Raw genomic sequence first — 112,066 nt, forward strand, 5'->3', positions numbered from 1 at the left:
CACCGCTGCGGACGAGACGCGACCCCCGGTCGTCCTCGTCCCGCGCGGCGGTGCGTGGGGCGACCGGGTCGCCGCCGGTGCGCGGGCGCGCGGGCTCCGGCCCGTCGTCGTCCCCCTCATCACGGACGCCCCGCCGTCGGACCCGTCCGCACTCGACGCTGCGGTCCGCCGTCTCGTCGCCTCCGGAACGGTCTGGGCCCACGACGCCGGTTCCGGACCGACGCGCCAGCGGCGGTCCGGCCGTGCCGGTGGGGAGAGGCCCGGATCGGCCGGTCCCGTCGGTGACGGAACCAGCATGGCTGGGTACGCCTGGATCGTGGTGACCAGTGCGACGGCCGTGACGGTCGTCGCCGGACGCGTGGCGGGCCTCCCGGCCGGGATCCGCGTGGCGGCGGTCGGCGAGCCGACCGCCCGGGCCGCCCGTGCTGCGGGCTGGGTCGTCGACCTGGTGCCGACCGAGACGTCCGCCGCCGGGCTCGTCGCGGTGTTCCCGGACACCGACGGCACCGTGCTGTTCCCGCGCTCGGAGATCGCCGCACCCACCCTGGTGGACGGCCTCCGAGCCCGTGGCATCGACGTGGACGACGTGGTGGCGTACCGTACCGTGGGGACCGGCGACGAGCCGATCACCCTCGACCCGGCACCCGACGCGGTGCTCGTGACGAGCGGCAGCGTCGCCCGCGAGACCGCCCGCCGGCTGACCCCGTTCGACCCCCGTACGCGCGTGGTCTGCATCGGCCCCGGAACCGCCGCCGATGCCCGCGCCGCCGGGCTCCCCGTCCACGCCGTGGCACACGCCCGGTCCGCAGAAGCCATGCTCGACGCCGTCGTCGAGGCACTCACCCCACCCGCCCCCGAACAGGAAGGCCTCTCGTGACCGGCCGTTTCCCCCAGGTCCGCCCCCGTCGACTCCGTGCCACCCCCGCGATGCGACGGCTCGTGGCCGAGACCCGGCTCCACCCCGCCGAGCTCGTGCTGCCGATGTTCATCCGCGAGGGCGCGACCGACGCCGTCGACATCTCGAGCATGCCGGGCGTGCAGCAGCACTCGCTCGACTCGTTCCGACGAGCGCTCGTGTCGGCCGCAGAGGTCGGCATCGGTGGCGTCAACCTGTTCGGCGTCCCGACCACGAAGGACGCCACGGGCTCGGGCGCGACCGACCCGGACGGCATCCTCAACGTGGCCATCCGCGTGGCGAAGGAAGAGGTCGGCGACGCGCTCGTCGTGCAGTCCGACCTGTGCCTCGACGAGTTCACCGACCACGGGCACTGCGGGGTCCTGGCGTCGGACGGCTCGGTCGACAACGACGCCACCCTGCTGCGCTACCGCGACATGGCGGTCGCCCAGGCCGAGGCCGGGGCCGAGCTCGTCTGCCTGAGCGGCATGATGGACGGCCAGATCGCCGCCGCGCGGGACGCCCTCGACGCCGCCGGGCACAGCGGCACCGCGCTGCTCGCCTACGCGGCGAAGTACGCCTCGGCGTTCTACGGGCCCTTCCGCGAGGCCGTGTCGTCCTCGCTCGTCGGTGACCGCCGGACGTACCAGATCGACGCCGCGAACGGTCGACAGGGGCTCCGCGAGGTCGCACTCGACGTCGACGAGGGTGCCGACATCGTCATGGTGAAGCCCGCGATGAGCTACCTCGACGTCCTGGCCGAGACCGCTGCGACCTCGCCGGTGCCGGTCTGGGCGTACCAGATCTCCGGGGAGTACGCGATGATCACCGGCGCCGCCCAGAACGGCTGGATCGACCGCGACGCTGCGGCGATGGAGTCGCTCGTCGGCATCAAGCGTGCCGGTGCCGACGCGATCCTGACCTACTTCGCCGTCGACATCGCGCGGAAGCTCAACGAGGAAGCGGGCCTCCGCACCTCGGGCACCACCGCCGCCGTCGCCGGCATCGCATCGACCGGGAAGGCCCCCGAATGACCACGAACGACCAGCTGTTCGGCCGCGCCAAGAACGCGATCCCCGGCGGCGTCAACTCCCCGGTCCGCGCGTACGGATCGGTCGGCGGCACCCCGCGCTTCCTGGTGTCGGCCAAGGGCGCCTACGTCACCGACGCCGAGGGCCGTGAGTACGTCGACCTCGTCGCGTCGTGGGGCCCCGCGATCCTCGGGCACGCCCACCCCGGCACCGTCGAGGCCGTGCAGCAGGCCGCCGCGCGCGGGCTGTCGTTCGGGGCGTCGACCCCGGGTGAGACCGAGCTCGCCGAACTCGTGAAGCAGCGGGTGTCGGTGGACGGCGACGGACCGATCGAGAAGCTCCGCATGGTGTCGACCGGCACCGAGGCCACGATGACCGCCATCCGCCTGGCCCGCGGCTACACCGGTCGCGACCTGCTGGTGAAGTTCGCCGGGCACTACCACGGCCACTCCGACTCCCTGCTGGCCGAGGCCGGATCGGGTGTCGCGACGCTGGCCATGCCTGGTAGCGCGGGCATCACCGCCGAGACCGCCGCGCAGACCCTCGTGCTGCCGTACAACGATCTCGACGCCGTCCGCCGCGCCTTCGACGAGCACTCCGAGCGCATCGCCGCCGTGATCGTCGAGTCGGCCGCCGCGAACATGGGCGTGCTCGCGCCGGAGCGCGGGTTCAACCGGGCGCTGGCGCAGATCACGCAGTCGCACGGCGCGCTGCTCATCGTCGACGAGGTCCTGACCGGGTTCCGCGTCGGTGCGGCCGGCTGGTGGGGACTCGAGGCGTCGAAGGTCGTCCCCGACGGCGCCGGGTGGAAGCCCGACCTCATCACGTTCGGCAAGGTCATCGGCGGCGGCATGCCCCTCGCCGCGCTCGGTGGTCGGCGCGAGGTCATGGACTTCCTCGCCCCGCTCGGCCCGGTGTACCAGGCGGGCACGCTGTCCGGGAACCCGCTGGCCGTCGCCGCGGGCACCGCCACGCTCCGGGCCGCGACGCCCGAGGTGTACGCGCACCTGGACCGCACTGCATCGACGATCGCCACCGCGACGAGCGAGGCGCTGTCGGCCGAGGGCGTCGCCCACACGGTGCAGCACGCGGGCAACCTGTTCTCGTTCGCGTTCTCGGAGACCGCGCCGCGGAACTACGACGACGTGCGGGCGCAGGACGTGCACCGCTACGCGCCGTTCTTCCACGCCATGCTCGACGCCGGCGTCACGTTGCCGCCGAGCGTGTTCGAGGCCTGGTTCGTCACGGCCGCGCACGACGACCGGGCGGTCGGACGGATCCTCGACGCCCTGCCCGCCGCCGCGAAGGCCGCAGCCGCCGCGACGGCCTGACGTCCGAGCGCACCACGAGTGACTGCCCGGCCCCCGAGGGGGTCGGGCAGTCGTGTGTCAGGAGCAGTCGGCCTTGGTGAAGGTGGTGTCGACCGTCTTCGACGAGCCCTCGAACGCGTAGGTGTACCGCATGTCCACGTCGTCGTCGAGCAGCTTCTTGGTGTCGTCGTTCGAGCACAGGTTCGGACCGACCGCGTCGCGGATGACGTCCTCGGTGATCGCAGCCGGGTCGACGTCGGCCGACACGGTGTAGTCGTAGTGGATCGCGGCGCCCTCGGCCTCGATCGCGGTCCACGTGGTGACGGAGTCGACCTGCTTCGGCAGGTTGCTCTGGTCGCGGATCTGCTCGACGGCCTTCGACACGGTCTCCTCGGTGGAGTCAGCGAAGGCGGCGTTGAGCCCCTGCCGGACGAGGAACGCCACGACGACGGCGACGACGACACCGAGGAGCGAGACGAGGATGCGCCGGCCGCGTGCCTGCTTGGGCGGCGGGGCGTACGGCGCAGCGGCCGGTGCGGCCTGCGCGTACGGCGGCTGACCGGGCTGCGCCGTGGGCGACTGGGCGTACGGCGGCTGACCCGGGGCCTGCTGCTGGGCGTACGGCTGCTGCCCGTCGGGCTGCCCGGTGCCGGGCTGCCCGCCCTCGGGCTGCGGTCCGGATCCCGGGTAAGGCGGCGGCGTGTTCGTCATGGTTCCCCCTGGTGACGGTCCGCGGCGCGACACCGGAGTGCGGTGCCGGGGTCCCTCCCCGACACGGACCGCAGACGCTGAACGGCCATTCAAGCACGGCTCAGGCGGCGCGGCGCGCTGCCCATCGGCCCTCGGAACGCAGGATCGCGAGCGGGAAGTCGAAGGCGTGCGAGACCGGGGACGACGTGATGACCTCGTCCGACGTGCCCTGTGCCACGACGGCACCGTCGCGCAGCAGCATCGCGTGCGACGTCGACGCCGGCAGGTCCTCCAGGTGGTGCGTCACCATGACGCTGCCCATGTCCGGGTGGCGGTGCCGCAGCGCGTCGACGGTCTCGAGCAGGTGCTCCCGTGCGGCGACGTCGAGGCCGGTGGCCGGCTCGTCGAGCAGCAGCAGCCGCGGCTCGGACATCAGCGCCCGGGCGATGAGCGCGCGACCCCGCTCGCCCTGGGACAGCACCGGCCACCGGGCGTCCCGCCGTGCGGCGAGCCCGACGTCGACGACGTGCTGCTCGGCCAGCGCGACCTGCTCGGCGGTCGGCTCCCACCGCATCATCAGGTCGGTGGTGCCCGTCAGTCCGGTGAGCACCGTCTCGAGCACCGTGAGCGGCGAGAGCATCCGGTGGCGGGGGTCGACGTGTCCGATGTGTTCACGGAGCTCGCGCACGTCGGTCCGCCCGAGCCGACGCCCGAGCAGCTCGACCGTGCCCGCGGTGGGGTGCCCCGTCGCACCGAGGACGGCGAGCAGGGTCGACTTGCCGGCACCGTTCGGACCGAGCAGGGCCCAGTGCTCACCGCTGCGGACGGTCAGGTCGATGTCGTGCAGCAGGTCGCGGCCGGAACGCGTGACGCGCAGGCCGGTGGCGTGGATCAGGACGTCGGTCACCCGTCCATCCTGCCCGCAGGTCAGCTGCGGGCGGCGCGGACCGACTCGATGTGCTGCTCGAAGTTGCGGGTCAGCGCGCGACCGGCCTCGGCCGCCGTCTCGCCGTCGCGCTCCTCGAGGGCCTCGCGGAGGATCGAGAAGAACGCCTCGGAGCCGTACTCCTCGAACGCGGGCGTCGGGTTGAGCGTGAAGCGCACGCGTTCCATCGCACCGACGGCGGCGTTCTGCACGAGCGGGTTGCCGGAGTGCGCCACGGCGAACTCGATGATCTCGGTCACGGCACCGCTGAAGCCCAGGTCGCGCACCTTGCGCAGTCCGTCGGCGCGGTCGAGCAGCTTCTGCAGGTCGCGGACGTCCTGGTCCTCGTACTCGGGGACGCCCCAGCGCAGGCTGAGCTCGAAGAAGCCGACCATCGCACGGGTCGCGATCACCCAGTCGTCGAAGGTGGGGGTGGCGACGCGGGTGTACCGGTTCGCCTCCATCTCGACCAGTCCGATGTCGACGAGCTTCGCGATCGCCTCACGGATGGGGGTGCGACTCACGCCCAGCCACTGCACCAGCTCGTCGTCGTTGAGACGCTCGCCGTGCTGGAGCGTGCCGTCCCGCAGAGCCGCGAGCATCTTGTCGTAGACGACGTCGCGCAGGAGCTTCCGGGGAGAGCTCTCCACGGTGGACTTGGGGACCGGCATGTCATCTCCTCCGGGGGCGGTACGGACAGCCGAAATCCTAACGTGCCGATATGCAAACGTTTGCTATTCAACGCGCCACGGCGACGACCGTCCGACCGTGCACGCGCCCCGCGACCACCTCGGCGCCGACGACGATGGCCTGCTCCGGGGTGACCGTCCGCGTCACGTCGGCCAGCAGACCCGCGTCGAGGTCCGTCGCCAGCCGGTCCCACGCCCGCCGACGCAGGTCAGCCGGGGCGTCGACCGAGTCGATCCCGAGCAGGGACACCGACCGCAGGATGAACGGCAGCACGGTCGTCGGCAGCGCCGAGTCCTGCGCGAGTCCGCACGCGGTCACCGCTCCACCCCACCGGGTCGACGCCAGGACGTTCGCCAGGGTCGCCCCGCCGACGCTGTCCACCGCCCCGGCCCAGATCGCCCGCTGCATCGGCTTGCCCGGATCGGCCAGGGTGGCACGGTCGACGACGTCGGTGGCACCGAGACGGCGGAGCGAGGCCGTGTTCGACGTCCGGCCGGTCGACGCCGTCACCCGGTAGCCGCGGGCAGACAGTAGGGCGGTCGCCACGGTGCCGACGCCGCCGGAGGCGCCGGTCACGAGCACCGGCCCGTCACCCGGCGCGACGAAGCGCTCGAGCGCCAGCACGCTGAGCATCGCGGTGAACCCCGCGGTGCCGATGGCGGCCGCGAACGAGTCGTCGATCGACTCCGGCAGCACCACGAGCGGCGCGGTCGGCACCACCGCCTGCGTCGCCCAGCCGCCGTGCCGCGTCTCGCCGAGCCCGGCGCCGGTCAGCACGACCCGGTCACCGATCGCCACGTCGTGCACGCCGGGGCCGAGCCCCGACACCGTCCCGACGACGTCGATGCCCGGCACGAGCGGGTCGATCCGAGCCACCCCGGGGGCACCGGACAGCGCGAGGCCGTCCTTGTAGTTGACGCTCGAGTACGTCACGTCGACCAGGACCTCGCCCGCGGCGGGCTCGGGCAGGTCGACGTCGGTGACGGCGGGCGGAGCGGAACGGGACACGAGCACGGCGCGGGTCATGCGCCGGACGCTACCCCGTGCCTCCCGGACGGGTCGCGACCGCGGGGCGGGCTCAGCCGAACATGATGGCGGCTTCGTCGAACCGGGCCTGCGGCACGGTCTTCAGCTCGCCGAGCGCCTCCTCGAAGGACACGTGCTCGATGTCGGTCCCGCGCAGCGCGACCATCCGGCCCCAGCGCTCCTCCACCACGGAGTCGATGGCCGCCAGGCCGAGACGGGTCGACAGCACCCGGTCGTACGCCGTCGGGGTGCCGCCGCGCTGGATGTGACCGAGCGTGGTGGCGCGCGTCTCGATGCCCGTCATCTCCTCGATGAGCGGCGCGAGGCGCTCGCCGATGCCGCCCAGCCGCGGCCGCCCGAAGGCGTCCAGACCGCGCTCGGTGTGCGCGGTGTCCTCGTGGTCGGGCACGAAGCCCTCGGCCACCACCACGAGCGGCGCACGGCCGCGGTCGTAGGCGGCGCGCACCCACTTCGCGATCTGCTCCATGCTCGTCTTCTGCTCCGGGATGAGGATCGCGTGCGCACCGGCTGCCATGCCGGAGTGCAGGGCGATCCAGCCCACGTGCCGCCCCATCACCTCGGCCACCATGCAGCGCGAGTGCGACTCACCGGTGGTGCGCAGGCGGTCCATGGCCTCGGTCGCGATGGCGACGGCCGTGTCGAAGCCGAACGTGTAGTCCGTCGCACCCAGGTCGTTGTCGACCGTCTTCGGCACGCCCACGATCTTCAGCCCGGCGTCGGTCAGGCGCTTCGCGGCGGCCAGTGTGCCCTCGCCGCCGATCGCGACGATGGCGTCGATGCCGTGCTTCTCGAGCATCCGCTCGATGTTCTCGACCCCGCCGTTCGGGCCCTCGAACGGGTTCGTGCGGCTGGTGCCGAGGATCGTGCCGCCCTGCTTCGCGATGCCCTGGATGTCCTTGCGCCCGAGCGGGACGATGTCGCCGTCGACGACCCCGCGCCAGCCGTCCCGGAACCCGACGAAGTCGTGTCCGTAGATCGCGATGCCCTTCAGGACGATCGCGCGGATGACCGCGTTGAGACCGGGGCAGTCGCCTCCGGAGGTCAGGATGCCGATGCGCATGGGTGCTCCGTCGTCGGTTTCGTGGGACACGCCCATCATGACTGACGGTGGTTGCGCATTACCATCCCGGTGTGTCCCTCGCTCCGCCCGTCTCCGCCTCCGGTCGCGTCGACGACGCGTCGCGCGTCGACACGGTGTACCGGCCTGGAGGCGCGGTGGACGTCGCGTCGACCCTGCGGCCCCTGCAGCGCGGCTCCGGCGACCCGGCGTACCAGGTGGTCGGCGGCGTCGTCTGGCTCGCGCTGCGCACGCCCCAGGGCCCCGCGTCCGTGGCGGTCCGTCGGGCGGGCGACGCGGTCGCGGTCTCGGCGTGGGGTGACGGGGCGTCGTGGGCGGTGGCGCACGCTCCGGAACTGCTCGGCCGTGGTGACGACCAGGACGGGTTCGACGTCTCCGGGCACGCGTTCCTGGCGGCGGCGCAGCACCGGCAGCCCGGGCTCCGGCTGCTCCGCACGAACACCGTCGTCGCGATGCTCGTCCCGGCGATCATGGAGCAGAAGGTCACCTCGCGGCAGGCGTGGGGCGCGTGGCGGTACCTGCTGCGCCGCCACGGCACACCCGCTCCCGGTCCCGCCCCCGCGGGCATGATGGTCCCGCCGGACGCCGCGACGTGGGCGAGGATCCCGAGCTGGGAGTGGCACCGCGCCGGCCTGGAGCCCGGTCGTTCGGCCACCGTGATGCGCGCGGTCAAGCTCGCGCCGGCACTCGAACGCACCCTGGCGCACGGCCGTGGCGGGGATGCCGTGTCGGCCGCGCTGCAGTCGATCCCCGGGGTCGGTCGGTGGACCGCCGCCGAGACCGCCCAGCGTTCCCACGGCGACCCGGACTCGCCGAGCGTGGGGGACTTCCACGTGCCGGCACTGGTCGGGTGGGCGCTCACCGGGGCGCCGGTCGACGACGACGGCATGCTCGAGCTGCTCGAACCCTGGCGCGGACACCGGGAGCGCGTCGTGCGCTTGATCGGTGGTTCGGGGTTCCGCAAGCCGGCGTTCGGCCCGCGCCTGACGATCCAGGACCACCGCGGGCACTGAGCGCGGGGCGCGGGCGTTCGCTTCCGTCTGCACCCCTTCTGCGACACGACACCGCGCGATCGTGTGGTGTCGTGTCGCGCAAGGGGTGTCCGCGCGGCGGGCGTCAGGGGTGCCGGGTGCCCTCGCCGGCCAGCACGGCGCGGTAGCCCTCGCGGAACGTCGGGTACTGCGGCGTCCACCCGGTCGCCCGCAGCAGCGCGTTCGACAGGCGCTTGTCGCCCCCGGTCTGGCGCGCGTCGCCGTCGCCGCGGACGGGTTCCGGCGCACCGAGTTCGTCGGCCAGGAACCGCAGCACGTCGTCCAGCCGGCTCGGCTCGTCGTCGGTGCCCAGGTAGAGCGGTGCCGGGTCCGGCAGGGCCGCCAGGTGCACGAGCGCGGCGGCGGCGTCGTCGCGGTGGATCCGGTTGGTGTGCGGTGACGTGCCGGGTGCCAGGCGTGCCGACCCCGAGCGGACCTGCTCGATGAGCCGCTCGCGACCGGGGCCGTACACACCCGACAGCCGGACGAGCACGGCGCCGGGAGCCCGCTCGCGCAGCAGGGCCTCCGCCTCGACCAGGACCTCGGCGGTCGGGGTCGCACCGTGCGCCGGGGTCTCCTCGGTGACCTCGCTGCCGTCGGCGACGTCGTAGACCGCGGTCGAGGACACGACGAGCAGTCGCGGGTCAGCGTCGGACGCGTCGATGCCGTCGAGCACGTTGCGCAGGCCGTCGACGTAGGTGGCGCGGTACTCGTCGACGTCGCGGCTGCCGGCGGCGAAGGCCACCACGACGACACTCGTGTCCGCGGGGATCTCCGGGACCTCGCGGCGCAGGTCGACGCTCCGGCCGGTGATCGGAGCGGGCACCAGCTCGGCCCGGCGGCGGAGGCCGATCACGCGGTGGCCCTGGTCGGCGAAGCGGAGACCGGCCTCGGCCCCGAGGTCGCCGCAGCCGGCGATGACGACGGTGGTGGAGTTCTGCACGCATCGACCCTGGCACGCGCGCTTGGTGGAACGCGGGGAGCCCGCCCGTCGCGCAGCACCGTTCGCTATCGTCGCGGCATGGGGCAGCGGGGGCGCACGAAGCCGCGGGTGGCGCGGGACGTGGCGATCGCCCTGCCGCCGGTCGTCGAGATCGGACTCTTCGTCGCGGGCATGATCGTCTCCGTCGATGCCGTGGGGGAGAGCGCCGAGTCGTGGGCGCCGTTGTCGTGGCCGCTGTACGCCGTCCTCGGGACGTTCCCGTTCGCGGTCGGTGCGTTCGTCGCAGCAGTGCGCCTCCGAGGGTTGGAGGCCAGGACACCGGCCATCTGCTTCGCTGCCCTGTCGGCGGCCGTGGGAGTCATCCCCTTCGCGGGGGTGCTGAGCATCCTCGTGCCGATCTGGTTCGGCAGCTAGTGTCCTGGTGTGATCGTCTGGTTGAACGGGACACACGGGGCGGGCAAGACCACCACGAGCCGACTGCTCCAGCCGCTGCTGCCCGGCTCGCTGATCCTCGATGCCGAGAAGGTCGGCGAGGTGCTCATGGACGTCACGCCGGGGCTGCCGGAGAGCGACAACTTCCAGCACTGGGACCCGTGGCGACCGCTCGTTGTCGAGACCGCCCGCCGGGTGCACGACTACGTCGGTGGGCCGCTCATCATGCCGATGACGGTCCTGGTCGAGGCCTACTGGCGCGAGATCTCTGCCGGACTCGCAGCCCACGGCATCCCCGTCCGGCACTTCGTGCTGCACGTCGACGGGCCGACGCTCCGTGACCGGATCCAGAACGATCCGGTCGTCGGCCCGTCGACCTTCCGGTTCGCGTACGTCGACGCATACGCCGAGGCGGCGCGCGGTTGGCTGCAGGCCGAGGCCGAGGTCATCGACGCGACCGACGTCCCCGCCACCGAGGTTGCCCGGGCCGTCGCGGACGCGGTGACGTCAGAGCGCTGACAGCACGAGCGCCCGGATGCCTGGGCGCTCCGACTGCCCGTGGTCGACCAGCACTGCGCGCATCCCGGCCGCCAGGGCACCGTCCACGTCGCGCTCGGGGTCGTCACCCACGAAGAGACAGTCAGCCGGGTCGACCTCGAGCTGCGCCGTCAACGTGTGGAACGCACGGACGTCCGGCTTCTGGAACCCGATGCGTTCGGAGACGCAGACGACGTCGAAGGCATCGGTCAGGCCGGTCCGGTCGAGCTTGTCGAGTTGTTGGGCCTCAGCCCCGTTCGTCAAGAGACCGAGGCGGTGACCGTGCTCGCGCAACTCGAGCAGCAGCGGCAGGCTCTCGGGGAAGAGCCGCCACGCTTCCCGGTACGCACGCAGGTAGTCGTCGAACACCGCGTCCAGGCCGGCTTCGTCACCGGGCACCTCGACACCCAGCTGCGGCAGGACCGTACGGAGCCGTACGCGTCGCTGTTCCTGGAAGCCGATCGACCCGGAACGCCAGCGCTCGAACTGCTCGTCCTCGGCGTTGAACCAGGCACCGATCGCTGCCTCAGTGGCCTCCACGCCGAGACCCTGGAGGAACCGGGTCGCGCCCACGCGAGCGGACCCGTGGTGGTCGAACAGCGTCCCGTCGAGGTCGAAGCAGATCGCTCGTGAAGTCGCCACGCGCCCCGGCTACGGCTCGTCCGACCAGTGCGGACGGCTGCGCGCCGGACGGCTCTGTCCACCGCACGCAGCCCCCGCGTTCGCCAGCACCCGGATCATGCCGGAGACTGGTCCGGGCCGTTCACGAAGCAGCCCGCCCACCACCAGCAAGGAAGGCTCCGCATGCCCGAGCTCCCCGTCGTCTTCGAAGTCGGCTCGATGATCGCCCTGGTCGCGATCCTGCTCGCCGACCTGCTGATCGTGGCGCGCCGACCGCACGTGCCGACGCTCCGCGAGTCCGGCACCTGGGTGGGGATCTACGTCGGCCTGGCGCTGGTCTTCGCGGTGTTGATGCTGGTGTTCGCCGGTGGTGACCCCGCCGGGGAGTTCCTGGCCGGTTGGCTGACCGAGTACAGCCTGAGCATCGACAACCTGTTCGTCTTCGTCATCATCATGGCGCGGTTCTCGGTGCCGAAGAAGATCCAGCAAGAGGTCCTCATGCTGGGGATCATCATCGCCCTGGTGCTCCGGGGCATCTTCATCCTCGTCGGCGCGCAGCTCATCGAGAACTTCTCGTGGATCTTCTACATCTTCGGGGCCTGGCTGATCTGGACCGCGATCCAGCAGCTGCGCGGCGAAGACGAGGGCGAGCAGCAGGACAGCGCCCTCGTGCGACTGCTGCGTCGCCGGGTCCGGATCACCGACGACTTCGACGGCATGAAGTTCCGCACCCAGCAGGACGGCGTGCGCCACTTCACCCCGCTGCTCATCGTGCTCATCGCGATCGGCACGACCGACCTGCTCTTCGCGCTCGACTCGATCCCGGCGATCTTCGGCATCACCGAGAGCCCGTTCATCGTGTTCACCGCGAACGTCTTCGCCCTGATGGGGCTGCGGCAGCTGTACTTCCTGCTCGGCGGGCTGCTCGAGCGCCTGGTCTACCTGAAGTACGGGATCGCGGTGATCCTGGCCTTCATCGGCGTGAAGCTCGTGCTGCACGCCCTGCACGACAACGAGCTGCCGTTCCTGAACGGCGGCGAGCACATCGCGTGGGCACCGGAGATCAACACCTGGGTGTCGCTCGGCGTGATCGTGGCGGCGATGGCGGTGTCGACCCTGGCGAGCGTCATCCGGATGCGTGGCGAGACCCCGGCGACCGACGACGACGCGGTGGCGAGCGACCCGGATCGTGCCGACGCGGAACGCGCCCGCGCCACCGACTGAGTCCGATCTGAACGATCCGGCCGGGTCCCTCGTCGTCTGGGTATGGCACTCCGCAAACGAACCAAGGTCATCATCGGGATCTCCGCCGGCGTCGTCGTCGTGGCGGCAGCAGCCGTCATCGCCGGCCCGGTCATCTACGCGAACACCGTCAACGGCCAGGCCGCCGCAGCCCCGTCGCTGTCGGCGTCCTCGTCCGGCACCCTCGACGCGGAGGACGCCGACGGCACCTGGACCAGCACGGGCAGCTCGTACGCCGGGTACCGGGTGCACGAGGTCCTGCAGGGGAACGACGTGAACGTGGTCGGCCGCACGAAGGACATCGAGGGCACCGCCGTCGTCGACGGCGGTTCCCTGACGAAGGCGAAAGTCACCGTGCAGGTCGCGAAGATCACCACCCCCGAGTCCGCCCGCGACGAGTACTTCCGCTCCACTGCGCTGCAGACGGACGAGTACCCGACGGCGACGTTCGAGCTGACGAAGCCCGTCGACGTCACGAAGGCGCTCGACGGCTCCACGCAGGACGTCACCCTGACCGGCACGATGGACCTGCACGGCGTCGAGCAGCCCGTCACGGCCGATGCGCAGGTCGCGGTCGGCAAGGGCGGCACCGTCCAGGTCGCCGGCACCGTGCCGATCACCTTCGCCGACTACGGCGTGAAGGCCCCCTCGCTCGGCTTCGTCACCGTGGACGGGAAGGGCTCCGTCGAGTTCTCCCTCGATCTCGGGAAGTGACCGTGACGAGTCGTTCCGCCGACGAGCTGCTGGCGACGCTGTACCGCGAGCACGGGGACGCGCTCACCCGGTACGTCCGGCACCTGACGCGGGACGGCTCGACGGTCGAGGACGTCGTGCAGGAGACCATGGTCCGTGCCTGGCAGCGCCCGGCCGTGCTCGAGCGGGCACCCGACAGCGCGCGTGCGTGGCTCTTCACGGTCGCCCGCAACCTGGTCGTCGACGACGCCCGGTCAGCGCGCAGCCGCCGTGAGCACGGTTCGGAACACCAGGTCGACCGGGTCGAGCCGGACAGCACGGACGCCGTGCTCGACCGGATCGTGGTCGCCGACGCCCTCGCGTCCCTGACCCCGGACCACCGCCGCGTGGTGGTGGACGCCTACTGGCTCGGACACACCGTGCCCGAGATCGCACGACGACACGACATCCCCGAGGGCACCGCGAAGTCGCGGCTGCACTACGGGCTGCGAGCCCTCCGGCTCGCGCTGCAGGAACGAGGAGTGACCCGATGAGCGACGACCGGCACGACGAGTACGCGGAGTGGGATGCGGCGTACGTCCTGGGGTCGCTCCCGGCGGACGAGCGGCTGGCGTACGAGCGGCACCTCGAGACCTGCGACCGCTGTGCGGCCGCGGTCGCCGAGCTCGCCGGTCTGCCGGGCCTGCTCGGCAAGCTGCCGGCCGACCAGGCGATCGAGATCGCCGAACCGGACGGGAGGCCCGACACCCGTTCCGAGAGCGACCTCGCCTCCGTCGCCCACCGCGTCCGCCACCGTCGCCGCCGTCGCCGGGTCTGGGTCGCCGCCACGGCGGGGCTCGCCGTGGTCGCCGCCGTCCTCGGCGGGCTCGCGGTCGGGGCCGCGGGGGAGCGCACGACGGTGCAGGCCGGTCCCGTCCCGACCGCGGCGGCCACCGCCGACCGCTACGACATGACCGGCGTGCCGGGGCTCGACGTCCGGCTCGCGGTCAGCGGCCAGCAGTGGGGCACCCGCTTCGACTGGGGGTGTTCGTACGGCGGCAAGGAGTGGTCTGCCGACGGGTCGGTGCTGTACGACCTCGTGGTCGTCCGGACGGACGGCACCACCGAGACCGTGGGGTCGTGGACCGCTGCGGGTGCTGACGCCCGGGGGCTGTCGGCCTCGACGGACATCCCGCGCGACGAGATCGCGAGCGTGCAGGTCCGGCTGCGCGGTGAGCGCGGCGCGCTCGCCGCCGTCACGCTCTAACCGGCGTCGGCCTCGTCCGACGCGTCATCGGGGCCGATGGCGTCCTGGATCCGCGCGCTGACGGACCGCAGCGTCTCGGCGTCGGTCCCCACGGGCCTCCAGAACAGGTCCTCGAGCGCACCGGTGTGCGCACGGATGCCGGCGAGCACCGCGCGCCGGCCGTCCGCGGTCATCACCACCCAGCTGCCGCGGCCGTCGGTCGGGCAGTCCGCGCGCTCGACCAGGCCACGCGAGACCATGCGGGTGACCTGGTGGCTGACGCGTGACTTCTCCCAGCCGATGCCGGTCGCGATGTCCCGCACCCGCAGACGGTGGTCGGGGTCGCGGTGCAGTCCGATCAGGATCTCGAACTCGGGGATGGAGATGCCGGCGCCGGCCTGGACGGCCTGGTCGAGCGCCCGGTCGAGCCGTCGCCAGACGTCGTGGTACGCGTCCCAGGTGGCCCAGTCGTGGCCACCGTTGCCCCTCGTCGACATGCCGACCAGCGTATCCACCGGCTCGCTGGTCGGACCGTGCCGTCGGTGGTTTCATCCGCTCGGATGAACCCTGGCCGACGCACGGCGCGCTCCGATGTGGCGTCGGACGTGCGGCATACGATCGGAGCATGCCGAGCGCCCGTCTGCAGGACACCACCGACGACGCCGTCGCGCTCGTGCGACGGTGGCTGGCGGCGTCTGCGGGGGCCAAGCCGGACCCCGGAGCGGCCCGCCTGACCGAGGCGCTGCGCGACGAACGCGGACTCGACTTCACGCGCGGGTTCATCGACAAGGTCATCCGTCCGGAAGACCCCCGGGTCGCCGCCCGCAACCTCGAACAGCTCAGCCGTGACGTCCCCGACTTCCTCGCCTGGTACCTGCGCGGCGCGGTGACGCTCGGCGGCGGGTTCGCCACCATGGCGCCCTGGGCCGTGATCCCCACCGCGCGTCGGATCCTGCGCCGGATGACCGGGCACCTGGTCATCGACGCCAGCACGGCCAAGCTCGGGCCGGCGCTCGCCAGGGTGCGCGGACCGGGCACCCGGCTGAACGTGGCCCTGCTCGGCGAGGCGGTGCTCGGCAGCGCCGAGAGCGACCGCCGGCTGCAGGGCACGATGGACCTGCTCGCGCGCGACGACGTCGACCACGTGTCGGTCAAGGTGAGCGCTGTCGTGCCGCAGCTGTCGTCGTGGGGGTTCGACCAGACGGTCGAGCGCGTCGTCGACCGGCTCGTCCCGCTGTACCGACTGGCGGCCGCTCCGCTGGCGTCGGGCCGTCCGGCCAAGTTCATCAACCTCGACGTCGAGGAGTACCGCGACCTCGACGTCACCCTCGCGGTGTTCCGCGCGCTGCTCGACCGCGACGAGTTCACCGACCTGCCCGCCGGGGTGGCGCTGCAGGCGTACCTGCCCGACGCCGCACCGGCGCTCGACGCGCTGACCGTGTGGGCGCAGGAACGCCGCTCGCGTGGTGGCGCGCCGATCACGGTGCGGCTCGTGAAGGGCGCGAACCTCGCCCTCGAGCACGTCGACGCGATCCTGCACGAGTGGCCCCTCGCGACGTGGGGGAGCAAGCGCGAGACCGACACCGCCTACCTGCGCATGCTCGACGCCGCGCTGACCCCGGAGCGCACCGACGCCGTGCGCATCGGCGTCGCCGGCCACAACCTGTTCGACCTCGCCACCGCGTGGGTGCTCGCCCAGCGTCGCGGGGTGACCGACGCGGTCGACGTCGAGATGCTGCTCGGCATGGCGTCGACGCACGCCCAGGCGGTGCGCGCCGACGTCGGGCAGGTCCTGCTCTACACGCCGGTCGTGCAGCCCGACGAGTACGACTCCGCGATCGCGTACCTGGCGCGCCGGCTGCAGGAGAGCGCGAGCCCCGAGAACTTCGTCTCCGGTGCGTCCGAGATCGACCGCGACGCCAGCGTCTTCGAGCGCGAACGGGAGCGCTACCTGGCGTCCGTCGCAGCGCTCGACGAGCCCGTGCCGACCACGCACCGCACGCAGGACCGCCACCGCGCCCTCGGCGAACCCGTGCTGCGCGACGCGTTCCGGAACGCACCGGACACCGACCCCACCGTCCCCGCCAACCGGGCATGGGCGCTCGACGTCCTGCGCCGGGTCCCGCGCTCGAAGCTCGGCGCGCAGACGATCCGCGGGGCGCGGGTCACCGACCGCTCCACGCTCGAGCGCATCATGGCCCGCACCGCCCAGGCCGGCGTCAACTGGGGGCGGCAGGACCCGTCCGACCGTGCGGAGCTCCTCGACCTGATCGGGCACGAGCTCGAGACCCGTCGGGCCGACCTGATCGAGGTGATGGCCGCCGAGACCGGCACGACCTTCGCCGAGGCCGACACCGAGGTCACCGCGGCCGTCGACGCCGCCCACCACTACGCCGAGAGCGCCCGCCGCCTGGACGACGTCGACGGCGCGCAGTACGTCCCGCCGCGGCTCACCGTGGTCGTGCCGCCGTGGAACTCCCCCGTCGCGATCCCCGCCGGGGGCGTGCTGGCGGCGCTCGCCGCGGGCAGCGGCGTGGTGCTCAAGCCCGCGCCCCGGGCGGAACGGTCCGGTGCCGTGCTCGCCGACGTGCTCTGGGACGCCGGGGTGCCGCACTCGCTGCTGCGGCTCGTCGCCATCGCCGAGGACGAACTCGGCCGCGACCTGATCGGCCACCCCGCGGTCGACCGCATCATCCTGACCGGGTCGTCGGACACGGCCCGGTCGTTCCGGTGGTGGCGGGCCGGGCTGCCGCTCACCGCCGCGACGAGCGGGAAGAACGCCATCGTGGTCACCCCGAGTGCCGACGTCGACCTCGCGGTGCAGGACGTCGTGCGGTCGGCCTTCGGGTACGCGGGGCAGAAGTGCTCGTCGGCGTCGCTCGTGGTGCTGGTCGGGTCCATCGGCGAGAGCGAGCGGTTCCGCCGTCAGCTCGTCGACGCCACGCGCACGCTCCGCGTCGCCTGGCCCGACGACCCCACGGCCCAGGTCGGCCCGCTCATCGACGAACCGCAGGGCACGGTGCGGCAGGGTCTGACCGAGCTCGGACCGGGGGAGTCCTGGCTGGTGCAGCCCGAGCCCCTCGACGACTCGGGGCGGCTCTGGTCACCGGGCATCCGCGACGGCGTGCGCCCCGGCAGCGACTTCCACCAGGCGGAGCACGCCGGACCGGTGCTCGGCATCATGCGTGCCGAGACCCTCGAGCAGGCCATCGCACTGCAGAACAGCATCGACTCCGGACTGGCGGCGGGCATCCACTCGCTCGACGTCGACGAGGTCGCGGACTGGCTCAGCCGCGTGCAGGCGGGCAACCTGTTCGTCAACCGCGCCACCACGGACACCGTCGTGGGGCGCCAACCGTTCGGCGGGTGGAAGGGCTCCGCGGTCGGCACCGGCACCCAGGCCGGCGGCCCGATGTACGTCGCGACCCTCGGCCGGTGGATCCCGGTGCCGCGCACGGTCCACAAGAGCATCCAGCTGCACGGCCTGCCCCCGCGCGTGACCGCGGTCATCGAGGCGGCACGCAGCGGCCTGTCCTTCGAGGAGTTCGACCGCGTCCGCGCCGGCGCGCTGAGCGACGTGCGGGCCCTCGAGACGCGCTACGGCCGGTCGCAGGACCTCGCCGGCCTCGTCGTGCAGCGGAACGTGCTGCGGCACCGCCCGCAGTCGGTCATCGTGCGCCAGGCCGAGGACGCCTCGACGGGTGACCTGGTGCGGACGCTCGTCGCCGCGACCGCCGCGCGTGCGCACGTCCTGCTCAGCACGGCCCGCCCGCTGCCCGGGCCGCTCACGCAACTGCTGGCGTCGAGCCGGTCCCCGCTCGACGTCGTCGACCACCTGGTGGAGTCCGACCAGGAGTTCCACGCCCGCGCGTCGTCCGGCGCGGTGTTCCAGGCGAACTGGTCCGACGGTCAGGACGACCAGCCCGTCGACGCGCTGGAGGCCGTGCTGTCGCAGGGACAGGAGCGTCGGGGGCACACGGCGTTCGGAGGACCCGGCGCGCGCATCCGTCTGCTCGGTGGCGACCCGCTCGCGCTCGAGGAAGCCTTCGGGGCGAGCATCGACGTCGCGATCCACGACGCCCCCGTGGTCGAGGCCGGCCTGATCGAGATGCTGCCGTACCTGCGCGAGCAGTCGGTGTCGATCACCGCGCACCGGTTCGGTGACGTCGACCCGGACTTCGCCCAGCTGCGGGTCTGACGCCGCCCGAGCTTTCCGCGCGTCACGCTTCGTGAGCAGGAATGGTCGGGTACCCGCACGGCACCCGACCATTCCTGCTCACGAAGTCGCTCGGCGATCAGTCCTCGCCGTCGCCGCCCTCTTCGGCCTCGACACCGGTCTCGTCCATGCGGTCCCGCAGGTGGTCCGCCATCGCGCCGGCACCCTCGTCGCCGTGGTCGTGGTCGACCTGTTCGATCAGGCCCTGCAACTTCTCGTGGTTCGTGGCTTCGGTGGCACCGTCCATGACGGGCTCGGTCTGCTCGTTGTCGCTCATGGTCCGGACGCTACGCCGACGAAGCTGCGGAAGCCGCGGAGCGGTAGTGCAGCTCGACCGCCCCGCCCGCGAACGGCGTCGTGCCGACGAGCGCGAACACCGGGGTCGGGGCCGCCACCGGCAGCAGCGGTGCTCCGGCGCCGAGCGCGACCGGCATCACGGTGACCCGCAGCTCGTCGAGGAGTCCCGCCTGCTGGTACTGCGCCGCGAGCAGCCCGCCGCCGACGACCCACACGTCACGGTCACCGGCCGCGCGCTCGAGGTCGGCCTGGTGGTCGCCGACCTCGCCGGAGACGAACCGCACGTCGGCACCGTCCGGCACCGGCAGGGTCCTCGAGGTGAACACCCACGTCGGCACGTCCGGGTAGGCCCAGGTGTCGTCGTGGGTCAGCAACCACTCGTACGTGGTCGACCCCATCGCGATCGCACCGACGCCCGCGAAGAACCGGTCGTGGTGCCCCTGGAACGGCTCGAAGCCGAACTGCAGCAGCCAGCCGAGGTCGTCGTCGGGTGCGGCCACGAACCCGTCGAGCGACGAGGCGACCGAGTAGATCGTGCTCATGTCGGGGGACGCTACCGAGCACCCCCGACAGGATCAGCGTCGGCGCTGCCCGCGACCGACCGCGGCGGCCTCGGCGACCGCCAGGACCGTCGCGATCCACAGCTGGTCGACGGCGAACCGACGACGGTGGGGGTCGGCGACCGCGAGCGGCACCATGGTCACGCCGTGCAGCGCGTCGACGACGGCGCTCAGGGTGTGCGCGTTGCCGGTGCCGGAGCGCCTGACGAGCAGGGCCTGCGCCAGCTGCCGGACACCGAGCACGCCGTGCAGGACCGCCTGCTCCCGGCCGCGCAGGGCACGGCTCAGGTGCCACAGCCCGAGTCCGGCCCGAGCGACCTCGACCAGCGAGGGCGCTGCCGGCCCGGATCCCCGGCGGCTCATCGTCGTCGCCCGGCCACGAGCGCGACGGCCCCGGCGGCACCGAGCACGGCACCGATGATCCCGTTGCCGACCCGGCGGTGCTCGACCCACCACGTCTGCGGCGACCAGGCGTGCGCCGAGTCGTCGAAGACCCCGTGCGCCCCGTGGTCGCCCGGCACCGGCTCGTACAGGTTGTCCCGCATCTCCAGGCCGTCCTTGTCGGGCGCCTGCTGCCCGGACACCAGGGTCTTCGCCGCGTACCAGTCGGCGAAGCGGCCGCTGATCCGGTTGCCCAGGATCGTGTACACCGTGGACTCACCGACCCACGTCCGGCTGCGCGGTCGTTCGGCGACGGCCGCGATGGAGCGCGCCCCGACCTCGGGCTGGTAGATCGGTGCGACGGGCTGCGGGTGGTGCGGCAGCTTCGACTTCACCCACTGGAACTGTGGCGTGTTGAGCGCCGGCATGTCCACGCGGGAGACCCGGACCTTGCTGCCCTGCTCGCGGAGTTCGGAGACGACGGACTCGGTGAAGCCGACGATCGCGTGCTTCGCGCCGCAGTACGCGGCCTGCAGGGGGATGCCGCGGAACCCGAGCGCCGACCCGACCTGGATGACGTGGCCGCGGCCACGCGGGACCATCCGCGACAGTGCTGCCCGGGTCCCGTTCACGAACCCCAGGTACGTGACGTGCAGCGCCCGTTCGAAGTCCTCCGGCGCGGTGTCGAGGAACTTGCCGAACACGCCGACCATGACGCCGTTCACCCACAGGTCGATCGGCCCGAGCTCCCGCTCGATCCGGTCGGCAGCAGCTTCGACGGCCTGACGGTCGGACACGTCGACGGCGACGGCCAGTCCCCGGCGTCCGGCGGCCTCGACCTCGGCGGCCGCGGCGTCGACGCCCTCCTGACCGCGGGCCAGGACGGCCACGTCCCACCCCCGTGCGGCGAGCTCCCGGACGGTCGCCCGTCCCAGTCCTGCGGATCCACCGGTCACCACTGCCACTCGAGTCATGGCTCCCTTGTACCTGCGACCGGTCGTGCACCACTCAGCCGCTGTCCCCCGACGACCCGTGCCTCCGAACGGTCGCGAGCATGATGGTGGTGTGGAGACGCGAGACGACGCTGTGGAACCCGGGCCAGACGTGGAGCCGCAGCCGCACTGGATCCGCCGGATGCCGATCCTCCCCGAGCAGTGGTGGGGTCCGCCGACGGCTCTTGCCGTCGGGGCGATGGCGATCGTGGCGATCGGCATCTGGCTGCAGCGTTCCGCCCTGCCCGTCGTGATCCCGGTCGGTACCGTCGGGCTGGTCGGTGCGGTCGTGCTCGCGGTCGGCGGACGACGGACGTACTGGTACCCGAGTCGCGAGGCGGCTTGGCGCCTGCACCGCACCCGCGTCGTGGTGTGGAACGCGGTCGGCGTCGCGTTGGCGGTGTTCGCCTTCGCGGTGGGCGCACGGACGATCCTGATCGGGTACCTGGTCGCCGCGACGGGTCTGTACACGATGCGGCGCGACGATCCGACGCGGTTCGAGCGGCGCGGTCGTGCGGTGGCGTCGGCGGCCGTCGCGGTGGTGGCGGCCGTGTACGCGGTCGTGGCGTGGACGGTCTCGGGCGTCGACGAAGCGCACGCGTCGGTGTGGATCGGGTGGAGCATCCTGGTCGTCCCGATCGCGGTCGTCGTCGCGGTGCTGAACTGGCGAGCCGCGCTGAGGGCGGCTGACCCCGACCTCGACGGGGCGGAGGACGTCGGTGGTCTGCACCCGGAACCGGGGCGGGAGCCGCCGGGCGACGACCCCCTCAGCGCCCCCGACCGAACCGCGTCGTGACCCCGGGAGAGTAGAGCACCGAGTCCGGCTCGAGCTCCGTCAGCCCGAAGGGCAGCCCGGCCGCCCCGACCAGGTCGTCCCGCAGCGACACCACCGACGCCCGGTGCAGCGGCCACGGCTCGTGTTCGTTCGGCCAGAACCGTGTGCGCCCCGCCCGGTGCACGTGCATGCCCCACCGCGCCGTCAGGAACGTCTCGAGCGGCCCGGGCTCGTCGATCGCGTCGCCGACCCGCACGTCCACCATCGACCGCAGGTGCGTGCCGTGCCGTCGCATGGCGTACCCGATCCGTCCGTCACCGCTGCGCGACTCCGCGACCGCCCACCGGTAGGGCAGCCCGGTGGCGACGCGCGCGCCGATGGTCGGCAGGAGCTTGCCGGCGTCGAGCGACAGGAACACCACCCCGCGCTGCCCCTGCTCGTCGACCGTGTAGACGCGGACGTTCAGCTCGACGAAGTCGCCGATGCTCCCGGTCGAGAACGGCGGGAACCGCGTGTCCTCGAACCGGAACGCGATGAGCCCCACCCAGGTGGTCACCCCGTCGTCGGTCCCGTCGAGCGCCATCGTGTCGGGTCGCGTGCCGGCCGGCAGCAGCGGGGCCACCGCCGACACGTCGACGCGCCAGTGCACGAAGACGACGTCGAGCCAGTCCTGCGAGATCCAGGGGCGGCCGGTCAGGCCGGGGGCGACGGGTTGGAGGCCCGGAGCGCCGTCAGCGGGTCGGGTGTCGGTCACGGGGTGGTCGCCTCCGGGTCGGTGCTCACGACGGGCAGGTCGTCCCACCCGGTCTGCGGGGTCGCGCACGTGCCGCGGAACACGTACTGCGACGGTCGCTTCCGCTCGTTCGACACCCAGTCGATCGCGGGGCGCCGACGCTCGGGTGGCAGGTACCCGATCCGGTACACGGCCATCAGCTCGAGCTCCGGCGGGACCTCGAGCAGGGACTCGACCTCGGCCCACGCCTCCTCGATCTCCATCGGGAACGACACGAACTGGATCCCGAGGCCGAGCTCGGTGGTGGCGAGCCACACGTTCTCCATCGCCGCCCCCATGCTGAACACCGAGTAGAACGCGTTCCGCGCCTCCTTGCGGTACTCGTCACGGTCGAGCATCACGCCGAGCAGCATCGGCGACCCGGCCACGAGCTTCCGGTTCTCCTCACCCAGCGTCTGCGGCACCCGGAGCGCGTTCATGAGCACCTGCCCGCGCTTGGTGAACACCTGCTTCGTGAAGGGCCGGAGCGGTGCGGGCAGCTTGTCGAACAGCATGCCGTCGCGCCGGGCGTCCATCTCGGCCTGCGAGAACCGGAAGTACGGCTTGTACCGCTCGAAGAACGTCCCCTCGGCCATCGTGCTGGTCATCGACCGCCCGCTGATCGCCGCGATCCGGTCGATCGTGTCGCGCTCCTCGATCACCACGAACCGCCACGGCTGGCTGTTCAACTGCGACGGGGCCCGGCCCGCGAGCTCCATCAGCAGTCGCTGGTGCTCCTCGGACACCGGGTCGGGCAGGAACGCACCGTTCGTCGTGCGTCGTCGTCGGATGGCCTCGAACAGCTCCACTGCGTCCTTCTCGTCTCGTCGTCAGGCACGGCGCCGGCTGAGCAGCGCCCCCAGGTAGGACGGGGCGGCGGCGACCGCGACGCTCCAGTGTGCTCTGGCGCGCGGGTCCGTGCGTGGAGCGACGGCCAGGGGCACGAGCGCCGGCAGCAGGAACAGGGCCGAGCGGTCCCGCGTCCAGACCGGCGTCGTCGCGGCGGCGCCGGTCAGGGCGGCCGTCACCACGAACAGGCCGTGGTGCACGATGCGGAGCTTCTTCGTGCGGATCAGCCGCACGGCGACCGCCGTGCCCCACAGGCAGTTCGCCACGTACGCGAGGGTCGCCGCGGTGACCAGACGCCGGGCTGCGCCCGATCGGACGGGAGGCCCCACGCGCCTCCAGGCTGTCTGCTCGCGTCCCACGGACGCGACGTTACGCCGTGTCGCGACTGACGAGCTTGGAGAGCACGATCGCGGACCGGGTGTGGTCCACCTGGGGTGCGAGGCGCACCTTGTCGAGCGCTTGCTCGAGTGCCGACAGGTCCTTCGAGCGCATGTGCACGACGGCGTCGGCGCTGCCGGTCACGGTGCCGGCGTCGATGACCTCGGGCACGGTGTCGAGCAGGGCGCGCAGCTCGCTGGGCGAGACGGTGCCGCGGCAGTAGAGCTCGACCCAGGCCTCGGTGCCGCGGTCCTCGACAGCGGGGTCGACCTTGATGGTGAAGCCCTGGATGACCCCGTCGCCGACCAGCCGGTCGACGCGGCGCTTCACGGCCGAGGCCGAGAGTCCGACCACCGACCCGATGTCGCCGTAGCCGGCGCGGGCGTTGTCCCGGAGCTGATCCAGGATGCGGTGGTCGAGCGTGTCCATGTACGACCATCGTACGCCGACTTCTTGCGAGTCCAGATGGTTCCGCGCACGAAACGTGCGTCACCCGAACGGGTGCCAAGCCGTGGGCAGCGGGGGACTGCACTCGTCGGACGGTTCGTGCCAGACTTTCCGTGGCGTCGACCTGGTCCGCTACGGCGAGTGAGCCTGCATCTCGCCGGAGCAACTTTCAGTGGTGGTTCCTGGCAGGCTCGGGCCCCGGTCCTCGGAGGACTGATGTCGAACACCGCACCCGCCACTCCCGCCGCTCCGGCCCGTGTCGCCACGAAGCGCACGATCCTGATGTGCAAGCCGGACTTCTACACGGTGAGCTACCGGATCAACCCGTGGATGCACCCGGAGGAGCCGACCGACACGTCGAAGGCCGTCGAGCAGTGGGAGTCGCTCGTCGCCGTCTACGAGCAGCTCGGCTTCGACATCTCGTACATCGACCCGATCGACGGGCTGCCCGACATGGTCTACGCGGCCAACGGCGGCTTCGTGCTCGACGGCATCGCGTACGGCGCGAAGTTCCAGTACCCGGAGCGCCAGCCCGAGGGTCCCGCCTACATGGACTGGTTCCGCGACGCCGGTCTGACGGTCGCCGAGCCGGAGCAGACCAACGAGGGCGAGGGTGACTTCCTGCTCATCGGCGACACCATCTTCGCCGGCACCGGCTTCCGGTCGGACAGCACCTCGCACGACGAGCTCGCCCGCATCTACGGCCGCGAGGTCGTCACGCTCAAGCTCATCAACCCGAGCTTCTACCACCTCGACACCGCCATCGCCGTGCTCGACCCCGAGCCCGCGGCGGACGGCACGTCGAACATCGCCTACCTGGAGAGCGCCTTCGACGAGCCGTCGCTGGCGATCCTGCGCGAGCGCTTCCCCGACGCGATCATCGCGACGGAGGAGGACGCCGCCATCCTCGGCTTGAACTCGTACTCCGACGGGTACAACGTCGTGATCGCCGCCCGGGCTGTTCGGTTCGCCGAACAGCTGAAGGAGAAGGGCTACAACCCGATCGGCGTCGACCTGTCCGAGCTGCTGCTCGGTGGCGGCGGCGTGAAGTGCTGCACGCTCGACCTGCACCCGGTCGGCACCGGCACCTCGGTCGCGCGTTCCCTCGGGGTCAGCTGATGTCGGCGGCAGCGTCGCTCGGGGTCAACACCGCGGCGGCGCTCGCCGTCGAGGACCGCGCCCTCGCGCACAACTACAGCCCGCTGCCCGTCGTCATCGCGTCGGGTGCCGGAGCGACCGTCACCGACGTCGACGGCAAGCGGTACCTGGACGGCCTCGCCGCCTACTCCGCCGTGAACTTCGGCCACGGCAACCCGCGGTTGCTCGATGCCGCACGGGCGCAACTCGACCGGGTGACGCTCACGAGCCGCGCGTTCGTGAACGACCAGCTCGGGCCGTTCGCTGCGGCGTTGGCGGAGCTGACGGGGACCGAGATGGTCCTGCCGATGAACACCGGTGCCGAGGCCGTCGAGTCCGCGATCAAGGTCTCCCGCGCGTGGGGCTACCGCGTCAAGGGTGTGCCGGCCGATCGGGCGACGATCATCGTCGCGTCCGGGAACTTCCACGGCCGCACCACGACGATCATCTCGTTCTCCGACGATCCTGACGCCCGCGACGACTTCGGTCCGTACACGCCGGGCTTCCGCACGGTGCCGTACGGCGACGCCGCTGCCCTGCGCGAGGCGATGGACGAGACCGTCGTCGCCGTGCTGCTCGAGCCGATCCAGGGCGAGGGCGGCGTGGTCATCCCGCCGGAGTCGTACCTGCCGTCCGTCCGGGAGATCTGCGACGAGTTCGGCGCGCTGTTCGTCGCCGACGAGATCCAGTCCGGCCTCGGTCGCACGGGCCACACCCTGGCGGTGCAGCGCGTCGGCGTGCGCCCCGACCTCATCACGCTCGGCAAGGCCCTCGGCGGCGGGATCGTGCCGGTCTCCGCGGTGGTGGGCTCGCGCGAGGTCCTCGGTGTCCTGCGCCCCGGCGAGCACGGATCGACCTTCGGCGGGAACCCGCTCGCCGCAGCCGTCGGTGCCGAGGTCGTGGCGATGCTCGGCGAGGGCACGTTCCAGCAGCGCGCCCGCGACGGCGAACCGCTGCTGCGCGGGCTGCTCGACGAACTCGTCGGGCACGGGGTCGTGTCGCACCGCGTCGCCGGACTCTGGGCGGGGATCGACGTCGACCCCGCGCTCGGCACCGGCAAGGCGATCGCGAAGGACCTCGCCGACCGCGGGCTCCTGGTGAAGGACACCCACGGGTCGACGATCCGCTTCGCGCCGCCCCTGGTCGTCACCGACGACGAGGTCCGCTTCGCGATCGCGACCCTGGGCGAGGTGCTCGCCGCGCGCGGGTAGCTCGCCGAGTGAGCAGAAGACGTCGGGTCATCGCAAGCGACCCGACGTCTTCTGCTCACTGAAGCGCCCGGCTCACACCGCCCAGCGCTCCGCCAGCTCGTCCATCAGCCCGTCGAGCCGCTCGTCCACGACCTGCTCCTCGGGGTGTGCCTCGTACCAGGCGATGACCTCCCGCACCCCGTGCCGGTACGGCGTGCGGGGCCGGTACCAGGGCACGAGCGACCGGACCTTGCTGTTGTCGAACACCGAGCTGTTCGCCTTGTCGCCGAGCAGTGCCGCACCCCACTCCGGGTCCACGGCGTTGATGGCGTCCGCCGGCACGTGCACGATCCGCAGGTCGTCGACCCCGGCCGCCGCCGCGATCTCCTGCGCGATGGCGTTCCAGGTCGGCGCCTCGTCGCTCGTGATCGTGAACGGCTCGCCGATGGCCTCGGCCCGGTCGAGCAGCCCCGTGAACCCGACCGCGAAGTCACGGCTGTGCGTGAGCGTCCACAGCGAGCTGCCGTCGCCCGTGATGATGATCGGCTTGCCGGCGCGCATCCGCGCGACCGCGGTCCACCCGCCGGTCAGCGGCAGCTTCGTCTCGTCGTAGGTGTGCGACGGCCGCACGATCGTCACCGGGAAGTCCTGCTCCCGGTAGGCCTGCATCAGCAGCTCCTCGCACGCGATCTTGTCGCGCGAGTACTGCCAGTACGGGTTCTTCAGCGGCGTCGACTCCGTGATCGGCAGGTGCGTCGCCGGCGTCTGGTACGCCGAGGCCGAGCTGATGAACACGTACTGCCGCGTCCGCCCGGCGAAGAAGTCGACGTCGGCCTGCACCTGGTCCGGCGTGAAGGCGATCCAGTTCACCACCACGTCGAACCGGCGGTCGCCGAGCGCGTCCGCCAGGGCGCTGCGGTCCGACACGTCGGCCTGGAGGCGCGTCACGCCCTCCGGGATCGGCCTGCCCCCGGTGGTCCCCCGGTTGAGCACGGTCACGTCGAACCCCTGCTCGACGGCTTCGCGGACACAGGCGGCGCTGATGACGCCGCTCCCGCCGATGAACAACACGTTCGCCCCGGTCATGGGTGCTCCCTCGCTCCTGGCTGCACTGCTCCGTGCCGCACTCCTACCGATCCTGCACCCCTATGTCGGGGCGGGCGCGGAGCACGCGTTGCCGAGTACGCGGCGGCGACGTCGGACTACCGTCACGGTTCGGGTCGCACTGACGCGTCCCACGACAGGAGTGACACGCACATGGAGTACCGCTACCTCGGCAACTCGGGCCTCAAGGTCTCCGAGATCACCTACGGCAACTGGCTCACCCACGCCTCCCAGGTCGAGAACGACGCGGCGATCGCCTGCGTCAAGGCCGCGCTGGAGGTCGGCATCTCGACGTTCGACACCGCTGACGTCTACGCCAACACCGGCGCCGAGACCGTCCTGGGCGAAGCGCTCAAGGGGGAGCGGCGCCAGTCCCTCGAGATCGCCACGAAGGTCTTCGGTCCGACGGGGCCGAAGGGCCACAACGACACAGGCCTGTCCCGCAAGCACATCCTCGAGTCGATCGACGGTTCGCTCGAGCGCCTGCAGACCGACTACGTCGACCTGTACCAGGCGCACCGCTACGACCACGAGACCCCCCTCGAGGAGACGATGCAGGCGTTCGCCGACATCGTGCGGCAGGGCAAGGTCCTGTACGTCGGCGTGAGCGAGTGGACGGCGGACCAGCTCCGTGCCGGCGCTGCGCTGGCGAAGGACCTCGGGTTCCAGCTCATCTCGAACCAGCCGCAGTACTCGGCGCTGTGGCGGGTCATCGAGGACGAGGTGGTCCCGACCTCCAAGGAGCTCGGCATCTCGCAGATCGTCTGGTCGCCCATCGCGCAGGGCGTGCTGACCGGCAAGTACAAGCCGGGTCAGCCGCTGCCCGAGGGCTCGCGTGCCACCGACGACAAGGGTGGCGCGGACATGATCAAGCGGTTCATGCGCGACGAGGTGCTGTCCTCGGTGCAGGAGCTCGAGCCGATCGCGAAGGAGCTCGACCTGTCGATGGCGCAGCTCGCCGTCGCGTGGGTGCTGCAGAACGAGAACGTCGCGTCGGCGATCATCGGGGCGTCGCGACCGGAGCAGGTGCACGACAATGCCGGCGCTGCCGGGGTGCAGATCCCCGCCGAGCTGATGACCCGCATCGACGACGCCCTCGGTGCCGTGGTCGAGCGCGACCCGGCGAAGACGAACGACAGCAGCCCGAAGACCCGCGAGGCCTGAGTCCGACGGCGGCCAGGCGGACGCGAGCCGCGCCTCCAGGCCGTCAGCGACCCGGCGCGGACGCGAGCCGCACAACCGAAGTCACCCCGAACCGCACCTGCGCGTGGTTCCGGGTGACTTCGGTTGTGCGAACGACGGACGTTCGACCGACGCTCGCGACGCCGCCCAGACAACCGAAAAGGCCCCCTGCCGAAGCAGGGGGCCTTCACCGGTGGCTGGACACGGCATCGATCCGTGGACCTTTCGATTTTCAGTCGAACGCTCTACCAACTGAGCTATCCAGCCGTGGCGACCCTGACGGGACTTGAACCCGCGACCTCCGCCGTGACAGGGCGGCACGCTAACCAGCTGCGCTACAGGGCCATGTTGTGTTGTGGGTACTGCATGTTGTGACTTGCTGTGGTGTTGTTCAGTACTACTTGCTTGCTCACTCAAGGAGTGACCCCAACGGGATTCGAACCCGTGCTGCCGCCGTGAAAGGGCGGTGTCCTAGGCCACTAAACGATAGGGCCGCAAGCAGTGCATCGCGCTACCGATGGACAAGCATACGGACGCCCTCGGGGTTTCACAAATCCGAGCCCGTCGAACGTGCATCCCCGGCGTGTCGCGCCGTCGTCGCCCGGCTGTCTACCGGGTCACGATGCCAGCATCGACGCCGGTCCCGCCCCTCGACCGAGTGGCTGTCGAGCGTGGGGCCGCTGTTGTTACTGTTGCGTGTGTTGACAGTGTTACGTGCGTGAGCCATGCCGCGCTGTTACGAAATCGAGACCCATGACGACCTCTCCGCAGTTCTCCCGCCCCGCCCGCAGCCGCCTCGTCGCCGCCGCGGTCGCCGTCGCGCTCACTGCCGGCACGCTCGCCGCGCTGGCGCCGACGTCGTCCGCCAGCGCGTTGGACTACCCGAGCTGGGACGAGGTGCAGCGGGCGAAGTCCTCGACGAGCGCCCAGCGGGACAAGGTGCACGAGATCGAGTCGCTCATCACCTCGCTCCGGTCCGAGGCGACCGCCAAGCGGAAGGCTGCGCAGGCGGCGGGCGAGGCGTACCAGGCGGCGCAGACGAAGTACGACGCCGCGACGCTGAAGCAGCACACGTTCCAGTCGCAGGCGGACGAGGCCGAGCAGACCGCAGCGGAGTCCGAGGAACAGGCCGGGCAGCTCGCCGCACAGCTCGGTCGGGCCAGCGGGGACGACGTGACGACCGAGATCCTCACGCACCCGTCCGACTCTGACGACCTGCTGTACGAGCTCGGCGCCATGTCGAAGCTCACCGAACAGGCCGACGGCATCTACTCCCAGGCGTCGCAGGACCGCGGTGTCGCCCAGGGCCTGGCCGACAAGGCCGACCGTGCGAAGAAGGCCCTCGGTGACCTGGCCGACGCGGCGCAGTCGAAGATGCAACAGGCGCAGGGTGCCGCCGACGCGGCCCAGTCCGCCGTGGACGCCCAGAACGACAACGAGGCCCGGCTCGAGGCGCAGCTGACCGCCCTCACCTCGAAGCAGCGCGGCGTCGAGGCCGACTACCGCAAGGGCGTCGCCGCCGAGAAGGCCCGGCAGGCCCGCATCGCCGCGGCGGCAGCGAAGGCGGCCGCGAACGCCCCGGCGACCAGCCAGGGCGGTGCCGGTGGCGGGTCGGCCAACGCGGCAGGGTGGGTCCGGCCGTCCGGTGGGTTCCAGACCAGCCCGTACGGCTACCGCGTCGACCCGTACACGCACTACACCGCGCTGCACGCCGGGGTCGACCTCGCGCCCGCCTGCAACGCCCCGATCTACGCGGCCCACGACGGCACCGTGACCTTCGCGGGCAACGGCGGCGGCTACGGCAACGAGGTCATCCTGGACAACGGCGGCGGCATCTCCACCGCCTACGGGCACGTGGTCGACGGTGGCATCCTCGTCACCGCCGGCCAGCACGTCACCGCGGGGCAGCAGATCGCCAAGATCGGCTCGACCGGCTGGTCCACCGGGTGTCACCTCCACTTCGAGACCCGGGTGAACGGTGCTGCCGTCGACCCGGTCCCCTTCATGGCAGCGCGGGGGATCTCGGTATGAGCACCAGCGCGTCCGAGAGGCTCCGATCCACGTCATGACCACGTCCACACGCTCGCTCTCCTGCGGGATCGCCACCATCGCCGTGCTCGGCTTCGGCCTGTCCGTCGTCATCGCCGGCCCGGCCCAGGCGGCTCCGTCGACCCCGTCGTGGGACGACGTCAAGGCCGCGAAGTCAGACGCCGCCGACGCCCAGCAGACCGTCGACGAGCTGAGCGACCGGCTCGCAGCGCTGCAGGACGCCGCGGACCAGGCGGGCATCGCGGAGCAGCAGGCCGGGCAGGCGTACGCGCTGGCCGCCTCGCAGCAGCAGGAGGCGAAGGACACCCTCGCCGACCTGACCGCGCAGTCGGAGCGGGCCGAGGGGCGCGCGGACGACTCCGCCGGGCAGGTGGCCGGCCTGGTCGTCGAGCTGTCGCGCACGGGCGGCGGCGACCTGTCCACGTCGATGCTCGTGGACTCGTCGGACTCCGGTGACCTGCTGTACCGGGTCGGCACGATGTCGCACCTGTCCGAGCGGTCGGCCAGGATCCTCGCCGAGGCCCGTGCCGACCAGAAGACGGTCGAGTCCCTGGCCGCCCAGCAGTCCGCCGCCGAGCGGGCCCTCGACGACGCCACCGAGGCGACGAAGACCGCCTTCGCCACCGCGAACGACGTCTCCGCCGACGCGCAGGCCCGGGTGCAGGAGGAGCAGGAGCAGCAGGACGAGGTCCTCCGCCAGCTCGCCTACCTCAAGGGCACGAGCGTCGCGACGGAGACGGCGTACTGGAACGCCCAGCAGGCGAAGGCTGCCGAGGCCGCCCTGGCCCGACAGTCGGGCCCGAGCACGACCGGCGGCGGCAGCGCGGGCAGCGGCGGCGGCGCGGGCAGCAGCGACGGTGCCGGCACCGGCGGTGCGGGAACCGGCGGCGGCACCGGCGGCACCGGCAACGGAGGCAGCAGCAGCGGCGGTGGGGACCGCGGCGGCTCCGACGACGCACCGGCCACCCCGTCCCGACCCGACACTCCGGCGGCCCCGTCGCAGCCGAGCGCGCCACGGCCCAGCGCCCCGCAGCCCAGCGCGCCGAAGCCGAGCACCCCGAAGCCCAGCACGCCCAAGCCGGCCCCTGCCCCCGCTCCGGCCCCGAAGCCCGCCGTGCCGAGCAGCCCCTCGAAGGCCGCCGGCGCGATCTCCTACGCCCGCGGACAGCTCGGCAAGCCGTACGTCCTCGGCGGCGCCGGCCCGAACACGTGGGACTGCTCCGGCCTGGTGATGATGGCCTACAACTCGCAGGGCGTCTCGACCGGTGGGCACAACGTGGTCTGGCAGTACAACCACTTCAGCTCGATCGGCCGCCTCGTCCCGCTCTCGCAGCGCCAGCCCGGCGACATCCTGTTCTACTCGTCGAACGGAACCGCATCAGGCGGTTACCACGACTCGATCTACACCGGCAACGGGATGATGGTCGAGGCAGCACGTCCGGGCGTCGGCGTGGTCGAGCGTGCCGTCTGGACCCCGAGCCAGCTCCTGCCCTACGTGGCCCGCCCGACCGGCGCCCTGTAGACGTCACACCCACGAACGAGAACGCGCCCCCGCGCGGTCATCGCGCCCCGAGGATTCGGGGTGCAACGACCGCACGGGGGCGCGATCCACTGTCCGGAACGGACGGACGGACGAAGCGTCAGTGCGAGCCGGGCACGTACGCGGCCTGGCCGGCCTGCACGATGCGCTCGGCCTCGGCGGCGTCGCCCCAGCCCTCGGCCTTGACCCACTTGTTCGGCTCGAGGTCCTTGTAGCGCTCGAAGAAGTGCGCGATCTCGGCCTTGGTCTGCTCCGGCACGTCCGAGATGTCCTGGATGTGCGCCCAGCGCGGGTCCTTGGCGGGGACGACGAGGACCTTCTCGTCGTTGCCGGCCTCGTCGCTCATCTTGAAGACGCCGACCGGGCGGACCTTCACGCCGACACCGGGGAACGTCGGGAACTCGAGCAGCAGCAGGGCGTCCACGGGGTCGCCGTCGTCGGCCAGGGTCTTCTCGAAGAAGCCGTAGTCGGTGGGGTAGACGAACGACGTGAACAGCACGCGGTCGAGGTACACGCGACCGGTTTCGTGGTCCACCTCGTACTTGTTGCGGCTGCCCTTGGGGATCTCGACGACGACGTCGTACGCGGCCATGTCTGCACTCCTGGTGTGTCGGTGGGTGTGTCGTGGGGCTGTCGGTGGTCCCGAGAGCGCGGCTAACGTTACCGGGTGAACTCTCCGCGCCCCCGGCTGGATCCCGCGGTCGCCGACACCCGCCGTGCGGTGCGCGACCTGCTCGCCGACGCCCGCGACCAGCGGCTCGTCGCGGACGGCGACCTGGTGCTGGTGGCCCTGAGCGGCGGGGCCGACTCGCTCGCGCTCGCCGCGGCCACCGCGTTCGAGGCCGGCAAGCAGGGACTGCGCGCCGGAGCGGTGGTCGTCGACCACGCGCTCCAGGCGGGCTCCGAGGCGGTCGCGATCCGCGCCTCCCGGCAGGCATCCGAGCTGGGACTCGACCCGGTGACGGTCCGCCGGGTCATGGTCGGCTCCGACGGCGGTCCGGAGGGCGCCGCCCGGGAGGCCCGGCACGCGGCGATCGCCGAGGTCGCGGCCGCCACCGGGTCGCCCCTGGTGCTGTTCGGGCACACGCTCGACGACCAGGCCGAGACGGTGCTGCTCGGCCTGCTGCGCGGCAGCGGCCCGGACAGCCTGTCCGGCATGCTCCCGCTCGCGCGGCGTGACGACGGTCCGGCCTACGGCCGGCCGCTGCTCGCCGTGCGTCGGCACACGACCCGGCATGCGTGCGCGGCGGCGGGCCTCGCGCCGTGGCACGACCCGCAGAACGACGACCCGGCGTACGCGCGGGTGCGGGTGCGGAACACCCTGGTGCCCGCGCTCGAACGGGAGCTCGGTCCCGGGGTCCAGGAGGCCCTGGCCCGCACCGCCGACCAGCTGCGCGAGGACTCCGCGGCACTCGACCACTTCGCCGAGGAGCTCGCCGAGGACATCGCCGAGCACTCCGAGGCGGGTATCTCGCTGTCGGTGCGGGCGCTCGGGGCGAACCCGCCGGCGCTGCGCCAGCGGCTCGTCCGGCTGGCCGTCGCGAGCGAGTTCGGGGTGACGCTGACGCGTGTGCAGACGCTCGAGGTCTGCCGACTCGTCACCGACTGGCGGGGGCAGGGGCCGATCGACCTGCCGGGGGTCCGGGCATCGCGATCCGGTGACCGCCTGTCGTTCAGCGCCGGTTAGGCTGGACCGGTGGAACTCTCCGACGTCCAGGCAGACCTGTCCGAAGTCCTCTTCACCCCCGAGCAGATCGACGAGAAGCTCGCCGAGCTCGCGGCGGTCGTCGACGCCGACTACGCGGGGCGCGACCCGCTGCTCGTCGGTGTCTTGAAGGGCGCCGTCATGGTGATGGCGGACTTCTCGCGGCACCTGAAGATGCAGGCGCGGATGGACTGGATGGCCGTGTCCTCCTACGGCTCCGGCACGAAGTCGTCCGGCGTGGTGCGGATCCTCAAGGACCTCGACACCGACCTGCACGGGCGCGACGTCCTCATCGTCGAGGACATCATCGACTCTGGTCTGACGCTGTCGTGGCTCAAGCAGAACCTGCAGTCCCGCGGTGCCGCGAGCGTCGAGATCGTCGCCCTGCTCCGCAAGCCCGAAGCCGCCAAGGTCGAGGTCGACGTGAAGTACGTCGGCTTCGACATCCCGGACGCCTTCGTGGTGGGGTACGGCCTGGACTACGACGAGCGCTACCGCAACCTGCGCGGCGTCGGCGTCCTCGCCCCGCACGTCTACTCCTGACGGGCCCCGACCAGCGCGTCCGCCGGCGCAGGCTGCGCTCGGCGGACTCGTGTCCGGCGGTGAGTTCGCCCGCAGAGGACACCCATTCTCGCCACAGAATCGCGGCCGTATGCTGATCAGCACGCAACTTCGGCAGAGAAAGGTGTCGGGCGATCGCGCCCGGATCACATGAACTTCAAGCGCATCTTCCGCGGCCCGTACCTCTACGTGTTGATCGCGCTGGCCGGCATCCTCATCGGCTGGAGCTTCCTCGCGCAGGCGAACACGCAAGAGATCGACACCCAGAAGGGCCTCGAGCTGCTGTCCGACGACAAGGTGTCGTCCGCGGTGGTGAACTCCACCGAGCAGCGCGTCGACCTCACCCTGAAGGACGGCGGCAAGCAGGAGCAGTTCTACTACTCCACGCCGCGCGGCGAAGAGGTCATCAACGCCGTCAACAGCGCCGACCTGCCGAAGGGCTACAACGACCACGTGTCGCAGGGCAACTGGTTCCTGTCGCTGCTCGGCATCCTGCTGCCGTTCCTGATCATCGGTGCCCTGTTCTGGTTCCTGCTGTCGAGCGCCCAGGGCGGCGGCTCGAAGGTCATGCAGTTCGGCAAGTCGAAGGCGAAGATCAACAACAAGGAGAACCCGCAGGTGTCGTTCGCCGACGTCGCGGGCTCCGACGAGGCGATCGAGGAACTCCACGAGATCAAGGAGTTCCTCAAGGAGCCGGCGAAGTTCCAGGCCGTCGGCGCCAAGATCCCGAAGGGCGTGCTGCTGTACGGCCCGCCCGGCACCGGCAAGACCCTGCTCGCCCGCGCCGTCGCCGGCGAGGCAGGCGTGCCGTTCTACTCGATCTCCGGTTCGGACTTCGTCGAGATGTTCGTCGGTGTCGGTGCGAGCCGTGTCCGCGACCTGTTCGAGCAGGCCAAGGCGAACTCGCCGGCCATCGTGTTCATCGACGAGATCGACGCGGTCGGTCGTCACCGTGGCGCCGGCATCGGCGGCGGCAACGACGAGCGTGAGCAGACGCTGAACCAGCTGCTCGTCGAGATGGACGGCTTCGACGGCAAGACGAACGTCATCCTCATCGCGGCGACGAACCGCCCCGACGTGCTCGACCCCGCGCTGCTGCGCCCGGGCCGCTTCGACCGCCAGATCGGCGTCGACGCCCCGAGCCTGGCCGGCCGCAAGCAGATCCTCGAGGTGCACGCGAAGGGCAAGCCGCTCGCCGCGAGCGTCGACCTCGAGCTGCTCGCCCGCAAGACGCCGGGCTTCACCGGCGCCGACCTGGCGAACGTCCTGAACGAGGCCGCGCTGCTGACCGCACGGTCGAACGCGCAGCTCATCGACAACCGCGCCCTCGACGAGGCCGTCGACCGCGTCATGGCGGGCCCGCAGCGCCGGACCCGCGTGATGTCCGACCAGGAGCGCCTGATCACCGCCTACCACGAGGGTGGGCACGCCCTGGCGGCGGCGGCGATGCGGCACACCGACCCGGTGACGAAGATCACGATCCTGCCGCGCGGCCGTGCCCTCGGCTACACGATGGTCCTGCCCCTCGAGGACAAGTACTCGGTCACCCGCAACGAGCTGCTCGACCAGCTGACCTACGCCATGGGTGGTCGCGTCGCCGAGGAGATCGTGTTCCACGACCCGACCACCGGTGCCTCGAACGACATCGAGAAGGCCACGGGCACCGCGCGCAAGATGGTCACCGAGTACGGCATGAGCCGTGCCGTCGGGTCCGTCAAGCTCGGCTCCGGGTCGAGCGAGCCGTTCGTCGGTCGCGACATGAGCGGTGGGACCGGCCGGGACTACTCGGAGAACATCGCCGAGACCGTCGACGCCGAGACCCGTGCGTTGCTCGAGCAGGCGCACGACGAGGCCTACCAGGTGCTCAACGACAACCGCGACATCCTCGACCGCCTGGCCGGTGAGCTGCTCGAGAAGGAGACGCTCGACGCCCCGGAGCTCGTCGAGATCTTCAAGGACGTCCGCAAGCTGCCGGAGCGCCCGCAGTGGCTCTCCAGCGACAAGCGCCCGGTGAGCAACCTGCCCGCCATCGGTGTTCCCGGACAGGCTGCCTCGACGGCGGCGGAGACGTCGGACTCCGAGTCGGCATCGAAGCCCCGCCGTCGTCCGTTCGGCAACCCCGGTATCGCCCCCGCGTAGGCCGGCATGACGGACCAGCCGACGCGACGAGAGCGCCGACTCGCCGAGGTGCGTCGCGCCCGCGCCGTCGCCGCCGAACCGCCGACGGTCGCGATCGACCTCCGTGCACCCCAGCCGGTGCCGGAGGTCGTGACCGGTCGTCGTCGGGACCGCGGTGGTCCGGCCGACGACCGCACCCGGGTGCTCGGCATCCTCAACGTCACCCCCGACTCGTTCAGCGACGGGGGGCTGCACCAGGCCTACGACGCCGCCGTGCAGCACGCGAGGGACCTGGTGGCCGCCGGTGCCGACCTGATCGACGTGGGCGGGGAGTCGACCCGCCCCGGGTCCGAGCGCGTCCCGGTCCCCGTCGAGCAGGAGCGGGTGCTGCCCGTCGTGCAGCAGCTCGTCGCCGAGGGCATCCCGGTCAGCGTCGACACCATGAACGCCGCCACCGCGGAGCGCGCCGTCGAACTCGGCGCCGCGATCGTCAACGACGTCTCCGGTGGACTCGCCGACCCGGACATGGCCCGGGTCGTGGCGTCCACCGGGGTCGGGTTCGTCGTCATGCACTGGCGCGGCCACAGCGACCGGATGTACCGCAACGCCGAGTACACCCACGCGGTCGAGGAGGTCCGGCGCGAGGTCGAACTCCGGGTCGCCGAACTCATCGTGCTCGGCGTCCGGCAGGAGCAGGTCGTGATCGACCCGGGCCTCGGCTTCGCCAAGCACGGTGTGCAGAACTGGGAGATCCTGGCCGGCTACGAGCGGTTCGCCTCGATCGGCCTGCCGGTGCTCGTCGCCGCCTCGCGCAAGCGCTTCCTCGACGGCGTCGGCAGCCCCGAGGGTGCCCCGCCGAAGGAGCGCGACCTCGCCACCGCCGCCATCAGCCTGCTCGCCGCCGAACGCGGCGCGTGGGGCGTGCGCGTGCACGACCCGGCACCGACCCGTGCCGTGCTCGACGTATGGGACGCCTGGAGGGCAGCTCGATCGTGAACGACACCATCCGCCTGACGGGGGTCCGAGCCCGTGGACACCACGGTGTGTTCGACCACGAGCGCGCCGACGGCCAGGACTTCGTCGTCGACGTCGCCGTGGAGCTCGACGCCCGCGCGGCCTCGGGCTCCGACGACCTCGATGCCACGGTGCACTACGGCGTGCTCGCCGAGCAGGTCGTCGCCGAGATCGAGCGGGACCCCGTCGACCTGATCGAGACGCTCGCCGAGCGCATCGCCGCCGTCGTGCTGACCCACGGCGCGGCCCTGGCGACCGAGGTCACCGTGCACAAGCCGCAGGCGCCGATCACCGTACCGTTCACCGACGTGTCGATCACCATCCGCCGCAGCCGTGTCGACTCGGTCGCGGACGGGAGCGCTGCGTGACCCGCCGGGTCGTCGTCGCGCTCGGCGCGAACCTCGGCGACCGGGGGAGCACCCTGCGCGCCGCCGCGGCCGCGATCGCCGCGCTGCCCGGTGTCGAGCCGGTGACCTCGAGCCGCGAGGTCGAGTCCGTCGCCGTGACGCTCGACGGGCCCGACGCGTCGAAGCCCCGCTACCGGAACGCCGTCGTCATCGTGGACACCGAGCTGGAACCGCAGGCGTTCCTCGACGCGCTGCACGGCATCGAGGACGACCACGGCCGGACGCGCCAGGTCCGGTGGGGCGACCGCACCCTCGACCTCGACGTCGTCGCCGTCGACGACCAGCGGATCGACACGGACACCCTGACCGTCCCGCACCCCCGGGCAGCTGAGCGCGCGTTCGTGCTCGCGCCGTGGCTCGACGCCGACCCCGCGGCCGTGCTGCCCGGCGCCGGACCGGTGGCCGACCTGCTGACCGCAGTCGGGGACGACACCGAGCGCGTCGACGAGCCGCGCCTGTTCGACGAGCCGAGCCGGGCCTCCCGTCCGGCGGGGAGCACGACGACCGCATGAAGCCCACCCGCGCCTCCACGCTCATCAGCATCGCCGTCGTGACGGCGGTGGCGGGCTTCGCGCTCGACGCCGTCCTGGCGTCGCGCCCGGCACCCACGCTGATCCTGTCCGTCCCGCTCGGCGTGACGCTGGCGTTCATCGGCGTCGCCGTCGTGCTCATGGCCCGCCCGGTCCGACGGCACGCACGCGAGGGCGCAGGACGACAGCGGCCCGTCGACCCCCTGTACGCCACCCGGGTCGTGGTGCTCGCGAAGGCGTCGAGCATCTGCGGCACCCTGTTCGGCGGGTTCGCCCTCGGCCTCGTCGCGTACCTGCTGACCCGGTCGGTGACGCCTTCGCTAGGCTCGACCCTGCCGAACGTCATCGCCGTCGGGGGTGGGATCGTCCTGACGGTCTGCGCACTCGTGGCGGAGCGCATGTGCATCGCACCCCCGGGTGACGACGACGACCGCGACGACCCGCGGGGCGGCACGACCACGGTCCACTGACCGCACACCCAGGAGGCCCGCGATGCCGCGTGAACGACTCGACGAGCCGGGCCTCGGCCTCGGCGGGATCCACTGGCACCGGGTGTCCGCCAAGCTCGTCTGGACCGAGCTCGTCACCACGCTCCTCATCGGGGTCGTGATCACCGCCGGGTGCGTGCTCATCGGCGTCGCGAACGACGGCTTCGGTTCCCCCGCCGGCACGATCTGGATCGCCGTCGGGGTCGTCGTCGCCGTCGTCACCGCCGTGACGGCTGCGCTGACCCCGCGCCGGGTCCGCGCGATCGGGTACGCGTTGCGCGACGACGACCTGGTCGTGCGGCGCGGGCTGATGTGGCAGCGGTTCACGGCCGTCCCCTACGGGCGGATGCAGCTGGTCGACGTCGCCCGCGGCCCCCTGGACCGCGCGCTGGGGATGAGCGAGCTGAAGTTCGTCACCGCGGCGGCCGCTACCAACGTGCGCATCCCCGGCGTGCCCGCCGCCGACGCCGACGAGCTGCGCGATCGACTCGTCGAACTCGCCGAGTCCCGTCGCGCCGGGCTGTAGGGATCGTCCGTGACCTTCCGACCCGGTACCCCGCCGCCCGCACCGCCCACCCGGGGCGACGCGGCCGCAGCAGCGCCCCTGACCGACGGCGAGTGGCACCGCCTGCACCCGCTCACCCCGCTGCTCAAGGGCGGGATCTTCCTCATCGTCATCCTCGGCTACGTGCTGAACAGCCTGCGTGACCAGCTCGTCGAGTTCTTCATCCCAGGCAAGCAGCAGGAGGACGGCGACCCCGTCCGGTACGTGTACGAGCACGGGGCGGTCGGCTGGGTCCTGCTCGGCATCGCGGTGTTCCTCGTCGTGCTGATCGGGCTGTTCTACCTGTCGTGGCGGATGCACGAGTTCCGGGTCACCGGCGAGATCGTCGAGGTGCGGTCCGGCGTGCTGTTCCGGAACCACCGCAAGGCCCGGCTCGACCGCATCCAGGGCATCAACATCCAGCGGCCGCTCGTGCCCCGCGTGTTCGGCACCGCCAAGCTCGAGATCGCGCAGGCCGGCAACGACGCCAACGTCCAGCTCGCCTACCTCGGGGCCCGGGCCGCCGACGACCTGCGCCAGCGGATCCTGGTGCTGGCGTCCGGCGCGAAGGACGACGACGCCCACGACGGCACGGCACGCCGCTCGAACGGCGCGCTGCAGGACCGCGTCGACGAGATGTTCTCGCCCGAGCTCGACCCGGCGGCCGTGCACGCCACCCGGATCGTCAAGGTGCGCCCCGGTCGACTCATCGCCTCGATGCTGCTGTCCGGCACGACGCTGTTCATCCTGCTGGTCGTGGCGGCGATGATCGTCAGCGTCGCGCTCACCGGCGAGTACGGGTTCCTGTTCGGGCTCTTCCCCGCCGTGATCGGCGCCGGCGGCTACTACATCCGCAAGTTCTCGCGCTCGCTGCAGTACACGATCGCCGAGACCCGCGACGGCATCCGGATCGGCTACGGCCTCGTCTCGACCTCGAACGAGACGCTGCCGCCGGGGCGCATCCACGCCGTCAGCGTCGCGCAGCCCCTGCTGTGGCGGCCGTTCGGCTGGTGGGACATCCGCATCAACCGCGCGACGAGCGCCACCGGTGCCGCGTCGAGCAACCAGCAGGTGTCGTCGATCATCCTGCCGGTCGGCACCGCCGCCGACGTCCGCGAGGTCCTCGACATCATCCTGCCCGGCCTGGTCGGCACCGTCGTCGCCGGTCCGGAGGCATCGCAGGAGGCCCTGCGCGAGGGCTCGGCCGAGGCCGTCAACGTCGTCGACGACAGCCTCACCACCTCGGGCGACCGCGGCGGCTTCGTGCACTCGCCCCGCCGTGCCGCCTGGCTGCGGCCGTTCGCCTTCCGGCGCAACGGGTACAGGTTCGTGCAGGGCGCGGTGCTGCTCCGGCTCGGGGCCGTGTGGCGGTCGCTGGTCATCGTGCCGCTGCCCCGGGTGCAGAGCGTCAAGGTGGAGCAGGGACCGCTCGAGCGCGCCCTGCGGCTCGCGGCCGTGCACGTGCACACCGTCGCGGGGCCGGTCTCCGCGCGCGTGGGCGCGCTCGACGCGCGGGACGCGCAGCGGCTGTGGGCCGAGACGGCGCACCGCGCGGTCGAGGCGGCGGCCGTCGACACGACCCACCGCTGGCGCGAACGGGAGGCCCGCCCCGCGGTCGCGACGCGGCCTGCGGGCGAGCCTGTGCCCGGGTCCGGTGCCCCTGCCGGGCCGAACGAGGAGCGCGCGGCCGGCGCCGTGCCTCCCGGGCCCGGTGCACCCGCCGTACCGGGCGACGATCGCGCGGCCGGTGCCGTGCCTCCCGGTCCGGGATGGGGCGACGTCCCGCCCACGGGAGCCGCGCGGTGAGGGCGGGGCGGCTCGGTGTCGGCGTCGTCGGTGCCGGGCGGGTGGGTCCGGTGCTCGGTGCAGCGCTCGCCAACGCGGAACACGCCGTCGTCGGCGTGACCGCCGTGTCGGACGAGGGTCGCGACCGCGCCGAGGCGATGCTGCCCGGAGCACCCGTCCTCGCGACGCCGGACCTGGTCGAGCGGAGCGAACTCGTGCTGCTCGCCGTGCCGGACGACCAGCTCGCGTCCCTGGTGCAGGGCCTGGCCGACGCCGGCATCTGGCAGCCCGGGCAGCTCGTCGTGCACACCAGTCCGGACCACGGTGTCGGCATCCTCGCCCCCGCGATGGCCGCCGGGGCGATCCCGCTGGCGATCCACCCGGCCATGGCGTTCACCGGTACGAGCGTCGACCTGTCCCGACTCCGTGACGCCTACTGCGCGGTGACCGCTCCGGCACCCGTGCTGCCGATCGCCCAGGCGCTCGTGGTCGAGATGGGTGCCGAGCCGTTCGTCGTCGCCGAGGGGGACCGGCCCGCCTACGCCGACGCCGTGCGGGCAGCGGTGAGCTTCTCGACGGCGATCGTCGACCAGTCGGCGGGCACGCTCTCCGGGATCGGGGTGGAGCACCCCGGCCGGGTCCTCGGTGCGCTCGTGCGCTCGGCCGTCGACAACGCGCTGACGGCGGCCGACGGGCAGTCGACGCTGTAGGTGGCCGGGACCGCCGTTCGGGTGCGGGTGTCGGGCGCGGGTAGCATTTCCCCCGACCCCCACGACCATCGGAGCCGCACCCGCATGACCGACGAGACCGTCACCCCCGACACCGCGATCGCCGACGCCGCACTGGCCGAGCAGGAGACCAGCGAGCAGCGACAGGTCCGGCTCGACAAGCGCGCGAAGCTCCTGGAGTCGGGTGTCGACGCGTACCCGGCCGAGCTGCCGATCACCACGACGATCCCGGCCGTGCGGGCGCAGTACGAGCACCTGGAGACCGGCGAGGAGACGCAGGACGTCGTCGGGATCGCGGGTCGTGTCGTGTTCTCGCGCAACACCGGCAAGCTCTGCTTCGCGTCCCTGCAGTCGGGTGACGGCTCACGCATCCAGGCGATGGTGTCGCTGGCCGAGGTCGGCGACGAGTCGCTGGCCCGGTGGAAGGAGTTCGTCGACCTCGGCGACCACGTCTTCGTGCACGGCCGGGTGATCTCCTCGCGTCGTGGCGAGCTGAGCATCATGGTCGACGACTGGGCCATGGCGGCGAAGGCGATCCTGCCCCTGCCGAACCTGCACAACGAGCTGAACGAGGAGACCCGGGTCCGCCAGCGGTACCTCGACCTCATCGTGCGCGACGAGGCCCGTGCGACGGTCCGCGCCCGTGCCGCCGTGATGGCCTCGCTCCGGCAGACCTTCACGTCGCACGAGTACCTCGAGGTCGAGACGCCGATGCTGCAGACCCAGCACGGCGGCGCCTCGGCCCGTCCGTTCGTGACGCACTCGAACGCCTTCGACACCGAGCTGTTCCTGCGCATCGCGCCCGAGCTGTTCCTGAAGCGCGCCGTCGTCGGCGGCATCGACCGGGTGTTCGAGATCAACCGGAACTTCCGCAACGAGGGCGCCGACTCGTCGCACTCGCCCGAGTTCGCGATGGTCGAGGCCTACCAGGCGTACGGCAACTACGAGCAGATGGCCGACCTGACGCAGGAGCTCGTGCAGAACGCCACCCGCGCGGTCACCGGTGGAGCGCTCGAGGTCACCCTGCCCGACGGCACCACCTACGACCTGGGTGGCGAGTGGCCGCGCATCGACATGTACGGCTCCCTGTCCGAGGCCGCCGGGCGCGAGATCACCCCGGAGACCCCGCTGTCCGAGCTGCAGGCGCTCGCCGAGGCCGAGGGCGTCGAGGTCGCCCACGCGACCCACGGCAAGTACGTCGAGGAGCTCTGGGAGCACTTCGTCATCGACTCGCTCGACCGTCCGACCTTCGTCATGAACTTCCCGGTCGACACCTCGCCGCTCACCCGGCAGCACCGCACCCGTCCGGGCATCGTCGAGAAGTGGGACCTCTACATCCGCGGCTTCGAGCTGGCGACGGCGTACTCGGAGCTCGTCGACCCGGTGGTGCAGCGCGAGCGCTTCGTCGAGCAGGCGAAGCTCGCGGCCGGCGGCGACCCCGAGGCGATGCGCGTCGACGAGGAGTTCCTGCGGGCCCTCGAGCACGCGATGCCCCCGTCGGGCGGCATGGGCATGGGGATCGACCGGTTGCTCATGGCCATCACCGGCCTCGGGATCCGCGAGACGATCCTGTTCCCGCTCGTCAAGTAGGCGACGCTCCACCCGGGTAGGATGGCCGGGTGCCTGAAGGAGTCGTGAGCGGGATCGTCTTCGCCCTGACGCCGACCATCGTCGTCGGCCTCATCTTCTGGTTCGTGATGCGCGCGATCATGCGTGCCGACCGGACCGAGCGAGCGGCCTACGCCAAGGTCGAGGCCGAGGAGCGCGCCCGCTTCGAGCGTGAGCACGGGTTCCCGGCGCCCGCACCGACCTCCGCCGAGTAGCGCACACGTCACCCTCCGTTCACCCGGCGGTGTGAGGCTGGCACACATGGCCGCCACCCCGCCGGACCGCGTCGGCGACGCCGATGCACCCGGCCTCGAGCCCGACGTCGACGCACCCGGCCTCGAGCCCGACATCGACGTCGACGACGAGGACGCCTTCGGCCACCCGGTACCCGGCGTGCTCCCGACCGACGACCGACCCTGGCCGACCGGCGACGACGACGACCTCGACGTCTGAACGCGGACCTCGACGCCTGGACGACGACTCGGGGGTCCGAACGACGACCTCGACGCCTGCGCGCCGACGAGCCGTCACACGACGTTCACCTCGACGTCGCGTCCCGGGGTGACCATCGTCCGCATGGCAACCTCACATCCCTTCACCGGCCGCAGCCTCGTCGGTGACATCGAGAGCGAGTACGACGAGTTCGACCGCGACGCCGACCTCGAGGTCTCCAAGCGTCGGGACGGGTGGCTCGAACCCTCCTGGTGACCCCCACCCACTCGCCGTTCGGGGTACGACGGCCGGATCCCACCGATCCGGTCCGACGTACCCCTTTTGCATGTCCGGATGACGCGGTACGCCGGGGTACAGCACCCGAAACACGGCGGCAACACCGTCGTAACCCCGGAAACACGGCGATCCAGGGCCGGTCGGGCGTGATCCCGGGGGACAAGCGGGTGCGGGTGTTGTCCCCCACGGGGGACGCTTCGGGGCGTGAAGCACGGAGAAGGCTGGGAATCGATCCGGACGGTTTGTGGGGTACACCCCCGGACCGCTTTACTCGTCAACGCCCCCCACAGGGCGCACCACCCCGAAAGCCATCACCGCCGAACGCAGGGAGAGACACCATGACGATCGCAACGGCTGCCCCCAGCACCACCCGCCGCACCGCCACCAAGAAGGCTGCGGCATCGAAGACCGCGACCGCCGAGACCGCGACCACCTCCCTCGACACCGAGGTCGAGGCGGACGAGCAGCTCGCCGGCGTCCGCGGTGCATCCGTCGACCAGGTCGGCGACTACCTGCGTCACATCGGTCGCCTCTCGCTCCTCACCGCCGAGGAAGAAGCGCAGATCGCCCGCCGCATCGAGGTCGGTCTCTTCGCCGAGGAGAAGCTGGCCACCGAGAAGGGCCTGGCGAAGACCCTGCAGCGTGAACTCCGCTGGCTCGTCCGCGACGGCGAGCGTGCCAAGGAGCGGATGATCACCTCGAACCTCCGTCTGGTCGTCAGCATCGCCAAGCGCTACTCGCAGCGCGGCCTGCCCTTCATGGACGTCATCCAGGAGGGCAACCTCGGCCTGGTCCGTGCGGTCGAGAAGTTCGACTTCACGCAGGGCTACAAGTTCTCGACCTACGCCACCTGGTGGATCCGCCAGGCGATCTCGCGCGGTCTCGCCGACAAGGCGCGCACGATCCGCATCCCGGTGCACACCGTCGAGCTCATCAACAAGATCTCGCGCACCGAGCGTGACCTGACCGTCGACCTCGGCCGCGCGCCGATGCCAGAGGAAGTGGCCGCCGAGCTGAGCATGAGCGTCGACGAGCTCGTCGATCTCAAGGGCCGTTCGCACGAGCCGGTCTCGATCCACACCGTCGTCGGCGACTCCGACGACAGCGAGCTCGGTGACTTCATCGAGGACGAGGACGCCGCGAGCCCGAACGAGCTCACCGAGACGACGCTCCTGCACCGCGACATCCGCTCCATCGTCGCCGAGCTGCCGAGCGACGAGGCCAACGTGATCCGCATGCGCTACGGCCTGGACGACGACAAGCCGATGACGCTCGACGAGATCTCGAAGATCGTGCACACGACCCGTCAGGCGGTCAGCCGTGTCGAGTCGCGTGCCAAGCTGCGCCTGTTCGCCAAGGCGGTCTCGCAGGACATGCAGCTGTACCTGACCGACTGAGGTCAGCGCACTTCCGCCGGTGCGGTTCCCGTGCCGGCGAGGGGAAACCGGGTCGTCCTGTGGGAAGGCGATCCGGTGGGGTGATGGGACGGCCCGCTCGAGCACTGCTCGGGCGGGCCATTCGCACCTGTGCCGCCGGCTCGACCCGTGACCTGCTCCCGCTCAGTCGTCGAGCTCCGGTCGCAGCTTCTGTCGCAGGTCGTTCGGGATGAGTTCGATGAGCTGGTCCGGACGGACCGGCAGGTCGAGCAGGCTCAGCTTGACCCGGCCCGTCCGCCCGTGTCGCTCGGCGTCGAGCCGGACGACACTGCCGGCGTCCTTCCGCAGGCGCATGTCGATCTGTGCGCCGGTGGCGACCTCACCGACCACGAGCCCGTCGACCTCGAGCGCGGCGCTCCTGGTGCCCTCGGCGATGTCGAAGCGGTAGCGCTCACGTGCGGCGAGCACGACGGACCGGTCGATGCCGGCCATCGGCGCGACCGGGGTCACCACGGACCCGGAGAGCGCGGGGGAGAGCACCGGTCCGCCGGCGGCGTAGTTGTACGCGGTCGACCCGGCGGGCGTCGCGGCCACGATGGCGTCGGCACGGTAGTACCCGTAGCCGAGCCCGCCGACGCTCAGGTCGGCCGAGACCTGCCCGGCACCGGGTCGCCGCACGATCGTCAGGTCGTTGAAGGCCAGGTAGTCCGTCCGTGCCCCACCCCAGGACAGCCGGGCCTCGAGCGCGTGGTGCGGCTCGAGCTGGTACTCGCCGGCGGACAACCGGTCGAGGGCGATCTCGAGTTCGGGTGGCTCGATCTCGACCAGGAACCCGACGTTGCCGTAGTTCACACCGAGCACGGGCACCGGCCGCCGCGCCACGAGCCGCATCGCGCCGAGCATGGTGCCGTCGCCGCCGAGTGCGACGACGAGGTCGACCCGGTCGGTGAAGTCGTCGTCGTCGACGACGTCCACGCCTCCGCCGATGCGCTGTGCATCAGCTCGTCTGGCGATGAGGGCGCCCTGGCCGGACGCGTTCCAGCGCTGCAGGGTCGTGATGGACTCCTGCACGTTCTTCGTGGGGTGGACGACGAGGCCGACGACGGGCTGCTCCATGCCCGGATCGTACCGAGCGGACCTCCGATGCAGGCTGTTCGTTCGAAAAGGCATGAGATATTCTGCATACATGCAGCCAGCTCACCTCTCCGTCGCCCTCCCCTCCGTCCGGCACGGCCGCGAGATCGTGCTGCTGGCCGACCTCGAGTCCCACGAGTCCGGCTTCGGGTTCGTCGACGCCGAGCACCTGCTGCTCGCCGCGGTGACCCTGTGCGCGGGCATGCCCCGCTTCCGTCCCGTGCTCGATGCGCACGGCGTCACCCCCGACGGCGTCCGCGCCGGCATCCGGGCCTTCGTCGGCGCCCACCGACCGTGCCCCGGCGAGCACGACCGCGTCGTCTGCACACCCGCGGCGGCACGGGTCCTCGCCCGGGCCGCGACGATCGCCGGCCCGCTCGAGCGCGTCCGCCCCGTGCACGTCGTGCTGGCCGTGCTCGACGGCGTCGACGATCCGTTCATGGGCTCCGCGCACGACGTCCTCGACGCCCTGGGCGTCGATCCGCGCCGGTTCCGGCGTGCCCTGCGTCGGGCCGCGCGACGCGCCTGAGCCGGGACGGGACACCGGACGACAGGCCCGTCGCGGACGCCGCCACGGGCCTCCCGACCGTCCTGCCGTTCGCCCACCGCGCACAACGCGCACCGTGGTCACGCCCAGGGCGAACAGGGGCGGCCTCCGGAGGGAGCGCTGGTTACTCTCGAAGGACGTGACCGGACTCACACGATTCCGGTGCAGCTGTCGGCTCCGGACGAAGGGGCCAAGGGAGAGCACATGTTCGAGAGATTCACCGACCGGGCCCGTCGTGTTGTCGTCCTCGCTCAAGAAGAAGCGAAGATGCTCAACCACAACTACATCGGCACCGAGCACATCCTCCTCGGCCTCATCCACGAGGGCGAGGGCGTCGCCGCCAAGGCGCTGGAGTCGCTGGGCATCTCGCTCGACGCCGTCCGCGAGCAGGTCCAGGACATCATCGGGCAGGGCCAGCAGCAGCCGACCGGGCACATCCCGTTCACGCCGCGCGCCAAGAAGGTGCTCGAGCTGTCCCTGCGCGAGGCGCTGCAGCTCGGCCACAACTACATCGGCACCGAGCACATCCTGCTCGGCCTGATCCGCGAGGGCGAGGGTGTCGCAGCCCAGGTGCTCGTGAAGCTCGGCGCCGACCTCAACCGGGTCCGCCAGCAGGTCATCCAGCTCCTGTCCGGCTACCAGGGCAAGGAGGCCGTCGCCGTCGGTGGCGAGCAGCAGCAGAACGCCCAGCAGGGTTCGCAGGTCCTCGACCAGTTCGGTCGGAACCTCACCCAGGCCGCGCGCGACGCCAAGCTCGACCCGGTGATCGGCCGCGAGAAGGAGATGGAGCGGGTCATGCAGATCCTCTCCCGTCGCTCCAAGAACAACCCCGTCCTGATCGGTGAGCCCGGCGTCGGCAAGACCGCCGTCGTCGAGGGCCTCGCCCAGGCGATCGTCAAGGGCGACGTGCCCGAGACGCTCAAGGACAAGCAGCTCTACTCGCTCGACCTCGGCTCGCTCATCGCCGGGTCCCGCTACCGCGGTGACTTCGAGGAGCGCCTGAAGAAGGTCACGAAGGAGATCCGCACCCGCGGCGACATCATCGTCTTCATCGACGAGATCCACACCCTCGTGGGTGCCGGTGCCGCCGAGGGCGCGATCGATGCGGCTTCGATCCTCAAGCCGCTCCTGGCCCGCGGTGAGCTCCAGACCATCGGTGCCACCACGCTCGACGAGTACCGCAAGCACTTCGAGAAGGACGCCGCACTCGAGCGTCGCTTCCAGCCGGTGCAGGTCAACGAGCCGTCGCTGCCGCACGCGATCAACATCCTCAAGGGTCTGCGCGACAAGTACGAGGCGTTCCACAAGGTGTCCATCACCGACGGCGCGATCGTCGCCGCGGCGAACCTGGCGGACCGCTACGTGCAGGACCGCTTCCTGCCGGACAAGGCCATCGACCTGATCGACGAGGCCGGCGCTCGCCTGCGGCTGTCGATCCTGTCGGCGCCTCCGGAGCTCCGCGAGTTCGACGAGAAGATCTCGACGGTCCGCGGGTCGAAGGAAGCCGCCATCGAGGAGCAGGACTTCGAGAAGGCCGCGAGCCTGCGCGACGAGGAGAAGAAGCTCCTCGGCGAGCGGCTCCGCCTCGAGAAGCAGTGGCGTGCGGGTGACGTCGCCGCGTCCGGCACCGTCGACGAGGGCATCATCGCCGAGGTCCTGGCGCAGGCCACGGGCATCCCCGTGTTCAAGCTCACCGAGGAGGAGACCTCGCGTCTCGTCTTCATGGAGAAGGCCCTGCACGAGCGCGTCATCGGTCAGGAAGAGGCCATCTCGGCCCTGTCCAAGACCATCCGCCGCACCCGTGCCGGCCTGAAGGACCCGAACCGTCCCTCCGGCTCGTTCATCTTCGCCGGCCCCACGGGCGTCGGGAAGACCGAGCTCGCCAAGGCCCTCGCCGAGTTCCTGTTCGACGACGAGGGCGCGCTGATCTCCCTCGACATGTCGGAGTTCGGTGAGAAGCACACCGTGTCCCGCCTGTTCGGTGCCCCTCCCGGGTTCGTCGGGTTCGAGGAGGGCGGCCAGCTCACCGAGAAGGTGCGCCGCAAGCCGTTCTCCGTGGTGCTGTTCGACGAGATCGAGAAGGCCCACCCGGACATCTTCAACTCGCTGCTGCAGGTGCTCGAGGAAGGCCGTCTCACCGACGGTCAGGGCCGCGTGGTCGACTTCAAGAACACCGTCATCATCATGACCACGAACCTCGGTTCGCAGGGCATCGCCGGTGGTCCGGTGGGCTTCCAGGTCGAGGGTGACTCGGCTGTCGGCTACGACCGCATGCGCGGCAAGGTCAACGAGGAGCTGAAGAAGCACTTCAAGCCCGAGTTCCTGAACCGCGTCGACGACACGATCGTGTTCCCGCAGCTGTCGCAGCCCGAGCTGCTGCAGATCGTGGACCTGTTCGTGAAGCGTCTGGCCGACCGCCTGCTCGACCGCGACATGACCGTCGAGCTCACGCTCGCGGCCAAGGAGCAGCTCATCAAGGTCGGGTTCGACCCGTCCCTGGGTGCTCGCCCCCTGCGTCGCGCCATGCAGCACGAGGTCGAGGACCAGCTGTCCGAGCACATCCTGCAGGGTGAGCTCAACGCGGGCGACCACGTGAAGGTCGACTTCGTCGACGGTGCGTTCCACTTCGAGACCGGCCGTCAGCCGGGTCGCGAAGAGGTCCTCGCCGGCGCAGCCGCCGTCGAGTCCGCGACCGACACGCCGCAGGGTGAGATCGAGTCCTAGGACCTGACACGCCACGGACGGGAGGCTCGGTGCCAGCTGGCACCGGGCCTCCCGTCCGTTCTCGGGTCGCGTACAGATCCCGCCGCGCCGATCTGCGCGTTCCCGCGTCCATCGACCCCCGTCCGGGGGTACTGTGATGATCACGCGCGAGACGTTCCCCCCAACTCCTCGCGCGTCGCGCTCGATCGGTTCCCCCCAACGGATCGAGACGCAGTCGGCCCCGGTCTGTTCGCAGACCGGGGCCGTTGCACGTCGTGGGGCGGTGCGCTCCTAGGAGCCGGACGGCAGCCCGGCGGCGAAGTCGCGGATGGCAGTGTCCCAGCGCTCCGGGTCCTCGTTCCACTCGAGCGTGTGCGGGGCCGTGCGGAACACGACCGTGGCGGCGTGCTGTCGCTCGGCGACGGCGGCGACGTCGTCCGCCGCGACCAGGACGTCCGCCTCGGAGTGCACGAGCAGCGTCGGCGTCGGCGAGCTCTGCCAGGTGGCCGTGGCGAGGGGCTGCGCGGCGCCGGCGAGGCGGGAGAGCACCGGGGTGGTCGTGATCCGTGCGGCGACCGTACCGACGAACGCGGGCAGGTGCGCACCCAGGACCGCGCCCCGCAGCGCCGAGGTGACGTCGAGCAGGGGCGAGATCCCGACGAGTCCGTCGACCGGCACACGGGCGGCCGCGATCGAGCAGGCGAGGGCGCCGGCCGACCAGCCCTGCAGCACGACGCGCTGGGCGCCCCGGGCTCGGGCGGCACGGACCGCTGCGACGACCCGGTCGGCGGCCTGCGGGTCGAGGGAGCGGAGCGGCAGGTCGGTGGTGTCGACGATCTCGGACGTCGCGCCGAGGGACCGCCAGACCCCGATGCCCCGGACCACCTGGCGCGGCCCGAGGGACTGCCCGTGCACGTGCACCACGTGCGTGGTGGCGGTCTCGGGTTCGACGCCGGGCACGTCGGATGGCTCGTCGTACCGCAGGGCGTCCCAGGTCCACTCGCCGAGCGCCACGGGACCGGTGACGCTGCGGCGCACGGTGTCGCTGCTCGTGTCGAGGACCGCGCCGACCCGGACCCGGGTGCCCTCGCGCTGCAGGTCGTACGTGCCCGGCAGGCGGGTGTCGCGGGTGGCGGTCAGCTCGACCTGGGTGTCCGTGGCACTGCGGACCGTGGCCGTCGCGGTGTACGGCGTGGGGAAGAGCAGCCGTCGGGCGACGAAGGCGCCGAGCCCGAGCGTGCCGACCGCCCCTGCTGCGGTGCCGAGTGCGATGATGCGTCCACCGGTCATGAGATCTCCTTGAGTCGTGCCGTGGTCAGCGTCGCGTCGGCCGGGACGTCCTGCCCGGCCTCGCGCGCCCGGTCCTCGATCTCGACGGACAGCCGGTGCAGCCGGCTCCGCCACTGGCGACGCTGCCAGACGATCGTGAAGTAGAGCCCGGTGTTGCCCGATGCCGCTTCGAGCCGCCGGAGTTCCGGTTCGAGGCGTCGGAAGCGCCGCCGGGCGTCCCCCCAGTCCCGGAACTCGCGTGCCGCGTCGGGCAGGACCCCACCGGCCGCCCCGACGGCGAGCAGCACCATCGAGGTCAGGAACACCGGTGCGTAGATCGTGGACAGGACCGCGACCGCGGGTTCGATCCCGGCGACGTGCACGGCGTCGAGGGCGATGGCGATCGCCGCGAGCAGCACGAGCCCCGCCGCGCCGACGACGAACAGCCAGTACATCCGGCCGAGGCCGTCTCCGCTGCGGAACGAGCGCAGCACCGCCACGGCGGACCGGGCGATGACGATGGCGATGTACGTCATCTCGACCGCGGAGTACAGCGCGGTCGGCAGCTGGTCGCCGTACACGACCATGAACTGCGCCGTGGGGGTCGGCGCGTCGATCATGGTGAACAGCACGACGAGCGCGACGAGCACGGCCAGACAGCCCGCGATCCGACCGGGGCGCACGAGCTTGGCCGACCGTGCCGCGGCCTCGACCGACTGCGCCAACGCGAACATCCCGCACACCATCAGGCAGCGGCCGATCAGGTCGGCGATGTTCGGCACCGAGGTCACCCCGGCCAGGAACGACGTGATCTCGGGTTGGTTGATGGTCAGGCCGACGGCGACGAAGCCGCAGCACGCCATGAGCCAGCCGACACTCGCCGACTGGGTGCGCACGAGCACCAGCCGGACGACGAGCACCGTCAGGACGACCCACACCGGGATTGAGCCCCATATGTGCAGCGTCACCGGAAGATCCCGGGACGGCCGTCGGGGTCGAGCAGGCCGATCCGGAGCGCGAGCTGGTCGGCGACCAGCTCGACCGCCTGCTCGTGCGGGGTGTCGAGTGACCGGGTGAAGGCCGTCCGACCGCTGAGCAGTCCCGTGTACGCCTGGTGGTCGCAGCCGCTGTCGTCCATGAACACGTGCGCGAGCTCGTGCAGCACGCAGGCCACGCGCGAGCGTTCGGACAGTCCGGGTCGGGTCTCGAGCAGGGCGTGGTCGGTGCGCTGGATGAGCCGCGCGGACAGGTCGCCCGGCAACTCCGTGGTCTGCACCCGGATCGGTTTCCCGAGTGCCTGCTCTGCACGGGTGGTCAGCTCCGGCAGGGTCAGCCGACGGGGGAGGCCCAGCCGCTGCACCCGTCGACGGGCCTCGGACTGCCGGCGGCGTGCGCCGAACCGGTTGCGACACACGTTCACGACGCGCCGCCGGACTCGTCGAGCCGCCGCAGGTGCTCGGTGAAGTCGCGGATCTCGTCGGCCGAGGCGAACTCGCCGAGCCGTCGGGTCGCGAACGCGACGACCTCGCGCTTGCGGAGTTCGAGAACGAGCTCGAGCTGGGCCTGCACCCGTTCCGGCACGTCGGTGTTGCCAGCCGCGTCGGTCAGGTACTCGGCCGGCACCCCGAAGTAGGACGCCAGGGCTGCGAGGAGCCGCTGGTCGCGCACGGCCGGACCGTTGCCGCCGAGCATGTACCCCCAGCGCGGCCGGCTCATCGACGCACCCTGCGCCTCGATCTCCGCGACGATCTCCTTGTACGGGGGACGCTGTCCGGAGTTCGCCTCGACGACGTCCATCAGGAGCTGCAGTTTGCGCGACAGTTCCCGGCGGTGTGCGTCGTCATCGGTGTACTCGATCACGTGACCCCTCTCGGATCTGTCTCAGACATGGTAAAACTGAACCAGCGCGACCGCCGGTGTCACCACTCTGCCAGGCTCGCGCTCGGGCGTCAGGTCGGCATTTCAGTGGGGGGATGCCGAAGGGGGCACGACGGACGGGAGGCGCGGTGCCAGCTGGCACCGCGCCTCCCGTCCGGCGTGTGGTGTGGACTACGCCTGCACGTCGCCGCGCCAACCCGGCTGGGTCGGTGCGTTCTCAACGCGCTCCTTGTAGTTCTGCAGGTCCTTCTTGACGGCGTGGCCGCCGACGCCGACGGCGGAGCCGAGCTTCTCGAGGATGCCGGAGGGCTCCCAGTCGATCTGCGCGGTCACGCGCGTCTCGGTGTCCGACAGCTTGTGGAAGGTGACGACACCGGCGTGGTCGGTCTCGCCGTCCTTGACGGTCCACGCGACGCGCTCGTCGGGGTGCTGCTCGGTGATCACGGCACGGAACTCGCGCACCTGGCCGGCGACCTTGACGGTCCAGTCGGTGGTCGTGTCGTCCACCTGGACGATCTTCTCGACCTCGTCGAGGAAGTGCGGGAACTCCTCGAAACGGGTCCACTGGTCGTAGGCCTGGCGGACGGGGACGTTGACGTCGACGGTTTCGATGATCTGAGGCATGACCCGCACGGTAGGCCGGTGACCCTGGGTGCGGCTCAGTGAGGTGTCCCCCTGTCATGCGGGTGCCGTGGGGTGGTCCTGTCGTGCTGGTGCCGTGAGGTGCTCCTGTCGTGCGCCGTGAGGCGTTCCTGTCCTGCGCAGTAGGGTGGGGCGGATGACAGAGCACGGGAAGCACGCGTTCCACGAGCGCGACGAGCACGGGATCCTCGTGCGGCCGGCGCTCGCCTCCGACGTCCCGCACATCCAGCGACTCATCGCCCCCTACGTCGACCGGCGCATCCTGCTCGGCAAGGAGAACGTCGCCCTGTACGGCTCGATCCAGCAGTTCCGGATCGCCGAAGGGCCCGACGGCGTGCCGATCGGCTGCGGAGCGCTCGCCGTGTTCTGGGACGACATCGCCGAGGTCCGCACCCTGGCACTCGACGAGCGCTGGATCCACAAGCGGGTCGGCCACCGGATGCTCGAGGGGCTCGAGCACGATGCCCGTGCGCTCGGCGTCGCCCGGATCTTCTGCCTGACGTTCGAGGTCGACTTCTTCACGAAGCACGGGTACCTGGAGATCGGCGAGAGCGTGGTGTCGCCCGACGTCTACGCCGAACTCGTGCGGTCGTCGGACGAGGGGGTCGCGGAGTTCCTCGACCTCGCCCGGGTCAAGCCGAACACGCTCGGCAACACCCGCATGCTGAAGATCCTCTGACGCTTTCGCACGGCCCCCGGCGGGGTTCCCCTTCGGGCGTTGCGGCGTTGTCTACCCTGTGCGCATGTCGTCGTTGCGTCATCCCGTCGGTCCCGAGAAGCCGGTCGTCTACTGGCGTCGGCGGGCCCTGGTGCTCGGGGCGCTGCTGGTCGTCGTCCTGGTCGTGGTGCTGATCGTCGTCGGGCGGGGGAGCGGGGCCACGTCGGCGGCGCCGACGGCCTCGGCGTCGCCCGCCGGGTCGTCGTCGTCTGGGTCTGGATCTGGGGCTGCTGCTTCTTCTTCGCCGTCGCGCTCGTCCGCAGCGTCGGCTCCGGCGTCGCTCGCACCTGCCGCTGACGGTTCGACCTGCGCGAAGGACCAGATCGTCCTGACCCCGGTGCTCGACAAGCAGACCTACGGCCCCACCGAGGACCCGCAGATCGCGATGTCGATCGAGAACACCGGGAAGAACTCGTGCCACCTGGACCTCGGGTCGGCGCAGCAGGTGCTGACGATCAGCTCGGGCGAGGAGCAGTACTGGTCGTCGAAGGACTGCCAGACCGGGGGCACGAACCAGGACGTCACGATCAAGGCCGGTCAGACGCTGACGACGCCGGCGATCGCGTGGGACCGCACCCGGTCGTCGACGTCGACGTGCGATTCGTCACGGCCCGCGGTGAGTGCCGGCGGGGCGAGCTACCACCTGCAGGTCGCGGTGGGGGACCTCGAGTCGAAGCGATCGGTGCAGTTCATCCTGCAGTAGGGGTGGTGCGGCTGCTGGTTCTGCTTTTTGGTTGCCGGGCGCGGTTCGTTGTTGGCGGTGGCCCGTGGCCGGTGGGCGGTGGGCGGTTCCGATGCGGTTCGCCCAACCGAAGTGCATCGGCGCCGCGCGTTCACGTGGTTCGGCGCGACTCCGGTTGTGCGGAGCGCCTGGTGAGGGCGCCGGGAACAGCAACAGGCCCCGTCGTCCGGAGACGACGGGGCCTGTTCAAGCTGATGTGATCAGCCGAGGACGGTGATGTTCTCCGCCTGCGGGCCCTTGCGGCCCTCGGTGATGTCGAACTCCACCTTCTGGTTCTCCTCGAGCGACTTGTAGCCGTTGCCAGCGATCGCGGAGAAGTGCGCGAAGACGTCAGCGCTGCCGTCGTCCGGGGCGATGAAGCCGAAGCCCTTTTCGTTGTTGAACCACTTGACGGTACCGGTAGATGCCATGATGGCGTTTCCTTAGCTTTCTTGCTTCCGCCAGGGTGCGATCGCACCGACGGAGACCCCGACGGACATCGACGGGGGTGATGCGCCACGCGGGCAGGTGCCGGCGGGACGGGTTCGGGGTCAGGCCTGACGGCCAGTGACCCTGGTGCCCGGTTGAGGGGTAAACCACCTCGCCCGGACGTTGAGCGCCGCCGAAGCGGTTTCATCAGGCTAGCGTGCTGTGGGCTGACTGGCTACCCGTGCGTCCCGGAACGACGAAAATCTGGTGGAATTGAGCTGATGGCAGACAAGGAACAGCGCTTCCGGAGTGAACAGCTCGAGGAAGCCCTCGCGAAGCAGGACGTCGCTGCGGTGGCGTTCGCGCTGCGCAACGACATCGTGATCGTTCCCCGACTCGTCACCGGCAAGAAGGACATGCAGGTGCGGGTGTTCGGTCGCGAGGGGTCGGACAAGCGCATCCTGCTGCTGTTCTCGTCGGCGGACGCCTACACGGCGATGGTCCCGGACGAGAAGATCCGGCAGGTCATGGTCTACGACGGACCGCGGCTCGAGGAGTTCCTGGCCGCCCACCTCGACATGCTCGAGGGCGTGTTCTTCGACATCGCGGGCCCGCACACCATGCAGGCCGCGCCCGAGGACCTGCTGGCCGCTTTGCGCGCGTAGACCCTCAGAACGCGCGGTCGAGCTCGCGTTCGCGGGCGGACTGCGTCATCGAGAACGCGACGCGCAGGGCTTCGCGCAGGTGCCCCGAGTCAGAGCCGAGCACGGTGGTGAACCCCAGGCGAGTCGCCTCGTTCACGCGCTGCTTGGTGCCGGTGGCTGGCCGGATCTCGCCGGCGAGGCTGATCTCCCCGACCGCCGCGAGCGTGTGCGGGTACGGGCGGTCGCGCGCCGCGCTCGCCAAGGCCAGTGCGATCGCGAGGTCGGCGCCCGGCTCGGTGAGCTTCATGCCGCCCACGGTGGACACGTAGACGTCCGCGTCGGAGAGCTTCAGGCCCGCTCGACGCTCGAGGACGGCGAGCAGCATCGCGACGCGCGAGGAGTCGACACCGTTCACGACGCGTCGCGGCTGCGGCGCCGAACTCGGCACGATGAGGGCCTGCACCTCGACCGGGAGGGCCCGACGCCCCTCGAGCGCGACGGTCACGCAGGTGCCGGAGACCGGTGTTGCGTTCTGCGACATGAAGAGGCCGCTCGGATCGGGCACCTCGTGGATGCCGTCGCCGCCCATGTCGAAGCAGCCGACCTCGTCGGTCGGGCCGAACCGGTTCTTCAGCGCCCGGACGAAGCGGAGCGCCGTCTGCCGGTCGCCCTCGAAGTGGCACACGACGTCGACCAGGTGCTCCAGCAGCCGGGGCCCGGCGATCGTGCCGTCCTTGGTGACGTGCCCGACGATGAGGACGGGGAGCGCGCGGTCCTTCGCGATGCGGATCAGCGTCGACGCGACCTCGCGCACCTGTGACGTGCCACCGGCGATGCCGTCGATCGAGCTGGACGAGATGGTCTGTACCGAGTCCGCGATGAGCAGGTCGGGCTGGACCTGGTCGATCTGCCCGATGATGACCCCGAGGTCGACCTCGCTCGCCAGGTACAGCTCGTCGTGCATCGCCCCGGTGCGTTCTGCGCGCAGCCGGACCTGGTCGACGGACTCCTCGGCACTGACGTACAGGACGCGCTTGCCCGACGCCGCCGCTCGTGACGCGACCTCGAGCAGCAGGGTCGACTTGCCGACGCCCGGCTCCCCGCTCAACAGCACCGCCGCGCCCGGGACGACACCGCCGCCGAGCACGCGATCGAACTCGCCGATGCCGGTCTGCCAGCGCTGCACCGACGTGCCACGGGCCTCCGTGATCGGCCGAGCGGCCCGTGCGCCGGTCACGGCGACGGCCGCGGTGCCGCGGGTGCTCGCCGACGCGGCCGAGGAGTCCTCGACGGAACCCCACGTCTGGCACTCACCGCAGCGGCCGACCCACTTGACGCTGGTCCAGCCGCACTCGGTGCAACGGTAGAGGGACTGCGGGCGTGCCATGACGACGAGGCTAGGGCGTACGGCCGACATCACCGGTACGGTCGTCCGGTTCGTCGGGCAGCGCGATCGAGCCGGTCATGCGCTGGCGGAGCCGACCGACCGGCCCCGGCGCCGAGGCGTGGTCGAGCGCCTCGGCGCCGTCGGTGTCCTGTTCCGCTCGTGTGCTGGCGACCGCACCGGCCTCGCGCCCGAGGTTCTCGGCCTCGCGCGCCGACAGGTACTGGCGGATCGTCGCGACCGTGTCCACCCGGGCATCGACCGCCGGCTCGAACGCGCTCGCCCAGATCTCGTAGCCGCGGTCGTTCGGGTGGAACAGGTCGCCGTAGCTGTTGAAGAACGTCCGCCGCAGACCCACCCGCTTGGTGATCGTGTGCAGCGGCGCCACCGTCAACCCGAACTCGGCTGCCACGCGGTGCACGATCTCGTTGGCGACCGCCACCTTGCGCTCCCGGTCCGGCACGAACATGCAGGGCAGCTCGGCGACGATCGTGTGCGACGGCACCGCGCCGTAGATCGCGCGGATGTTGCGCTCGAACTTGTCCGGGGCGAAGTCGGCGATGTCGTTCGCGCCGATGGAGACCGTGCAGATGTCAGGGGAATGGTGCCGGAGCTTCGGCAGCTGGTCGCGCTTGGCGCCCCACGTCGTCGATCCCGAGACGCTCAGGTTCACGACGCGGACCGACATGCGGGAACGGTGCCGGATGCGGCGGGCGAGCAGACCGACGTACCCGCGCCCGGGAGCGGTCGCCCCGACGCCCTGCGCGGCCGAGTCACCGATCGCGACGTAGAGCAACTGCCCCTCGTGCTGCTGCCGTTCGCGCCACCAGTCCGCGTGGATGGGGAGCATGTCGACGACGCGTTGGGCGGCGGCGCGCTGGCCGCGGACGCCGGCGCGGGCACCGACGGCGGCAGCGCCGACGACGCCGAGGCTGCCGACGACCGAGGTGAGGAGGGCGATGAGCGTGCGTGATCTCATGCCCTGGACGGTACGCCGCGCGGTCGTGGCGGCGGCGAGGGGTGGCTGTGGGTGTGGGGAGAGCGCCGGGGGTGACCGCTTGTGGAGGGTGAGCGCCGGGGGTGACCGCTTGTGGAGGGTGAGCCGACCAGGGGTGGCGTTGCGAGCCTCCCGGATCGTGTAAGATCTTTCCCGGTACCGTGTCCGAGCGGCCGAAGGATCATGTCTCGAAAACATGTGTGGGGGCAACTCCACCGTGGGTTCAAATCCCACCGGTACCGCCACAGGAAACCCCCGTTCACACGGGGGTTTTCTTACATTTCGGGGGCGTCTTCGGTGCATCTGTGGTGCAGGCTCTGCTTAGGGCGTTGCGCACAGTGGCTCCGCCGACTGGTCGGCCCTGAACATGAGCAATATTCGACCGACGCCGCGGTTGAATCCGTGCGTCACCGAGCGGGCAGGTCGGATGAGGTTCCTGCGCCTGCATGCCTGATGGCCAGGTCGGTCTACTCGCCATTTCTCGGTTCGCGTGGCCTGGCTCGGGGTTGGACGTTTGGCGCGGCGCGGGCTAAGTCTCAGAGCCACGATGCCAGCCATGACGACCATGGCAATTGGTCTACTCGGTACATCAGGCGACTACTGCCGGAAAGCTCTCTCAAAGGCGCGGGCGGCGCTGGTGAGCCTTGTGTAGGGAGCCAGGTGGTCGAAGCGCAGTCTCTGGTCCTCGACCTGCGGATAGCGGTTCCGTGGCGGAGGCATTAACCTCCGCTCATGACCCGAGAGCAGGAGCAACTCGCTCGCGTGCAAGATATCGCAACGCGGGCTCGGCAGTTTGACCGCAACGAACCTTCGGACCCTAAAGCGTTCGCTGCGACCATCGTCGCGGATTTAGGAGAGCTCGCCGACGCGGTCGCCGAGCTCATCAAGCGAGCGGACTGATTAGCGCGACGCTCACTTTCGCCCACCCGAGGTCACCTGCTCGGCGCGGGTCCGTGAGAGAAACGGACTATTGCTGACCCTTCATGAATTTCTTGACGCGTGCGTCGGAAAAAGTTGAGCGATGCTTGCATCTTTGCACCCCACCGAGTTATATTGCGACAGCAAATAGTTCGTCGGGTAATAAGCAGGAGGGCCATGATGTCCCGAGTTTCCGAAGTATTCTTCATTGACGCCACCCAGGGCGGGCTAGACTTCGTCGACGTTGACGTAAGCACGGATGTTCCGGTATATATCGACCCCGGGGCTATACGAGCCCAAGACGGTCTATGGATCGAGGAATGTCAACAATCGCTGCAGTCCTTCTTTGGAGAGTTGCTTGCGGCTATCGCTCGCGACGATAAGGTTCGGATTGGTGACCTCATCTTTCCGCTCGTGGAACCGAATGAAACACACCTTGGTAGCAGTGTTGGCAACTCGCGCGGCATCGGCCTGGGGAATAGAACGAAGGCCGCCAAACTTATCGATGCACTTCGCACTAGTAAAGCTGCAAAATCGGGATTCTTGCGCGATCTCGATGACACAGCGCTGCTCGTACCCGGAGTCGACCGCGACATTGTTAGTGATATCACTACCAGCGTTATCCGCGCACATCTAATCGAATATACACAGAACATGGCTCGTTTCCACGAGATTCCTATGGAGCAGCAGCAGAGCGGTCCGTATTGGGACGCCTCGACCAAGAAGTGGGAAGAAGGGTTGGTGGATCTCCCTCGAGCAGAAAACGACAAGCTGCTGCTCGTGCCAAAATCTATCGTACGCGCGAATCTGACGGTTGACAAAGGGAAGTATTACCGAGGTTACCTGCGACCCTATTACGAGCAGATGGAACTTAATGATCCATCCTCGGACCTAGTTCGGATATTAAAGAATAAGAAGCGCAAGGTTGATCTCGGCCGGTTAGATGAAAGGCTTGGCACGAACAAAGCGGCCATTGTGAATCATACCGAGAGCTTCCCGAGTGCGCTTCGTGAGTATCGGGCCAATCTTGACGCAAGCGCTAACGCGCCGCTGGCGGACGAGGAGCTCCACAACAAGATTGCGACGCCGCGCGTCAACGTTCGTGACCTACTTGACAGCGTGAAAGCGATTGCGCCGGGGCCGGGCGGTGCCACGCTCTACCACAGGGCTGTCGCCAAGCTGTTCACAGCGCTGTTCGACACCTCGCTCGCGAATATGGCGATTGAACAAGAATTGCACGTAGGGCTCAAGCGCATTGATATAAGATTCGATAATGTGGCCTCGGACGGATTTTTTGCCTGGCTCGGGAAACACTATCCTTCTGCGTTTGTGGTGGTCGAGTGCAAAAACTACGGCAAGGAGGTGGGGAATCCGGAGTTTGACCAGCTAGCGATGCGATTCGCTCCAACCCGGGGTCAGGTTGGAATTCTGGCTGTGCGGACGCTGGATGATCGCGAGAAGGCGTTCGCTCGCGCAAAAGCCATTGCGGACGACGGGCACGGTTACGTGATCGTGCTTGACGATACTGACTTGGAAGACCTCGTGGGGGAGTATGAGACTCAATTCGAAACCTTCAGTCTCGGACCTAGGAAGCTTGAGGTGGTAAGAGCGCAGTTCGAGAAGCTTGTCGGTTTCTGAGGTACTAGGGAGGTTCGCGAAACCAGTGCTGCGAATTGACGAGAGGCCGAGGGCTGCCTTCGTCGGGCCCAAGGGGAGGCGGGCAGCCGTCCTCTGAGCATCTCGTTGGTGCGAGTGCGGCTCAGCCCTGCTCTACTGCGGGTCGGGCCCCTCCGAAAAGGGGTGGTAGCAATCTTTCAGACCAAGCGTCATGGTGCCGATGGCGTCCCGCCTGATCGCCGAGAGGTTGCGATACGGGACCATTACCTTCGGTGTGAGTCGCTCCCTTGAACTGGCGGAAGGCTACGTCTTGCTCAGAATGCGGACGACGCGAGTTACCCGGCCGGCAGCGCGTCCGGTCACCGTGGACGGACGGGCGACGAGTGGCTGCGTCGGTCGGAGGAGTGAGCCGGTCACCGGCGCCGTCGTCGGTACCTGGATCTATCATGCGCCGAGTGGCGATGTCGGACGAAGATACGCAGCACCATGCCACGTTCGTGCACGAAGGCGAGCGGCGGTTCATCTACGCGGCACGGCGTGACGGCGCACGTGGGCTTGTGCTACTTCCCGAGAGAGCAGCCGAGGCCCAACGGGCACTGACGAAGAGCGAGCTGATGGTGAACGGTCAACACGTCCTGGGCAGTGTGAAGTCGCATGAGCGGCGCTCCGTCGGATTTCCTGACTTCCTCGACTCGGCTGTTGCAGCGGCCTGTCGGGACAAGCACCCCGACGATCGTCTCTGGTCGTCCTCGGCCGGAGGTTTCCTCCGGCCAGGGCACTCCAGCCAGGGATGGTTCACGAAGGCCGTCCAGCGGACGATGGCTGCCGACGCAAGCTTCCGCCGAGTCACGCCATATGACCTTCGTCATACCGCTGCGTCACTCGCGATCAGCGCTGGTGCCAACGTCAAAGTGGTGCAGCGGATGCTGAGCCACAAGTCGGCGAAGGTGACTCTTGACACCTATGCGGCGCTGTTCCCCGACGATCTGGACAACGTCACCTCCGCGTTGAGCCGGCAACGAGCGGAGCAGCTGTAGTCGTGGTCGTGGTGGCCGTGGTCGTGGTGGCCGCGACCGCGGCCGTCTTGAGGCCCGAGCCCCATCGCACGACAACGTCTCGCATAGGTCACCTTGCCGGAACCAGTTTCAGACCAGCTATATGAAACAGTCGGAGCCTTGTAAGTACGTGGACGGAGACACTCGACGCTCCGTCTCGGTGAACGACCGGCTATCTGACGACCGAGCGCCTCCGGACGGCACTGCGGAGGGTCTGCACGGAGCTGCTTGTCCGGCCAGTGCTGCGGGTTGCGGGGAACGTGACACGGCGGGCCTTACCAGCATGGAGTGAGGATTAATTTATTTAGACTCGGCCCATGAAGTCGGGGTATGGGGTAGTGCACAAGATTCAAGCGTTGGACAAGCAGGACCACACCGACGACCTGATCCGCCGGATGCGAACCGTCTCGCGCGGGGACACGGTGGACATCGACTTCTCCCGAGCGGGGAAGATGTACCCGAACGGCGTGGTGCCGTTCGCCGCGGCAGTGGACTTCTACCGTTCGGCGGGGTACTTGTTTTCGACGTCGAACATGCCGCCGAACGTCGAACGAACGCACGTGATGCACCCCATGCAGGTTTCTGACTACGTCAAGCATCAGACACGGCTGACGCACAACGTATGGCAGTATCGCGACGAGTCGGAGGCGCAGACTCTTGCGGACTTGTACATCGAGGCGCTGGTCGACCAGATCCGCTGCGAGGCGGGTGTCGTCGACTCGCTGAATTGGTGCCTGTACGAGGTGATGGATAACGTCTTCCAGCACTCCAGGGCAGAGTGCGGGTACGTGATGATGCAGGTGCATAAGCATCAGCGACTGTGCGCCATCACCGTCGCTGACACCGGCATCGGCATTCAGAAGTCCCTATTGCTGAGCAGCCCCGACGGGAAGGTCGACAAGAGTCGCCTGAGGCAGGCCCACACCGCCATCGACGAGGCCGTAAAGCAAGGAGTGACCAGCAAAGGCAACCTGAATCAGGGCAATGGGCTGTTCGGGTTGCAGCGGGCGGTCGAGATCAACGGTGGCGAGCTCCGGATCACGTCGGGCAGGGGCCGGTGGACCAACGGGCCGGACGCTTCGACCACTGAGCTCAGCAGGCCGGTCCTGGACCCGGACTTGCATCAGGCGACGACCGTCGACTGGCAGCTGGACTGCTCGACCCCGGTGCGCATTGAGGACGCCCTCGGCCGATACCGCATCGGTAGCGACTTCCTCGAGTCGATCGAGACCCCGGACGGGCACCACCGTGTCGCCGTCGTCGACCTCGAGGACTCGCTCGGGTCACGGGTCAAGGGCGAGGAGGTCCGCACACGACTGCTCAATTACATTGGCGCGGGCGCACAATACCTTGTCCTCGACTTCTCCGGCGTAGGGGTGGTGTCCTCCAGCTTCGCCGACGAAGTCCTCGGAAAGTTGGCCGTCGAGCTCGGTGAGCTCGAGTTCCGGAGGCGGGTGTTCGTCGATGCGGCCTCGCCAACGAATCGGAGCCTGATCGAGCGGGCCATCGCACTGCGGTTGGTAACCGGTATCTGACGTATTCTGTCTCGTTTGGTGTGCCTGCTCAGAACTCGCTATCACCATCGAGACCCCACCGGCACCGGTAGCAATCGACTGTGCCTCGTCCCGCAGTACCGAGCTATACCCGAGCGTGCAGTAAAACGGCACGTTTCGGTACCCGATTGTCCATCGGGCCGTCTGTCGACGGTGGAACGCGCGCCATAATGTGCTCACTCGCCGTCAGCATCACCAGCCTCCTCGGCACCTTGGGTGCGGTCGAGGTGCACCGTCGCGATACAGACTCGGACAGTTCGTTGACCTCGCCTAAAACGGAGAATTGGCCAATCGGCCACGGCCGAGTCTTCCGCTTCCTCGTAACCCTCGACCTCACGAAGCCACTCGATCACGGTGGCGCGTTTCTTGTCGAAGTCGTGCTGCGCGATAAGGACCAGCAGAACGGCGGCGGTGTCCTTCGCAGTGAGGTATCCGAAGAGCTGAGGATCGAGCGCCCCCTGCACGATGGTCATGCTGGTGGCCCACTTGGCCTCGATGATGAGGACCTTTTCGGGTCCGCGACCTTCGCCGAGGACGTCCGCGCGCACATAGATGTCCGACTTGCCAGAGTGCGAGTACACCTCGCGGTTCGCGCCGGGCGTTGTGGCGTTGAGGGTAGCGGCCAGCAAGTCGCTGACTTGGTCTTCCTTAAGCCCCGCGAAGCTCCGTGGGTACCGCTCTACGCCGTTCGCCCAGAGGCGGATGATCTGCTGCACTTGCTCGAACGTGCGCTCCGCCAGCCTCGAGGGGATCGACATGGACAAATCGGCGGGTGAGGGTGCCTCCGCCGGCGCGGCGTCAGCCGCCCCCATACGGTTAGACACCTCCGCGGCGACTTCAGCGGGCGTGTCCACGTCCTCCTTCCCGCGTGCGGACGCCGCCATGACGTCAAGAGCCGGCGGCTCAGCAAACCACTCGTACGGGAAATCGAGTGACGCTGTGATCTCTTCGCGGACGCGGAACTCGTCTCGCCGCCCGTCGAGGCACTCCCGGATCCGAGTGTCCAGTTCGTCGTTGAACTCGTTCGCCTGAGCGGCGATCGCTTCGACGATGGGAGTGATGCGGCTGCGCCGATCAGTGAGCATGCCCCGCACATTGACCTTCGCCGCTTCCTCATCCACGGTCAGGTACACCGAGGTGTAGAGCATGGGGCGAGCGGTGTCGTTCGGATGACCGATCTGCCATGCGTCGTCGTAGTTGTCGACAGTCAACGCAGCGGTCGCCGACGGCGCCTCGTCCGACGCTGGCAGCGTCGGATGCGTGTCCGGCCAGTAGGTGAGGGCTTCAACGTCGCCGTCGATCTCGAAAGCAGCCCAGTGCCGGGTTGCCGACACGTAGGTGCCGTCGGGCTGACGGACGGATGCTCTGGGATCGACTCGAGCGCTTCGACCTCCGCCAAGCCGCGGAGGCATCGTCTTCGCGTCGAAGATCATCGTCGGAAGCCGGTCCCGGGCGAACTCCTCAAGCTCCTCCGTGGTTTTCAGGTCGCGAAGCGCGTTCTCGATCTTCCTCACCTTCTGCCCCAAGAACGCGGACAGGGGGCGGCGGTCGCGGACGAACGTGCTGAAGGGGCGGGTCACGTCACTCACGGTTCTATCCTCACCGATGACGTCCGTCTTGCAGGCACGATGCGGCACCGCAGGCCTGGTTGCGTGCCTTGCTCCCAGGTGTCCACCTGCGCTTCAGCTCAGTAGGGGGCACGCATTGCCGCGGCTGAGCGGCTCTGTGACCGAGCCTAGGAAAATTCTCCTGCGATTGGTGCGCGAGCGACTAGCTCACACCTTCTCAGAAACGTATGGCGAGGACCGTGTTCAGAAATGCTTGGGCCGACCACGGCCCTCCTCACCGACGGGTTCGAGGTAGTCAGCAGCCCCGAGGTGCGCCCCGTCCGAGTGAGGCTTCCGTCCACAACGATGAGTTTGAACCCATGAAGGTGGTCGAGGGCCACTCCGACGCTTGCGCGGATCTGGTCGGGGACCGAGCTGTAGGGAGTTTCGGCACGATCGCCGGCAAGGGACGAGCCCGGGCGAACGGACTGCGCCTCGGATCGCGCCACCAGGGACGCGTACCGGCGAAAGCTCAGGGAAAGCGAGCGTCGGCCCAGCTCCTCATGCTCGGACGTCCCCTGCCGATCATGCTGGCCGCCGTCGTGTGTTCCCGCTGCGGTCACATAGCCATCTTGGAGGGCCGGCACAGCGTCCGGTAGCCGATCGGCTACTGAGACAGTCCGACGCCTGTCGTTCGACTGCCCAGGACGCCCTCCACGACCCAGCACGCCAGACCCATCACGATCAGAGCGCCACCGATCCAGATCGCGGCGGGGTTACCGGCTTTCACGTTGCCGGCGATCACCGAACCACCAGTGAGCACGAAGAACAGCCCGACACCACCGATGATCGCGCTGAGCATCTTGGGTCGAGGTGATCCCTCCGCCCGGGCGATGCCGAAAAAATCGAGAACGCGTCTCATGCGGCGAGCATACGGCGTCAGGCATCCTGGTGATCGACCGTCTATCGGACAGCTTTCAACGTGGGACCACTGTTCGTAGATCAGCCCTTCCGGCGAACTGGTCGCGGCCAGCCCGTGCGTTGAGCATGCGAGGCTCAATCACGTGCCCGCCAACCGACTCCTCGAACTCGATCCGCTTCCGCTCACGTTGACGACTCACGCGGAAACAGCCGTAGCAGCGCGACGCCTGTTGGGCGCTCACGACAGTGTCCAGGGGCTGTTTGCTACATTGCATGCCGCGCGCCAGCAGAGGATTGATCGCGGAGTCTCGGTGCGGCGACTGGAACACGGAGAGGTAGATCTGCTTCGGGCGGCCATCGTTTTCGCGGGCGCGGGGCTCGATGCCGTTCTGAAGCAGCTGGTCCGGGACGCCCTGCCCCCCCTCCTCGCGTCGCACCCTGCAACAAAGACATCGCTCAATCGGTTCGTGACCGAGATGGTGCGTGGAGAGCCCAAGAAGGCGCAGCGGATTCTCGGAGCGCCGAGCGCGGACACTGCTCTACGCGCCGAGTATGTGGACTCGATTACGAAGGGCAGCCTGCAGACGGAGAAGGATCTACGCGCGGTCCGCAACTCGCTCGGCATCGCACCCTCGGGCGTGTTCGCAGACGCGCATCTCGCAACGTTTGCCGACTTCTTTATCGCGCGGAACGAAATCGTGCACGAGCTCGATCTCCAGGCGTCCGGTCCAGGGATCCCAACTAGACGGGCACGCAAGATGAGCCCGGTGCGCGACCTGGCGAACGAGGCGATCAGCATCACGGCCGAGTTCGTTGTCGCCACGGACGCCTTGCTGTAACCATCCCGTAAATGACATCCATCCTCGAGCGTCGCGAGCGTGGATCGGCAAGCGGGCGGGATCGTCATTCGGGAGTGTTCGGTCCCGGGCGTCCTATGAAGATGTTCGAGCCCCGGGGGAGGGGCAGGGAAGATTCCTGCCTCTTCCCCCGGGCTCGGAGTTTCTTAGAAGTGCCACCAGTTATAGTGGTGGTCCCAAACGAACATGACTGCCCGCACCATTACATAGCCAATCGACGCGCTGTGCTTTTTGACAAAGCCGAAGATGCTGCTTAGGGTATTTCGTGAGTTGGGGTTACGTGAGTGGCGTCCCATTCTTTCCTCGTTTCTCGTTAGTAGTTGTCATAATTTCTCCTTACCTTGACGCTAATAGTTCTCGGTAATTCTTCGTACTGATACTGATGGTATCAGAATTCACGCTGAAATTCAAGCATTCTGGCATAATTCGTCACTATTTTTTTGGAGGCAAGAAAAGCCCTGATGGGATACATAAATGTGCCGACATGTCGCTTTCAGTCGTTTTCGTAGTCGAACCAAGGTCGTGATCGACGCCGACGGCGAAGCCTTGCAGTGGCTCACCGTCGACGAGCTCGCCGCCGGCCGTCGGCCGCCGGGCGCTCGTGCGCGACTACGACCGTGAGCTTCGCGGTGCACGTCCGGACCTGGACCGCGTTGCCGCGATCTGGGCCGAGGCTGACGCGATCGAACAGGTGCAGCGGGGTCGCCGAGCGCACTGAAATTCGAACTTACGTTCGAATCCGCGGAATAATCGCGACATTGGGGAAGAACCGCAGGTATGGCACGGACGTGTCTCGCGCTGCGATCGCCGAGTTCTTGACCAGGCCCGGCGCCCGTGACGCTCACACCGGAGGAAATCGCCCCCGGGCCCGTCGTGGAGGCCCCCGGGGAGACCGTTGACAGCTGGCTTCGCTTCGTCGAGCTCCGCGTCCGGGAACGCGCCGTAGTGCTCGCCTGCACGGACCGTGCCGTGCAGGTCGAGATGACCCGGCGAAGCGGCTCGACCTGCCTTACCGCACTCATCAATTCATCGCCGCATCGATCCGATAGACCTGCATCTGCCACCGACGCGGCCGATTGCTGCGAGCCATGCCCTCGGTCCGATCTCTGGCTCCGACAAGCGGATCTGGTTGAGGCGTCGAGCGCTGCCATGAGGGACGACTGAGCGTCGACTCGATGAATTTTGCCCGCGACCGATAGCCGGGTACTCAGGAGACAGCGCGGGTCAACCTTCGGGTTGCAAGCAAGACGACGTCGAGTAAGGGAACGTGCATGGTTGCCGAAATTGACCAAGGCCGAGCCAACGAGGCAGAGCGCCGGATACAGTTCGCGGACGCTGCCCAGGCGTTGGCCGGTCACGAATTGTCGGACCAGCTATTGCGCGAGTTGAGCCATCAAGTAGCCGCTGGCGCGATCCGTGCCGACGACGCGATCAGTGCCGACATGGCGCATCTCGATGCTCAGCAGCCGTCCTCGCCTGTCACGTGACCAGGCGTCGGTTGCGCCGCGCAGCACTGGCGACGAGTTGTAGGGTCGCGGTGCATTTCGGTGCACCGCGACCTGGCTGGAGTGGGAGGCACGGGGCTTGGGTTGTCCCGAGAAGCCTGTAGTTACAGCGATCGAAGGTGTTCTCCAAGACGCGCCGAGGCGCGGCAATGGGTTCAAATCCCACCGGTACCGCCACAGAAAAACCCCGCTCCTAGGGGGTTTTCTTCATTTCACGAGCGACTCTGGTGTCGACGTAGTGGATTCCTCAGCGCACCACTCCGCGACGCGGCGGCCTCCTCCTCGGCAGCGTGGTCGGCCAGATCTCGTCTGAGCCGGTGCCTCATGTGCCTCCATCCGACCCACGAGCGTCCGCGACGAAGCGCAAGCCTTCTCATCGGTTGCCCGTGGTCCGCCGTACCGGATCCCATCGCTGCTTCGCGCTGCTCGAGATCGAGAACAGAAGCCAGGTGTGCGAACGGCTTGCTCCACAACATCCGCAGGGCGGTCCCGCTCCTGGTGTCCGAGCGCATCTCGATCGTGCCCGTCTCCAGCTTGGTCGCCGACCGCGCGCGGTCCATCGTCACAAGGCGATCCTGACCGCAGGCGCTGACGGGGGAGACCTCGCGCTCAGTCGTGTCGTCGGCGTGCGAGCGGCGTTCCATGACGACGATCTGATCGGGTCGCACGATCCTGTTGGCTCTCTCGGCACAGTGGGCGCCGACCTGGCGGCCCCTGCCTGACCCGCAGTATGCCAAGGCAGCGAGTGCGTCACCCGGCTTCGCGAACCAGCAGCCCTCCCAGGTACGTGCGGAGGACGGCGGCGGCGTCGACCGGAGCGGCTCGAGACGCGTCGTACATGAGGAGGGCATCGACGACGGCGACCAGGTCGGGCGCCGCGGCTCGCGCGTCGCTGACCCCCAATGCTTCGAGCAGTGATTCCGCCGCCAGCAGCAGAGGTCCGCGGACGGGAGCGTCCACCGTCAGCTCCCGTCGGAGCTCCTCGTCGTGACGGAGCTCGAAGAGCAACCCGAAGCGTGCAGCCTGCGCGTCGTCACGGCGCGCGAGCACGGCGAGGAACGACTGTGCGATCTCTGCAGCGCCCTCCGCGTCGAGGGCCGTGGGTATGCGCAGCCTCGCCAGTTCCTCTGCGGTGTAGTCCGCCAACCGGTCGACGATGAGGGCGAGGAGTTGTCTCCTCGTCCTGGCGTAGTAGGACGTCGAACCAGCTGGCAGTCCGGATTGTTCGTCGACGCGGCGATGGGTGAGTTTGCGCACGCCGTCGCGGGCGATGACCGTCACCCCTGCGTCACCTATCCGGCGGCGACGTTCCGAGGTCATCGTCGTTGCCCGTCTTGCTTCCACGGGCTACGATCCTAACGACTCTACAGACGTAGAGCCAGGAATTGGGGGCACAGATGCGTGTAGCGATCGTCGGCGGGGGAATCTCTGGGGACGCGATCCGGCGAGCTGTCGAGAAGCGTGGGGGAGAAGCGCTGCTGCTGTCCCGCGGGAGCGGGTTCGATCTCCTGCAGGACGACGCGGCAGAACGGCTCGAGGCCACCGGTGCCGACGCGATCGTCGAAGCTGCCGGGCACTTCACGATGAGCGGCAGGGTTGCGAAGCGCTTCTTCACCAGTTCGACGAAGGCCGTAACCGAGGCATCGCGCGTGCTGCGGGCCCGGCACGTGTTGCTCTCGATCGTCAACTGTCAGCTGCCGATCATGCAGGGCTACGGATACTTCGCGGGCAAGGCCGCTCAGGAGAAGCTTGCCCGCGAGACCAGCGAGTACCTGACGATCGTCCGTTCCACACAGTGGCACGAGTTCGCCGGTCAGAACCTCGAACGCATGAAGCTCGGACCGATCGCGATGGTGCCGAGCATGACCATCGCGCCAGTTTCCCTCGATGCAGTGGCCGGTGTCGTCGCCGAGTGCGCTCTCGATCTCCGAGCCCAGGGGGAGTACGAGATCACGGGTCCAGAGACAGCGACGCTCTGGGACATGACCAGGGCGCTGCCGAACAAGACCGTCAAGCCTTTTCCGATGACTGTTCCCGGGGGCATGGGTAAGGCCTTCCGTGACGGGGCACTCGTCCCGGGCGCGGAGGCCGAGGTCGTCGGTCCGACTTTTTCGGCATGGCTCCGTTCCGCAGCGGCCGCTCAAGGCGTGGAGTAGCGAGAGGGCTGGCTCGCCGGCCCACTGCTACGTCGCCTCGTCAGCGATGAAGTGGATCGTGACGCCTTCGAGCGCCGTGGGCACCGAAGAGGGATTCGTGCGGGTACGCGGCGCGATGGGTGCTGTTGCTCCTGGCCGCCACGGCGGACCGGGGCACGTCGGCCGACCGAACGAGAGTGGTGGCGCGAGCAGCCGACCCACCGACGCCCCTGGGGCGGCTGTGTCCAGCCTCAGGCCGGCTCGCCATCCGAGGCGATCCCTGCACCTCCGTCACCGAGCCCCCCGAGGAACTTCCGGAGGAGGATCACCATCTGTGCCTGCTCGTCCTCGCTGAGCGGTGCGATGAGGTGTCGTTCGTTCTCGACGTGACTGACGAGTGCATCGTTGACGGTTGCCAACCCCTGCGGCGTGAGCGTGACGATGACGCTGCGTCGATCAGCGGGATCGGTCTCGCGGCTGACGAGCCCCTTCGCGACCAGGCGGTTGAGGCGGTTCGTGATGGCGCCCGAGGTGACCATCGTGCTCGCGAGTACTTCGCCGACCGTCAAGCGGTGGGGCGAACCCGCTCGGCGCAGCGCCGCCAGCAGGTCGAACTCGCCGGGGAGGAGGTCGTGGTCAGCGAGGACGGCAGCGATGCGCCTGTCCAGGATCGCTTCAGCGCGGCTGATGCGCCCGATGACCGCCATGGGGCTCACATCCAGGTCTGGGCGTTCCTTCGCCCACTGTGCGAGCACACGGTCGACGGCGTCGGGCATCTCGACTCCTCCACGTAGGACTGGTTGACGGCAACTGTACGGGGACCTAGACTCCACAACGTTCAACAGTTTCACGTTGAGAAACCCGGGGGAGGGGTTCATGGGGGCCTGGATGCAAGGGATCCCGAAGGGCGCGATCCGGTTGCAGGTCGGGGAAGAGGTCGCTGATGCGCTCTCGGACGGCGGGGCCGTGCTCGCGCTCGAATCGAACGTCGTCGCGCAGGGGTTGCCGTACCCGGAGAACCTCGGGACGGCGCTGCGGGTGGAGGAAACGACTCGGGCCGCGGGCGCTGTTCCGGCCACCACGGCGGTGATCGACGGTGTGGTCCGCGTCGGTCTCACGGATGGGGAGCTCGAGCGGATCGCCACGTCGCCGACGTTGCCGAAACTCTCGACGCGGGATGTCGGGGCGTGCCTCGCGCGCGGAGGCACCGGTGTCACGACCATCGCCGCGACCATGGCCATCGCTGACCTCGCAGGTGTCACCGTCGTCTCCTCCGCCGGGCTCGGAGGAGTACATCGTGGCGCTGGTGTGACCTTCGACGTCTCGGCCGACCTTCCGCAACTGGGGCGCTCGAGGGTCATCGTCGTGTCGGCCGGCGCGAAGAAGATCCTCGACCTGCCAGCAACACTGGAGTACCTCGAGACCGCTGGGATCCCGGTGATCGGCTTCCGGTCGGACGACTTCCCGGCGTTCTACTGCAGCTCGAGCGGGTTGCCGGTGCCGCATCGTGTGGACGACCTGGCGGAGATCGTCCGGATCGCCGAGAACCACTGGGCGTTCCGGGACAGCGGCGCAGTCCTCGTGACCCATCCGATCCCGGACAGTGATGCGCTCCCCTCCGACGAGGTCGACGCAGCCATCGACGCAGCGCTCGACCGTGTCGCGGCCGAGCGCATCAGCGGTCAGCGTGTCACCCGCTACCTCCTCGACGCCGTCGACGCCGCGACGCAGGGTCGGGCGAGTCGGGCGAACGCGGCCGTTCTGATCAGCACCACCACGATCGGCGCGCAGACCGCGGTCGCGTACGCGGCTGCGGCCGAGCAGGCACGTCCGTGAACGGCGTCGAAGCGGTCCTCCTCGACCTCGACGGCACGCTCCTCGACACACCCCCGGCCATCGCGGCGGCGCTCCGGGCAGCGGTCGCGGACACCACCGGTGAGGAACTCCACCTCCCGAGCATCATCGCGCTCATCGGCAGACCGTTGCCGGTGCTCTGTGGTCTGCTCGTGGGTCGAGACGAACACGACCCGGTCACCGCCGCGGTCGTCGCCGCGTACCAGGACCGTTACCGGCGCGACATCGTCCCGAACGCGCAGGACCTGCTGTTCCCCGGGGTCGCTCTCGGCGTCTCGTCGCTGCGAGCGGAAGGCATGAAACTGGCTGTCGTCACCAGCAAGAACCATCGTGCCGCGGAGCTGGTCCTGGACTCGGCGGGCCTCCTCCCGTTCTTCGACGTCGTCATCGGCGCCGATGACGTCGCGCATCCCAAACCAGCTGCTGACGCCGGTCGTCGTGCTCTGAGCGTGCTCGGTGCCACGTCCGCGGGGTCCGTCATGGTGGGGGACACCGCGGACGACATCCGGATGGCGGCCGCGATCCCCATGCGCTCTGTCGGCGTCACCTACGGCGCCACCAGCGCGACGGCCATGGCTGCGCTGCACCCCACGGTCGTCGCGGACGACTTCCGGTCGGTCGTGTCGGTCGTCACTGTCGATCCCGCTGCGAATGATGAGGTCACCCGTGAAGAACTCGCCCGCTGAGACGCTCGTTCGGCCCCAGGCCGGTGGGCATCGCGTGCACGAACTCCCGCGTACCGACGGCCTCGTCGCGCTGCACGCAACCGCTCGGGACGTCCGCGCAACGCACCTCGAGTTCGTCCTCTCGACGCAGCGCATCATGCGGCTCCTGCTCGAGGAAGCGCTCGGGCAGCTGCAGCACACCGACAGCACGCCGACCACTCCGATCGGCGCCACGTTCCCCGGTCGCGTCCGTGTGCAGCGTGAGACGTTCGCCGTGTCGGTACCCCGTGCCGGGGACGCGCTCGAAGCGGAACTCCGGTCCATCGTCCCCGACGCACGGTTGGGGAAGATCCTCATCCAGCGGGACCCGCAGCGGAAGGTGCCGGTGTTCCACTGGAGCAAGTTGCCGGACGGCATCGCGGGGAAGGAGGTGCTCCTCCTCGACCCGATGATGGCCACGGCAGGCACCGTGAAGATGGCCGTCAGCGTCCTCGCCGCCGCCGGCGTCCGACCGGCCGACATCGTCCTCGTCAACTTCCTCACCTGCCCGGAAGCCCTCGGCAAGCTCTTCGCCGAGTACCCGGAGATCCGCGTCGTCACCAGCTTCGTCGACGAGGGGCTCACCGAGCAGGCCTTCATGCGGCCGGGCATCGGGGACTTCGGCGACAGGTACTACGGAACACACGGATGACCGCCTCGGCGTCAGGGGCACCAGCGATCGGGATAGCCGGGATCACCGCGGCTGCAGCGGTGGCGCCGATCGTGTGGGGTTCGACCTACGTGGTGACCACGCAACTGCTCCCTCCTGCCCACCCGATGACCGCGAGTGTGCTCCGCGCACTGCCCGCGGGGTTGCTCCTGCTGGCGATGCGGCCAGGGATCCCTCCTCGGGGATGGCGTCTGCGCACGGCAGTGCTCGGCATGCTGAACATCGGGTTCTTCTTCCCGCTCCTGTTCATCGCCGCCTACCGCCTGCCGGGTGGTCTCGCCTCCGTCGTCGGCGCGCTGCAGCCCCTGATCATCATCGCTCTGACCCTCCTGCTCCGATGGGGTCGACCGTCGATCGCGCACCTCCTGTGGGGGGTCGTCGCGATCATCGGGGTGTCGCTCGTCTCGATGACAGGAGGGGCGTCGTTCGACGCCCTGGGCTTCGGAGCCTCCCTCCTCGGAACCGTGTCGATGGCTGCGGGGATCCTCCTGACCCGACGATGGGGGACGCCGCCTGGCACGCATCCGTTGAACTCCACCGCGTGGCAGCTCATCGTCGGAGGCGTCGCCATCATCCCGCTCATCCCGGTGTTCGACCAGGGGCCGTGGGAGCCGACCGCTGCGGGTTTCGCGGGGTACGCCTGGTTGACCCTCATCGGTGGTGCTGTCGCCTACAGCCTCTGGTTCCAGGGTGCGCGCACGCTGGCTCCGTCGGGCATCGCGCTCCTCGGCGTGCTCAGTCCCGTCACGGCCGCGGTGCTCGGGTGGGTGTTCCTCGGGCAGTCGCTCTCGGTCCTGCAGATCATCGGTTTCGCGGTGGCGTTGGGCGGTTCGCTCGGCGGGCAGCTCACGCCGGCGTACCGATCTCGTCCAGCTCTCCGCCACGTCATCTCGTGAGTTCCACCGTCAGCAAGGGGAATCTGATGGAAACACCGACAACGTTCATCGCTGCATCCCGGGTCGCAACGACGATGCCGACGCTCCTCCGAACGGCAGCGGCAGCCGCGCCGGATCACCCGGCGGTCGTCGAGGGAGATGCGACCCTCACCTTCTCGGCCCTGTGGACGGATGCGGTCTCGCAAGCCGCCCACCTGAGGAGTCAGGGTGTCCGCCCTGGCGACTCGGTCGGGCTGTTCCTGGAACCGGGAGCCGCCCTCGTCACCGCCGTCTGGGGTGTGCTGCTCGCCGGCGCTGCATACGTCCCCCTGGCCGTCGACTACCCGGACGAGCGGATCCGCTACATGATCGGCCAGTCCAGACTCGCCCACGTCATCGCCGACGAGCGGACAGCGGCACGCGTGCGCCAGCTCACGCCGGACACGGTGCGCGTGCACCACGCCGGCGCCGCCGCTGTGGCTTCGTCCGTCGGCCAGGACCCGGATGCGGACGGCCCCGCCTACGTCATCTTCACGTCTGGCTCCACCGGCAGACCCAAGGGCGTCGTGGTCCCGCACGTCGCGATCACCCACCAGCTGCGCTGGCTCGCCGGCGAGATGGAACTCGGCAGTGCCCGCATCCTCCTGAAGACGCCGACGAGTTTCGACGCGGCGCAGTGGGAACTCCTCGCCAACGCGGTCGGCGCGACCATCGTCATCGGACCCGCGGGCGTGCACCGAGACCCAGCAGCGATCGCGCAACTCGTCGACGAGCAGCAGGTCTCGCACCTGCAGTGCGTGCCCACCCTGTGGCGCGCGCTCACGAGAGAACACACCCTCTCGAGGAACGAGTCGCTCACGCACGTCTTCTCCGGAGGGGAGGCGCTGACGGCCACCGACGCTCAGGAGATCCTGCAAGTGGTCCCGAATGCGACCCTCGTCAATCTCTACGGCCCGACGGAGACGACGATCAACGCGACGTTCCACCGGGTGGGCCCGGACGACGTCCGCGACGCGCGATCGGTCGTCAGCATCGGTCGCCCGGTACCGGGCTGCACCGTCCACGTCCTGGACCACGATCGACGCCCCGTGGCACCCGGCGATGTCGGCGAGCTCGCCATCGGAGGACCGCAGGTCGCATCCGGGTACGAGAACGACCCCGAGCGGACTGCGGAGCGGTTCATCGAGATCGACGTGGACGGCGTACCGACCCGCGTCTACGTCACGGGGGACGTCGTCTCCCGGCACCCGGACGGAGACCTGCACTTCCACGGCCGGGTGGATGACCAGGTGAAGATCAACGGGCACCGCGTGGAAACCGAGGAGGTGCGCCTCGTCATCGAACAGCACCACTGGGTCCGCTCCGCGGCGGTCGTCCCGTGGACCGACCCGCGCGACGGACTGGAGCGCCTGGCCGCATTCGTCGAGCTCGACCCAGAAGAGGCGGCGGTCATGGACGCGGACCGTGCCGGACAGCACCACCGATCGAAGAGCGGGCATGAGCAGGTCCGCGCACAGCTCGCCGCCCTCGAGCGAGACGGCGAGCGGACCATGCCGGACGACGTCGCCCTCCCGGGTTCCGACGGGACCCTCGAGCAGCAGACGACGGCGTTCGCCCGGAAGACCTACCGCTTCTACGACGGGGCCGAGCTGCACGTCGACGACGTCGTCGCGTTCATAGAAGCATCGCAGCCGCCGTCGCCCACCGGGCCGAGAGTGCCGCTGACCATCGAGGCCCTCGGTGAACTGCTCCGCTGGTTCGGGCCGTTCCGCAGCATTGAGCGCCTCCTGCCCAAGTACGCCTACGCCTCGCCCGGCGCGCTCAACGCGACCAGGCTCTTCGTCGAGGTCGCAGGCATCGACGGCATCGCTGACGGACTGCACGAGTACCGCCCAGATCCCCATGCACTCCGGGCGGTCACGGGGACGACCGGGGGAGTCCCTCGCGGGACCGTCCGGGTGCACCTCGTCGGCGATCGCGGAGCCATCGAGGCGGTCTACGCCACGAACGTCGACGAGGTGCTCCACTTCGAAGCCGGGCACATGGTCGGTGTGCTCGACCACGCCAGCGCTCGGCTCGGGTACTTCACTCATCACCGGAGCGTCGTGCAGGACCCCCGCCTCACGGGTCCGGACCACGTGTGCACGGCGACCATCGACCTGCGCGACGACGCCCCTGCGCCGGACGGCGTCGCGGTGCGGACCACGGTGCAGCTCCACCGCACCGTCGTCGACGGACGGGCGGGTACCTACGACGTCCGCTCGGGCAGACTCGAAGCCGTCAGCGGAGACGTCATCGAACGCCGGCACGTCATCGCGATCAACCAGGAGACGTACGACCGTTCGAGCTTCGGGGTCACGATGTCCGTTCCGGAAGGAGCGGGCTGGCGCGGCTTCGTCGAGCTCGGACGGTCGCTCCAACGCCTGCAGATGAACTCCGTCAACATCGGCCTGATGTCTGCCGGGTACTCGTCGCTGACCGGACGGGACCTGCCGTCAGCCGTGCGCTACCGAGAGATCGTCGGAGGCAACGACCTCGTCTACTTCGCCGTCGCGGGCCCGGTGTCCGACGAGCAGATCCGTTCCGTCGGGATGCGCGAGGACTCCGTGCACACGCGAGGGCCGGAAGAGATCCTGCGGGACGACCTCCGCAGGACGCTGCCCTACTACATGGTGCCGGCGCGGGTCACGGTGATCGACGAGATCCCCGTGTCCAGCAGCGGGAAGCACGACCGTGCTGCGCTGATCTCAGCGCTGGAACGAGCCGCCGCGCCCGGAGGGGTGTCGGTTCCGCCGGCGAACACCGCCGAGGAGCGCATCCTCGACCTCTGGAACGAGGTGCTCGGTGCGCAGCACGGATCCGTCGAAGCAGACTTCTTCGATGTCGGAGGCAACTCGCTCGACGCCGTCCGGCTGATCAACCGGATCAATCGGGAGCTCGGAGGGGAACTCCCCGTCCAGACGGTCTTCGACCGCCCCACCGTCCGCGCGCTCGCCGCGGGCCTGAGCGGCGCTTCTACGGTCAGCTCCCGGCTGATCAAGCTCGCGGAGGGACCGGCAGAGCCCCTGATCATCTGGCCTGGTCTCGGTGGCTACCCGATGAACCTGCGCACGCTGGCGAACCAGCTGTCATCCCGGTTCACGGTGTACGCCGTGCAGACCCACGGCCTGAACGCCGACGAGGTCCCTCGTGCGACGCTGCGGGAGATGATCGACGACGACGTCACGCTCGTGCAGGGCGCCTTCGCCGATCAGGACGTGACGCTCGCGGGTTACTCCTTCGGGGCACGGGTGGCAACCGCCGTGGCTGCTTCGCTCCTGCGGGCCGGCCGCGCTGTCCGCCAACTCGTCCTCATCGCTCCGGGATCACCGTTCATCCCGGCACTCCCGGTCGCTGTCGGGAGGCAGTTCGACGACCCGTACTTCCTGCGGATGGCCTACTCGGTCTTCCTCGGACGCCTTCCCGACGTTGGTGCATCAACGCAGCTCGACGCCGTCACCGACGAGCGAGCGTTCCTGGCGGCGTTGGCCACCTGGCGCCCCGAGCTCGACTCGGACCTGGCCGCGAGGATCCTCCGCGTCGCATCGACCACGTTCGGGTTCCGGGACGACCCGGCGCCGGACGTCAGCGGTCTCCTCGCCGACATGCGCGTATTCGCCGCCACCGGGGACAGCCCGTCGTTCCTGCGCTCGCACGAGACCGTCCTCGAGGGGACCGGACAACTCAGCCGACTCCCCGTCGACCACTACACGATCCTCGGCGAGTCGACAGCGGCGACCGTCGCGCACCTGCTCGCCGACCGACAGTTGCAGGAGCGCTGATGCCGCACTTCAAGGTCTGGCACTTCGCCCCGGAGCTCACCGAGGACCAACGGCAGCGACTGACGACTGCGATCGAGGCGCTCGCCGCTGAGGTCCTCGGAACGTCGCCGGCCGCGGTGTCGGTGGACGAGATCGCCGTGCCGGAGGAGAACTGGAAGACCGACGTGTTCGACGTCGAGATCGCACCCCGTCATGACGCCCTCGTGCGCAAGCCGGGCTACTCCGTGTAACGGCCGGAGGGGGCGTCGCGGGTGGGTGATCGGAGTCCTCTCGTGGCCGTGTTCGAGGGAAGTGCCACGGTCGTCGCCGAGGCGCACGGCGATCGGACCGACCTCGAACTCTTCGAACAGGAGGAGCGAACGCTCGCGAACGCATCACCGGCTCGCTTGGCGGAGTTCCGGACCGCACGGTCGTGCGCGAGGGAAGCGCTGCGTGCGCTCGGCATCCCGGCCGGCAGCATCCCCGTCGGCGCCGACCGTGCCCCCATGTGGCCCGCGGGGATCGTCGGGAGCATCACCCACTGCAGCGGGTACCGCGCAGCGGCCGTCGCGAGGAGCGGACAGCTGCTCGCCCTCGGAGTGGATGCCGAGCCGCACGCGCCACTCCCGCACGGCGTCGCAGAGGCGATGTTCACCGCGGAGGAGGTCGCAGCGACGAGCGGGCTCCGAGACGATGTGCACTGGGGGCGCGTCCTCTTCAGCGCCAAGGAAGCCGTCTTCAAGCTCCGTGCGCAGCTCGGGTCACAGGTACCCGTCGTGATCAGGCGCGTGCACCCGGATGGTCGCATCGACACCGATCCTGCGGGGACTGGGGTGTCCTTCGACGTGCGTTGGGCAGTCGATCGTCGGCTCGTCGTGACGGCAGCGCGCGCTCGACCGCGGTCCTCGCCTCCCCTGTAGGACAAGAGCAGCCGATGTGGCTCAGGCTGTGCCGGATGCGCCGCGGGAGCAACGGTCGACGAGGACCTGCACCCCTCCGTCAGCCCCCGAGCCCGGCCGACGACCGGATCACCCGCTCCTCGATCGCCTCCGGCCAGGGGAACAGCGGCGTGGTGCGGCGCAGGCTCGCGAGCCCGTGCAACCCCACCCAGAGCGCGACCGCGCGCTCCACGACGCCGTCCGACGCGGCACCGGAGCCGGACCCAGCCCCAGCTCCGGATGCAGCACCAGCCGCTCGCTCCGCGGCGGCCGCCCCCATCGCCTCCACGAGCACCTGCAACGCCCCCTGCCCCAGCTGCGACCGCTCTGCACGCTCCCGGTGCGCGTCCCCAGGCAGGTCGGCGGCGTTCCACGCGCCTCCGAACAGCAGGCGGTACCGCCCCGGGTGCTCGTCGGCGAACGCGAGGTAGGCGCGGGAGACCGCCCACACCTGCTGCTCCCCGGTGCTGCCGGCCTGCGCCTGCCGCAGCACGTCCTCGAGTTCGGCGAAGGTGTCCTCGACGACCGTCCGCAGGACGGCGTCGACGCTCTCGAAGTGCCGGTAAATGGACGGCGCGGTGATCCCGGCCGCGCGCGCGATGGCGCGCAGCGTCACCGTCTCGGCGTCGCCGGACTGCAGGAGGCCCGTGGCTGCGTCCACGATCTCCTGCCGCAACCGGGCGCCGTCGCCACGGGCGTTGCGGACGCGGACGGGGGCGGGTTGCGACGACTTCACGACGATCACTTTACATCTGTTTCCTCATGCGTATGCTCGTGTGTGTTCACACCTGTTTACTCAATCGAGGAGTCCCCGTGTCCGCTTCCGAACCACGCGCCCCCGTCATCCCGACGACGACCACGCGGATCGTGCTGCCGGGGATCGCCGCGCCCGACGCACTCCGCTTCGAGACCACCGAGGTCGTCCCACCGGCTACCGGTCGCGCCCTGGTCCGCATGCAGGCGACCGGGGTCAGCTTCGCCGAGCAGCAGATGCGCCTGGGCCGCTACTACGGTCAGCCGGCGTTCCCGTTCGTCCCCGGGTACGACGTGGTCGGGACGGTCGTCGCCGTCGGGCCGGACGTCGCGCCCGACCTGGTCGGCCGCCGCGTCGCCGCCGTCACGAAGGTCGGTGCCTGGTCCGAGGTCGTGGACGTCGACGCGCGCGGCCTCATGACCGTGCCCGACCACCTGGACGCCGCGGACGTCGAGTCGGTCATCGTCAACGGCGTCACCGCGTGGCGCATGCTCCACGAGGTCGCCCGCGTCCCTGCCGGGGGCACGATCCTGGTGCTCGGCGCGAACGGCGGCGTCGGGTCCACCCTGGTCCAGCTGGCCCGGCACGCCGGCATCCGCGTGGTCGGCACCGTGTCGCGGCGGCACCACGACACGGTGCGGGCGCTCGGTGCGGAGCCGTTCGACCGCGACGACCCCGCGGTGCACGATCAGATCCGCGCGGCGGCACCCGACGGGTTCGACGCGGTGTTCGACCACGTCGGCGGCCCGGGGATCACCCGGTCCTGGGGCCTGGTGCGCCGGGGCGGCGCGCTGGTCTCGTACGGCACGGCCGCCGCGAAGGACGACGACCGCGGCATCGGCGGGATCTTCTTCGCCCTGTTCGCCCGCCTGACCCTGTGGAACGCCCTGCCGAACGGTCGTCGCGCGAGCTTCTTCGACTACTGGGCCGGCCTGCGGCGGCCCGCCGCGTTCTACGCACGCCAACGCGTCGCCTTCGCGCGCGTCCTGGAACTCCTGGAGGCCCGTGCCCTCGAACCGCAGGTCGCCGCCCGGTTCCCGCTCGCCCAGACCGTCGAGGCCTTCCGGCTCGCCGAGAGCCGGACGGTCGCCGGCAAGGTCACGATCGTCGCAGCATGAGCGCCGTCACCGCCCACCACCAGGAAACGAGTCCCGCCGTGTCCGCCACGCTCACCGCACGCTCCGACGTCGGGTCCGACGTCGTCGACAACCGTCTCGCCTACGCACTGTTCGCCTTCGCGTACGTCTTCGGGCACGGGCTCAACGCCGTGTCCCTCGGTGGGGCGACCTTCCTGCCACCGTGGTTGTCCTGGACGCTGCTGGCCGCCGGCTTCGCCGCCGGGACGGTCGTCAGCACGGTGACCGCCGTCCGCGCGCAGCGCTCGATGGCCGAGCCGGCCCGGACGTCGGCCCGGCTGCTCGGTGCGGCGTGGGTCACCGGATTCACCGGGTTGTTCTTCGTCATCACCGGGCTGTCGGTGTCGACGGGTGTTCCGGACCTGCAGCTCGTGCTCTGGCCGACCGGCTCGGCGCTCGTCGTCGGCCTCATCACCGTCGCCGAGGGTTCGCTCCGCCGGGACCGCCTGCACTACGCGCTCGGGACGCTGCTGACGGTCCTCGGGGGCGTCGCGCTCATGCTGCCGCCGCTCGCGACCCTGGTCGTGATGACGGTGGGCGGTGGCGGCGCGTACGTGCTGGCCGTGTTCCTCGCCCACCGGCGACACTCGTCGTCGCCGGCCGTCCTCGAGGGGCGAGCATCGTGACCCGCGCGACGCGAGCGAGCACGACCCGCGCGACGCGACCGACCCCGACGGGCCGACCGCGGCCCGCGACCGCTCCGAGGACGGCCGCACGGATCGTCGTCGTCTCGGCGTGGGCCTCCGCGGGCCTGGTCGCGACCGGCTGGGCGCTCGTCGGGACGGCCCCGATGGTCGTGCTGCTCGTCGCCACTGTCGCCGGCGGTCGCCGGTGGCGGCCCGTCCTGCCGTGGGCGGTGGCGCTCGCCGCGTCCCAGGCGACGGCGATCGCGCTGTGGGCCTCGCACGAGGACCCGCCACCGAGCCTGACCAAGGACCTGGACCCGGTGCACGCGGTCGTCACCATCGCCCTCGCCGTCGGCGCCGCGGTCGCGGCGCACGTCACGAATCGTCGTGCCCGTACCCGGGGCCGCGCTCGGACGCCCGGTCAGCGGTGACCGCCGGACCGAGGCGGCTGGCGCCTCGGAGCTCGCCGAGGCGCTCGCCGCTCCGTCCCGGACGACGCGACGTCCGGCGGGCGGAGGGTGCCGACGGCGAGGTGTAGGCAGGGTCGGTGCCCCACCTGCAGGCCGCTCCGGCCGGTCCTCCCACCCACCCGTCGGTTCCCCGCACCCCGGACGCCATCGCCGCTGAGGCCGCCGCCTGCGTCGCCGCCGGAGCGACCACGTTCCACCTGCACGCCTACGACGACGACGGGGTGGAGACGCTCGAGGCCCGGCACGTCTCCGCCGTCCTGCGTGCCGTCCGCCGAGCCTGTCCCGGCGTCCCGCTCAACATGACGACCTTCGCCGAGATCGAGCCCGATCCGGACCGCCGCTCCGCACTGGTGGCCGGGTGGGCGGACCTGCCCGACCTGGTCGCCGCCAACCAGGGCGAGACGGGCATCGACGAGCTCAGCGTGGCGCTCCTCGACCGCGGCGTGCGTGTCGAGGCGTGCCTGCTGTCCCTCGACGACGCGCACCGGTTCGCCAGGTCGACCGGCTGGGAGCGGTTCGCCCGCGTGGTGATCGAGCCGCTCGTGGACGACGAGGACGCGGCCGTCGTGCTCGACCGTGAGATCGAGGCCGTGGTCACGGGCGCGGGCATCACGCTCGAACAGCTGCACCACGGCATCGGGGACGCCACGTGGGCCGTGCTCCGGCGGGCCGCTGCCCGGGGACACGGCGTGCGGGTGGGGTTGGAGGACGTCCTGACCCTGCCGGACGGGACGGACGCACCGTCCACCGCCGCCCTGGTCGCCGCGGCCCGCGACCTGGTCGCGAGCACACCGTCGACCCGCGCGGAACAGCACGCCGGCTAACCCGCCGCGCACCCGCGCGTCCGCGCGCCCGCGCACGCGCGCTCCGCACCGCCCAGCAGCCTGCCGGTGTACCCGGGCTCAGCGTTCCCAGGCCTCGACGGTGATGCCCCCGAAGTCCCGCTCCACGACGCGCTCGTACCCGGCCCCGAGCAGCTGCGCACCCGTCGCCCCCGGGCGGGTCCCGTCGTTGCCGACCAGGACCCAGACGCGGTCGTGCCGCAGCTCCGCCCGGGCGGTCGCGGCACGGGGGAGCAGCCGGTCGCTGTACGTGCCGGTGCCCGTCCACGACGACCGGAACGCGACGTCGTCGAGCCCGGCGAACGCCGCGGGGTAGGCGGCCAGGGCGATCCGAGGCCGCAGGGACACCGTGCCCGTCGTGCCGAACACGACGGCGTCCCCGGTCCGGGCGTGCTCCTGCACGTACGTGGCGACGGCCCGGAGCGGCTGCCCGCCGGGTTTGGCGGTCTCGCCACGTGCCGTCAGGAAGGACGGGACGGACAGTGCGATGAGCGCGGTCGCGACCACGGGCCTCCACGAGCCGCGCAGCGCTGCGATGGACGACCCGACCAGGCCGGCCACCGCGGGCACGACGATGGTCAGGTACCGCGGCGTGAACAGCGGGCCGAGGGTGACGGTGGCCGCCACGAGCGCCAGAGTCGGCACGGTGACCCAGAGCAGGAACAGCAGCCAGGCCGGACCCGGTCGGCGACCGCGGCGGACGGCCACCACCAGGGTCGTCACGAGCAGGGCGAGGACGCCGGCCGCGAGCCACCAGGCGTCGAGGAAGACGCTCTCGACGCCGACCGTCCACGGGTTCACCGGCTGGTCACGCAGCCACGCCACCTGCCCGCGCTGCGTGGCGGCCAGGACCACCAGGGGCGAGGTGACGGCCAGGGCCGCGGCGCTCGCGAGGGCGGTGCGGACGGCGATCCGGCGCCGGTCCGTCCGCTGGCAGAGCGCCCATGCGACGAACGCCGGGAGCACGAGTGCCGCGTACAGGAAGAGCGCGACCGAGGCGGCGAGGCCGAGGGCCAGCAGCACCCACCGCCGCCCGCGGGACGGCTGGCGTGCGGCGGTGACGAGGGCGACGGCCGACCAGGTGAGGCAGGCGGTCGCGAGTGCGAAGGAGCGGGCATCCAGGCCGGCCGCACCGGCGCGGGGCAGCAGGAGCACCGCGATCGCTGCCGGCAGCGCTGCCCGGGGTGCGTCGAGCCGTCGCAGCAGCACGAACACCGCGGCCGCCGTCGCCCCGACCGCGATCGCGGACGGCAGCCGGACGGCGAACTCCGTCTCGCCGAACACGGCGGTCCACCAGTGCAGCAGCAGCGCGTAGACGGCGTGCACGGCGTCCTTCTCCTGCACGAAGCGCAGGATCTCGACGGGGTCCAGGCGGGCGAGCCGGAGACTCGCCGCCTCGTCGTTCCAGTACGAGGGCTGCCAGGAGCCGACCGCGGTGAGCAGGGTGCCGAACAGTGCGATCGCGACGGTGGCGGTCGTTGCGTGTGCCCGCGGCGTGCGGCCGACGATCGGTTCGGGAGCGGGCATGACGGGTCTCATTCTGCACGACCGGCCAACCCGGACCCGGTCGCACCTGCATCCGGCATGATCGTCGTGTGCCCTCATCCTCCGTGACCACCGCCTACCGTGCTGCGCGCGACCAGCTCCTCGCCGCCGACTCCGCAGCAACCGCCCGCAGCGGCTTCGCCTGGCCGGACCTGGGTGACACGTTCAACTGGGCGAACGACTGGTTCGACGTCATCGCGCAGGACAACGACCGCACCGCGCTCTGGATCGCGGGTGCCGACGACGAGCAGCGGTTCAGCTACGCCGAGATGGCCGCACGGTCCGACCGGCTGGCCGTGTTCTTGTACGAGCACGGCGTCGCGAAGGGCGACCACGTGCTCGTCATGCTCGGCAACCAGCTCGAGCTGTGGGAGACCATGCTGGCCGTCATCAAGCTCGGCGCGGTGATCCTGCCGACGTCGACGATGCTCGACACCGCCGACCTGCAGGACCGCGTCGACCGGGGTTCGGTGGCGCACGTCGTCACGAACGTCGGCGAGACGGCGAAGTACGCGGGCGTGCACGGGTCCTTCGGGCGCATCGTGGTCGGCGGCCCGACGGACGGCTGGACCGCGTACCCGGAGGACCTCGGCGAGCCGGCACCGTCCGGGGAACCCACCCGCCCCGTGGTGGAGACCCGCACGTCCGACCCGTGCCTGGTGTACTTCACGTCCGGCACGACGTCGAAGCCGAAGATGGTCGTGCACACGCAGACCTCGTACCCGGTCGGGCACCTCAGCACGATGCACTGGCTGGGCCTGCGTCCCGGCGACGTGCACCTGGCGATCAGCTCGCCCGGCTGGGGAAAGCACGCGTGGAGCTGCTTCTTCGCGCCGTGGATCGCCGAGGCGACCGTGTTCGTGCACGACACCCCGCGGTTCGACCCGGCCGGATTGCTCGCGAAGCTCGACGCGGCCGAGGTCACGACGTTCTGCGCGCCGCCGACCGCGTGGCGGATGATGCTGCAGGCCGACCTCGGAGCCCGGCCCCGTGCCCTGCGCGAGGTGGTGTCCGCGGGTGAGCCGCTGAACCCCGAGGTGATCGCCCGCGTGGCCGCCGCCTGGGACCTGACGATCCGCGACGGGTACGGGCAGACCGAGACCACCGCGATCATCGGCAACGTGCCCGGCGACCCGGTGACCCCCGGTGCGATGGGCACACCCCTGCCCGGCGTCGACGTGGTGCTGCTCGACCCGGTGACCGGTCGAGCCAGCGACGAGGGCGAGGTCTGCCTCGACCTGACGGAGCGGCCGGTGAACCTGATGGCCGGCTACCTCGGCGACCCGGAGCGCACCGAGTCGTCGATGCGCGACGGCTTCTTCCACACCGGGGACATCGCGGCGCGCGACGCCGACGGGCAGCTGACGTTCATCGGCCGGACCGACGACGTGTTCAAGTCCTCGGACTACAAGGTGTCACCGTTCGAGGTCGAGAGCGCCCTGCTGCAGCACCCCGCCGTCGCCGAGAGCGCCGTGGTGCCGGCGCCGGACGACGCCCGGCTCAACGTCGTGAAGGCCTACGTGGCGCTCGCCGGCGGGTGGGAGCCCACCGCCGAGACCGCGCGCGCCGTGCTCGAGCACGCCCGGACGGCCCTGCCGGCGTACGCGCGGGTCCGCCGGGTCGAGTTCGCCGAACTGCCGAAGACCATCTCGGGCAAGATCCGCCGGGTCGAGCTGCGCGAGCGCGAGGAGCAGGCGCACGCCGGTGGCACGCGGCCCGAGGGGGAGTGGCGCGACGACCAGTTCCCGGAGCTGCGCACGCGCCGCCCGGGCCCGACCGCGGACTAGCCGGGGCCCGCCCGCCCGGTCGGCGAGGCGGGCACCCCGGCGTCAGCGCTCGGCGTCGTCCTCGTCTGCGGCGTCCGCACCGTCGGCATCCGCCGCCGTGTGCGCCCCGTCGGCGTCCGCCGCCGAGTCCGCGACGTCCGCCAGGTCGTCCCGCGAGTTCGCGTGGATCGGCTCGCTGTGCCCGAACGTCTTCGCCGCCGCTCGCAGTCGTGCGACGAAGTCGCCGTCGTCGAGCTCGAGCTCGTCCTCGTCGGCGTCCTCGATGACGATCTCGCTCGACGGACCGATGAGGACCTTCGTGGTGGTCATCGTGCCGTCCTCGGCGACCGCGGGCACCTCGACGGTGTCTGCCCGGTCCCCGCCGGCGAGTGCCGCGGCGTACTCGATCACGGCGTCGGCCACGTCGTCACCGACCAGGATCGTCGTGCTGTCGTAGCGGATGTGCTTCATCAGGTACTCCTCCCCACCTCAGTGAAGCGCCGCCCCGGTGAGACCCGCTTCAGGATGGCCGATGGACGCGGTCCGGTACCGCGGCGGGCAGGTCGTTCCACACGTCGGCCCAGACGAGCTCGAAGTCGACGGGTCGGATGCGGTGCGCCCGCAACGCCCGCTCCAGGATCGAGAGGGCGTCGAGGGAGCCGGCGAGCAGCCGTTCGTCGCCGTGCACCTCGCGTCGACCGTCGCCGAGGAACGTCGTCACGGAGACCGAACGCACCCGCGGGCGCACCGACCGCGTGACCCGGGCCAGGACCGCGAAGCCGCCGCCGTAGGCGAGGAGCGCGGTGGTCGCACCGATGGCCGGCACCTCGGCGGCGAGCACGAGGGCGGCGAGTGCGACGAGCGCACCGACGGCGGGCCAGACGTGCCAGGCGCGCAGGAGCAGACGCTCGCGGGTGTTCGTGCCCGGCGGGTACACGACGAGGGTGCGAGAGCTCCACATCGTCCGACCGACGGGGCGGATCGTGTACCGACCCCAGACGTGCACGCCGTCGAGCAAACGGCTGCGGACGGACAGCGCGGTGGTCATCGCTCGGCCGGTGCGAGCTCGGTCCGGACCGGCGCGAGCTGACCACGCGCCGGCGCGAGCTCCGCACGGACCGGTGCGAGCTCCGCGCGCACCGCCTCGACGACGTCCCGGTGCCGGACGTTCGTCAGGCACGGGAAGCAGACGAGGTCGCCGTCACGCACGTCGGCGGGCAGCGGGGCCGGGAGGCGGTGGAACGGACCGTCGGCCTGACCGTCACAGCGGGTGACGACGTACATCGTGGCGAGGGGAGCGGTGCTCCTGCGTCCGATCAGGCGCACCTGGTCGAGCACGGCGCAGGTGGGCAGGACGGCGTCGAGTTCCAGCAGCACGACACCCGGCCGCGGACGGCGCACGCGGGTGACCGAGGCCACCGCGACGCTCACGTCGCGCGGCGTCCAGCCCCGGGGGCGGTACCGCGGCGGGGACTGCTCGGCGGTGTGGACCGTCGGCGTGCCGGTGAGGTCGGCGAGCCGCACCATCGAGATCGCGGCGACGAGCAGGTCGTCGGTCGTGGCCTCGGTGTGGGCGGGCCAGAGGTGCGGGTCCATCGGATCGGGGAGCGACGCGCGGAGCGTCGGCATGATCGCTGTCAGTGTCACGGTCCCCACACTCGCGCGCGGTGCCACGGGCCGGAACCCGCGCTCACGGAACCCCTACGGCGCGGAGCGGACTCCTGACGGTGTCCTCACCGGCACCGGCACCGGCACCGGCCCCGGCACCGCGTGCCCCGCGGTCACTCGACGTCGACGTCCCGCTTGCCGCGCCGGACGATCAGCGGGTCGGGCTTGCCGATCACGTCGACCGCCTTGTCCGGGTAGTCGAACTGCGTCAGGAAGTACCGCATCGCGTTGAGCCGCGCGCGCTTCTTGTCGTTCGACCGCACGATCGTCCACGGCGCGTACCGCTTGCTCGTCCGCGCGAACATCTCGGTCTTCGCCGCCGTGTAGTCGTCCCACCGGTCGAGCGACAGCAGGTCGATGTCGGACAGCTTCCACTGCCGCACCGGGTCGAGCTGCCGCATCGCGAACCGGGTGCGCTGCTCACGCCGGGTCACCGAGAACCAGAACTTCGTCAGGTGCACGCCGGAGTCGACGAGCATCCGTTCGAACTGCGGCACCTGGGTCATGAACGACTCGTACTCGTCGTCGCTGCAGAAGCCCATCACCCGTTCCACGCCGGCACGGTTGTACCAGGAGCGGTCGAACAGCACGATCTCGCCGGCCGACGGCAGGTGCTGCACGTACCGCTGGAAGTACCACTCACCGCGCTCCCGCTCGCTGGGCTTGCTCAGCGCGACCACGCGCGAGGTCCGCGGGTTCAGGTGCTCGGTGAACCGCTTGATGGTGCCGCCCTTGCCCGCGGCGTCGCGGCCCTCGAACAGCACGACGGCCTTCTGCCCGGTGTCCTCGAGCCAGTACTGGCACTTCAGCAGCTCGATCTGCAGCAGGTACTTCTCGAACTCGTACTCCTCGCGCGGCAGCCGTTCCGCGTAGGGGTAGTCGTCGCGCCAGGTCAGCACCGGGTTGCCGTACGGGTCGATCAGGTCCGGGTCGGCGGTGTGCCCGTCCGCCACGCTGTAGCCCTCGGTCCGGAGCTGCTCGATGTACTCCCGGAGCGGTTGCGAGTAGGGCGCTGTGTCCACGGTGTCCTCCTGTGCCTGCCGATCGAGCGTCGGCCCGGTCCCATCCTGGCCTGGTCACCCGCAGAGCCGCCCCAAGACGGACGGGAGGCACGGTGCCAGCTGGCACCGTGCCTCCCGTCCGTCAGGCGGTCGCGATCAGACGGCCGCGGTCGCCTCGTCGCGGTGCGGGAGCTTCCAGCCCGGGCGCACGAAGTGGCAGGTGTAGCCGTGGGGGTTCTTCTCGAGGTAGTCCTGGTGCTCGTCCTCGGCCTCCCAGAACGGGCCGGCCTCGGTGACCTCGGTGACGACCTTGCCGGGCCAGATGCCCGACGCGTCGACGTCCGCGATGGTGTCGAGCGCGACCTGCTTCTGCTCGTCCGATGTGAAGAAGATGGCCGAGCGGTAGCTGCGGCCGACGTCGTTGCCCTGACGGTCCTTCGTCGACGGGTCGTGGATCTGGAAGAAGAACTCCAGCAGGTCCCGGTACGAGATCTGGGACGGGTCGAAGACGATCTCGACCGACTCGGCGTGGTCGCCGTGGTTGCGGTACGTCGCGTTCGGCACGTCGCCGCCGGAGTAGCCGACGCGCGTGCTGACGATGCCGGGGCGACGACGGAGGAGCTGCTGCGCTCCCCAGAAGCAGCCGCCGGCGAGGATGGCGGTCTCGGTGGTGCTCATGGTGGCCTCCTGGGCTCTCGTGTCACTGGCTGCGACACCGTGTGGTGCAACCGGCAACAGGTGCGTTCTGTTCCCACGGCTGGGCTGGCGCACCTCGACACTACGAGGACGACCTCGACACCGACTCCGAGTGGCGCGGCTGCGAGACTTCCGGAGACCGCGACACAGCAGGACCAGGAACCGATGCCCATGGACGACCACGACGTCAGCGGTCACGCGGTGTCGGCGCTGAGCAAGCGACCGCGTCAGTTCGCGGTGTCCTCGAGCGCGTCGAGTGCGGCGACGTCCTCGGTGGCGAGGACGAAGTCGACGTCGGCGTTCGCGGCGATGCGCGACGGGGTCGTGGACTTCGGCAGCGGCAGGACGTCCTTCTCGAGCAGGTAACGGATCGCGACCTGCGCGACGGACTTGTCGTACTTCGCTGCGATCTCGGCGATCTGCTCGTTCTCGAGCAGTCCGCCGGTGGCCAGCGGGGAGTAGCCCTCGGTCAGGATGTCGTGCTCGCGGTCGAAGGCGGTCGTCTCGTCCTGGGTGTTGCCGATGAACCAGCGGATCTGGTTGGCGTGCGGGACGACGTCGGTGCGGCCGAGCAGGTCCTCGAGGTCGGCGACGGCGAAGTTCGAGACGCCGATGCTCTTGGTGCGGCCGGCGTCGAAGAGCTCCTCGAAGACCTTCCAGACCTCGACGTTGCCGTCGCGGTGGTCGGAACCCATGTCGCTCCAGGGCCACGGCGCGTGGATCAGGTACAGGTCGACGTGCCCGAGGTCGAGGTTGCGGCTCGACTCCTCGAAGGCGTCGCGGGCGCCGGACGCGGTCTTGACCTCGGCCGGCAGCTTCGTGGTGATGAAGAGCTCGTCGCGGGGGATGCCGCTGTCACGGACGGCCTCGCCGACGCTCGCCTCGTTGCCGTACGCCAGGGCGGTGTCGATGTGCCGGTAGCCGAGTTCGAGCGCGGTCTTCGTGGCGTCGTACGCCTCGGAGCCGGACGGGATCTGCCAGGTGCCGAAACCGATCTTCGGGATGTGCAGACCGTTGGACAGGGTGAACGTGTCGGTGAGTGCGGGCATGCAGCCGACGCTACGCCGGCGGTTCGAGCGGGCGTGGAGCGCCGCCGCCGCGCACCGCGCCCCGGTACGGGCGTCGCGCCCCGACGCAGTGGGGCGCGATGCCTGCCAGGGGGCGCGAACGCGGGCAGCAGACGGACGTGAGGCCCGTGGCGGTGTCGCCACGGGCCTCCCGTCCGTCTGTCGGTCGCGCTGGAGGGTCAGCGCGCGGTGCGCGCACCGATCCGCGGCAGCACCAGGCCGAGCACGATCATCGCGACGGCGAGGAAGGCGTGCAGCACGTTGTCAGCGCTGTTCAGCGGCACGAAGTTCGCGGGGTCGGCCATGCCCGCGGTGAACAGGCCGTAGATGAACAGCACGAGGTAGATGACGCCGCCGACGAGCAGGTAGAGCCGGGCCGAGGCTGCACGGCGTGCGGCGACGAGCCCGACGATGCCGAACAGCAGGTGCACGATGTTGTGCAGGACGGACACCTGGAACAGCCCGAGGAGCAGGGCCATCGAACCGTGACCCGCCATCGACATGGAACCCATGTCCATGGTCAGGCCGGGGATGAAGCCGGCGATGCCGACGATCAGGAAGACGACTCCGAAGACGAACGCGCCCCGCTGGGTCCACGTCGTGGTCGAGCCGGTACGGGGGCTTGCTGCACTGCTGGTCATGGTGAGACCTCTCTCTCGCAACACGTCGCAGTGTGCGGCGCTCATGACATTCGGAGCCGATGCCCGGTCGGTTTGCAGATCAGTTCGCTGTGGCCACCGCTCGCGCCAGGCCCCGCACGAGCAGTTCCCGGGATCGGGCGGTCGTTGCGTCGTCCGGAGCCCTCGACGCGGCGCGTGCCAACCCGTCGACCAGCGCGATGACGGCGTCGGCGACGACGGGGACGGGTTCGGCCGGTGCTGACCCGTGCCGTGCGGTCCACCGCTCGATCCCGGCCACCACGCCGTCGCGCCAGAGCTGTCGCTCGGCGTCGAGCAGGTCGCCGTCGCCGTCGGCGGCGAGGCCCGTCGCACTGAGCGCTTCGAGCAACCGGAACCGCTCGGGCTCACGCCGCACCAGGCCGAGGTACGTCGAGATCCCCGCCTCGAGTGCGGCGGCGAGGTCGTCGTGCTCGTCGGCGGCGGCGAGCACCGGCGGCAGGACCGCGCGTGCCTGCCGCTCGAGCAGTGCGATCACCAGGTTGTGCCGTGCGCCGAAGACGTAGTGCACGACGCCGTGGGCAACCCCCGCGCGGGCAGCGACCGCGCGGGTGGTGAGACTGCGGAGGCCGTCGTCGCGCACGACGAGCGCGGCGGCGTCGAGCAGTTCCGCACGCCGGTCCTGTCGGCTGCGGTACCCGCGCGGCTGGTGGTCGTCGGTCATCACAGGAAGCGTACGGGGCACGTGCAGCGACCACCGTCATGATGAAGTCGGCCACGCGGCCAAATCATCATCGAACCCGAGGAGTCACCATGGAGATCGTCGTCCGGGCAGCACGACCGGCAGAGCTCGGCGCGGCGGCAGCCGTCCTGGCGGAGGCCTTCGCCGACGACCCGGTGCTCTCCGAGATCCGGCCGCCCAGGGCCCGCGAGGACCGCCGGGTCGTGCTGACCGAGCTCTTCGCCTCACTCATCCGCTCGGTACCGGCACCCGGCCGGCGCGTCGACGTCGCCACCATCGCGGACCGGGTCGTCGGCGCCGCCTTCTGGCAGGCCCCCGGTCGTCGCTCCGGCGGCGCGGGCGCCTTCGTGCGGCAGGTGCCCGCGTTCCTGCGGGTCCTCGGGATCGGTGGGGCCCTGCGCGCCCTCACGCACCTGCGGCGGATGGGGCGTGCTCGGCCCGAGACCCCGCACTGGTACCTCGCCGAGATCGGGGTGTCCGCGGGGGCGCGGGGGCGCGGTGTCGGCGGACTGCTGCTCGCACGTGCGCTCGAGCGGGCGGACCGGTCCTCCGCAGGCGCCTACCTGGAATCCTCGACCCCGCAGAACCGACGGCTGTACCGGCGGCACGGCTTCGCGGACGGTGCTCCGATCGCCGGGTTCCGGGCGGCGCTGCCGATCAGCATGTGGCGTCCGGCCCTCGGCTGACCGGACACCGGGGGACACCCACCCTGTGCTCCCGTGCACGGCCGCTGCCTACCGTCCAGGGCACACCACGACGAGAGGAAACACCATGGCAAGTGGAGTCGCAGCAGTCTGGGTCCCGGTCAGCGACATGGAGCGCGCGGTGGCGTTCTACCGCGACACGCTCGGTCTCACGGTGAAGGACCAGTCGGACGACTGGAGCGAGATCGACGCCGGTGGGCTGATGATCGGTCTGAACGGACGCGAGTCGGCCAGCGGGTCGAGCGACGGCGGCGCGGTCGTGTCGTTCCAGCCGGACGGCAGCATCGAGGACGAGGTGGCCGAGCTGAAGAGCCGCGGCGCCGACATCCAGGGTGCGATCAGCGAGCACCCGTGGGGCAAGATCATCCCCTTCAAGGACAGCGAGGGGAACGACCTGCAGCTCTACTCGCCGCCGCAGGGGTGAGTGCCGCCGCGCTGACGCGCGCGGAAGACGGACGGGAGGCCCGTGGCGGTGTCGCCACGGGCCTCCCGTCCGTCTCGTGCTGGTGGGGATCGCTACGCGACCGCGATCTCGTTGGGCACGCCCGGCAGTTCGTCGCTCGAGGCGATGACCTCGCCGGTGGTCAGGTCGACCGCGTGGACCTTCTGCTCGGCCGGGTCGGTGACGTAGGCGACGTCACCGTCGACCTTCAGTGCGGGGTGGGCGTCCTGCCACTCGGTCGGACCTTCCCACGCGTCGATGACCGGGTACGACTCGAGCTGCTCGCCGGTGCTCTCGTCGAAGGTGTGCAGGGCGCCGTCGGAGCCGAGCACGACGGCCTCGTCGCCGGGGCCACGTGCCAGGTCGCGGAAGGTGAAGCCGACGTCCTCGGGCATGTCGGCGACGGTGTACTCCCCCGACGCCGCGTCGATCAGGGCGATCTGGTCGAGCAGGTAGCCCTCGCTGTCGGGGTCGTCGTTGTAGTCGCCGACCGCGACGGACGAGTCCTCGGTGGTGAACAGGTTGCCGGTGCGGCCGTACTCGGTCGGGGCGTCGATCTTCTCGAACGCGCCGTCGTCGTAGACCAGGGCGCCGTCGGTGCAGCCGAACACCGCGACCTCGCCGGTCACAGCACCCTCGCCGTGCACGTCGGGGCACTCCTCGGAGCGTGCGATCTCCTCGCCGTCGGCGTCCAGGGCGCGCACGCCGGAGCGGCTCTCCTCGGTGCCGATGGTGGTCAGGAGTGTGCCGTCCTCGAGCTCGATGGCGACGCCGTGGTGGGCGGCCTCGGACTTCGTCGTCTCGACGTCGGGCAGGTCGGCCCCGTCGAGCTCGGTGTGGTCGAACGTCGTCACGTCGCCCGTGCCGTCGGCGAACAGGGCGGTGGTGTCGCCGTGCACGACCGCGTGGCCGCCGGTGTCGGCGGGGAAGACGGCGTCGGTCAGGGCCGGGTCGGCGGCGGTGTCGAGCACCCGGAAGCCCTCGGGCACGGTCACGAGCACGTGGCGACCGTCACCGGCGGGGTTGACGCGGGTGAAGCCGTCGATCGCGTCGTCGGCCACGACCTGCAGGTCCTGGTCGAGGGTGAGCAGGCCGCCGTCGTAGGTCAGGGTGATGCGGGTGCCGTCTGCCGTCGGGGTCGCGCTGCTGTCGGACCCGGCGTCGGCGGCGTTCGTCGCGCACCCGGTCAGGGCGAGGGCTGCGGCGCCGAGCAGGGCGGCGGGCCACACGGCCCGGAGCGTCTTGGTGTTCGTCATGCTGCTCACTGTATTGATTCTCATTCTCATTTACCAGTCGACAGGCCGTCGACGATCGCCTGCGTGTTCGAGCGCATCATGCCGAGGTAGGTCGACGCGTCGCCGTCCTCGGTCAGCGACTCGGTGGCCAGGGGGCGGATCTCGACGTGCACGTCGACCTCCTCGGCCAGGACCTCGGCCAGTCGCGCGGGCTGTGAGGCGTCCGCGAAGATCGTCGGCACGCCCGCTTCGTCGATCGCGTCCGCCAGGTCCCGCAGGTCCGCTGCACTCGGCGAGGCCAGGGTCGTGCCGCTCGGGATCACCGCGCCGACGACCCGGAAGCCGTACCGGTCGGCCAGGTACCCGAACACGTGGTGGTTCGTCACGAGGGCCCGCCGGTCCTCGGGCACCGTGGCCATCGCGGTCGTCATCTCGTCGTCCAGGTCCTGCAGCTCCGCCAGGTAGGCATCGGTGCCGGCGGGCTCGATGCCGACCTCGCGCAGGTCCGCGTCGAGCGCCTCGACGACGTCGACCATGCGTCCCGGGTCGGTCCAGAAGTGCGGGTCCGGCCCGCTGTCGTCCTCGGTGGTCCACTCCAGTGCGTCGACGGCGTCACCGGCGGTGGTCACGGGCACACCGTCCTCCGCCGCGGCCTGGACGTGGCGGGCGACGCCCTCCTCGAGCCCGAGGCCGTTCTCGACCACCAGGTCGGCGCTCCGGAGTCGTGCTGCCTGCTGCGCCGACACCTCGAACGAGTGCGGGTCGGCCCCGGGCGGCATGAGGACCATGACGTCGGCCTGGTCGCCGATCACCTCGGTGACGACGTCGCCCAGGATGTTCGTGGTCACGGCGACGAGGGGGCGGTCCGAGCCGGCGGCGGTGCACCCGGCGGTGGTCACGGTGAGCGTCGCGGCGACGACCACGGCGGTCAGCAGTCGCGTCGTCGCCCTCACAGCCCGACCTCGGCGAAGGCGAGGGGTGCGACCGGCAGGTCGACGGTGCGGGCGACGCGGGCGTCGTCGGCGAAGTCGATCTCGTGCACCGTGCCGCTGGCGGGGTCGGCCAGGTAGGCCCGCTGCGCGTCGAGCTGCAGCAGGGGAGCGGTGTCGCCGTCGACCTCGACCAGGGGCTCGGTCGTGGCGACCGTCCCGTCCGAGGCCGTCACGACGACCACCCGGCCGTCGGCGTCGACCCCGACCACGTGCTCGTCCTCGTCGTCCACGGCGACCACGGCGCGCAGGGGCCGCTCGGTCGGCACGTGCCGCCACGAGCCCTCGCGCACGTCGAGCAGCCAGAAGCCGGTGTCGCCGGCCAGCCCGGCGACCGTCGGACGCCCGGAACGGGCGGCGAAGGCCGTCGGGCGCTCGGCGTCGTCGGGAAGCTCCACGAACGACGTCGCTCCGGCGTCGTCGACGACGACCGCGCCGTCGGTGCAGCCCACCACCGCGCCCGCGCGGGTGACGATCCCGCCGGCCGGGTCGGTGCAGGTCTGCCCGTCGGCCGAGGCGGTGTCGGCCGGGTCGCCGTCCGCGTCGAGCACCCGGACGGTGTCGCCCTGGGCGGCGACGAGCTGCTCGCCCACCGGCAGCAGGACCGTGGCGTCGACCCGCGCGGTCTCGTCGACCTCGCCCTGGCCCAGAGCCTCGCGGTCGAGCACCACGGCCTCGCCGCGGTCCGGCCACGTCAGGGTCGTCATGGTCTCGGACGAGTGCACCTCGACCGGGCCGCCGCGGTCGATCGTGCCGACGACGCGGGGGTCCGCCGCGTAGTAGTGGGTGTGGTCGCCGTGGTCGACCGTCCACGAGCCGCCGTCGACGATCGTCGTGCGGTCGCCGTCGCTCGTCACGAGGAACCGGCCGTCGGTGGCGGAGTGCTCGGGGGCGTCCACCCCGTCGAGCTCGGTGGACTCCTCGGTGAGCAGGTCGTGCAGCGCCGTCTCGCCGGTCGCCGACACAGCCAGGAGGCGCACCTGCGGCTCCTGGGCTTCGCTCGCCCCTTCGACGTAGCCGTGCGGGCGGGCGCTCGCGGTCGCGTCGTCGGCCGACGGGGTGCCCGTGGAACAGGCGGTCACGGTGAGGGCCAGGCCGGTGGCCAGGCCGATGGTGGACAGGATGCGCGCGGGTGCGCGGCGGATGGTCGAGTGCGTCATGCTCCCTCTCGGTACGGTGCGGCGGATCGTGGTGCTGCCGGCGCGGCCGCGCGCGCCGGTGCCGGGGTCGGGGTGCGTCGCAGGACGACGGCGGCGGCGGCCCGCGAGACGACGACGCCGCCGACCGCCACCGCGGCGATGCTCGCGCCGGCGGCGGTGCCGGCGTGCCACGAGACGAGCAGGCCGACGAGGACGGCGGTGGTGCCGACGGCGGCGCCGAGCAGCATCGTCGAGGCCACGTGCCGGGTCCACGCGCGTGCGGCTGCGGCGGGCGCGAGCAGCAGGCCGACGACGAGCAGGGTGCCGACGGCCCGGTACGAGGCGACGACCGCCAGGGTCACGAGGCCGATGAGCACGACCTCGGCCACCCGTGGGTGCAGCCCGAGCGTGGTGGCCTTGCGGACGTCGAAGGCCAGGGCGGTGAACGGCCGGTGGAACGCGACCGCCACGGCGAGTGCCACGGCCACGGCGACCGCGAGCCCGCCCAGGTCGGCACGGGTGACCGCCAGGACGTCGCCGAACAGGATCGCGGTGACGTCGGTGGCGAACGAGCGCGAGGACGACACGATGATCACCCCGAGGGCGAGCATGCCGACGAAGAGCAGGCCGATCGAGGTGTCGTAGGACAGTCGGGCGCGGCGGCGCAGTGCCCCGACGCCGAGGACCATGACGCCAGCGCTGACCGCGGCGCCGAGCACGGCCGGGATCCCGGTCAGGGTGGCGATCGCGACGCCGGGCAGCATGCCGTGCGACAGTGCCTCGCCCAGGAACGCCATGCCCCGGACGAGCACCCAGGTGCCGACCACGGCGCAGAGGACCGCGGCCAGGGCGCCACCGACGAGGGCGCGCACCATGAAGTCGACGGAGAACGGATCGGTCAGCCAGGTCACGGTCCGAGACGCTACATGAAAACGAGTATCGATACTGATAGCGTGCTCAGGTGCCTCCGACCGCTCCGACCGAACCCCGGACCGCCGTCCACCTGGACCGCGTGACCGCCGTGCGCGGTGACCGGACCGTCCTCGACGGCGTCGACGCGACCTTCGCGGCCGGGGTCGTGACCGCGCTCACCGGGCCGAACGGCTCCGGCAAGTCCACGTTGCTCGACGTGGTGGCGCAGGTCGTGACGCCGACCGGCGGACGGGTGACGGGCCTCCCGGCGGACGGTGTCGCCTACGTGACCCAGTCCGTGCCGCCGACTACCCTGCCGCTCACCGTCCGCGCGGCCGTGACGATGGGGCGGTGGCGGCACCGCGCGTGGTGGCGACCACTCGGGCGCGGCGACCGGGCGCTCGTCGACGCACAACTGGAGCGGATGGCGATCACGGACCTGGCGGACCGGCCGATCGAGGAGCTCTCCGGCGGCCAGCGGCAGCGCACGCTCGTGGCGCTCGGCCTGGCGCAGCGTGCGCGGGTGCTGCTCGTCGATGAGCCGACCGCCGGGGTGGACGCCGACTCCGCGGCGCTCGTGGTCGATGCGCTCGCCGCCGAGGCGGCAGACGGTGTCGTGGTCGTGCACGCGGCGCACGACCCGGTCGCGATCGCCGCGGCCGACCGCGTCGTCACGCTCGGCTGACCCGCGTCGGTGCTCGGGTCAGGCGTCGAGTGCGCGCCGGGCGGCCGCGACGACCTCGGCATCCGTGACGAAGTGTGCGGACCCGTCGTCGCCGGCGCCCATCGGCACACCGGCGTGTGCGCTGTCCGCGGCAGGACGCTTCGCCGACAGGTGCACGGCGGCGGCACCGGTGGCGACCAGGGCACGGACGTCGGCGGGGGTGACGCCGGCTCCGGCCATCACCTGCACGGGACCGGCGGCCGCGACCATGCGCGCGATCGTGTCGGCGCCGGCGACCGCGGTGGGGGCACCGCCCGAGGTCAGGACGCGCGTGAAGCCGAGCGCGGCGAGCGACCCGGCCGCTGCGACGGGGTTGGCGGCGTGGTCGATCGCCCGGTGCAGGGTGACCTCGGCGGCGGCGCTGACGGAGCGGGCGGCGTCGACGAAGCGGCGGAGGGCGTCCTCGTCCAGGGTGCGGTCGGCACGCAGGGCTCCGACCACGACCCCGGCTGCCCCGGAGCGCAGCACCGTCCGGACCTCGCGCACCATCAGGTCGACCTCGTCGGGGGTGTGCACGAAGCCGCCCGGACGGCAGCGGACCAGCGCGTGCGCCGGGATCCCGGTCTCGTGGGTCGTCTCGACCAGGGCCTGGGACGGGGTGAGCCCGCCGAGCTCGAGACCGACGCAGAGCTCCACGCGGTCGGCGCCGCCGTCCCGCGCGGCGACGGCACCCGCCGGGGACGTCACGGCGATCTCGAGTGCGGCGGTGGTGCTCATGCAGGGTCTCCGAGCGGTTCGGTGGAGGCGGGGACGATGCGGGCGCTGAGGTCCGGCGCCGTCGGGAACACTCGATCGTAGGGGAACATCGGCCGCTCGATCCTGTGGTGCCCGAGGCGCAGCAGGTCCTGGTCGACGCCGCCCGGGGTGAGCGCGAGCATCCAGTCGGCGGCCATGTCGAACAGCTCCGGCTCGAGGTACCCGATCTTCACGACGACCACGTCGGCATCACGCGGTGCCAGGTCGAGGTCGGTGAAGTCGTGCTCGTGGTGGTACGGCTTGCGCAGCTCGGTCAGGATCGCGAAGACGCTGCCGACCTGCAGCACGACCTCGGTCACGGCGTCGCGGTCGCCGTGCCCGATCGCGTGCACCCGGCCGGTCATCGTGACGGGCCCCGCGTGCACGTGGTCGACCGCGGCACCGGCGGTCACGGTCACCGTCGCGCCGACACCGGCCTCCACCGCTGCGGCGACGGCGGCCGGCCCGGGCACGCTCGCGTAGATGACGGTCGGACCGGACGGGTCGCGGAACTCCGGACGGGCGAGCACCTGCGTCAGGCCCCACGTCATGTCGCCCGAGCCGCCGGCCGTGGGGTTGTCGCCCGAGTCGGAGATGAAGTACGGCTTCGCGGCACCCGGGGCGAGCGCGGCGTCGAGACACTCCTCGAAGGTGCCGGTCGGCGCGACGAACACGAAGTCCTCGCGGACGTCCCAGAACGCCGCCGCGAGTCGCTCGGCCCCGGCGGCGACCGCGGCCTCGTCCCACCCGGTCACGACGGTGACGGCCTGGTCGCGGGGCTGGTCGGCCCAGGCGTACCCGACCCAGATGGCGGCGTCGAGCACGCCCTCGGTCGCCTCGACCTCCGGCACCTGGGCGTACAGCGACCTCGCCGGCTCGAGACGGGTCGAGGTCTGCTCGCCGGGCAGCAGGACGGGGATCGGGATCCAGGCCTTCACGGGCCGCTGCGCGCCGACGGGCCGGGTCGTGAGCACGTCGACGAGGTTCCGGACCGCGCGCTCCTTCGTCTCGAGGGCGTCCTCGTGCGGGGCCATCCGGTAGCAGGTGACGAGGTCGACCTGGTGGGCGAGCTCGCGCGTGACGTTGCCGTGCAGGTCCATCGACGCGGACACCACGACGTCCGGGCCGACGACCGCGCGGATGCGGTGCAGCAGGTCCGTCTCGGCGTCGTCGAGCCCCTCGACCACCATCGCGCCGTGGATGTCGTACCAGAGGCCGTCGACCGGGCCGAGTGCACGCAGGCGCTCCACGATCTCGTCGGCGAGTTCCTCGTACGACGCCCGGTCGACGATCCCGCCGGGCAGCGCGTGCCCGATGAGCGCACCCCGGAAGTCGGCGGCGTCGGCGTACGACGCCAGGAACGGGTACCGCGCCACGACCTCGTCGCCGCGGTCCGGGTGGAACGCCGCGGCGTGCGTGCGGGTCGGCGTGAACGTCGACGTCTCGATGGCCAGGCCGGCGATGGCGACGACCGGGCGGCGGTGGGCGCGGGTCTCAGACACGGACGCTCCTGTTCCTGGTGGTGGACTGCGGGATGGGGGTGGACAGCTGCTGGAGCGAGGCGGCGAGGCCCCGCTGCAGCGCGAACTGCCCGGCACCGACGAGCCCGGCGTCGGCACCGAGGGACACCGGCTCGATCGCCAGGTGCTGGGTCATCAGCGGGTGGCAGCTCTCGTACAGCTGGCTCCGCACGGCGGCGATGAACGGGTCGAGGGTGGACAGGATGCCGCCCAGGTAGACGGCGTCCGGGTTGAAGAAGTTGACGTTGGCGGCGAGCACCTCGCCCAGGTACCGGCCCGCCATCCGCACGGCACGGGTGGCCTCGGGGTGCGCGTCGGAGGCGAGCCGGACGACGTCGGCGGTCGAGGCGACGTCGACCCCCGCGTCCGACAGGATGCGCACCAGCGCGGCCCCCGACGCCACGGTCTCGAGGCACCCGGTGTTGCCGCACGAGCACGGGGTGTCCCCGGCGGCGTCGATGCGCACGTGCGTGATGTCCCCGGCCGACCCCGTCGAGCCGCGGTACAGCCGTCCGTCGATGACGATCCCGGCACCGATCGCCGATCCGGCCTTGATCGTGATGGTCTGTCGTCGACCGGGGTCCTGCACGGTCTGCTCGCCGGCGGCCATGCAGTTCGCGTCGTTGTCGACGATCGCGGGCAGCCCGAACCGCTCGCTCAGCCAGGCGGCGACGGGGAACCCGTTCCAGCCCGGCATCCGGCTCGGCAGGTCGACCACGCCGGCCTCGACGTCGACGGGCCCGGGCAGGCTGAGGCCGACCCCGCGCAGTCCCTCGCGACCACGCTCTTCGGCGAGCCGCTCGAGCAGCGCGGCCAGGCGCTGGAGCCCCGCGGTCGGGCCGTCGGACAGGGCGAACGGGACGTTCGAGACGGACTCGAGCGCGCCTCCCGGCAGCACCACGCCGACCCGCGCGTGCCCGCCACCGACGTCGGCGGCGACCGCGTACTCGTCGACCCCGCCGATGCGGAGCACCTTGCGGGGGCGGCCGCCCGTCGACACGTCGGTGCCCTCCTCGGCCAGCAGGCCGTGGGCCAGCAGCTGCGCGACGACGTGCGACACCGTCGACGGGGCCGCGCCGAGCAGCGTGGCGATCTCGGTCCGGCTGGCCGCCTGTCCGGACGCGACGAGCTCCAGGACGCGGGCGCTGAGGTCGGCCACGACTTTCTCCAATACCGGCGGAACAGCGGGGGCACACCGGGCGGTGGACCGTTCTGCGACGAGCCTAGGCGGCGGATCGGAGCGCCGACCCTTTCGTCGGTTCGGCAGTAACGCAGTTTTTACATCGAGATGTTTGTTTTTCCAATCGCTTTGGTCCTTGACTGTCCCCGTGCCGCACGGCACCCGTGCTCCACCTCCCCGACGTCCATCGCACAAGGAGACACCGCATGTCCAAGCCCCGCCGCTGGGCGCTCCTCACCGGAGCCGCGATCGCCGTGAGCGCCCTGCTCGCCGGTTGTTCGGGTGGCGGTTCCGCCGCCACGAACGACACCGACGAGATCGACTACGCGCTCCCCGCCAACTTCACGCCGAACTGGATCCTGCCGATCGGCACCGCCGCGCACCTCAACACGAACAACGGCTCCATCGCCCAGTCGCTGTACGAGCCGCTCGTCGCGTACGACGGCTCCACCGGCAAGATCGCGTGGAACAAGGCAGGCTCCGTCGCCACCGACGCGCAGTTCGCCGACGACGGCAAGAGCGTCACCATGACGCTCGGCGACCGGCACTGGTCGGACGGTGAGGCGATCACGAGCCGCGACGTCGGCTTCTGGTTCAACCTGATCACGGCGAACAAGGACCAGTGGGGCTCGTACTCCAAGGGCAAGGCGCCGGACAACTGGACGTCGTTCAAGGCGGTGGACGACACGCACTTCACCATCACCTTCGACAAGGCCTACAACTCGGACTGGATGCTCGCCAACCAGCTGAGCCACATCATCCCGCTGCCCCAGCACGCCTGGGACAAGACCAGCGCGACCGCGGAGGTGACCGACGCCGACGAGACCACCGCCGGCGCGAAGCAGGTGTGGAAGTACCTCAACACCGCCGCCGGCAAGATCTCCGACTACGCCACCGACGACTTGTGGAAGACGATCTCCGGCCCGTACGGCGTGAAGACCTTCACCACGGCCGGCAAGGTCACCCTGACCGCCAACGACAAGTACGACGGGGGTGAGAAGGCGTCGATCGGGACCGTCAACCTGCTGCCCTTCACCACGGCCGACGCCGAGGTGAACGCGGTCCGCTCGGGCGAGGTCGACTACGGGTACATCAACGCCACCGACATGGACCAGAAGGCGTCGTTCGAGGCGAAGGACTACACGGTGCAGCCGTGGACCGGTTGGGCGATCACGTACATGCCGTACAACTTCAACAACCCGGACATGGGCGCGGTCTTCAAGCAGCTGTACGCCCGTCAGGCCGTCCAGATGTCGATCGACCAGACGTCGCTGTCGAAGGTCGTCTTCAACGGCACCGCCACCTCGACCTACGGTCCGATCCCGCAGGCGCAGGAGTCCGACTACGTCTCCGACGTGCAGAAGTCGAACCCGTACCCGTTCAGCACCTCGAAGGCCAAGGACCTGCTGACCAGCCACGGCTGGGAGGAGCAGGGCGGCACGATGGTCTGCACCGACCCGGGCACGTCCGCCAGCCAGTGCGGCGAGGGTGTCGAGGAGGGCACGAAGTTCTCGATGCAGGTGCTGTCGCAGTCCGGTTCGACCGTGACCGACAACATGATGAGCGCGATCCAGTCCTCGCTCGCGAAGACCGGCATCGACTTCACCATCAAGACCGCGCCGGTGTCGAGCGTGCTGTCGCAGACCCCGACCTGCACCTCGGACGAAGCCAGCTGCGACTGGGACCTGTCGTTCTTCGGCACCGCGGGCAGCTGGTACTTCCCGGCCTACCCGACCGGTGAGTCGCTGTTCCAGACCGGCGGTTCGGCGAACTTCGGCAGCTACTCGAACAAGGAGGTCGACTCCCTGATCGACGCGACCACCACCTCGACCGACGCCACCGCCGTGCAGGACTACAGCGCCGCGCTCGCGAAGGACCTGCCGGTGATCTGGCTGCCGAGCCCCGACTACCAGATCTCGGTCGTCAAGAAGGGCCTGTCCGGGTTCGACCAGGACTCGCTCGCCAACTTCCACCCGGCCCAGTGGAAGTGGACCAAGTAGGACCGTGACCATCTCAGGAGGCGCGGTGCGGGTCCGCCCCGCACCGCGCCTCCGCCCCGGATCACGCAAGAACCGACCATCGGAAGCCGCATGACCACAGCTCTCTTCCTCACCAGGCGCGTCCTGCAGGCGCTCGCGGTGATCCTCATCGTCACGATCGTGGTGTTCTGCCTGCTGCACGCGCTCCCGGGCGGCCCCGCCCGCGGCGTGCTCGGCGTCTCCGCGACCCCGACGCAGATCGCCCAGTTCAACCAGGCGCAGGGCCTCGACCAGCCACTGCCCGTGCAGTACCTGCGGTTCCTCGGCCGGCTGCTCACCGGCGACCTCGGCACCTCGTACACGCTCAACGAGTCGGTCTCGCAGCTCATCGCCGAGCGCCTGCCGAAGACCCTCGTGCTCACCGGCATCTCCGCGGTGCTCGGCCTGGTCGTCGCGATCCCGGTCGGCATGCTGCAGGCCGCACGCCGCAACGGCGCGGTCGACTACGCCGCCACCGCCCTGGCCTTCGTCTTCTACTCGACGCCGGCGTTCTTCCTCGGACTCGTCCTGATCATCGTGTTCAGTCAACAGCTGCCGTGGCTACCGTCGCAGGCACCGAGCGGCACCACCCTGACCGAGGTGTTCCAGGACCCGGCCGGACTCGTGCTGCCCGTGGTGACCGGGGCGCTCGCGATGATCGCGGTGTTCAGCCGGTACATGCGGGCGTCGACGCTCGAGAACCTGCAGGAGGACTACGTGCGCACGGCCCGCGCCGGGGGAGCGTCGACGACGACGATCCTGCGGCGGCACGTGTTCCGGAACTCGCTGACCCCGGTCGTCGCGATGCTCGGCTACTACCTGCCGGTGCTGTTCGGCGGCGCCCTGGTGACCGAGCAGCTGTTCAACTACCCCGGCATGGGGCTGCTGTTCTGGAACGCGGCGCAGTCGTCGGACTACCCGACGCTGCTCGGCTGTGTGCTCGTCATCTCCGTCGCGACGGTCGTCGGCACCCTGCTCGCCGACGTCGCGCAGTCCCTCATCGACCCCCGAGTGAAGGCAGGCCGCGCATGACCGCCGTCCAGATGGCCCCCGAAGCCCCGGGCACCCCCGTCACCGTCGCCGCCACCGGGTTCCGGCTCGCCGCACGCCGGTTCCGGAGCAACACCCTCGCCGTCATCGGCCTCGCCCTGATCGTCGTCATCGTGCTCTTCTGCTTCGTCGGCCCGCTCCTGTACCCGACCGACCAGACCCACACGATGCTCGAGCAGGCGAACCAGGAGCCGAGCGCCGCGCACTGGCTCGGCACCGACGCCGTCGGCCACGACGTCCTCGGCCGCCTGATGTACGGCGGCAAGGTCTCCCTCATGGTGGGCATCGCCGCCGGGGTCCTGGCGACCGTCGTCGGCACCCTCTGGGGCTCCGTCGCCGGGTACGTCGGCGGTTGGGTCGACGCCCTGATGATGCGCGTCGTCGACGCCGGCATCGCCATCCCCGCGCTGTTCATCCTGCTCGTCATCTCGGCGATCACGAACCCCGGGGTCGGCGGCCTCATCGTCATCCTCGGGTTCGTGTCGTGGCTCGTTCCGTCCCGCCTGATCCGCGCCGAGACCCTGACGCTCAAGAACCGCGACTACGTGCTCACCCTGCGCGCGATCGGCGGCTCGCACGCCCGGGCGATCGGCAAGCACCTGCTGCCGAACTCGGTGTCGACGATCGTCGTCGCCGCGACGTTCCAGGTCGCCGACGCGATCCTGCTCGTCGCCTACGTCTCGTACCTGGGGCTCGGTGTGCAGCCGCCCGCGACGGACTGGGGCGGCATGCTCTCGGCGGGACTCACCGCCGCCTACTCGGGACACTGGTGGCTGATCGTGCCACCGGGTCTGGCCGTGATCCTGGTGGTCTGCGCGTTCAACGCCGTGGGCGACGGGCTCCGGGACGCCTTCGACGTGAGGGGCCGCTGATGACCACCGAACCGATCCTCGCGACGACCGACCTCGGCGTCGCCTTCCGCACCGAGTCCGGCACCGTGGACGCCGTGCGGGGCGTGTCCCTGTCGGTCGCCCCCGGCGAGACCCTCGCCCTGGTCGGCGAATCCGGCTCCGGCAAGTCGACCGTGGCGCTCGCCGCGATGGGGCTGCTGTCCGGCAACGCGACCGCCACCGGCAGCGCCGTCGTCGCCGGGCACCAGGTGATCGGGGCACCAGAACCCGCACTCCGCGCACTGCGTGGCTCGACCGTCTCGATGGTGTTCCAGGAGCCCGCGACCGCGCTCGACCCGCTCACCCGGGTCGGTGCCCAGATCGCCGAGGTGATCCGGAACCACCGTGACGTGTCCGCGTCCACCGCCGCGGCCGAGGCCGTCGACCTGCTCCGCCGGGTCGGCATCCCCGACCCGGAGTCGCGCACCCGCTCCTTCCCGTTCCAGCTGTCCGGTGGGCAGCGCCAGCGCGTGGTCATCGCGATGGCCATCGCGAACGCGCCGAAGCTGCTCATCGCCGACGAGCCGACCACCGCCCTCGACGTCACCGTGCAGGCCGAGATCCTCGAGCTCCTGCGCGCGCTCGCCGTCGAGACCGGCACGGGCGTGCTGCTCGTCACGCACAACATGGGGGTCGTCGCGGACTTCGCCGACCGGGTGGCGGTGATGCTGCAGGGCGAGATCGTCGAGACCGGTGGCGTCGAGGACGTCCTGCTCCGTCCCGAGCACGAGTACACCAAGCGGCTGCTCGCCGCGGTGCCGCGGCTCGAGATGCCGGCGTCTCACGGACACGCCGCCGAACCCGCAGAACGCCTCCGGATCCGGGGGCGTGATGCGCAGACGCCGGCGTCTTCCGGGCTGGGTGCCTCCGACACGTCGGACGGGAGGCCCGGTGCGGCCCCGGTGGTCGACCTGCGGGACGTCTCGGTGACCTTCGGGCGCGGGGCGCGCGCCGTCCACGCGCTCGCGGGCATCGACATCGCGGTGCACGCCGGTGAGACCGTCGGTCTGGTCGGCGAGTCCGGCTCCGGCAAGTCGACCGCGGCCCGGGTGGCGCTCGGGCTCATCACGCCGACGTCCGGCACGGTGTCGCTGTTCGGGCAGGACCTGCGGACCGCACGGCGCCGCGACCGCCGGGCGCTCCGGTCCGGCATCGGTGTCGTGCTGCAGGACCCGGTGGCCTCCCTCGACGCCCGGATGTCGGTCGCCGAGTGCATCGCCGAGCCCCTCGCCGTGCACCGCCGCGGGATGTCGTCGGCCGACCGCCGCCGCCGGATCGACGAGGTGCTCGACGCCGTGCGGCTGCCGACGGCGCTGGCGTCCCGGGCCCCGCGCGAGCTCTCCGGCGGGCAGCGCCAGCGCGTCTCGCTCGCTCGGGCACTCGTGCTCGAGCCGCGGTTGCTGGTCGCCGACGAACCGACCTCGGCGCTCGACGTCAGCGTGCAGGAGACCGTGCTCGAGGTCCTCGGCGAGCTGCAGGACGACCTGGGCTTCGCGTGCCTGTTCGTCTCGCACGACCTGGCCGTCGTGCAGCACTTCGCCGAGCGCGTCGTGGTGATGCGCCAGGGGCGGGTCGAGGAGCAGGGCACCACGGGCACCACGCTGCTGCACCCCACCACCGACTACACGCGACGCCTGCTCGCCGCCGTGCCGGTGCCCGACCCCGTGCTGCAACGGCAGCGGCGGCAGGAGCGCCTGGCCTCGCTCGCGGCGGTGACCGCGTGACCCGGGTGCTCGCCGGGGTCGACGTCGGCGGCACGAACACCAAGGTCGTGCTGACCACCCCCGACCTCGACGTCGTCGACCGCGTCGACCTGCCGACGCCCGCCCACGCGGGCGGGGCGGCGATCGTGACAGCCGCACTCGGGGCGGTGACGGGCCTGCTCGACACGCACCGGGCCTCCCTGGCGGGTGTCGGGGTGGGCGCGGCCGGCGTGGTCGACCGGACCACGGGCACCGTCCTGGTGACGGGCAACTCGTTCACCGGCTGGGCCGGGTACGGGGTGACCAGGGCGGTCAGCGAGGCGCTCGACGTGCCCGCGACCCTGGACAACGACGTGAACGCGTTCCTGCTCGGCGAGATCGCCACCGGGGCCGTCGTGGGGGAGTCCGACGTGCTCGGCATGACCCTGGGCACCGGGGTCGGCGGGGCGCTCGTGCTCGGCGGGCAGCTGTTCGCCGGGCCGCGCGGTGCGGCCGGCGAGATCGGGCACGTGCCGGGCTTCGGCGACGCGGTGTGCACCTGCGGTCAGGTCGGCCACCTCGAGACCATCGCCGGCGCACGCGGGATCGCCGACCGGTACGCGGAGCGGGCCGGACGGATGCTGTCGGCACAGGACGTCGCCGCGGCCGCTCGCGGCGGGGACCCCGACGCGGCCGCCGTGTTCGCCAAGGCGGGGTGGGGCCTGGCCCGTGCCGCGCTGCTCACCGCGGGGATCCTCGACGTCACCACCGTCGTGGTCGGTGGCGGGATCGCGCGGTCCTGGGACCTGCTCGAGCCGGCCGTCGCGGCCGCGATCGCGGCGGAACCCCCGGTCAGCGGGGCGACGATCCGGCTCGCGCAGTCGACGCTCGGGTCCGACGCCGTGGCGCTCGGCGCGGCGGCGCAGGTGCGGGCACGCGTGCTCGAGGCGGAGCTGGCGTAGGCCCCGGGTGCTCCGCTCGGCCGGCCGCGCTCAGCCGTCCCGCTCGGACGCGGGCGCGCTGCCGCGTGGCGCCCGGTGTGGGCGACGGGTCAGCGCACCCAGACCACGATGCCGCGCAGGTCGTGGAGCACCGCGGCCAGGCCGGCGCGGAGCGCACGGTCCGCGCGCTCCCGGGTGAAGGTGGCCGGGTCGTAGTGGCTCGACGGCCCGAGGCCCTCGCCACGGAAGCCGCCACCGGTCCAGTCGGCGGCCGTGACGTTCGACGTCGGCTCGGCGATCTCGGCACCCACCACCAGGAACTGCTGGTGGAGCGCCGTCGGTGACACCGCCGCGAGCGGGTCGACCATGTGGTTGCCCACGCTGATCACCAGGTCGGGTGCGGCGTCGACCGCCCGGGTGACGGCCGCGATCCGGTCGTCCGGGCTGGCCGCCGTGACCGACTCGACCGTGACGCCCTCGTCGTCGGCCCACGACTCGACGGCGGCGACCAGGGTGCGGGTCGGTGCGTCGTCGGCCGCGTCCCCGGCGTCCGACAGGAGCACGACGTCGTAGTCCGCCGGGGCGTGCACGCCGGACCACGAACCGGGCTCCGGGCGGATGGTGGCCTCGGGGGCGGGCGGCTGGTCCGGGTCGGAGAACCCGGCGCCGAGGGCACCCGCCGAGACGTGCGGCGAGGCCGTCGCGGTCGGTCCGGTCCCGGTCCCGCCCACCGACGCCGCGGAGCAGCCGGCCAGCAGGGTCGCGCCGGCTCCGACGAGTGCGACGGCGGTCAACAGGGCGGTCGTCCGGGCGGCGAGGCGGGTCACGGGGTCTCCTGGTGCGGGTGGGTGCGGCGCGAGCCGCGTGGATCGGGACCATGCAAGCACGCCCGACGCCCGGATCGGGCTCGTCGGGGGACCTGTCCGGCCCCCGTCCCGCTGCCGGTCACCGGCTGTTCACCTGCTGGTCGTCCGCGGGCCGGATCGTCTGCGCGTGACCTCCGGAACCACCGCTGCGCTCCTGCGCGCCCGCCCTGCCCGCCCCGCCCGCTCGTCCGGCCCGTCCGCGCTCGTCGCACGGGTCGTCGCGGCACTCGTGCTCCTCGGGGTGGTCGTCGTCGGACTGCTGGCGGCGGCGCCCGCGTCGGCGCACGGCTTCAGCTCGGTCGTCCACGCCGACGTCACGTCGACGGAGCCCGAGTCGGTGCGGGCCGAGCTCGGGCTCGAGTACGACCTGATGCTCGTGTCGGTCGCCACGAGCGAGCACGACGACGCGCTGCACGAGCAGGGCCAGCGGGCCTGGGACGACGGCGACTTCCCCGGCATGGTGACGGCGGCCGAGGCACACTCCGACGCGATCGAGGAGTACGTCCTCGACCGGTTCAGGGTCACCGGTGCCGGCGGGCAGGCCTGCACGGGCGAGCTCGACGACACGGTCGCGGTCGACATCCAGGACGAGGTGCCCTACGCCCAGGTCGCGGTGGACTTCACCTGCCCGGAGCCGTCGGAGACGCAGTCCGGCCACGTGGTGTCGTCGGAGCTGTTCCCCGACGACGAGTCGTTCGTGCGCGACACCAAGACGATCGTCACGTACGACGTCGACGACCGGACGGGCTCGGCCACCCTCGACGCCGAACAGCCCTCGTTCTCGACCGAGCAGTCGGCGGGGGAGCGCTTCTGGGAGTTCTTCCGCCTCGGCGCGGAGCACCTGCTGTCCGGGATCGACCACATCCTGTTCCTCGTCGCGCTCATCGCCGGGTCACGGCGCCTGCGCGAGGTCGTCTACACGGCGTCCGCCTTCACGGTCGCGCACTCGATCACGTTCATCCTCGCCGCGCTCGGCGTGGTCAGCCCGCCCGCGATCGTGGTCGAGCCCCTCATCGCGCTGTCGATCGCCGCGGTCGCCGGCTGGTACCTGTGGCGGCTCTGGCGCCGTCGCTCGCGGGCGGACGAGCTCGTGGTCGGCGAGCACGGGCACTTTGCCCTCGACCGGTCCGGGTGGACGCGCCTGGCGGTCGTCTTCGCGTTCGGGCTCATCCACGGGCTCGGCTTCGCTGGGGCGCTTGGCATCCACGAGGCGTTCTCGTGGCAGCTGCTCGTGTCGCTCCTCGTCTTCAACATCGGCATCGAGGCCGTGCAGCTCGCGATCATCGTCATCGTGTTCCCGCCCCTGTCGCTGCTGCGGCGGAAGGCGCACCGGGCGTCGCTCTGGGTCACCGGGATCGTCACCGCGGGGGTGTTCGTGATGGGCATGATCTGGTTCGTCGAGCGCCTGGCGGCGGGCTGACCTGCGGGCCGACGACGGATCGGCGTCGGCCCGACGGCGAAGCGTCACTCAGCGTTCACCAAGACGTTTTGCAGGGCATGCAGAGTCTTCCGTGCTGCACCATCCCACGTCTGAGAAACGGACCCCCATGAGTCTCCTGTCCGGCGCCACTACCCGGCGCAGAACCACCACCCTCCGCGTCTGCGGAGCCGTCCTCGGGGCCGCGCTCATCGCCGGCGCCTCGGTGGTCGGCACGAACACCGCCACCGCGGCGACGAACACCCCCACCACGAACATCTCGACCGGTGGCCCCATCCACATCCTGCTCGGCGTCGGCGCGACCGAGAGCCAGCGCATCGCCTCGTGGTACTTCCCCACGAACGTCGCGCAGTCGCTCGAGATCCAGGAGACCGCGTCGATGACCGACGGCGTCTTCACCGACGCCAAGCGGACCATCGCCGCCTCGAAGGCCGCGAACACCGCCGCCGACACGAGCACGACGGACTCGAACACCCGGAACATCGCGGGCATCGCCGCGCAGTCCGGCTACGTCAACGCGCACGCGACGATCTCGGCCCTCGAGCCGAACACCTCGTACACCTACCACGTCGGTGCCGCGGACGGCTCGGCCTGGTCGGCGTCGTACACCTTCACCACGAAGAGCTTCTCCGGCGACTTCGACTTCCTGTTCTTCGGTGACCCGCAGATCGGTTCGTCGGGCTTCACCGACGACGACGGCGCCGGCTGGGCGGACACGCTCGAGTACGCCACGCGGACCGAGCCGGACGCCGAGCTCCTCGTCTCCGGCGGCGACCAGGTCGAGCACGCCAACAACGAGTACGA

At 70.7% G+C, this 112,066-nt stretch carries 115 protein-coding genes and 4 tRNA genes (1 of these 119 cut by a window edge); 67 read left to right on the forward strand and 52 right to left on the reverse strand.

Annotated features, from left to right (window positions below; all coding sequences use genetic code 11):
* Positions 1–295 precede the first annotated feature (295 nt).
* Genes I8920_RS00585 through hemL form a run of 3 tightly spaced genes read left to right on the forward strand, consistent with a single transcriptional unit; the run spans position 296 to position 3,257 of the window.
* Complete coding sequence (locus tag I8920_RS00585) at positions 296–877, forward strand: uroporphyrinogen-III synthase (protein ID WP_232832771.1); 582 nt, start codon at positions 296–298, stop codon at positions 875–877.
* Positions 874–1,929, forward strand: coding sequence for a porphobilinogen synthase (hemB, locus tag I8920_RS00590; protein WP_269802232.1), 1,056 nt, complete (start codon positions 874–876; stop codon positions 1,927–1,929). Before I8920_RS00585 ends, hemB begins: the two co-directional genes overlap by 4 nt.
* Entirely contained in the window at positions 1,926–3,257 is a 1,332-nt protein-coding gene (gene hemL / locus I8920_RS00595; protein WP_198657284.1) for a glutamate-1-semialdehyde 2,1-aminomutase, read from the forward strand. Before hemB ends, hemL begins: the two co-directional genes overlap by 4 nt.
* 57 nt (positions 3,258–3,314) lie before the next feature.
* On the opposite strand, the gene I8920_RS16245 is transcribed toward hemL, so the two are convergent.
* The 5 genes from I8920_RS16245 to I8920_RS00620 all read right to left on the reverse strand — a co-directional run bounded on the left by I8920_RS16245 (position 3,315) and on the right by I8920_RS00620 (position 7,648).
* Positions 3,315–3,947: a hypothetical protein gene (locus I8920_RS16245; protein WP_198657285.1), complete on the reverse strand. Its 633-nt coding sequence runs from the start codon at positions 3,945–3,947 to the stop codon at positions 3,315–3,317.
* Between the two features lie 100 nt (positions 3,948–4,047).
* Positions 4,048–4,833, reverse strand: coding sequence for an ABC transporter ATP-binding protein (locus I8920_RS00605; protein WP_198657286.1), 786 nt, complete (start codon positions 4,831–4,833; stop codon positions 4,048–4,050).
* A 20-nt stretch (positions 4,834–4,853) separates the two neighbouring features.
* A complete protein-coding gene (locus I8920_RS00610; RefSeq protein WP_198657287.1) occupies positions 4,854–5,522 on the reverse strand; it encodes a GntR family transcriptional regulator in 669 nt (222 codons plus the stop codon).
* Between the two features lie 67 nt (positions 5,523–5,589).
* A complete protein-coding gene (locus I8920_RS00615) occupies positions 5,590–6,567 on the reverse strand; it encodes an acrylyl-CoA reductase family protein (RefSeq protein WP_198657288.1) in 978 nt (325 codons plus the stop codon).
* A gap of 52 nt (positions 6,568–6,619) precedes the next feature.
* A complete protein-coding gene (locus I8920_RS00620; RefSeq protein ID WP_198657289.1) occupies positions 6,620–7,648 on the reverse strand; it encodes a 6-phosphofructokinase in 1,029 nt (342 codons plus the stop codon).
* A 71-nt stretch (positions 7,649–7,719) separates the two neighbouring features.
* On the opposite strand from I8920_RS00620, the gene I8920_RS00625 reads away from it, so the two are divergent.
* Positions 7,720–8,679, forward strand: coding sequence for a DNA-3-methyladenine glycosylase family protein (locus tag I8920_RS00625; protein WP_198657290.1), 960 nt, complete (start codon positions 7,720–7,722; stop codon positions 8,677–8,679).
* A 103-nt stretch (positions 8,680–8,782) separates the two neighbouring features.
* On the opposite strand, the gene I8920_RS00630 is transcribed toward I8920_RS00625, so the two are convergent.
* A complete protein-coding gene (locus tag I8920_RS00630; RefSeq protein ID WP_198657291.1) occupies positions 8,783–9,640 on the reverse strand; it encodes an NAD-dependent epimerase/dehydratase family protein in 858 nt (285 codons plus the stop codon).
* 78 nt (positions 9,641–9,718) lie between these two features.
* Between I8920_RS00630 and I8920_RS00635 the strand changes: the two genes are divergently transcribed.
* Both I8920_RS00635 and I8920_RS00640 read left to right on the forward strand, forming a co-directional pair.
* Positions 9,719–10,054 carry a hypothetical protein gene (locus I8920_RS00635; protein ID WP_198657292.1) on the forward strand — a complete coding sequence of 112 codons (336 nt, stop codon included), beginning with the start codon at positions 9,719–9,721 and terminating at the stop codon, positions 10,052–10,054.
* 9 nt (positions 10,055–10,063) lie between these two features.
* Positions 10,064–10,591 carry an ATP-binding protein gene (locus I8920_RS00640; protein WP_198657293.1) on the forward strand — a complete coding sequence of 176 codons (528 nt, stop codon included), beginning with the start codon at positions 10,064–10,066 and terminating at the stop codon, positions 10,589–10,591.
* Here I8920_RS00640 and I8920_RS00645 read toward each other — a convergent pair.
* Positions 10,580–11,251 (reverse strand): HAD family hydrolase, encoded by a 672-nt coding sequence (locus tag I8920_RS00645; RefSeq protein WP_198657294.1) that lies wholly within the window; start codon positions 11,249–11,251, stop codon positions 10,580–10,582. The two genes, I8920_RS00640 and I8920_RS00645, sit on opposite strands and share 12 nt — an antisense overlap.
* 162 nt (positions 11,252–11,413) lie before the next feature.
* On the opposite strand from I8920_RS00645, the gene I8920_RS00650 reads away from it, so the two are divergent.
* Genes I8920_RS00650 through I8920_RS00665 form a run of 4 tightly spaced genes read left to right on the forward strand, consistent with a single transcriptional unit; the run spans position 11,414 to position 14,411 of the window.
* On the forward strand, positions 11,414–12,454 hold the full coding sequence (locus I8920_RS00650) for a TerC family protein (RefSeq protein ID WP_198657295.1): 1,041 nt from the start codon (positions 11,414–11,416) through the stop codon (positions 12,452–12,454).
* Positions 12,455–12,496: 42 nt separating this feature from the next.
* Positions 12,497–13,186 carry a YceI family protein gene (locus I8920_RS00655; protein WP_198657296.1) on the forward strand — a complete coding sequence of 230 codons (690 nt, stop codon included), beginning with the start codon at positions 12,497–12,499 and terminating at the stop codon, positions 13,184–13,186.
* Positions 13,183–13,698: a sigma-70 family RNA polymerase sigma factor gene (locus I8920_RS00660; RefSeq protein ID WP_198657297.1), complete on the forward strand. Its 516-nt coding sequence runs from the start codon at positions 13,183–13,185 to the stop codon at positions 13,696–13,698. Before I8920_RS00655 ends, I8920_RS00660 begins: the two co-directional genes overlap by 4 nt.
* A complete protein-coding gene (locus tag I8920_RS00665; protein WP_198657298.1) occupies positions 13,695–14,411 on the forward strand; it encodes an anti-sigma factor in 717 nt (238 codons plus the stop codon). Before I8920_RS00660 ends, I8920_RS00665 begins: the two co-directional genes overlap by 4 nt.
* Here I8920_RS00665 and I8920_RS00670 read toward each other — a convergent pair.
* On the reverse strand, positions 14,408–14,887 hold the full coding sequence (locus tag I8920_RS00670) for a MarR family winged helix-turn-helix transcriptional regulator (RefSeq protein WP_198657299.1): 480 nt from the start codon (positions 14,885–14,887) through the stop codon (positions 14,408–14,410). The genes I8920_RS00665 and I8920_RS00670 overlap by 4 nt on opposite strands.
* 128 nt (positions 14,888–15,015) lie before the next feature.
* Between I8920_RS00670 and I8920_RS00675 the strand changes: the two genes are divergently transcribed.
* Positions 15,016–18,588, forward strand: coding sequence for a proline dehydrogenase family protein (locus I8920_RS00675; protein WP_198657300.1), 3,573 nt, complete (start codon positions 15,016–15,018; stop codon positions 18,586–18,588).
* 97 nt (positions 18,589–18,685) lie between these two features.
* On the opposite strand, the gene I8920_RS00680 is transcribed toward I8920_RS00675, so the two are convergent.
* The 4 genes from I8920_RS00680 to I8920_RS00695 are packed head-to-tail and all read right to left on the reverse strand — an operon-like array spanning position 18,686 to position 20,818.
* The gene (locus I8920_RS00680; protein ID WP_198657301.1) at positions 18,686–18,883 is read right to left on the reverse strand and encodes a hypothetical protein; all 198 of its coding nucleotides are present in this window, start codon (positions 18,881–18,883) and stop codon (positions 18,686–18,688) included.
* 10 nt (positions 18,884–18,893) lie between these two features.
* On the reverse strand, positions 18,894–19,445 hold the full coding sequence (locus tag I8920_RS00685; RefSeq protein ID WP_198657302.1) for a dihydrofolate reductase family protein: 552 nt from the start codon (positions 19,443–19,445) through the stop codon (positions 18,894–18,896).
* Between the two features lie 33 nt (positions 19,446–19,478).
* Positions 19,479–19,826 (reverse strand): hypothetical protein, encoded by a 348-nt coding sequence (locus tag I8920_RS00690; protein WP_198657303.1) that lies wholly within the window; start codon positions 19,824–19,826, stop codon positions 19,479–19,481.
* Positions 19,823–20,818: an SDR family oxidoreductase gene (locus I8920_RS00695; RefSeq protein ID WP_198657304.1), complete on the reverse strand. Its 996-nt coding sequence runs from the start codon at positions 20,816–20,818 to the stop codon at positions 19,823–19,825. Before I8920_RS00695 ends, I8920_RS00690 begins: the two co-directional genes overlap by 4 nt.
* 160 nt (positions 20,819–20,978) lie before the next feature.
* Here I8920_RS00695 and I8920_RS00700 point away from each other — a divergent pair, with 160 nt between their 5' ends.
* The gene (locus I8920_RS00700; RefSeq protein WP_198657305.1) at positions 20,979–21,632 is read left to right on the forward strand and encodes a hypothetical protein; all 654 of its coding nucleotides are present in this window, start codon (positions 20,979–20,981) and stop codon (positions 21,630–21,632) included.
* Here the strand turns inward: I8920_RS00700 and I8920_RS00705 are convergent.
* From I8920_RS00705 to I8920_RS00720, 4 genes are read right to left on the reverse strand one after another with little or no spacing between them, the layout of a single operon-like run.
* On the reverse strand, positions 21,604–22,365 hold the full coding sequence (locus tag I8920_RS00705; protein ID WP_198657306.1) for a YqjF family protein: 762 nt from the start codon (positions 22,363–22,365) through the stop codon (positions 21,604–21,606). The genes I8920_RS00700 and I8920_RS00705 overlap by 29 nt on opposite strands.
* Entirely contained in the window at positions 22,362–23,192 is an 831-nt protein-coding gene (locus tag I8920_RS00710; RefSeq protein WP_198657307.1) for a nitroreductase family protein, read from the reverse strand. Before I8920_RS00710 ends, I8920_RS00705 begins: the two co-directional genes overlap by 4 nt.
* Positions 23,193–23,213: 21 nt before the next feature.
* Positions 23,214–23,561, reverse strand: a complete 348-nt coding sequence (locus tag I8920_RS00715) for a hypothetical protein (protein ID WP_198657308.1) — start codon at positions 23,559–23,561, stop codon at positions 23,214–23,216.
* Between the two features lie 40 nt (positions 23,562–23,601).
* Entirely contained in the window at positions 23,602–24,039 is a 438-nt protein-coding gene (locus tag I8920_RS00720; RefSeq protein WP_198657309.1) for an Lrp/AsnC family transcriptional regulator, read from the reverse strand.
* A gap of 234 nt (positions 24,040–24,273) precedes the next feature.
* On the opposite strand from I8920_RS00720, the gene ddaH reads away from it, so the two are divergent.
* Both ddaH and rocD read left to right on the forward strand, forming a co-directional pair.
* Positions 24,274–25,176, forward strand: coding sequence for a dimethylargininase (gene ddaH, locus I8920_RS00725; RefSeq protein WP_198657310.1), 903 nt, complete (start codon positions 24,274–24,276; stop codon positions 25,174–25,176).
* Entirely contained in the window at positions 25,176–26,405 is a 1,230-nt protein-coding gene (gene rocD, locus I8920_RS00730) for an ornithine--oxo-acid transaminase (RefSeq protein WP_198657311.1), read from the forward strand. Before ddaH ends, rocD begins: the two co-directional genes overlap by 1 nt.
* Before the next feature lie 72 nt (positions 26,406–26,477).
* Here rocD and I8920_RS00735 read toward each other — a convergent pair whose 3' ends face one another.
* A complete protein-coding gene (locus I8920_RS00735; RefSeq protein WP_198657312.1) occupies positions 26,478–27,470 on the reverse strand; it encodes an NAD-dependent epimerase/dehydratase family protein in 993 nt (330 codons plus the stop codon).
* A gap of 171 nt (positions 27,471–27,641) precedes the next feature.
* Here I8920_RS00735 and I8920_RS00740 point away from each other — a divergent pair, with 171 nt between their 5' ends.
* Complete coding sequence (locus I8920_RS00740; protein ID WP_198657313.1) at positions 27,642–28,652, forward strand: aldo/keto reductase family protein; 1,011 nt, start codon at positions 27,642–27,644, stop codon at positions 28,650–28,652.
* A 212-nt stretch (positions 28,653–28,864) separates the two neighbouring features.
* On the opposite strand, the gene I8920_RS00745 is transcribed toward I8920_RS00740, so the two are convergent.
* The 3 genes from I8920_RS00745 to I8920_RS00755 all read right to left on the reverse strand — a co-directional run bounded on the left by I8920_RS00745 (position 28,865) and on the right by I8920_RS00755 (position 29,164).
* Positions 28,865–28,937, reverse strand: a tRNA-Phe gene (locus tag I8920_RS00745).
* Between the two features lies 1 nt (position 28,938).
* Positions 28,939–29,015 (reverse strand) — tRNA-Asp (locus tag I8920_RS00750).
* Positions 29,016–29,091: 76 nt separating this feature from the next.
* Positions 29,092–29,164 (reverse strand) — tRNA-Glu (locus I8920_RS00755).
* A gap of 259 nt (positions 29,165–29,423) precedes the next feature.
* On the opposite strand from I8920_RS00755, the gene I8920_RS00760 reads away from it, so the two are divergent.
* Together I8920_RS00760 and I8920_RS00765 are read left to right on the forward strand one after the other, a co-directional pair.
* Positions 29,424–30,701 carry a M23 family metallopeptidase gene (locus tag I8920_RS00760; protein WP_198657314.1) on the forward strand — a complete coding sequence of 426 codons (1,278 nt, stop codon included), beginning with the start codon at positions 29,424–29,426 and terminating at the stop codon, positions 30,699–30,701.
* 34 nt (positions 30,702–30,735) lie between these two features.
* Complete coding sequence (locus I8920_RS00765) at positions 30,736–32,241, forward strand: C40 family peptidase (protein WP_198657315.1); 1,506 nt, start codon at positions 30,736–30,738, stop codon at positions 32,239–32,241.
* A gap of 118 nt (positions 32,242–32,359) precedes the next feature.
* On the opposite strand, the gene I8920_RS00770 is transcribed toward I8920_RS00765, so the two are convergent.
* Positions 32,360–32,851: an inorganic diphosphatase gene (locus tag I8920_RS00770; RefSeq protein WP_027467055.1), complete on the reverse strand. Its 492-nt coding sequence runs from the start codon at positions 32,849–32,851 to the stop codon at positions 32,360–32,362.
* A 75-nt stretch (positions 32,852–32,926) separates the two neighbouring features.
* On the opposite strand from I8920_RS00770, the gene tilS reads away from it, so the two are divergent.
* The 15 genes from tilS (at position 32,927) to I8920_RS00840 (ending at position 45,873) form a co-directional block, all read left to right on the forward strand.
* The gene (gene tilS / locus I8920_RS00775; RefSeq protein WP_198657316.1) at positions 32,927–33,946 is read left to right on the forward strand and encodes a tRNA lysidine(34) synthetase TilS; all 1,020 of its coding nucleotides are present in this window, start codon (positions 32,927–32,929) and stop codon (positions 33,944–33,946) included.
* Positions 33,947–33,955: 9 nt separating this feature from the next.
* Positions 33,956–34,507, forward strand: coding sequence for a hypoxanthine phosphoribosyltransferase (hpt, locus tag I8920_RS00780; RefSeq protein WP_017887686.1), 552 nt, complete (start codon positions 33,956–33,958; stop codon positions 34,505–34,507).
* Positions 34,508–34,675: 168 nt separating this feature from the next.
* Positions 34,676–36,664: an ATP-dependent zinc metalloprotease FtsH gene (ftsH, locus tag I8920_RS00785; protein ID WP_198657317.1), complete on the forward strand. Its 1,989-nt coding sequence runs from the start codon at positions 34,676–34,678 to the stop codon at positions 36,662–36,664.
* 6 nt (positions 36,665–36,670) lie between these two features.
* The gene (gene folP / locus I8920_RS00790) at positions 36,671–37,639 is read left to right on the forward strand and encodes a dihydropteroate synthase (RefSeq protein WP_198657318.1); all 969 of its coding nucleotides are present in this window, start codon (positions 36,671–36,673) and stop codon (positions 37,637–37,639) included.
* Positions 37,636–38,025 carry a dihydroneopterin aldolase gene (gene folB / locus I8920_RS00795; protein ID WP_232832772.1) on the forward strand — a complete coding sequence of 130 codons (390 nt, stop codon included), beginning with the start codon at positions 37,636–37,638 and terminating at the stop codon, positions 38,023–38,025. The genes folP and folB overlap by 4 nt, the downstream gene beginning before the upstream one ends.
* On the forward strand, positions 38,022–38,576 hold the full coding sequence (gene folK, locus I8920_RS00800) for a 2-amino-4-hydroxy-6-hydroxymethyldihydropteridine diphosphokinase (RefSeq protein ID WP_198657320.1): 555 nt from the start codon (positions 38,022–38,024) through the stop codon (positions 38,574–38,576). The genes folB and folK overlap by 4 nt, the downstream gene beginning before the upstream one ends.
* The gene (locus I8920_RS00805; RefSeq protein WP_198657321.1) at positions 38,573–39,064 is read left to right on the forward strand and encodes a DUF3180 domain-containing protein; all 492 of its coding nucleotides are present in this window, start codon (positions 38,573–38,575) and stop codon (positions 39,062–39,064) included. Before folK ends, I8920_RS00805 begins: the two co-directional genes overlap by 4 nt.
* Positions 39,065–39,086: 22 nt before the next feature.
* Complete coding sequence (locus I8920_RS00810) at positions 39,087–39,608, forward strand: PH domain-containing protein (RefSeq protein WP_198657322.1); 522 nt, start codon at positions 39,087–39,089, stop codon at positions 39,606–39,608.
* Between the two features lie 9 nt (positions 39,609–39,617).
* On the forward strand, positions 39,618–41,432 hold the full coding sequence (locus I8920_RS16250; protein WP_198657323.1) for a PH domain-containing protein: 1,815 nt from the start codon (positions 39,618–39,620) through the stop codon (positions 41,430–41,432).
* The gene (locus I8920_RS00820; protein WP_198657324.1) at positions 41,396–42,121 is read left to right on the forward strand and encodes a Rossmann-like and DUF2520 domain-containing protein; all 726 of its coding nucleotides are present in this window, start codon (positions 41,396–41,398) and stop codon (positions 42,119–42,121) included. Before I8920_RS16250 ends, I8920_RS00820 begins: the two co-directional genes overlap by 37 nt.
* 84 nt (positions 42,122–42,205) lie before the next feature.
* Positions 42,206–43,729 (forward strand): lysine--tRNA ligase, encoded by a 1,524-nt coding sequence (gene lysS / locus I8920_RS00825; protein ID WP_198657325.1) that lies wholly within the window; start codon positions 42,206–42,208, stop codon positions 43,727–43,729.
* Between the two features lie 29 nt (positions 43,730–43,758).
* Positions 43,759–43,962 carry a hypothetical protein gene (locus I8920_RS00830; protein WP_198657326.1) on the forward strand — a complete coding sequence of 68 codons (204 nt, stop codon included), beginning with the start codon at positions 43,759–43,761 and terminating at the stop codon, positions 43,960–43,962.
* 46 nt (positions 43,963–44,008) lie between these two features.
* A complete protein-coding gene (locus tag I8920_RS00835) occupies positions 44,009–44,200 on the forward strand; it encodes a hypothetical protein (protein WP_198657327.1) in 192 nt (63 codons plus the stop codon).
* 123 nt (positions 44,201–44,323) lie between these two features.
* Complete coding sequence (locus I8920_RS16255; protein ID WP_263867246.1) at positions 44,324–44,455, forward strand: hypothetical protein; 132 nt, start codon at positions 44,324–44,326, stop codon at positions 44,453–44,455.
* Positions 44,456–44,814: 359 nt separating this feature from the next.
* On the forward strand, positions 44,815–45,873 hold the full coding sequence (locus I8920_RS00840; RefSeq protein ID WP_198657328.1) for a sigma-70 family RNA polymerase sigma factor: 1,059 nt from the start codon (positions 44,815–44,817) through the stop codon (positions 45,871–45,873).
* 162 nt (positions 45,874–46,035) lie between these two features.
* Here I8920_RS00840 and I8920_RS00845 read toward each other — a convergent pair whose 3' ends face one another.
* Positions 46,036–46,968, reverse strand: coding sequence for an NAD(+)/NADH kinase (locus I8920_RS00845; RefSeq protein WP_198657329.1), 933 nt, complete (start codon positions 46,966–46,968; stop codon positions 46,036–46,038).
* A 70-nt stretch (positions 46,969–47,038) separates the two neighbouring features.
* On the opposite strand from I8920_RS00845, the gene I8920_RS00850 reads away from it, so the two are divergent.
* Together I8920_RS00850 and I8920_RS00855 are read left to right on the forward strand one after the other, a co-directional pair.
* On the forward strand, positions 47,039–47,515 hold the full coding sequence (locus tag I8920_RS00850) for a Clp protease N-terminal domain-containing protein (RefSeq protein ID WP_198657330.1): 477 nt from the start codon (positions 47,039–47,041) through the stop codon (positions 47,513–47,515).
* A 222-nt stretch (positions 47,516–47,737) separates the two neighbouring features.
* A complete protein-coding gene (locus tag I8920_RS00855; RefSeq protein WP_198657331.1) occupies positions 47,738–50,257 on the forward strand; it encodes an ATP-dependent Clp protease ATP-binding subunit in 2,520 nt (839 codons plus the stop codon).
* A 270-nt stretch (positions 50,258–50,527) separates the two neighbouring features.
* On the opposite strand, the gene I8920_RS00860 is transcribed toward I8920_RS00855, so the two are convergent.
* From I8920_RS00860 to I8920_RS00880, 5 genes are all read right to left on the reverse strand, one after another.
* Entirely contained in the window at positions 50,528–51,526 is a 999-nt protein-coding gene (locus I8920_RS00860; protein WP_198657332.1) for an alpha/beta fold hydrolase, read from the reverse strand.
* Entirely contained in the window at positions 51,523–52,473 is a 951-nt protein-coding gene (locus I8920_RS00865; protein ID WP_198657333.1) for a hypothetical protein, read from the reverse strand. The genes I8920_RS00860 and I8920_RS00865 overlap by 4 nt, the downstream gene beginning before the upstream one ends.
* Entirely contained in the window at positions 52,470–52,925 is a 456-nt protein-coding gene (locus I8920_RS00870) for a hypothetical protein (RefSeq protein WP_198657334.1), read from the reverse strand. The genes I8920_RS00865 and I8920_RS00870 overlap by 4 nt, the downstream gene beginning before the upstream one ends.
* Positions 52,922–53,365, reverse strand: coding sequence for a hypothetical protein (locus tag I8920_RS00875; RefSeq protein WP_198657335.1), 444 nt, complete (start codon positions 53,363–53,365; stop codon positions 52,922–52,924). Before I8920_RS00875 ends, I8920_RS00870 begins: the two co-directional genes overlap by 4 nt.
* Positions 53,366–53,554: 189 nt before the next feature.
* Complete coding sequence (locus tag I8920_RS00880; RefSeq protein WP_198657336.1) at positions 53,555–54,007, reverse strand: SRPBCC family protein; 453 nt, start codon at positions 54,005–54,007, stop codon at positions 53,555–53,557.
* A 154-nt stretch (positions 54,008–54,161) separates the two neighbouring features.
* Here I8920_RS00880 and I8920_RS00885 point away from each other — a divergent pair, with 154 nt between their 5' ends.
* A complete protein-coding gene (locus I8920_RS00885; protein WP_198657337.1) occupies positions 54,162–54,704 on the forward strand; it encodes an amino-acid N-acetyltransferase in 543 nt (180 codons plus the stop codon).
* 64 nt (positions 54,705–54,768) lie between these two features.
* Positions 54,769–55,446, forward strand: coding sequence for a hypothetical protein (locus tag I8920_RS00890; protein ID WP_198657338.1), 678 nt, complete (start codon positions 54,769–54,771; stop codon positions 55,444–55,446).
* 239 nt (positions 55,447–55,685) lie between these two features.
* On the opposite strand, the gene cspE is transcribed toward I8920_RS00890, so the two are convergent.
* Entirely contained in the window at positions 55,686–55,895 is a 210-nt protein-coding gene (gene cspE / locus I8920_RS00895) for a transcription antiterminator/RNA stability regulator CspE (RefSeq protein ID WP_017887662.1), read from the reverse strand.
* Between the two features lie 279 nt (positions 55,896–56,174).
* On the opposite strand from cspE, the gene I8920_RS00900 reads away from it, so the two are divergent.
* Positions 56,175–56,558: an SseB family protein gene (locus I8920_RS00900; protein ID WP_198657339.1), complete on the forward strand. Its 384-nt coding sequence runs from the start codon at positions 56,175–56,177 to the stop codon at positions 56,556–56,558.
* Between the two features lie 4 nt (positions 56,559–56,562).
* On the opposite strand, the gene radA is transcribed toward I8920_RS00900, so the two are convergent.
* Positions 56,563–57,924, reverse strand: coding sequence for a DNA repair protein RadA (gene radA, locus I8920_RS00905; protein ID WP_198657340.1), 1,362 nt, complete (start codon positions 57,922–57,924; stop codon positions 56,563–56,565).
* Between the two features lie 10 nt (positions 57,925–57,934).
* Entirely contained in the window at positions 57,935–58,900 is a 966-nt protein-coding gene (locus I8920_RS00910; RefSeq protein WP_232832773.1) for an SGNH/GDSL hydrolase family protein, read from the reverse strand.
* Positions 58,901–59,073: 173 nt separating this feature from the next.
* Between I8920_RS00910 and I8920_RS00915 the strand changes: the two genes are divergently transcribed.
* The 5 genes from I8920_RS00915 to I8920_RS00935 all read left to right on the forward strand — a co-directional run bounded on the left by I8920_RS00915 (position 59,074) and on the right by I8920_RS00935 (position 64,043).
* A tRNA-Ser gene (locus I8920_RS00915) sits at positions 59,074–59,163 on the forward strand.
* Between the two features lie 487 nt (positions 59,164–59,650).
* On the forward strand, positions 59,651–59,818 hold the full coding sequence (locus I8920_RS00920) for a hypothetical protein (RefSeq protein WP_198657341.1): 168 nt from the start codon (positions 59,651–59,653) through the stop codon (positions 59,816–59,818).
* 198 nt (positions 59,819–60,016) lie between these two features.
* Complete coding sequence (locus I8920_RS00925; protein WP_198657342.1) at positions 60,017–61,474, forward strand: hypothetical protein; 1,458 nt, start codon at positions 60,017–60,019, stop codon at positions 61,472–61,474.
* A gap of 440 nt (positions 61,475–61,914) precedes the next feature.
* Positions 61,915–62,490, forward strand: coding sequence for a tyrosine-type recombinase/integrase (locus I8920_RS00930; protein WP_232832901.1), 576 nt, complete (start codon positions 61,915–61,917; stop codon positions 62,488–62,490).
* A gap of 335 nt (positions 62,491–62,825) precedes the next feature.
* The gene (locus I8920_RS00935) at positions 62,826–64,043 is read left to right on the forward strand and encodes an STAS-like domain-containing protein (RefSeq protein WP_198657344.1); all 1,218 of its coding nucleotides are present in this window, start codon (positions 62,826–62,828) and stop codon (positions 64,041–64,043) included.
* A 194-nt stretch (positions 64,044–64,237) separates the two neighbouring features.
* Here the strand turns inward: I8920_RS00935 and I8920_RS00940 are convergent, their stop codons facing one another.
* Both I8920_RS00940 and I8920_RS00945 read right to left on the reverse strand, forming a co-directional pair.
* The gene (locus tag I8920_RS00940) at positions 64,238–65,650 is read right to left on the reverse strand and encodes a hypothetical protein (RefSeq protein ID WP_198657345.1); all 1,413 of its coding nucleotides are present in this window, start codon (positions 65,648–65,650) and stop codon (positions 64,238–64,240) included.
* A gap of 625 nt (positions 65,651–66,275) precedes the next feature.
* Positions 66,276–66,530, reverse strand: coding sequence for a hypothetical protein (locus I8920_RS00945; protein WP_198657346.1), 255 nt, complete (start codon positions 66,528–66,530; stop codon positions 66,276–66,278).
* A gap of 142 nt (positions 66,531–66,672) precedes the next feature.
* On the opposite strand from I8920_RS00945, the gene I8920_RS00950 reads away from it, so the two are divergent.
* Positions 66,673–67,368, forward strand: a complete 696-nt coding sequence (locus tag I8920_RS00950) for a hypothetical protein (RefSeq protein ID WP_198657347.1) — start codon at positions 66,673–66,675, stop codon at positions 67,366–67,368.
* A gap of 1,289 nt (positions 67,369–68,657) precedes the next feature.
* Positions 68,658–68,873, forward strand: coding sequence for a hypothetical protein (locus I8920_RS00955; protein WP_198657348.1), 216 nt, complete (start codon positions 68,658–68,660; stop codon positions 68,871–68,873).
* 768 nt (positions 68,874–69,641) lie between these two features.
* On the opposite strand, the gene I8920_RS00960 is transcribed toward I8920_RS00955, so the two are convergent.
* Positions 69,642–70,172, reverse strand: coding sequence for a TetR/AcrR family transcriptional regulator (locus I8920_RS00960; protein WP_198657349.1), 531 nt, complete (start codon positions 70,170–70,172; stop codon positions 69,642–69,644).
* A gap of 116 nt (positions 70,173–70,288) precedes the next feature.
* Between I8920_RS00960 and I8920_RS00965 the strand changes: the two genes are divergently transcribed.
* Positions 70,289–71,047, forward strand: coding sequence for an SDR family oxidoreductase (locus I8920_RS00965; protein WP_198657350.1), 759 nt, complete (start codon positions 70,289–70,291; stop codon positions 71,045–71,047).
* A 230-nt stretch (positions 71,048–71,277) separates the two neighbouring features.
* Here the strand turns inward: I8920_RS00965 and I8920_RS00970 are convergent, their stop codons facing one another.
* Positions 71,278–71,802, reverse strand: a complete 525-nt coding sequence (locus I8920_RS00970) for a MarR family winged helix-turn-helix transcriptional regulator (RefSeq protein ID WP_198657351.1) — start codon at positions 71,800–71,802, stop codon at positions 71,278–71,280.
* A gap of 112 nt (positions 71,803–71,914) precedes the next feature.
* On the opposite strand from I8920_RS00970, the gene I8920_RS00975 reads away from it, so the two are divergent.
* Genes I8920_RS00975 through I8920_RS01005 form a run of 7 tightly spaced genes read left to right on the forward strand, consistent with a single transcriptional unit; the run spans position 71,915 to position 79,849 of the window.
* A complete protein-coding gene (locus tag I8920_RS00975; RefSeq protein ID WP_198657352.1) occupies positions 71,915–72,862 on the forward strand; it encodes a pseudouridine-5'-phosphate glycosidase in 948 nt (315 codons plus the stop codon).
* Positions 72,859–73,566, forward strand: coding sequence for an HAD family hydrolase (locus I8920_RS00980; RefSeq protein ID WP_198657353.1), 708 nt, complete (start codon positions 72,859–72,861; stop codon positions 73,564–73,566). Before I8920_RS00975 ends, I8920_RS00980 begins: the two co-directional genes overlap by 4 nt.
* Before the next feature lie 34 nt (positions 73,567–73,600).
* Positions 73,601–74,236, forward strand: coding sequence for a uracil phosphoribosyltransferase (gene upp, locus I8920_RS00985; protein WP_198657354.1), 636 nt, complete (start codon positions 73,601–73,603; stop codon positions 74,234–74,236).
* Positions 74,233–75,150 carry an EamA family transporter gene (locus tag I8920_RS00990; RefSeq protein ID WP_198657355.1) on the forward strand — a complete coding sequence of 306 codons (918 nt, stop codon included), beginning with the start codon at positions 74,233–74,235 and terminating at the stop codon, positions 75,148–75,150. The genes upp and I8920_RS00990 overlap by 4 nt, the downstream gene beginning before the upstream one ends.
* Positions 75,151–75,176: 26 nt before the next feature.
* A complete protein-coding gene (locus I8920_RS00995; RefSeq protein ID WP_198657356.1) occupies positions 75,177–78,950 on the forward strand; it encodes a non-ribosomal peptide synthetase family protein in 3,774 nt (1,257 codons plus the stop codon).
* A complete protein-coding gene (locus I8920_RS01000; protein WP_198657357.1) occupies positions 78,950–79,180 on the forward strand; it encodes a hypothetical protein in 231 nt (76 codons plus the stop codon). The genes I8920_RS00995 and I8920_RS01000 overlap by 1 nt, the downstream gene beginning before the upstream one ends.
* Positions 79,181–79,228: 48 nt before the next feature.
* Positions 79,229–79,849: a 4'-phosphopantetheinyl transferase family protein gene (locus I8920_RS01005; protein WP_198657358.1), complete on the forward strand. Its 621-nt coding sequence runs from the start codon at positions 79,229–79,231 to the stop codon at positions 79,847–79,849.
* 79 nt (positions 79,850–79,928) lie between these two features.
* On the opposite strand, the gene I8920_RS01010 is transcribed toward I8920_RS01005, so the two are convergent.
* Entirely contained in the window at positions 79,929–80,603 is a 675-nt protein-coding gene (locus tag I8920_RS01010; protein ID WP_198657359.1) for a TetR/AcrR family transcriptional regulator, read from the reverse strand.
* 77 nt (positions 80,604–80,680) lie between these two features.
* Between I8920_RS01010 and I8920_RS01015 the strand changes: the two genes are divergently transcribed.
* The 4 genes from I8920_RS01015 (at position 80,681) to I8920_RS01030 (ending at position 83,677) form a co-directional block, all read left to right on the forward strand.
* Entirely contained in the window at positions 80,681–81,739 is a 1,059-nt protein-coding gene (locus I8920_RS01015) for a zinc-binding dehydrogenase (protein ID WP_232832774.1), read from the forward strand.
* Positions 81,736–82,383: an ABC transporter permease gene (locus I8920_RS01020; protein ID WP_198657360.1), complete on the forward strand. Its 648-nt coding sequence runs from the start codon at positions 81,736–81,738 to the stop codon at positions 82,381–82,383. The genes I8920_RS01015 and I8920_RS01020 overlap by 4 nt, the downstream gene beginning before the upstream one ends.
* The gene (locus I8920_RS01025) at positions 82,380–82,814 is read left to right on the forward strand and encodes a hypothetical protein (protein ID WP_198657361.1); all 435 of its coding nucleotides are present in this window, start codon (positions 82,380–82,382) and stop codon (positions 82,812–82,814) included. Before I8920_RS01020 ends, I8920_RS01025 begins: the two co-directional genes overlap by 4 nt.
* A 116-nt stretch (positions 82,815–82,930) precedes the next feature.
* Positions 82,931–83,677, forward strand: a complete 747-nt coding sequence (locus I8920_RS01030) for a 3-keto-5-aminohexanoate cleavage protein (protein WP_198657362.1) — start codon at positions 82,931–82,933, stop codon at positions 83,675–83,677.
* A gap of 78 nt (positions 83,678–83,755) precedes the next feature.
* Here the strand turns inward: I8920_RS01030 and I8920_RS01035 are convergent, their stop codons facing one another.
* Positions 83,756–85,222, reverse strand: a complete 1,467-nt coding sequence (locus I8920_RS01035) for a glycosyltransferase family 39 protein (RefSeq protein ID WP_198657363.1) — start codon at positions 85,220–85,222, stop codon at positions 83,756–83,758.
* A gap of 83 nt (positions 85,223–85,305) precedes the next feature.
* On the opposite strand from I8920_RS01035, the gene I8920_RS01040 reads away from it, so the two are divergent.
* On the forward strand, positions 85,306–87,027 hold the full coding sequence (locus I8920_RS01040) for an AMP-binding protein (RefSeq protein ID WP_269802233.1): 1,722 nt from the start codon (positions 85,306–85,308) through the stop codon (positions 87,025–87,027).
* A 42-nt stretch (positions 87,028–87,069) separates the two neighbouring features.
* Here the strand turns inward: I8920_RS01040 and I8920_RS01045 are convergent, their stop codons facing one another.
* The 8 genes from I8920_RS01045 to I8920_RS01080 all read right to left on the reverse strand — a co-directional run bounded on the left by I8920_RS01045 (position 87,070) and on the right by I8920_RS01080 (position 92,779).
* On the reverse strand, positions 87,070–87,477 hold the full coding sequence (locus I8920_RS01045) for a hypothetical protein (RefSeq protein WP_232832775.1): 408 nt from the start codon (positions 87,475–87,477) through the stop codon (positions 87,070–87,072).
* A gap of 49 nt (positions 87,478–87,526) precedes the next feature.
* On the reverse strand, positions 87,527–88,054 hold the full coding sequence (locus tag I8920_RS01050) for a DUF6611 family protein (RefSeq protein ID WP_198657365.1): 528 nt from the start codon (positions 88,052–88,054) through the stop codon (positions 87,527–87,529).
* Positions 88,051–88,653: a hypothetical protein gene (locus tag I8920_RS01055; protein ID WP_198657366.1), complete on the reverse strand. Its 603-nt coding sequence runs from the start codon at positions 88,651–88,653 to the stop codon at positions 88,051–88,053. The genes I8920_RS01050 and I8920_RS01055 overlap by 4 nt, the downstream gene beginning before the upstream one ends.
* A gap of 134 nt (positions 88,654–88,787) precedes the next feature.
* Entirely contained in the window at positions 88,788–89,696 is a 909-nt protein-coding gene (ppk2, locus tag I8920_RS01060; RefSeq protein ID WP_198657367.1) for a polyphosphate kinase 2, read from the reverse strand.
* Between the two features lie 135 nt (positions 89,697–89,831).
* Positions 89,832–90,353: a peptide-methionine (S)-S-oxide reductase MsrA gene (gene msrA / locus I8920_RS01065; RefSeq protein ID WP_198657368.1), complete on the reverse strand. Its 522-nt coding sequence runs from the start codon at positions 90,351–90,353 to the stop codon at positions 89,832–89,834.
* Between the two features lie 245 nt (positions 90,354–90,598).
* On the reverse strand, positions 90,599–91,420 hold the full coding sequence (locus I8920_RS01070; protein WP_198657369.1) for an aldo/keto reductase: 822 nt from the start codon (positions 91,418–91,420) through the stop codon (positions 90,599–90,601).
* 197 nt (positions 91,421–91,617) lie between these two features.
* Positions 91,618–92,079 carry a DUF4383 domain-containing protein gene (locus tag I8920_RS01075; protein WP_198657370.1) on the reverse strand — a complete coding sequence of 154 codons (462 nt, stop codon included), beginning with the start codon at positions 92,077–92,079 and terminating at the stop codon, positions 91,618–91,620.
* Between the two features lie 79 nt (positions 92,080–92,158).
* Positions 92,159–92,779, reverse strand: a complete 621-nt coding sequence (locus I8920_RS01080) for a TetR family transcriptional regulator (RefSeq protein ID WP_198657371.1) — start codon at positions 92,777–92,779, stop codon at positions 92,159–92,161.
* Between the two features lie 89 nt (positions 92,780–92,868).
* On the opposite strand from I8920_RS01080, the gene I8920_RS01085 reads away from it, so the two are divergent.
* On the forward strand, positions 92,869–93,483 hold the full coding sequence (locus I8920_RS01085; RefSeq protein WP_198657372.1) for a GNAT family N-acetyltransferase: 615 nt from the start codon (positions 92,869–92,871) through the stop codon (positions 93,481–93,483).
* An 85-nt stretch (positions 93,484–93,568) separates the two neighbouring features.
* Entirely contained in the window at positions 93,569–93,925 is a 357-nt protein-coding gene (locus tag I8920_RS01090; protein WP_198657373.1) for a VOC family protein, read from the forward strand.
* A gap of 92 nt (positions 93,926–94,017) precedes the next feature.
* On the opposite strand, the gene I8920_RS01095 is transcribed toward I8920_RS01090, so the two are convergent.
* The 4 genes from I8920_RS01095 to aztB are packed head-to-tail and all read right to left on the reverse strand — an operon-like array spanning position 94,018 to position 98,217.
* Positions 94,018–95,199, reverse strand: a complete 1,182-nt coding sequence (locus tag I8920_RS01095) for a hypothetical protein (RefSeq protein ID WP_232832776.1) — start codon at positions 95,197–95,199, stop codon at positions 94,018–94,020.
* Between the two features lie 26 nt (positions 95,200–95,225).
* Positions 95,226–96,131: a metal ABC transporter solute-binding protein, Zn/Mn family gene (locus I8920_RS01100; protein WP_442873569.1), complete on the reverse strand. Its 906-nt coding sequence runs from the start codon at positions 96,129–96,131 to the stop codon at positions 95,226–95,228.
* The gene (locus I8920_RS01105) at positions 96,128–97,327 is read right to left on the reverse strand and encodes an ABC transporter (RefSeq protein ID WP_198657375.1); all 1,200 of its coding nucleotides are present in this window, start codon (positions 97,325–97,327) and stop codon (positions 96,128–96,130) included. The genes I8920_RS01100 and I8920_RS01105 overlap by 4 nt, the downstream gene beginning before the upstream one ends.
* Positions 97,324–98,217 (reverse strand): zinc ABC transporter permease AztB, encoded by an 894-nt coding sequence (gene aztB, locus I8920_RS01110; RefSeq protein ID WP_198657376.1) that lies wholly within the window; start codon positions 98,215–98,217, stop codon positions 97,324–97,326. Before aztB ends, I8920_RS01105 begins: the two co-directional genes overlap by 4 nt.
* Positions 98,218–98,267: 50 nt before the next feature.
* Between aztB and I8920_RS01115 the strand changes: the two genes are divergently transcribed.
* Positions 98,268–98,903, forward strand: coding sequence for an ATP-binding cassette domain-containing protein (locus I8920_RS01115; protein WP_232832777.1), 636 nt, complete (start codon positions 98,268–98,270; stop codon positions 98,901–98,903).
* An 18-nt stretch (positions 98,904–98,921) separates the two neighbouring features.
* Here I8920_RS01115 and I8920_RS01120 read toward each other — a convergent pair whose 3' ends face one another.
* From I8920_RS01120 to I8920_RS01130, 3 genes are read right to left on the reverse strand one after another with little or no spacing between them, the layout of a single operon-like run.
* The gene (locus I8920_RS01120; protein WP_198657377.1) at positions 98,922–99,659 is read right to left on the reverse strand and encodes a copper homeostasis protein CutC; all 738 of its coding nucleotides are present in this window, start codon (positions 99,657–99,659) and stop codon (positions 98,922–98,924) included.
* Entirely contained in the window at positions 99,656–101,179 is a 1,524-nt protein-coding gene (locus tag I8920_RS01125) for a M81 family metallopeptidase (RefSeq protein WP_232832778.1), read from the reverse strand. The genes I8920_RS01120 and I8920_RS01125 overlap by 4 nt, the downstream gene beginning before the upstream one ends.
* Positions 101,172–102,356 carry an ROK family protein gene (locus tag I8920_RS01130; RefSeq protein ID WP_198657378.1) on the reverse strand — a complete coding sequence of 395 codons (1,185 nt, stop codon included), beginning with the start codon at positions 102,354–102,356 and terminating at the stop codon, positions 101,172–101,174. The genes I8920_RS01125 and I8920_RS01130 overlap by 8 nt, the downstream gene beginning before the upstream one ends.
* A gap of 227 nt (positions 102,357–102,583) precedes the next feature.
* Here I8920_RS01130 and I8920_RS01135 point away from each other — a divergent pair, with 227 nt between their 5' ends.
* From I8920_RS01135 to I8920_RS01155, 5 genes are all read left to right on the forward strand, one after another.
* Complete coding sequence (locus I8920_RS01135) at positions 102,584–104,377, forward strand: peptide ABC transporter substrate-binding protein (protein ID WP_198657379.1); 1,794 nt, start codon at positions 102,584–102,586, stop codon at positions 104,375–104,377.
* Positions 104,378–104,467: 90 nt separating this feature from the next.
* A complete protein-coding gene (locus I8920_RS01140) occupies positions 104,468–105,427 on the forward strand; it encodes an ABC transporter permease (protein WP_198657380.1) in 960 nt (319 codons plus the stop codon).
* Positions 105,424–106,317, forward strand: coding sequence for an ABC transporter permease (locus I8920_RS01145; RefSeq protein ID WP_198657381.1), 894 nt, complete (start codon positions 105,424–105,426; stop codon positions 106,315–106,317). The genes I8920_RS01140 and I8920_RS01145 overlap by 4 nt, the downstream gene beginning before the upstream one ends.
* Positions 106,317–108,059 (forward strand): dipeptide ABC transporter ATP-binding protein, encoded by a 1,743-nt coding sequence (locus I8920_RS01150; protein ID WP_198657382.1) that lies wholly within the window; start codon positions 106,317–106,319, stop codon positions 108,057–108,059. The genes I8920_RS01145 and I8920_RS01150 overlap by 1 nt, the downstream gene beginning before the upstream one ends.
* Positions 108,056–108,979: an ROK family protein gene (locus I8920_RS01155; RefSeq protein ID WP_198657383.1), complete on the forward strand. Its 924-nt coding sequence runs from the start codon at positions 108,056–108,058 to the stop codon at positions 108,977–108,979. Before I8920_RS01150 ends, I8920_RS01155 begins: the two co-directional genes overlap by 4 nt.
* 89 nt (positions 108,980–109,068) lie before the next feature.
* On the opposite strand, the gene I8920_RS01160 is transcribed toward I8920_RS01155, so the two are convergent.
* Positions 109,069–109,785 (reverse strand): hypothetical protein, encoded by a 717-nt coding sequence (locus I8920_RS01160; RefSeq protein WP_198657384.1) that lies wholly within the window; start codon positions 109,783–109,785, stop codon positions 109,069–109,071.
* A 166-nt stretch (positions 109,786–109,951) separates the two neighbouring features.
* On the opposite strand from I8920_RS01160, the gene I8920_RS01165 reads away from it, so the two are divergent.
* Both I8920_RS01165 and I8920_RS01170 read left to right on the forward strand, forming a co-directional pair.
* Positions 109,952–111,244: a HupE/UreJ family protein gene (locus I8920_RS01165; RefSeq protein ID WP_198657385.1), complete on the forward strand. Its 1,293-nt coding sequence runs from the start codon at positions 109,952–109,954 to the stop codon at positions 111,242–111,244.
* A gap of 127 nt (positions 111,245–111,371) precedes the next feature.
* Positions 111,372–112,066 carry the 5' portion of an Ig-like domain repeat protein gene (locus tag I8920_RS01170; protein ID WP_198657386.1) on the forward strand. Its footprint extends 1,438 nt past the window's final position, so only the first 695 of its 2,133 coding nucleotides appear in the window; the start codon lies at positions 111,372–111,374; its stop codon lies off the right edge, out of view.

The sequence above is a fragment of the Curtobacterium sp. YC1 genome, from assembly GCF_016267665.1.
Classification (GTDB): domain Bacteria; phylum Actinomycetota; class Actinomycetes; order Actinomycetales; family Microbacteriaceae; genus Curtobacterium.

Excerpts from the sequence above, each read along its gene's own strand:
- I8920_RS00585 (WP_232832771.1), top strand. The coding sequence starts at position 296 with ATGGCTGGGTACGCCTGGATCGTGGTGACCAGTGCGACGGCCGTGACG.
- hemL (WP_198657284.1), top strand. The coding sequence starts at position 1,926 with ATGACCACGAACGACCAGCTGTTCGGCCGCGCCAAGAACGCGATCCCC.
- I8920_RS16245 (WP_198657285.1), bottom strand. The coding sequence starts at position 3,947 with ATGACGAACACGCCGCCGCCTTACCCGGGATCCGGACCGCAGCCCGAG.
- I8920_RS00610 (WP_198657287.1), bottom strand. The coding sequence starts at position 5,522 with ATGCCGGTCCCCAAGTCCACCGTGGAGAGCTCTCCCCGGAAGCTCCTG.
- I8920_RS00615 (WP_198657288.1), bottom strand. The coding sequence starts at position 6,567 with ATGACCCGCGCCGTGCTCGTGTCCCGTTCCGCTCCGCCCGCCGTCACC.
- I8920_RS00620 (WP_198657289.1), bottom strand. The coding sequence starts at position 7,648 with ATGCGCATCGGCATCCTGACCTCCGGAGGCGACTGCCCCGGTCTCAAC.
- I8920_RS00635 (WP_198657292.1), top strand. The coding sequence starts at position 9,719 with ATGGGGCAGCGGGGGCGCACGAAGCCGCGGGTGGCGCGGGACGTGGCG.
- I8920_RS00650 (WP_198657295.1), top strand. The coding sequence starts at position 11,414 with ATGCCCGAGCTCCCCGTCGTCTTCGAAGTCGGCTCGATGATCGCCCTG.
- I8920_RS00655 (WP_198657296.1), top strand. The coding sequence starts at position 12,497 with ATGGCACTCCGCAAACGAACCAAGGTCATCATCGGGATCTCCGCCGGC.
- I8920_RS00665 (WP_198657298.1), top strand. The coding sequence starts at position 13,695 with ATGAGCGACGACCGGCACGACGAGTACGCGGAGTGGGATGCGGCGTAC.
- I8920_RS00670 (WP_198657299.1), bottom strand. The coding sequence starts at position 14,887 with ATGTCGACGAGGGGCAACGGTGGCCACGACTGGGCCACCTGGGACGCG.
- I8920_RS00675 (WP_198657300.1), top strand. The coding sequence starts at position 15,016 with ATGCCGAGCGCCCGTCTGCAGGACACCACCGACGACGCCGTCGCGCTC.
- I8920_RS00680 (WP_198657301.1), bottom strand. The coding sequence starts at position 18,883 with ATGAGCGACAACGAGCAGACCGAGCCCGTCATGGACGGTGCCACCGAA.
- I8920_RS00685 (WP_198657302.1), bottom strand. The coding sequence starts at position 19,445 with ATGAGCACGATCTACTCGGTCGCCTCGTCGCTCGACGGGTTCGTGGCC.
- I8920_RS00690 (WP_198657303.1), bottom strand. The coding sequence starts at position 19,826 with ATGAGCCGCCGGGGATCCGGGCCGGCAGCGCCCTCGCTGGTCGAGGTC.
- I8920_RS00695 (WP_198657304.1), bottom strand. The coding sequence starts at position 20,818 with ATGACTCGAGTGGCAGTGGTGACCGGTGGATCCGCAGGACTGGGACGG.
- I8920_RS00700 (WP_198657305.1), top strand. The coding sequence starts at position 20,979 with ATGCCGATCCTCCCCGAGCAGTGGTGGGGTCCGCCGACGGCTCTTGCC.
- I8920_RS00720 (WP_198657309.1), bottom strand. The coding sequence starts at position 24,039 with ATGGACACGCTCGACCACCGCATCCTGGATCAGCTCCGGGACAACGCC.
- ddaH (WP_198657310.1), top strand. The coding sequence starts at position 24,274 with ATGTCGAACACCGCACCCGCCACTCCCGCCGCTCCGGCCCGTGTCGCC.
- rocD (WP_198657311.1), top strand. The coding sequence starts at position 25,176 with ATGTCGGCGGCAGCGTCGCTCGGGGTCAACACCGCGGCGGCGCTCGCC.
- I8920_RS00735 (WP_198657312.1), bottom strand. The coding sequence starts at position 27,470 with ATGACCGGGGCGAACGTGTTGTTCATCGGCGGGAGCGGCGTCATCAGC.
- I8920_RS00740 (WP_198657313.1), top strand. The coding sequence starts at position 27,642 with ATGGAGTACCGCTACCTCGGCAACTCGGGCCTCAAGGTCTCCGAGATC.
- I8920_RS00760 (WP_198657314.1), top strand. The coding sequence starts at position 29,424 with ATGACGACCTCTCCGCAGTTCTCCCGCCCCGCCCGCAGCCGCCTCGTC.
- I8920_RS00765 (WP_198657315.1), top strand. The coding sequence starts at position 30,736 with ATGACCACGTCCACACGCTCGCTCTCCTGCGGGATCGCCACCATCGCC.
- I8920_RS00770 (WP_027467055.1), bottom strand. The coding sequence starts at position 32,851 with ATGGCCGCGTACGACGTCGTCGTCGAGATCCCCAAGGGCAGCCGCAAC.
- ftsH (WP_198657317.1), top strand. The coding sequence starts at position 34,676 with ATGAACTTCAAGCGCATCTTCCGCGGCCCGTACCTCTACGTGTTGATC.
- folP (WP_198657318.1), top strand. The coding sequence starts at position 36,671 with ATGACGGACCAGCCGACGCGACGAGAGCGCCGACTCGCCGAGGTGCGT.
- I8920_RS00805 (WP_198657321.1), top strand. The coding sequence starts at position 38,573 with ATGAAGCCCACCCGCGCCTCCACGCTCATCAGCATCGCCGTCGTGACG.
- I8920_RS00810 (WP_198657322.1), top strand. The coding sequence starts at position 39,087 with ATGCCGCGTGAACGACTCGACGAGCCGGGCCTCGGCCTCGGCGGGATC.
- I8920_RS00820 (WP_198657324.1), top strand. The coding sequence starts at position 41,396 with ATGGGGCGACGTCCCGCCCACGGGAGCCGCGCGGTGAGGGCGGGGCGG.
- lysS (WP_198657325.1), top strand. The coding sequence starts at position 42,206 with ATGACCGACGAGACCGTCACCCCCGACACCGCGATCGCCGACGCCGCA.
- I8920_RS00835 (WP_198657327.1), top strand. The coding sequence starts at position 44,009 with ATGGCCGCCACCCCGCCGGACCGCGTCGGCGACGCCGATGCACCCGGC.
- I8920_RS16255 (WP_263867246.1), top strand. The coding sequence starts at position 44,324 with ATGGCAACCTCACATCCCTTCACCGGCCGCAGCCTCGTCGGTGACATC.
- I8920_RS00840 (WP_198657328.1), top strand. The coding sequence starts at position 44,815 with ATGACGATCGCAACGGCTGCCCCCAGCACCACCCGCCGCACCGCCACC.
- I8920_RS00845 (WP_198657329.1), bottom strand. The coding sequence starts at position 46,968 with ATGGAGCAGCCCGTCGTCGGCCTCGTCGTCCACCCCACGAAGAACGTG.
- I8920_RS00850 (WP_198657330.1), top strand. The coding sequence starts at position 47,039 with ATGCAGCCAGCTCACCTCTCCGTCGCCCTCCCCTCCGTCCGGCACGGC.
- I8920_RS00855 (WP_198657331.1), top strand. The coding sequence starts at position 47,738 with ATGTTCGAGAGATTCACCGACCGGGCCCGTCGTGTTGTCGTCCTCGCT.
- I8920_RS00860 (WP_198657332.1), bottom strand. The coding sequence starts at position 51,526 with ATGACCGGTGGACGCATCATCGCACTCGGCACCGCAGCAGGGGCGGTC.
- I8920_RS00880 (WP_198657336.1), bottom strand. The coding sequence starts at position 54,007 with ATGCCTCAGATCATCGAAACCGTCGACGTCAACGTCCCCGTCCGCCAG.
- I8920_RS00885 (WP_198657337.1), top strand. The coding sequence starts at position 54,162 with ATGACAGAGCACGGGAAGCACGCGTTCCACGAGCGCGACGAGCACGGG.
- I8920_RS00890 (WP_198657338.1), top strand. The coding sequence starts at position 54,769 with ATGTCGTCGTTGCGTCATCCCGTCGGTCCCGAGAAGCCGGTCGTCTAC.
- cspE (WP_017887662.1), bottom strand. The coding sequence starts at position 55,895 with ATGGCATCTACCGGTACCGTCAAGTGGTTCAACAACGAAAAGGGCTTC.
- I8920_RS00900 (WP_198657339.1), top strand. The coding sequence starts at position 56,175 with ATGGCAGACAAGGAACAGCGCTTCCGGAGTGAACAGCTCGAGGAAGCC.
- radA (WP_198657340.1), bottom strand. The coding sequence starts at position 57,924 with ATGGCACGCCCGCAGTCCCTCTACCGTTGCACCGAGTGCGGCTGGACC.
- I8920_RS00910 (WP_232832773.1), bottom strand. The coding sequence starts at position 58,900 with ATGAGATCACGCACGCTCATCGCCCTCCTCACCTCGGTCGTCGGCAGC.
- I8920_RS00920 (WP_198657341.1), top strand. The coding sequence starts at position 59,651 with ATGACCCGAGAGCAGGAGCAACTCGCTCGCGTGCAAGATATCGCAACG.
- I8920_RS00925 (WP_198657342.1), top strand. The coding sequence starts at position 60,017 with ATGTCCCGAGTTTCCGAAGTATTCTTCATTGACGCCACCCAGGGCGGG.
- I8920_RS00930 (WP_232832901.1), top strand. The coding sequence starts at position 61,915 with ATGTCGGACGAAGATACGCAGCACCATGCCACGTTCGTGCACGAAGGC.
- I8920_RS00935 (WP_198657344.1), top strand. The coding sequence starts at position 62,826 with ATGAAGTCGGGGTATGGGGTAGTGCACAAGATTCAAGCGTTGGACAAG.
- I8920_RS00945 (WP_198657346.1), bottom strand. The coding sequence starts at position 66,530 with ATGAGACGCGTTCTCGATTTTTTCGGCATCGCCCGGGCGGAGGGATCA.
- I8920_RS00955 (WP_198657348.1), top strand. The coding sequence starts at position 68,658 with ATGGTTGCCGAAATTGACCAAGGCCGAGCCAACGAGGCAGAGCGCCGG.
- I8920_RS00965 (WP_198657350.1), top strand. The coding sequence starts at position 70,289 with ATGCGTGTAGCGATCGTCGGCGGGGGAATCTCTGGGGACGCGATCCGG.
- I8920_RS00970 (WP_198657351.1), bottom strand. The coding sequence starts at position 71,802 with ATGCCCGACGCCGTCGACCGTGTGCTCGCACAGTGGGCGAAGGAACGC.
- I8920_RS00975 (WP_198657352.1), top strand. The coding sequence starts at position 71,915 with ATGCAAGGGATCCCGAAGGGCGCGATCCGGTTGCAGGTCGGGGAAGAG.
- I8920_RS00990 (WP_198657355.1), top strand. The coding sequence starts at position 74,233 with ATGACCGCCTCGGCGTCAGGGGCACCAGCGATCGGGATAGCCGGGATC.
- I8920_RS00995 (WP_198657356.1), top strand. The coding sequence starts at position 75,177 with ATGGAAACACCGACAACGTTCATCGCTGCATCCCGGGTCGCAACGACG.
- I8920_RS01000 (WP_198657357.1), top strand. The coding sequence starts at position 78,950 with ATGCCGCACTTCAAGGTCTGGCACTTCGCCCCGGAGCTCACCGAGGAC.
- I8920_RS01020 (WP_198657360.1), top strand. The coding sequence starts at position 81,736 with ATGAGCGCCGTCACCGCCCACCACCAGGAAACGAGTCCCGCCGTGTCC.
- I8920_RS01035 (WP_198657363.1), bottom strand. The coding sequence starts at position 85,222 with ATGCCCGCTCCCGAACCGATCGTCGGCCGCACGCCGCGGGCACACGCA.
- I8920_RS01045 (WP_232832775.1), bottom strand. The coding sequence starts at position 87,477 with ATGAAGCACATCCGCTACGACAGCACGACGATCCTGGTCGGTGACGAC.
- I8920_RS01050 (WP_198657365.1), bottom strand. The coding sequence starts at position 88,054 with ATGACCACCGCGCTGTCCGTCCGCAGCCGTTTGCTCGACGGCGTGCAC.
- msrA (WP_198657368.1), bottom strand. The coding sequence starts at position 90,353 with ATGAGCACCACCGAGACCGCCATCCTCGCCGGCGGCTGCTTCTGGGGA.
- I8920_RS01070 (WP_198657369.1), bottom strand. The coding sequence starts at position 91,420 with ATGCCCGCACTCACCGACACGTTCACCCTGTCCAACGGTCTGCACATC.
- I8920_RS01075 (WP_198657370.1), bottom strand. The coding sequence starts at position 92,079 with ATGACCAGCAGTGCAGCAAGCCCCCGTACCGGCTCGACCACGACGTGG.
- I8920_RS01080 (WP_198657371.1), bottom strand. The coding sequence starts at position 92,779 with ATGACCGACGACCACCAGCCGCGCGGGTACCGCAGCCGACAGGACCGG.
- I8920_RS01085 (WP_198657372.1), top strand. The coding sequence starts at position 92,869 with ATGGAGATCGTCGTCCGGGCAGCACGACCGGCAGAGCTCGGCGCGGCG.
- I8920_RS01090 (WP_198657373.1), top strand. The coding sequence starts at position 93,569 with ATGGCAAGTGGAGTCGCAGCAGTCTGGGTCCCGGTCAGCGACATGGAG.
- I8920_RS01095 (WP_232832776.1), bottom strand. The coding sequence starts at position 95,199 with ATGACGAACACCAAGACGCTCCGGGCCGTGTGGCCCGCCGCCCTGCTC.
- I8920_RS01105 (WP_198657375.1), bottom strand. The coding sequence starts at position 97,327 with ATGACGCACTCGACCATCCGCCGCGCACCCGCGCGCATCCTGTCCACC.
- I8920_RS01120 (WP_198657377.1), bottom strand. The coding sequence starts at position 99,659 with ATGAGCACCACCGCCGCACTCGAGATCGCCGTGACGTCCCCGGCGGGT.
- I8920_RS01135 (WP_198657379.1), top strand. The coding sequence starts at position 102,584 with ATGTCCAAGCCCCGCCGCTGGGCGCTCCTCACCGGAGCCGCGATCGCC.
- I8920_RS01140 (WP_198657380.1), top strand. The coding sequence starts at position 104,468 with ATGACCACAGCTCTCTTCCTCACCAGGCGCGTCCTGCAGGCGCTCGCG.
- I8920_RS01145 (WP_198657381.1), top strand. The coding sequence starts at position 105,424 with ATGACCGCCGTCCAGATGGCCCCCGAAGCCCCGGGCACCCCCGTCACC.
- I8920_RS01150 (WP_198657382.1), top strand. The coding sequence starts at position 106,317 with ATGACCACCGAACCGATCCTCGCGACGACCGACCTCGGCGTCGCCTTC.